This window comes from Massilia sp. SYSU DXS3249 (assembly GCF_053668055.1).
The window spans coordinates 1-110,973 of the sequence record NZ_JBSIPX010000008.1 but is presented as its reverse complement, the minus strand read 5'-3'; the positions used below and the strand labels follow the sequence as shown (position 1 = coordinate 110,973).

General features: G+C 65.7%; 103 protein-coding genes, 3 tRNA genes and 1 pseudogene (1 of these 107 only partly in view). 34 read left to right on the top strand and 73 right to left on the bottom strand.

What is annotated here, in order from left to right:
- The 5 genes from pssA to ACWCIA_RS11735 all read right to left on the bottom strand — a co-directional run.
- On the bottom strand, positions 1-136 hold the 5' portion of the coding sequence (gene pssA / locus ACWCIA_RS11755; protein WP_454163438.1) for a CDP-diacylglycerol--serine O-phosphatidyltransferase. The gene continues 737 nt to the left of window position 1, outside the view; only the first 136 of its 873 coding nucleotides appear in the window; its start codon is at positions 134-136; the stop codon falls past the left edge of the window.
- An 84-nt stretch (positions 137-220) separates the two neighbouring features.
- Positions 221-1,003 (bottom strand): SIMPL domain-containing protein, encoded by a 783-nt coding sequence (locus ACWCIA_RS11750; RefSeq protein ID WP_454163436.1) that lies wholly within the window; start codon positions 1,001-1,003, stop codon positions 221-223.
- 120 nt (positions 1,004-1,123) lie between these two features.
- The gene (gene ilvC, locus ACWCIA_RS11745; protein ID WP_454163434.1) at positions 1,124-2,140 is read right to left on the bottom strand and encodes a ketol-acid reductoisomerase; all 1,017 of its coding nucleotides are present in this window, start codon (positions 2,138-2,140) and stop codon (positions 1,124-1,126) included.
- Positions 2,141-2,247: 107 nt separating this feature from the next.
- Positions 2,248-2,739 (bottom strand): acetolactate synthase small subunit, encoded by a 492-nt coding sequence (gene ilvN / locus ACWCIA_RS11740; protein WP_454163432.1) that lies wholly within the window; start codon positions 2,737-2,739, stop codon positions 2,248-2,250.
- Positions 2,740-4,491 (bottom strand): acetolactate synthase 3 catalytic subunit, encoded by a 1,752-nt coding sequence (locus ACWCIA_RS11735; protein ID WP_454163430.1) that lies wholly within the window; start codon positions 4,489-4,491, stop codon positions 2,740-2,742.
- 600 nt (positions 4,492-5,091) lie between these two features.
- Here ACWCIA_RS11735 and ACWCIA_RS11730 point away from each other — a divergent pair.
- The 4 genes from ACWCIA_RS11730 to ACWCIA_RS11715 are packed head-to-tail and all read left to right on the top strand — an operon-like array spanning position 5,092 to position 7,340.
- Positions 5,092-5,661 (top strand): RNA polymerase sigma factor, encoded by a 570-nt coding sequence (locus tag ACWCIA_RS11730; protein ID WP_454163586.1) that lies wholly within the window; start codon positions 5,092-5,094, stop codon positions 5,659-5,661.
- Positions 5,658-6,062 carry a DUF3619 family protein gene (locus ACWCIA_RS11725; RefSeq protein WP_454163428.1) on the top strand — a complete coding sequence of 135 codons (405 nt, stop codon included), beginning with the start codon at positions 5,658-5,660 and terminating at the stop codon, positions 6,060-6,062. Before ACWCIA_RS11730 ends, ACWCIA_RS11725 begins: the two co-directional genes overlap by 4 nt.
- A complete protein-coding gene (locus ACWCIA_RS11720) occupies positions 6,059-6,835 on the top strand; it encodes a DUF3106 domain-containing protein (RefSeq protein ID WP_454163426.1) in 777 nt (258 codons plus the stop codon). The genes ACWCIA_RS11725 and ACWCIA_RS11720 overlap by 4 nt, the downstream gene beginning before the upstream one ends.
- The gene (locus tag ACWCIA_RS11715) at positions 6,822-7,340 is read left to right on the top strand and encodes an RDD family protein (RefSeq protein WP_454163424.1); all 519 of its coding nucleotides are present in this window, start codon (positions 6,822-6,824) and stop codon (positions 7,338-7,340) included. Before ACWCIA_RS11720 ends, ACWCIA_RS11715 begins: the two co-directional genes overlap by 14 nt.
- A gap of 28 nt (positions 7,341-7,368) precedes the next feature.
- Here the strand turns inward: ACWCIA_RS11715 and ACWCIA_RS11710 are convergent, their stop codons facing one another.
- From ACWCIA_RS11710 to ACWCIA_RS11660, 11 genes are all read right to left on the bottom strand, one after another.
- The gene (locus ACWCIA_RS11710; protein WP_454163422.1) at positions 7,369-8,115 is read right to left on the bottom strand and encodes a S4 domain-containing protein; all 747 of its coding nucleotides are present in this window, start codon (positions 8,113-8,115) and stop codon (positions 7,369-7,371) included.
- Positions 8,115-9,146 carry a low-specificity L-threonine aldolase gene (ltaE, locus tag ACWCIA_RS11705; protein WP_454163420.1) on the bottom strand — a complete coding sequence of 344 codons (1,032 nt, stop codon included), beginning with the start codon at positions 9,144-9,146 and terminating at the stop codon, positions 8,115-8,117. Before ltaE ends, ACWCIA_RS11710 begins: the two co-directional genes overlap by 1 nt.
- Positions 9,147-9,150: 4 nt before the next feature.
- The gene (locus ACWCIA_RS11700; protein WP_454163418.1) at positions 9,151-10,065 is read right to left on the bottom strand and encodes a class I SAM-dependent methyltransferase; all 915 of its coding nucleotides are present in this window, start codon (positions 10,063-10,065) and stop codon (positions 9,151-9,153) included.
- A gap of 20 nt (positions 10,066-10,085) precedes the next feature.
- Positions 10,086-10,427: an ISC system 2Fe-2S type ferredoxin gene (fdx, locus tag ACWCIA_RS11695; RefSeq protein WP_454163416.1), complete on the bottom strand. Its 342-nt coding sequence runs from the start codon at positions 10,425-10,427 to the stop codon at positions 10,086-10,088.
- 159 nt (positions 10,428-10,586) lie between these two features.
- Positions 10,587-12,491, bottom strand: a complete 1,905-nt coding sequence (gene hscA, locus ACWCIA_RS11690) for a Fe-S protein assembly chaperone HscA (protein ID WP_454163414.1) — start codon at positions 12,489-12,491, stop codon at positions 10,587-10,589.
- Between the two features lie 227 nt (positions 12,492-12,718).
- Positions 12,719-13,234 carry a Fe-S protein assembly co-chaperone HscB gene (gene hscB / locus ACWCIA_RS11685; protein ID WP_454163412.1) on the bottom strand — a complete coding sequence of 172 codons (516 nt, stop codon included), beginning with the start codon at positions 13,232-13,234 and terminating at the stop codon, positions 12,719-12,721.
- Between the two features lie 7 nt (positions 13,235-13,241).
- A complete protein-coding gene (gene iscA, locus ACWCIA_RS11680) occupies positions 13,242-13,565 on the bottom strand; it encodes an iron-sulfur cluster assembly protein IscA (protein WP_379725405.1) in 324 nt (107 codons plus the stop codon).
- Positions 13,566-13,590: 25 nt separating this feature from the next.
- Positions 13,591-13,977 (bottom strand): Fe-S cluster assembly scaffold IscU, encoded by a 387-nt coding sequence (iscU, locus tag ACWCIA_RS11675; protein ID WP_182989172.1) that lies wholly within the window; start codon positions 13,975-13,977, stop codon positions 13,591-13,593.
- A gap of 25 nt (positions 13,978-14,002) precedes the next feature.
- Complete coding sequence (locus tag ACWCIA_RS11670; RefSeq protein ID WP_454163410.1) at positions 14,003-15,259, bottom strand: IscS subfamily cysteine desulfurase; 1,257 nt, start codon at positions 15,257-15,259, stop codon at positions 14,003-14,005.
- A 4-nt stretch (positions 15,260-15,263) separates the two neighbouring features.
- Positions 15,264-15,758: a Fe-S cluster assembly transcriptional regulator IscR gene (iscR, locus tag ACWCIA_RS11665; protein WP_454163409.1), complete on the bottom strand. Its 495-nt coding sequence runs from the start codon at positions 15,756-15,758 to the stop codon at positions 15,264-15,266.
- A gap of 364 nt (positions 15,759-16,122) precedes the next feature.
- Positions 16,123-16,893, bottom strand: coding sequence for a uracil-DNA glycosylase (locus ACWCIA_RS11660; RefSeq protein WP_454163407.1), 771 nt, complete (start codon positions 16,891-16,893; stop codon positions 16,123-16,125).
- Between the two features lie 156 nt (positions 16,894-17,049).
- Here ACWCIA_RS11660 and ACWCIA_RS11655 point away from each other — a divergent pair, with 156 nt between their 5' ends.
- Complete coding sequence (locus ACWCIA_RS11655; protein ID WP_454163405.1) at positions 17,050-17,484, top strand: CBS domain-containing protein; 435 nt, start codon at positions 17,050-17,052, stop codon at positions 17,482-17,484.
- 142 nt (positions 17,485-17,626) lie between these two features.
- On the opposite strand, the gene maiA is transcribed toward ACWCIA_RS11655, so the two are convergent.
- Complete coding sequence (maiA, locus tag ACWCIA_RS11650; RefSeq protein ID WP_454163403.1) at positions 17,627-18,271, bottom strand: maleylacetoacetate isomerase; 645 nt, start codon at positions 18,269-18,271, stop codon at positions 17,627-17,629.
- A complete protein-coding gene (locus ACWCIA_RS11645) occupies positions 18,268-19,293 on the bottom strand; it encodes a fumarylacetoacetate hydrolase family protein (protein WP_454163401.1) in 1,026 nt (341 codons plus the stop codon). The genes maiA and ACWCIA_RS11645 overlap by 4 nt, the downstream gene beginning before the upstream one ends.
- A 97-nt stretch (positions 19,294-19,390) precedes the next feature.
- Between ACWCIA_RS11645 and ACWCIA_RS11640 the strand changes: the two genes are divergently transcribed.
- The 5 genes from ACWCIA_RS11640 to ACWCIA_RS11620 all read left to right on the top strand — a co-directional run bounded on the left by ACWCIA_RS11640 (position 19,391) and on the right by ACWCIA_RS11620 (position 24,461).
- Positions 19,391-20,311 carry a LysR family transcriptional regulator gene (locus ACWCIA_RS11640; RefSeq protein ID WP_454163400.1) on the top strand — a complete coding sequence of 307 codons (921 nt, stop codon included), beginning with the start codon at positions 19,391-19,393 and terminating at the stop codon, positions 20,309-20,311.
- A gap of 91 nt (positions 20,312-20,402) precedes the next feature.
- Positions 20,403-20,969: a gamma-glutamylcyclotransferase gene (locus ACWCIA_RS11635; protein WP_454163399.1), complete on the top strand. Its 567-nt coding sequence runs from the start codon at positions 20,403-20,405 to the stop codon at positions 20,967-20,969.
- Between the two features lie 459 nt (positions 20,970-21,428).
- Positions 21,429-22,934, top strand: a complete 1,506-nt coding sequence (locus tag ACWCIA_RS11630) for a PKD domain-containing protein (RefSeq protein WP_454163397.1) — start codon at positions 21,429-21,431, stop codon at positions 22,932-22,934.
- A 147-nt stretch (positions 22,935-23,081) separates the two neighbouring features.
- Positions 23,082-23,330, top strand: coding sequence for a hypothetical protein (locus ACWCIA_RS11625; protein WP_454163396.1), 249 nt, complete (start codon positions 23,082-23,084; stop codon positions 23,328-23,330).
- A 12-nt stretch (positions 23,331-23,342) separates the two neighbouring features.
- On the top strand, positions 23,343-24,461 hold the full coding sequence (locus tag ACWCIA_RS11620) for an FUSC family protein (RefSeq protein WP_454163394.1): 1,119 nt from the start codon (positions 23,343-23,345) through the stop codon (positions 24,459-24,461).
- 130 nt (positions 24,462-24,591) lie between these two features.
- Here ACWCIA_RS11620 and ACWCIA_RS11615 read toward each other — a convergent pair whose 3' ends face one another.
- Positions 24,592-25,719, bottom strand: coding sequence for a PA0069 family radical SAM protein (locus ACWCIA_RS11615; RefSeq protein ID WP_454163393.1), 1,128 nt, complete (start codon positions 25,717-25,719; stop codon positions 24,592-24,594).
- 92 nt (positions 25,720-25,811) lie between these two features.
- A complete protein-coding gene (locus tag ACWCIA_RS11610) occupies positions 25,812-26,420 on the bottom strand; it encodes a tRNA-uridine aminocarboxypropyltransferase (protein WP_454163391.1) in 609 nt (202 codons plus the stop codon).
- Positions 26,421-26,823: 403 nt separating this feature from the next.
- On the opposite strand from ACWCIA_RS11610, the gene ACWCIA_RS11605 reads away from it, so the two are divergent.
- Together ACWCIA_RS11605 and ACWCIA_RS11600 are read left to right on the top strand one after the other, a co-directional pair.
- Positions 26,824-28,110 (top strand): dienelactone hydrolase family protein, encoded by a 1,287-nt coding sequence (locus tag ACWCIA_RS11605; RefSeq protein WP_454163390.1) that lies wholly within the window; start codon positions 26,824-26,826, stop codon positions 28,108-28,110.
- Positions 28,111-28,260: 150 nt separating this feature from the next.
- On the top strand, positions 28,261-29,460 hold the full coding sequence (locus ACWCIA_RS11600; RefSeq protein ID WP_454163389.1) for an esterase/lipase family protein: 1,200 nt from the start codon (positions 28,261-28,263) through the stop codon (positions 29,458-29,460).
- 4 nt (positions 29,461-29,464) lie between these two features.
- On the opposite strand, the gene ACWCIA_RS11595 is transcribed toward ACWCIA_RS11600, so the two are convergent.
- The 3 genes from ACWCIA_RS11595 to ACWCIA_RS11585 are packed head-to-tail and all read right to left on the bottom strand — an operon-like array spanning position 29,465 to position 34,431.
- On the bottom strand, positions 29,465-31,573 hold the full coding sequence (locus ACWCIA_RS11595; RefSeq protein WP_454163388.1) for a histone H1-like repetitive region-containing protein: 2,109 nt from the start codon (positions 31,571-31,573) through the stop codon (positions 29,465-29,467).
- Complete coding sequence (locus tag ACWCIA_RS11590) at positions 31,570-32,508, bottom strand: pyridoxal-phosphate dependent enzyme (RefSeq protein WP_454163387.1); 939 nt, start codon at positions 32,506-32,508, stop codon at positions 31,570-31,572. Before ACWCIA_RS11590 ends, ACWCIA_RS11595 begins: the two co-directional genes overlap by 4 nt.
- Before the next feature lie 15 nt (positions 32,509-32,523).
- Complete coding sequence (locus ACWCIA_RS11585; RefSeq protein ID WP_454163385.1) at positions 32,524-34,431, bottom strand: PAS domain S-box protein; 1,908 nt, start codon at positions 34,429-34,431, stop codon at positions 32,524-32,526.
- 248 nt (positions 34,432-34,679) lie between these two features.
- Between ACWCIA_RS11585 and ACWCIA_RS11580 the strand changes: the two genes are divergently transcribed.
- On the top strand, positions 34,680-36,923 hold the full coding sequence (locus ACWCIA_RS11580; RefSeq protein ID WP_454163384.1) for an ATP-binding protein: 2,244 nt from the start codon (positions 34,680-34,682) through the stop codon (positions 36,921-36,923).
- 30 nt (positions 36,924-36,953) lie between these two features.
- Positions 36,954-37,409, top strand: coding sequence for a response regulator (locus ACWCIA_RS11575; protein WP_454163382.1), 456 nt, complete (start codon positions 36,954-36,956; stop codon positions 37,407-37,409).
- A gap of 13 nt (positions 37,410-37,422) precedes the next feature.
- Here ACWCIA_RS11575 and ACWCIA_RS11570 read toward each other — a convergent pair whose 3' ends face one another.
- Positions 37,423-39,078: a response regulator gene (locus tag ACWCIA_RS11570; RefSeq protein ID WP_454163381.1), complete on the bottom strand. Its 1,656-nt coding sequence runs from the start codon at positions 39,076-39,078 to the stop codon at positions 37,423-37,425.
- 166 nt (positions 39,079-39,244) lie between these two features.
- On the opposite strand from ACWCIA_RS11570, the gene ACWCIA_RS11565 reads away from it, so the two are divergent.
- Both ACWCIA_RS11565 and ACWCIA_RS11560 read left to right on the top strand, forming a co-directional pair.
- Entirely contained in the window at positions 39,245-39,538 is a 294-nt protein-coding gene (locus tag ACWCIA_RS11565; protein ID WP_454163380.1) for a hypothetical protein, read from the top strand.
- A gap of 88 nt (positions 39,539-39,626) precedes the next feature.
- A complete protein-coding gene (locus ACWCIA_RS11560) occupies positions 39,627-41,156 on the top strand; it encodes an amidase (RefSeq protein ID WP_454163378.1) in 1,530 nt (509 codons plus the stop codon).
- A gap of 201 nt (positions 41,157-41,357) precedes the next feature.
- Here the strand turns inward: ACWCIA_RS11560 and ACWCIA_RS11555 are convergent.
- Positions 41,358-41,433, bottom strand: a tRNA-Asn gene (locus tag ACWCIA_RS11555).
- Positions 41,434-41,504: 71 nt separating this feature from the next.
- Positions 41,505-42,077 (bottom strand): toll/interleukin-1 receptor domain-containing protein, encoded by a 573-nt coding sequence (locus ACWCIA_RS11550; protein WP_454163376.1) that lies wholly within the window; start codon positions 42,075-42,077, stop codon positions 41,505-41,507.
- A gap of 304 nt (positions 42,078-42,381) precedes the next feature.
- Here ACWCIA_RS11550 and purT point away from each other — a divergent pair, with 304 nt between their 5' ends.
- On the top strand, positions 42,382-43,596 hold the full coding sequence (gene purT / locus ACWCIA_RS11545; protein WP_454163374.1) for a formate-dependent phosphoribosylglycinamide formyltransferase: 1,215 nt from the start codon (positions 42,382-42,384) through the stop codon (positions 43,594-43,596).
- A gap of 80 nt (positions 43,597-43,676) precedes the next feature.
- Here purT and ACWCIA_RS11540 read toward each other — a convergent pair.
- The 4 genes and pseudogenes from ACWCIA_RS11540 to ACWCIA_RS11525 all read right to left on the bottom strand — a co-directional run bounded on the left by ACWCIA_RS11540 (position 43,677) and on the right by ACWCIA_RS11525 (position 45,532).
- Positions 43,677-43,752 (bottom strand) — tRNA-Asn (locus tag ACWCIA_RS11540).
- 129 nt (positions 43,753-43,881) lie between these two features.
- Positions 43,882-43,977 (bottom strand): annotated as a pseudogene (locus ACWCIA_RS11535) (PEP-CTERM sorting domain-containing protein); the annotation flags it as partial.
- Between the two features lie 207 nt (positions 43,978-44,184).
- Positions 44,185-44,260 (bottom strand) — tRNA-Asn (locus ACWCIA_RS11530).
- Positions 44,261-44,320: 60 nt separating this feature from the next.
- Positions 44,321-45,532 (bottom strand): amino acid aminotransferase, encoded by a 1,212-nt coding sequence (locus ACWCIA_RS11525; RefSeq protein WP_454163372.1) that lies wholly within the window; start codon positions 45,530-45,532, stop codon positions 44,321-44,323.
- Positions 45,533-45,647: 115 nt separating this feature from the next.
- On the opposite strand from ACWCIA_RS11525, the gene uvrB reads away from it, so the two are divergent.
- Positions 45,648-47,753, top strand: coding sequence for an excinuclease ABC subunit UvrB (uvrB, locus tag ACWCIA_RS11520; protein ID WP_454163370.1), 2,106 nt, complete (start codon positions 45,648-45,650; stop codon positions 47,751-47,753).
- Between the two features lie 110 nt (positions 47,754-47,863).
- Here the strand turns inward: uvrB and ACWCIA_RS11515 are convergent, their stop codons facing one another.
- Positions 47,864-48,082 (bottom strand): RES family NAD+ phosphorylase, encoded by a 219-nt coding sequence (locus ACWCIA_RS11515; protein ID WP_454163584.1) that lies wholly within the window; start codon positions 48,080-48,082, stop codon positions 47,864-47,866.
- Positions 48,083-48,541: 459 nt separating this feature from the next.
- Here ACWCIA_RS11515 and ACWCIA_RS11510 point away from each other — a divergent pair, with 459 nt between their 5' ends.
- Positions 48,542-48,832 (top strand): hypothetical protein, encoded by a 291-nt coding sequence (locus ACWCIA_RS11510; RefSeq protein ID WP_454163369.1) that lies wholly within the window; start codon positions 48,542-48,544, stop codon positions 48,830-48,832.
- A 210-nt stretch (positions 48,833-49,042) separates the two neighbouring features.
- Here ACWCIA_RS11510 and ACWCIA_RS11505 read toward each other — a convergent pair whose 3' ends face one another.
- The 9 genes from ACWCIA_RS11505 to ACWCIA_RS11465 form a co-directional block, all read right to left on the bottom strand.
- Positions 49,043-49,504 (bottom strand): RES family NAD+ phosphorylase, encoded by a 462-nt coding sequence (locus tag ACWCIA_RS11505; protein ID WP_454163367.1) that lies wholly within the window; start codon positions 49,502-49,504, stop codon positions 49,043-49,045.
- Between the two features lie 132 nt (positions 49,505-49,636).
- Complete coding sequence (locus tag ACWCIA_RS11500) at positions 49,637-50,719, bottom strand: trypsin-like serine protease (protein WP_454163365.1); 1,083 nt, start codon at positions 50,717-50,719, stop codon at positions 49,637-49,639.
- A 244-nt stretch (positions 50,720-50,963) separates the two neighbouring features.
- Entirely contained in the window at positions 50,964-52,049 is a 1,086-nt protein-coding gene (locus tag ACWCIA_RS11495) for a trypsin-like serine protease (RefSeq protein ID WP_454163363.1), read from the bottom strand.
- Positions 52,050-52,227: 178 nt separating this feature from the next.
- Positions 52,228-52,665 carry an FKBP-type peptidyl-prolyl cis-trans isomerase gene (locus tag ACWCIA_RS11490; protein WP_454163361.1) on the bottom strand — a complete coding sequence of 146 codons (438 nt, stop codon included), beginning with the start codon at positions 52,663-52,665 and terminating at the stop codon, positions 52,228-52,230.
- Positions 52,666-52,787: 122 nt separating this feature from the next.
- Positions 52,788-54,830 carry a hybrid sensor histidine kinase/response regulator gene (locus tag ACWCIA_RS11485; protein WP_454163359.1) on the bottom strand — a complete coding sequence of 681 codons (2,043 nt, stop codon included), beginning with the start codon at positions 54,828-54,830 and terminating at the stop codon, positions 52,788-52,790.
- 1 nt (position 54,831) lies between these two features.
- Positions 54,832-55,428: a MarC family protein gene (locus tag ACWCIA_RS11480; RefSeq protein ID WP_454163357.1), complete on the bottom strand. Its 597-nt coding sequence runs from the start codon at positions 55,426-55,428 to the stop codon at positions 54,832-54,834.
- A gap of 245 nt (positions 55,429-55,673) precedes the next feature.
- Entirely contained in the window at positions 55,674-56,213 is a 540-nt protein-coding gene (locus ACWCIA_RS11475; RefSeq protein WP_454163355.1) for a phosphoribosyltransferase, read from the bottom strand.
- Between the two features lie 37 nt (positions 56,214-56,250).
- On the bottom strand, positions 56,251-57,567 hold the full coding sequence (locus ACWCIA_RS11470; protein ID WP_454163353.1) for an adenylosuccinate synthase: 1,317 nt from the start codon (positions 57,565-57,567) through the stop codon (positions 56,251-56,253).
- A gap of 3 nt (positions 57,568-57,570) precedes the next feature.
- Positions 57,571-58,725, bottom strand: coding sequence for an ATP phosphoribosyltransferase regulatory subunit (locus ACWCIA_RS11465; protein WP_454163352.1), 1,155 nt, complete (start codon positions 58,723-58,725; stop codon positions 57,571-57,573).
- Between the two features lie 292 nt (positions 58,726-59,017).
- Between ACWCIA_RS11465 and ACWCIA_RS11460 the strand changes: the two genes are divergently transcribed.
- Positions 59,018-60,310, top strand: coding sequence for an aspartyl/asparaginyl beta-hydroxylase domain-containing protein (locus tag ACWCIA_RS11460; protein WP_454163351.1), 1,293 nt, complete (start codon positions 59,018-59,020; stop codon positions 60,308-60,310).
- A 114-nt stretch (positions 60,311-60,424) separates the two neighbouring features.
- Here the strand turns inward: ACWCIA_RS11460 and hflC are convergent, their stop codons facing one another.
- The 13 genes from hflC to ndk all read right to left on the bottom strand — a co-directional run bounded on the left by hflC (position 60,425) and on the right by ndk (position 73,983).
- Entirely contained in the window at positions 60,425-61,297 is an 873-nt protein-coding gene (gene hflC, locus ACWCIA_RS11455; RefSeq protein ID WP_454163349.1) for a protease modulator HflC, read from the bottom strand.
- Entirely contained in the window at positions 61,297-62,592 is a 1,296-nt protein-coding gene (gene hflK, locus ACWCIA_RS11450) for an FtsH protease activity modulator HflK (protein ID WP_454163348.1), read from the bottom strand. The genes hflC and hflK overlap by 1 nt, the downstream gene beginning before the upstream one ends.
- Positions 62,593-62,598: 6 nt before the next feature.
- Complete coding sequence (hflX, locus tag ACWCIA_RS11445) at positions 62,599-63,798, bottom strand: GTPase HflX (protein ID WP_454163582.1); 1,200 nt, start codon at positions 63,796-63,798, stop codon at positions 62,599-62,601.
- Positions 63,799-63,830: 32 nt separating this feature from the next.
- The gene (hfq, locus tag ACWCIA_RS11440) at positions 63,831-64,067 is read right to left on the bottom strand and encodes an RNA chaperone Hfq (RefSeq protein WP_019141241.1); all 237 of its coding nucleotides are present in this window, start codon (positions 64,065-64,067) and stop codon (positions 63,831-63,833) included.
- Between the two features lie 224 nt (positions 64,068-64,291).
- Positions 64,292-65,635, bottom strand: coding sequence for a ribosome biogenesis GTPase Der (gene der, locus ACWCIA_RS11435; RefSeq protein WP_454163346.1), 1,344 nt, complete (start codon positions 65,633-65,635; stop codon positions 64,292-64,294).
- A 9-nt stretch (positions 65,636-65,644) separates the two neighbouring features.
- Entirely contained in the window at positions 65,645-66,799 is a 1,155-nt protein-coding gene (gene bamB, locus ACWCIA_RS11430; protein WP_454163345.1) for an outer membrane protein assembly factor BamB, read from the bottom strand.
- Between the two features lie 94 nt (positions 66,800-66,893).
- Positions 66,894-67,556, bottom strand: coding sequence for a YfgM family protein (locus tag ACWCIA_RS11425; protein WP_454163343.1), 663 nt, complete (start codon positions 67,554-67,556; stop codon positions 66,894-66,896).
- A 66-nt stretch (positions 67,557-67,622) separates the two neighbouring features.
- The gene (gene hisS, locus ACWCIA_RS11420; protein ID WP_454163341.1) at positions 67,623-68,960 is read right to left on the bottom strand and encodes a histidine--tRNA ligase; all 1,338 of its coding nucleotides are present in this window, start codon (positions 68,958-68,960) and stop codon (positions 67,623-67,625) included.
- Positions 68,961-69,062: 102 nt separating this feature from the next.
- Positions 69,063-70,367 (bottom strand): flavodoxin-dependent (E)-4-hydroxy-3-methylbut-2-enyl-diphosphate synthase, encoded by a 1,305-nt coding sequence (gene ispG, locus ACWCIA_RS11415; RefSeq protein ID WP_454163340.1) that lies wholly within the window; start codon positions 70,365-70,367, stop codon positions 69,063-69,065.
- Positions 70,368-70,423: 56 nt separating this feature from the next.
- Positions 70,424-71,455 carry a helix-turn-helix domain-containing protein gene (locus ACWCIA_RS11410; protein ID WP_454163339.1) on the bottom strand — a complete coding sequence of 344 codons (1,032 nt, stop codon included), beginning with the start codon at positions 71,453-71,455 and terminating at the stop codon, positions 70,424-70,426.
- 7 nt (positions 71,456-71,462) lie between these two features.
- The gene (pilW, locus tag ACWCIA_RS11405; protein WP_454163580.1) at positions 71,463-72,245 is read right to left on the bottom strand and encodes a type IV pilus biogenesis/stability protein PilW; all 783 of its coding nucleotides are present in this window, start codon (positions 72,243-72,245) and stop codon (positions 71,463-71,465) included.
- Positions 72,246-72,316: 71 nt separating this feature from the next.
- Positions 72,317-73,486 (bottom strand): 23S rRNA (adenine(2503)-C(2))-methyltransferase RlmN, encoded by a 1,170-nt coding sequence (gene rlmN / locus ACWCIA_RS11400; protein WP_454163337.1) that lies wholly within the window; start codon positions 73,484-73,486, stop codon positions 72,317-72,319.
- A gap of 83 nt (positions 73,487-73,569) precedes the next feature.
- Positions 73,570-73,983 (bottom strand): nucleoside-diphosphate kinase, encoded by a 414-nt coding sequence (gene ndk / locus ACWCIA_RS11395; RefSeq protein WP_454163336.1) that lies wholly within the window; start codon positions 73,981-73,983, stop codon positions 73,570-73,572.
- 260 nt (positions 73,984-74,243) lie between these two features.
- On the opposite strand from ndk, the gene ACWCIA_RS11390 reads away from it, so the two are divergent.
- Positions 74,244-74,930: a Bax inhibitor-1/YccA family protein gene (locus ACWCIA_RS11390; protein WP_454163335.1), complete on the top strand. Its 687-nt coding sequence runs from the start codon at positions 74,244-74,246 to the stop codon at positions 74,928-74,930.
- 65 nt (positions 74,931-74,995) lie between these two features.
- Here the strand turns inward: ACWCIA_RS11390 and rlmD are convergent, their stop codons facing one another.
- The 7 genes from rlmD to ACWCIA_RS11355 all read right to left on the bottom strand — a co-directional run bounded on the left by rlmD (position 74,996) and on the right by ACWCIA_RS11355 (position 83,862).
- The gene (gene rlmD, locus ACWCIA_RS11385; protein ID WP_454163333.1) at positions 74,996-76,339 is read right to left on the bottom strand and encodes a 23S rRNA (uracil(1939)-C(5))-methyltransferase RlmD; all 1,344 of its coding nucleotides are present in this window, start codon (positions 76,337-76,339) and stop codon (positions 74,996-74,998) included.
- A 179-nt stretch (positions 76,340-76,518) separates the two neighbouring features.
- On the bottom strand, positions 76,519-77,553 hold the full coding sequence (gene rpoS / locus ACWCIA_RS11380; RefSeq protein ID WP_454163332.1) for an RNA polymerase sigma factor RpoS: 1,035 nt from the start codon (positions 77,551-77,553) through the stop codon (positions 76,519-76,521).
- A gap of 42 nt (positions 77,554-77,595) precedes the next feature.
- Positions 77,596-78,519, bottom strand: a complete 924-nt coding sequence (locus ACWCIA_RS11375) for a peptidoglycan DD-metalloendopeptidase family protein (RefSeq protein ID WP_454163330.1) — start codon at positions 78,517-78,519, stop codon at positions 77,596-77,598.
- A 33-nt stretch (positions 78,520-78,552) separates the two neighbouring features.
- Positions 78,553-79,422 carry a protein-L-isoaspartate(D-aspartate) O-methyltransferase gene (locus tag ACWCIA_RS11370; protein WP_454163328.1) on the bottom strand — a complete coding sequence of 290 codons (870 nt, stop codon included), beginning with the start codon at positions 79,420-79,422 and terminating at the stop codon, positions 78,553-78,555.
- Complete coding sequence (surE, locus tag ACWCIA_RS11365; protein ID WP_454163579.1) at positions 79,419-80,156, bottom strand: 5'/3'-nucleotidase SurE; 738 nt, start codon at positions 80,154-80,156, stop codon at positions 79,419-79,421. Before surE ends, ACWCIA_RS11370 begins: the two co-directional genes overlap by 4 nt.
- Before the next feature lie 294 nt (positions 80,157-80,450).
- Positions 80,451-83,246 carry a tetratricopeptide repeat protein gene (locus ACWCIA_RS11360; RefSeq protein ID WP_454163327.1) on the bottom strand — a complete coding sequence of 932 codons (2,796 nt, stop codon included), beginning with the start codon at positions 83,244-83,246 and terminating at the stop codon, positions 80,451-80,453.
- Between the two features lie 7 nt (positions 83,247-83,253).
- Positions 83,254-83,862, bottom strand: coding sequence for a toll/interleukin-1 receptor domain-containing protein (locus tag ACWCIA_RS11355; RefSeq protein WP_454163326.1), 609 nt, complete (start codon positions 83,860-83,862; stop codon positions 83,254-83,256).
- Between the two features lie 186 nt (positions 83,863-84,048).
- Between ACWCIA_RS11355 and ACWCIA_RS11350 the strand changes: the two genes are divergently transcribed.
- A complete protein-coding gene (locus ACWCIA_RS11350) occupies positions 84,049-85,023 on the top strand; it encodes an NADPH:quinone oxidoreductase family protein (protein ID WP_454163325.1) in 975 nt (324 codons plus the stop codon).
- Between the two features lie 227 nt (positions 85,024-85,250).
- Here ACWCIA_RS11350 and ACWCIA_RS11345 read toward each other — a convergent pair whose 3' ends face one another.
- The gene (locus ACWCIA_RS11345; RefSeq protein WP_454163323.1) at positions 85,251-87,290 is read right to left on the bottom strand and encodes an ATP-dependent DNA helicase; all 2,040 of its coding nucleotides are present in this window, start codon (positions 87,288-87,290) and stop codon (positions 85,251-85,253) included.
- Positions 87,291-87,330: 40 nt separating this feature from the next.
- The gene (locus ACWCIA_RS11340; protein WP_056333185.1) at positions 87,331-87,531 is read right to left on the bottom strand and encodes a YdcH family protein; all 201 of its coding nucleotides are present in this window, start codon (positions 87,529-87,531) and stop codon (positions 87,331-87,333) included.
- 177 nt (positions 87,532-87,708) lie between these two features.
- On the opposite strand from ACWCIA_RS11340, the gene ACWCIA_RS11335 reads away from it, so the two are divergent.
- Positions 87,709-88,506, top strand: a complete 798-nt coding sequence (locus tag ACWCIA_RS11335; protein ID WP_454163321.1) for a PP2C family protein-serine/threonine phosphatase — start codon at positions 87,709-87,711, stop codon at positions 88,504-88,506.
- A 40-nt stretch (positions 88,507-88,546) separates the two neighbouring features.
- Here the strand turns inward: ACWCIA_RS11335 and ACWCIA_RS11330 are convergent, their stop codons facing one another.
- The 6 genes from ACWCIA_RS11330 to ACWCIA_RS11305 all read right to left on the bottom strand — a co-directional run bounded on the left by ACWCIA_RS11330 (position 88,547) and on the right by ACWCIA_RS11305 (position 96,685).
- Positions 88,547-89,254 carry a hypothetical protein gene (locus ACWCIA_RS11330; RefSeq protein ID WP_454163320.1) on the bottom strand — a complete coding sequence of 236 codons (708 nt, stop codon included), beginning with the start codon at positions 89,252-89,254 and terminating at the stop codon, positions 88,547-88,549.
- A gap of 23 nt (positions 89,255-89,277) precedes the next feature.
- Positions 89,278-90,375 carry a cell division protein ZapE gene (gene zapE / locus ACWCIA_RS11325; protein WP_454163319.1) on the bottom strand — a complete coding sequence of 366 codons (1,098 nt, stop codon included), beginning with the start codon at positions 90,373-90,375 and terminating at the stop codon, positions 89,278-89,280.
- Between the two features lie 148 nt (positions 90,376-90,523).
- On the bottom strand, positions 90,524-91,957 hold the full coding sequence (lpdA, locus tag ACWCIA_RS11320) for a dihydrolipoyl dehydrogenase (RefSeq protein ID WP_454163318.1): 1,434 nt from the start codon (positions 91,955-91,957) through the stop codon (positions 90,524-90,526).
- Between the two features lie 18 nt (positions 91,958-91,975).
- Positions 91,976-92,362, bottom strand: a complete 387-nt coding sequence (locus tag ACWCIA_RS11315) for a PspC domain-containing protein (protein WP_454163317.1) — start codon at positions 92,360-92,362, stop codon at positions 91,976-91,978.
- Between the two features lie 108 nt (positions 92,363-92,470).
- Positions 92,471-93,730 (bottom strand): 2-oxoglutarate dehydrogenase complex dihydrolipoyllysine-residue succinyltransferase, encoded by a 1,260-nt coding sequence (gene odhB / locus ACWCIA_RS11310; protein WP_454163315.1) that lies wholly within the window; start codon positions 93,728-93,730, stop codon positions 92,471-92,473.
- A gap of 93 nt (positions 93,731-93,823) precedes the next feature.
- The gene (locus ACWCIA_RS11305; RefSeq protein ID WP_454163314.1) at positions 93,824-96,685 is read right to left on the bottom strand and encodes a 2-oxoglutarate dehydrogenase E1 component; all 2,862 of its coding nucleotides are present in this window, start codon (positions 96,683-96,685) and stop codon (positions 93,824-93,826) included.
- Between the two features lie 372 nt (positions 96,686-97,057).
- On the opposite strand from ACWCIA_RS11305, the gene ACWCIA_RS11300 reads away from it, so the two are divergent.
- From ACWCIA_RS11300 to ACWCIA_RS11270, 7 genes are all read left to right on the top strand, one after another.
- Positions 97,058-97,657 carry a PepSY-associated TM helix domain-containing protein gene (locus ACWCIA_RS11300; protein WP_454163577.1) on the top strand — a complete coding sequence of 200 codons (600 nt, stop codon included), beginning with the start codon at positions 97,058-97,060 and terminating at the stop codon, positions 97,655-97,657.
- Between the two features lie 14 nt (positions 97,658-97,671).
- Positions 97,672-98,196 (top strand): DUF2271 domain-containing protein, encoded by a 525-nt coding sequence (locus tag ACWCIA_RS11295; protein WP_454163313.1) that lies wholly within the window; start codon positions 97,672-97,674, stop codon positions 98,194-98,196.
- A 12-nt stretch (positions 98,197-98,208) separates the two neighbouring features.
- On the top strand, positions 98,209-99,039 hold the full coding sequence (locus ACWCIA_RS11290; protein ID WP_454163312.1) for a DUF4198 domain-containing protein: 831 nt from the start codon (positions 98,209-98,211) through the stop codon (positions 99,037-99,039).
- Between the two features lie 41 nt (positions 99,040-99,080).
- Positions 99,081-100,082: an FAD:protein FMN transferase gene (locus tag ACWCIA_RS11285; RefSeq protein WP_454163310.1), complete on the top strand. Its 1,002-nt coding sequence runs from the start codon at positions 99,081-99,083 to the stop codon at positions 100,080-100,082.
- The gene (locus tag ACWCIA_RS11280; RefSeq protein WP_454163309.1) at positions 100,082-101,413 is read left to right on the top strand and encodes a sulfite reductase subunit alpha; all 1,332 of its coding nucleotides are present in this window, start codon (positions 100,082-100,084) and stop codon (positions 101,411-101,413) included. The genes ACWCIA_RS11285 and ACWCIA_RS11280 overlap by 1 nt, the downstream gene beginning before the upstream one ends.
- Positions 101,414-101,498: 85 nt before the next feature.
- Entirely contained in the window at positions 101,499-103,052 is a 1,554-nt protein-coding gene (locus ACWCIA_RS11275; protein WP_454163308.1) for an ATP-binding protein, read from the top strand.
- Positions 103,049-103,705, top strand: coding sequence for a response regulator (locus ACWCIA_RS11270; RefSeq protein WP_454163306.1), 657 nt, complete (start codon positions 103,049-103,051; stop codon positions 103,703-103,705). Before ACWCIA_RS11275 ends, ACWCIA_RS11270 begins: the two co-directional genes overlap by 4 nt.
- On the opposite strand, the gene ACWCIA_RS11265 is transcribed toward ACWCIA_RS11270, so the two are convergent.
- A complete protein-coding gene (locus ACWCIA_RS11265; RefSeq protein ID WP_454163575.1) occupies positions 103,687-105,633 on the bottom strand; it encodes an alkaline phosphatase family protein in 1,947 nt (648 codons plus the stop codon). The two genes, ACWCIA_RS11270 and ACWCIA_RS11265, sit on opposite strands and share 19 nt — an antisense overlap.
- Positions 105,634-105,871: 238 nt before the next feature.
- On the opposite strand from ACWCIA_RS11265, the gene ACWCIA_RS11260 reads away from it, so the two are divergent.
- The 3 genes from ACWCIA_RS11260 (at position 105,872) to ACWCIA_RS11250 (ending at position 107,748) form a co-directional block, all read left to right on the top strand.
- Entirely contained in the window at positions 105,872-106,318 is a 447-nt protein-coding gene (locus tag ACWCIA_RS11260) for a hypothetical protein (RefSeq protein WP_454163304.1), read from the top strand.
- A gap of 86 nt (positions 106,319-106,404) precedes the next feature.
- On the top strand, positions 106,405-106,866 hold the full coding sequence (locus tag ACWCIA_RS11255; protein ID WP_454163303.1) for a DUF421 domain-containing protein: 462 nt from the start codon (positions 106,405-106,407) through the stop codon (positions 106,864-106,866).
- Positions 106,867-107,115: 249 nt separating this feature from the next.
- Positions 107,116-107,748: a CHRD domain-containing protein gene (locus ACWCIA_RS11250; RefSeq protein ID WP_454163301.1), complete on the top strand. Its 633-nt coding sequence runs from the start codon at positions 107,116-107,118 to the stop codon at positions 107,746-107,748.
- A gap of 122 nt (positions 107,749-107,870) precedes the next feature.
- Here the strand turns inward: ACWCIA_RS11250 and gluQRS are convergent, their stop codons facing one another.
- Entirely contained in the window at positions 107,871-108,773 is a 903-nt protein-coding gene (gene gluQRS / locus ACWCIA_RS11245; RefSeq protein ID WP_454163299.1) for a tRNA glutamyl-Q(34) synthetase GluQRS, read from the bottom strand.
- 109 nt (positions 108,774-108,882) lie between these two features.
- Positions 108,883-109,389, bottom strand: coding sequence for a nuclear transport factor 2 family protein (locus ACWCIA_RS11240; protein ID WP_454163297.1), 507 nt, complete (start codon positions 109,387-109,389; stop codon positions 108,883-108,885).
- Between the two features lie 147 nt (positions 109,390-109,536).
- On the opposite strand from ACWCIA_RS11240, the gene ACWCIA_RS11235 reads away from it, so the two are divergent.
- Complete coding sequence (locus ACWCIA_RS11235) at positions 109,537-109,923, top strand: hypothetical protein (RefSeq protein WP_454163296.1); 387 nt, start codon at positions 109,537-109,539, stop codon at positions 109,921-109,923.
- Between the two features lie 15 nt (positions 109,924-109,938).
- Here the strand turns inward: ACWCIA_RS11235 and rnk are convergent, their stop codons facing one another.
- On the bottom strand, positions 109,939-110,346 hold the full coding sequence (gene rnk / locus ACWCIA_RS11230) for a nucleoside diphosphate kinase regulator (protein ID WP_454163294.1): 408 nt from the start codon (positions 110,344-110,346) through the stop codon (positions 109,939-109,941).
- A 351-nt stretch (positions 110,347-110,697) separates the two neighbouring features.
- A partial coding sequence (locus ACWCIA_RS11225) for a transposase (protein WP_454163292.1) occupies positions 110,698-110,973 on the bottom strand: 276 nt, incomplete at its 5' end.

The window sequence follows — 110,973 nt, the reverse complement described above, 5'->3', positions numbered from 1 at the left end:
CGTTCGGCAGCAGATAAATGCCGCGACCGCGCGGCCCGCCCTTGTCCTCGGCCCGGCGGCCGAAGCGCTTCAGGCGGGAGAATCGCGGCGCCCGGGGCGCTCCACCGTTTTTCTTGCGTCGTGGGAAGGTTGGCATAAAGTTCCGTATTCAAATAAAAGCGCCGTTCGGCTGTTCTCCGCATTATAGAGGCGGGAACAGCATGTTAGCGAACGGATACTGTTACTTGAACTTTACTTTCCCAACCAATCGCATCTGCAGCGTCGTCTCTCCTGGTTCAAAACTCGGTTCCGGCATCTCGTTGTCCGCCTTCATGCGCGCAGGGGCGGCCATCATCCGCATCTCCGCCTGCGGCGCGTAATTGCCCGAGCCTTCGAAGTCGACCGTGTCGAGCACGGCGTCGGACGGCTGGCGCCCCATCGCGCGCGCGATCGAGGCGATGCGCTCGTTCAGGTTGCGGTAAGTCTCGGCAATCCGGCGGTCGTCCAGCATCTTTTCCGTGGCCGGGGCCAGGCCAAAGTTGACTGCATTAATCTGCAGCACCTTCTGCGCCGCCGCCGCCGTCTTCGGCAGATCGGCCAGGTTCGTCGTCTTCACCTCCAGGTACTGACCCACGCGCCAGCCGATCGGCACCGGCTTCACGGGCTGGGCCGGGATCCGGCTCGCCGGCAGCGGCTGCACCGGCGGTTCCGGGTAGACCGGATAGGTGTAATAGCCCTGCGTCTTCAGTTCGGCCTTCGGATCGGCACGGCGCACGATCTCGGTGCCCTCCTTCATCTTGCGGTTTACCCGCGCGGCAGCTGCGTTCTTGTCCTTGTCAAACTCTTCGACGGCAAAGCTGACCGTCGCCTGATCGTTGGCGTGGCGCACTTCGCCGTTCGCCGGGACGATGACCAGGGTGCCCGTTGTGGACGCCATCGTAGGCGCAGACGGTGTCTGCGCCTGCGAATCCACATGTACCGCCAGCACCAGGCTGGCGATCAGGAACATTTTTGGAAGGGACATGTTTTTCTCCAGGTTAAGTAATGCAACCCTTATACGATACCGTCCGCGCCCATTCCATCGTGTTTTTGTAATGGAAAGTTGCAAAACGGTAGCGCTGGAGCTCCCCGTCCCCTCCCCTGCTTAGTTCTTCGACTGGTCGACCAGCTTGTTCTTCGCGATCCACGGCATCATTGCGCGCAGCTTGGCGCCGACTTCCTCGATCGGATGTTCGGCGGTCAGGCGGCGCCGCGAGATCAGGGTCGGTGCGCCGGCCTTGTTCTCGAGGATGAAGCTCTTCGCGTATTCGCCGGTCTGGATGTCCTTCAGGCACTGGCGCATCGCTTCCTTGGTGGCCGAGGTGACGACTTTCGGGCCGGTGACGTATTCGCCGTATTCCGCGTTGTTCGAGATCGAGTAGTTCATGTTGGCGATGCCGCCTTCATAGATCAGGTCGACGATCAGCTTGAGTTCGTGCAGGCACTCGAAATACGCCATCTCGGGAGCGTAGCCGGCCTCGGTCAGCGTCTCGAAACCGGCCTTGATCAGCTCGACCGCGCCGCCGCACAGGACGGCCTGCTCGCCGAACAGGTCGGTCTCGGTCTCTTCGCGGAAGTTGGTCTCGATGATGCCGGCGCGGCCGCCGCCGTTGGCCATCGCATACGACAGGGCGATGTCGCGCGCCGCGCCCGACTTGTCCTGGTAGACGGCGATCAGGTGCGGCACGCCGCCGCCCTGGCGGTAGGTGCCGCGCACGGTGTGGCCCGGGGCTTTCGGGGCGACCATGATGACGTCGAGGTCGGCGCGCGGCACGACCTGGCCGTAGTGGACGTTGAAGCCGTGGGCAAAGGCGAGCACTGCGCCCTGCTTCGCGTTCGGCTCGATGTTTTCCTTGTAGACCTGGGCGATGTTCTCGTCCGGCAGCAGGATCATGATGATGTCGGCGTTTTTGACCGCTTCGTCGACTTCGGCGACCTGCAGGCCTGCCTGCTCGACCTTGTTCCAGGAAGCGCCGCCGCGGCGCAGGCCGACGATGACCTTGACGCCCGATTCGTGCAGGTTCTGGGCGTGCGCGTGGCCTTGCGAGCCGTAGCCGATGATGGCGACGTTCTTGCCTTTGACGAGGGAGAGGTCGCAGTCTTTGTCGTAGAAAACTTTCATGGTCATTCCTTTGTTTTATGTTCGTTTATGTGCAAGCGTCACGCGTGGGCGGCGCAAGCGATTCATGTCATTCAAGCGATGGGGTGGAGCCGACCACCCTACGGCGATCAAACTTTCAGGATGCGCTCGCCGCGGCCGATGCCCGAGCCGCCGGTACGGACGGTCTCGAGGATGGAGGCGCGGTCGATGGCGTCGATGAAGGCGTCGAGCTTGCTCTTGGCGCCGGTCAGTTCGATCGTGTAGGTCTTCTCGGTCACGTCGATGATGCGGCCGCGGAAGATGTCGGCGGTGCGCTTGATCTCTTCGCGCTCCTTGCCGACCGCCCTCACCTTGATCAGCATGAGCTCGCGCTCGATGTGCTGGCCTTCGGTCAGGTCGACCACTTTCACGACTTCGATCAGGCGGTTCAGGTGCTTGGTGATCTGCTCGATGATGTCGTCCGAGCCGGAGGTCACGATCGTCATGCGCGAGAGGGTCGCGTCTTCGGTCGGGGCCACGGTCAGGGTTTCGATGTTGTAGCCGCGTGCCGAGAACAGGCCCACCACGCGCGACAGGGCGCCGGCTTCGTTTTCCAGCAGGACTGAGATGATGTGTCTCATTTACAGGTCCTCCGAGCCGAGCAGCATTTCGGACAATCCCTTGCCCGCCTTGACCATCGGCCAGACGTTCTCGCCCTGGTCGGTGATGAAGTTCATGAACACCAGGCGGTCCTTCATGCCGAAAGCTTCGACCAGCGCCCCTTCCACGTCGCCCGGCTTCTCGATGCGCATGCCGACGTGGCCATAGGCCTCGGCCAGCTTTTCGAAGTCGGGTAAAGAGTCCATATAGGACTCGGAATAGCGCGAGCCGTAGTCGATCTGCTGCCACTGGCGCACCATGCCGAGGAAGCGGTTGTTGAGGAGGATGATCTTCGGCGTCAGGTGGTATTGCTTGCAGGTCGCGAGCTCCTGGATGCACATCTGGATCGAGCCTTCGCCGGTGACGCAGGCGACCGTCGCATCCGGATTGGCCATCTGCACGCCCATTGCGTACGGCAGGCCGACGCCCATCGTGCCCAGGCCGCCGGAATTGATCCAGCGGCGCGGCTTGTCGAAGGGGTAGTACTGGGCCGCCCACATCTGGTGCTGGCCGACGTCGGAGGTGACGAAGGCGTCGCCTTTGGTGACCTTCCACAGCTTTTCGATGACCGATTGCGGCTTGATGAGGATGTCCGAATCCTCGTATTTCAGGCAATCGCGGCCGCGCCATTGATCGATCTGCTTCCACCAGCTGCGCAGCGCTTCCGGATTCGGGCGCGCTGTGCCGGCGGCATCGAGCTGGGTCAGGAACTCGGTCAGCACGTCCTTGACGTTGCCGACGATCGGGATGTCGACCTTCACCCGCTTCGAGATCGAGGACGGGTCGATGTCGATGTGGATGATCTTGCGCGGATGGCTGGCGAAGTGCTTGGGGTTGCCGATCACGCGGTCGTCGAAGCGGGCGCCGATGGCGATCAGGACGTCGCAATGCTGCATCGCCATGTTCGCTTCATAGGTGCCGTGCATGCCCGGCATGCCGACGAAGTGCTCGTCGCTGGCGCGCGAGCCGCCCAGGCCCATCAGGGTGTTGGTGATGGGCGCGCCGAGCTTCTCGACCAGGCGGTTCAGTTCGGGCGAGGCATTCGCGAGGATGACGCCGCCGCCGGCATAGACCATCGGCCGTTCGGCGCCGGCCAGCAGCTGCACGGCCTTGCGGATCTGGCCGGTGTGGCCCTTGTCGACCGGCTTATACGAGCGCATCTCGATTTCGCGCGGGTACTCGAACAGGCACTTGTTGACGGTGATGTCCTTCGGGATGTCGACCAGGACCGGGCCGGGGCGGCCGGTGCGGGCGATGAAGAAGGCTTTCTTGATCGTCGAGGCCAGTTCCTTGACGTCCTTGACCAGGAAATTGTGCTTGACCACGGGGCGGGTGATACCGACCGTGTCGCATTCCTGGAAGGCATCCTGGCCGATCGCATGGCTCGGCACCTGGCCGCTGATCACCACCATCGGAATCGAATCCATGTAGGCGGTGGACAGCCCGGTGACGGCATTGGTCACGCCCGGACCGGAGGTGACGATGGCGACGCCGACGGTATTCGAGCTGCGCGAGTAGGCGTCGGCGGCATGCACGGCGGCCTGCTCGTGGCGCACTAATACGTGCTGGAATTTGTCTTGCTGGAAGATGGCGTCGTAGATGTACAGCACTGCGCCGCCGGGATAGCCAAAGACGTGTTTGACGCCCTCTTCGGCCAGGCAACGTACGACAATTTCAGCGCCGGTGATCGGTCCCGTCGAGGGAGATCCCGAGCCTGAGGCTTCGTTATTCATGAATCATTTCCTTTCAAAACCCATTGGGCGATTGATCGGATGCTCGTTCCTAACGAAATACGGTTTGCCCCACAACGCTCCAGCTTCCCTTCTTTCTGCGGTCACGGCGAACTCCCGGGTATCAACAGATACCGTTTGGAACGACGTTGAACGCAACTCGTTTGGCTGAGTGTCTGTGGCGGCTCGACGCATCTCTCGCGCTTGTGGCGCGGGTTGGAGCAAACTGCCTACAAATGAAAGCGTGTCATGCCGAACAGGCCTTGTGTGCCTGTCTGACCGACAAAGAAGCTTTGGGGGTGCAAAGCGTAAGAGCCACCTTACTGCGTTGCACCATTTTGGTCAAGATAAAAAATGGAAAAGCTGACATGCATGGTTTTGGTGCGCAACTGGGCGGTGGGGGCCGGGCTTATCGTGCAGTGCAGCGAACGGAACGGACGGATCATGCAAACCTCGAATTTGCCGTTCCTGACAGCCCGGTCCGGCATGCCCCCGCACATCACTGAGCAATTACGGTGCATGCGCGGTGGTTTTTTGCTAGGATTCGTGGGTTTCCATAAAGCACGGGCAACGTACCCGGGGCGCACCACCTCCTTCCATCGCATGGCGACAGACAAAGAACTCAACGACTTCCTCGAGAATGTCGAACGCCGGGCGTTCAAGCAGGCCGTGTATGCGGTGCGCAAGGACGAGGCGGCGCTCGACATCGTGCAGGATGCGATGATCAAGCTCGCCGAGAAATACGGCGACAAGCCGGCCGCCGAACTGCCGATGCTGTTCCAGCGCATCCTGCAGACCACCATCCTCGATTATTTCCGCCGCGAGAAGGTGCGCAACACCTGGGTCAGCCTCTTCTCCGGCCTCGGCCGGCGGGAGGGCGAGGACGAGGACTTTGATATACTCGGATCGTACGAATCGGAGGAAGGCTCGGCCGCTGCCGAGTCGAGCGCGGACCAGGTCGAACGGGCCCAGACCCTGCGCCTGATCGAAGCGGAGATACAAAAACTCCCGGCGCGTCAACGCGAAGCCTTCCTTATGCGTTACTGGCAGGATATGGATGTGGCCGAAACGGCCGCCGCGATGGGGTGCTCGGAGGGCAGTGTCAAAACACATTGTTCTCGCGCTACGCATACCCTTGCCGATGCCCTGCGGGCCAAGGGAATAAAATTATGAACAACGACGACATCAACCTGGCGTACAAGCTGCGCCACGCCTTGAACGAGAACCTGGAGTCGCTGCCGGCGTCGACCACCGAGCGCCTTGCCGCTGCGAGGAAACTCGCGCTGTCGCGCAAGAAAGCCGATGCCCCGCAGGTCGCCGCGCGCGCCGGCCTGCGCCGCTTCTTCGATGTCGATTTCCATTTCTCCGGTACCGGACTCGGGCGCCTGGGCGTCGCCCTGCCCCTGCTGGCGCTGGTCGTCGGGCTGGGCGGGCTCTACCAGTACGAACAGGAACAGCGCATCGACGAGCTGGCCGAGCTCGACGCGGCCATGCTGGCCGACGAACTGCCGCTGACGGCCTACCTCGACCATGGCTTCAACGCCTACCTGGAGTCGCAACAGCGCCGCCAATGACGACACCGCAATCGAAACCCCGCCGCGGCGCCCTCTTCGCCGTCGTGGTAGGGGTGCTGGCTGCCATCGCAGCCTGGCTCTTCTGGGGTGGCGACCGCAGCGGCGCGCCCGGCGCCGGATCGGCGGTCACGGCCACGTCCGCCGCCACGGCCCAGCCGGACAAGAGCGGCCCCCAGCTCTTCCACAAGCCCCTGTGGCAGGATCTCTCGAACGCGCAGCAGCTGGCATTGCAGCCCCTGAAGAACGAGTGGGACGTCATGGAAGGCACGCGCAAGCGCAAATGGCTCGAAATGTCGCGCCGCTTCGCCTCCATGAGCCGCGAAGAACAGGAACGCGTGCACGAACGCATGCGCCAGTGGGTGCGCCTCACCCCCGAGCAGCGCAACCTCGCGCGCGAGAACTACACCCGCACGCGCAAGCTCGCCCCCGGCGAAAAGACCGCCACCTGGGAAAGCTACAAGCAGCTCACGCCCGACCAGAAACGCCGCCTGGCGCAGACGGCCCGCAAGAACCCGGCCACGACAGAAACACCGTCCTCGACGATGATCGTCGCCCCGACCAGCTGCCCTCCCGGCACCACGCGCCGCGGCGCCACCTGCATGTCGCTGCAGGCCCCCGCCAGCATCCCGGCCGCGCCGGCGATCACGCAACCGGCGCCTGTCCCGGCCGCACCTGCCGGCGCCGCCCCCGCGCCTGCCGTAGGCGCGCCGGCTGTGCCGTCCGCCCCTACTCCAACCACCGTCGCCCCTACCGCATCGAATGCAAACGGTTAAGCCAACTCAGTCCCCTGCCATCGGCACGCCGACCGTCAAGCGTCGCGTCGTCGCAATGGTGTACGAAGCCTTCCTCCTGATCGCGGTCGAGGCGCTGGCTGTCTTCCTCTTCATCTTCGCCACCGGCAACCGCCAGGATCCCCTGTTCCGCGGCCTGCTGATGGCCTTCCTGTTCCTGGTGACGGCAGCCTACTTCGTGCACGCGTGGAGCGGCAGCGGCTTCACCCTCGCGATGAAGACCTGGCGCATCAAGGTGGTCAAGGTGGGACACGCCAGGGTGCCCTTCAGGAACGCGGCGCTGCGCTACCTGCTGGCCTGGGGCTGGTTCGCCCCGGCGCTATTGGCCGGCGCCCTGCTCGACCTGCACGGCGTGAAGGAATGGGCGCTGCTGCTGGGCGCGGGGCTGGTGGTGTGGGGATTGACGGCCTTCCTCGACAAGGACCGGCAGTTCCTGCATGACCGGATCGCGGGGACGCGCCTGATTGCTTTGCCGAAGGCGAAATAAGCCTTCTTGTCGTGCTGCGTCGCCTAAATCAGAACCGCTCGTACTCCGCCAGGTAACGCCACTGCCCTTCCGGCAGCCCGCCCATCGAGATCCGTCCCACACGCAGGCGCTTGATGTCGGTGACTTCCAGCCCGACGGCCTCGCACATGTGCGCGATCTGCCCCGGGCGCACGCCCTTGGCGGCGAAGCGCAGGCGGCCTTCGCTTTGCCAGCTGACCTTCATCGGGTTGATCGGCTTGCCGCTGAAGGTCAAGCCGTGGTTCAGCAGCGCAAGGCCGCCTTCCCGGATGCCGCCCGACACCTCGACCACGTATTCGTGCTCGACGCGCTCGCCGTCGTCGAGCAGTTTGCGCACCACGCGGAAATCTTGGGTGTAGATCACCAGGCCGCTGGCATCGGTCTCGATCGGCGTCGCCAGCGTCAGGCGCGCCAGGTGGCGTTTCAAGAATCTCGGCGCACCATGCTGGCCGGCCACGAGGGTCTCCTGCTTCAGGCACTCGAGCGCATCCGCACCGCGCATGCCGACGCCGGAATTCATGCCCGAGGGTTTGTGCAGCAGGATCGTGACTGGCGGTGCTTCTTCCATGCTGGCGCCCGGCAGCAGGGTCACGGCCTGTGAAGGCGTGACGCGCGTGGCCGGGTCCTCGACCACCACGCCGTCGACGCTCACGCCGCCGTTGGCGATGTAGCGTTCCGCTTCCGCCCGCGAGCACGGCACCAGTTCGGCCACGCGCTTGGCCAGGCGGATTCCTTCCGCATTTCCCGCGCTGCTCATCAGGCGCGCCAGTTCTGGAAGAAGGTTTTGAATGCGGCGACGACCTTGTCGACGTCGGCACGCGAGATGTCCAGGTGGGTCACCAGGCGCATGCGCGGGCCGACCGTGGCTCGGATGCCTTGCTCCGCCAATGCCTTGCGCAGCGGCTCGCAGGCGGCCGCCGGCACATCCAGCCAGAAGATGTTGGTCTGCGGCGTGCTGACGTTCAGCGCTTCGATCTCGCCCAGGCCACGCGCCAGCTCGAAGGCGTTGTCGTGGTCCTCGGCCAGGCGCGCCACATTGTGCTGCAGCGCGTGCTGCGCGGCCGCGGCGATGACGCCGGCCTGGCGCATGCCGCCGCCCAGCATCTTGCGCCAGCGCTTGCCCTGCTCGATGAAGGCCTTCGGTCCCAGCAGCACCGAGCCGACCGGGGCGCCCAGGCCCTTCGACAGGCAGACCGACACCGTATCGAAGCCTTTTACCACTTCGCGCAGGGTCACGCCCTGCTTGACGGCCGCGTTGCAGACGCGCGCGCCGTCGAGGTGGGTGGCCAGGCCCTTGGCATGCGCGAGCGTGGTCGCGGCCTGGATGTAGTCCTGGCCGAGCACGCGCCCGCCGATCGTGTTCTCCAGCGCCAGCAAACGGGTGCGCGCGAAGTGCATGTCGTCGGGCTTGATGTAGCCTTCGATGTCCGCCAGCGCGATGCTGCCGTCCGGCTGGTTGGCGATCGGCTGCGGCTGGATCGAGCCCAGCACCGCGGCGCCGCCGCCTTCGTATTTGTAGGTGTGCGCTTCCTGGCCGACCAGGTACTCGTCGCCGCGTCCGCAGTGGGTCATCAGCGCGATCAGGTTGGTTTGCGTGCCGCTGGCGGCGAACATGCCCGCCTCATAGCCGAACAGGTCGGCCGCGAAGTCCTGCAGGCGGTTGACGGTGGGGTCGTCGCCGTAGACGTCGTCGCCGACGTCGGCGGCGGCCATGGCCGCGCGCATCGCCTTGGAGGGTTGGGTGACGGTGTCGCTGCGCAGGTCGATCCAGGTGGTGTTATCGCTCATGGTCTCAATGTTCTGTTGATTCGGCGTCCGCTTCGGCTGGTGCACCGGCTGCCGCTTGCGAGGTATAGAAACGCTGGCCCATCTCTTCCAGTCCCAGCGTGGACAGCACTTCCTGCAGGCGCTCGCTCGGGCGGCGGCGCGGCAGGTTTTTATAGGTGGCCACGATCAGCTCGTTCTTCATCGAGTGCTCCCAGCCCACCAGTTCCGTCACCGTCACCTGGTAGCCGTGCGCCTCGAGCTGCAGGCAGCGCAGCACGTTGGTCACCTGGCTGCCGAACTCGCGCGTGTGGATGGGGTGGCGCCAGATTTCGGTGAGCGGGCTTTTCAGGTCCCGGCCCTTGTTCTTGCGCAGCACCGTCGCGACCTCCGCCTGGCAGCACGGCACCAGCACCATGTGCTTGGCTTTTTTCTTCAGCGCGAAGTCGATGGCGTCGTCGGTGGCCGTGTTACAGGCGTGCAGCGCGGTGACGATGTCGATCGTCTCGGGCAGTTCCTTTGAGGTCGTGGACTCGGCCACCGACAGCGGCAGGAAGGACATGTTGGCAAAGCCCAGGCGCGCCGCCAGCTCCGTCGACTTCTGCACGAGTTCCTCGCGCGTCTCGATGCCGTAGATGTGCGAGGCGTCGTCGAGACCCTTGAAGAACAGGTCGTAGAGGATGAAGCCGAGGTAGGACTTCCCTGCCCCGTGGTCGACCAGCGACACGCCGTTCTTCTCGGCGCGTACGTCGTTCAGCAGGGGCTCGATGAAGTTGTACAGGTGGTAGACCTGTTTCAGCTTGCGGCGGCTGTCCTGGTTGAGCTTGCCGTCGCGCGTGAGGATGTGCAGCTCCTTGAGCAGCTCGATCGACTGGCCGGGGCGGACTTCGGGCGGCAACTCGGGCACGGCGGCCGGCTTCTTCGTGTTCTCTACGCGCTTCATGTTCGGCTTCAATGCGGGTATCAGTGGTTCTTTTCGGCGGCGTGGTTGATCGTGTACTTCGGGATCTCGACCACGAGGTCTTCCTCGGCCACGATCGCCTGGCAGGACAGGCGCGAGTTCGGCTCCAGGCCCCAGGCCTTGTCGAGCATGTCTTCTTCCTTTTCTTCCGGCTCGTTCAGCGACTCGAAGCCTTCGCGCACGATCACGTGGCAGGTGGTGCAGGCGCAGACGCGGTCGCAGGCGTGTTCGATGTCGATGTCGTTTTCCAGCATGACGTCGCAGACGGACTTGCCGGCGGGGGCTTCCAGGACGGCGCCGTCCGGGCAGAAGGTCGGGTGGGGCAGGATGACGATTTGTGGCACTTGGGTTACCTCTTCAATTTATTCTCTGAACCGTAGGGTGGACGGCTCTGCCGTCCACGCGTTCAACGATCGGTTGATTTTGTCGCGGTGCTGATGATGTTGCGGTCATTCGGGTGGCGGTTGAACGCGTGGACGGGAAACCCGTCCACCCTACGAAAATCACACTTCGTCCAGCGACTTCCCGGCCAGCGCGCTGCGCACGCTCTTGTCCATGCGGCGCGCGGCGAATTCCTCGGTGCCGTGCGCGAGCGCCTGGACCGCGTCGTGCAGCGCGTTCTGGCGCGTGCCCGGCTCGATGGCGGTATCGTTCGAGAACGCGATCGCATCGCGCACGCCCTGCACCAGCGCGGCCAGCGCAGCCTGTTCGTCGCCGCTGAGGAGGTCGCCGTCGCTGTCGAGCGCCGACTGGGTCGCCAGCAGGATGCGCTCGGCCTCGACCTGCTCTTCGCGCAACGCGCGCATCTGCATGTCGACCTGGGCCGAGCTGTACGAGTCCTGCAGCATGCGCGCCACCTCGTCGTCGCCCAGGCCGTAGGACGGCTTGACGGTGATCGAGGCTTCCACGCCCGAGCGCGTCTCGCGCGCCGATACCGACAACAGCCCGTCCGCATCGACCTGGTAGGTGACGCGGATGCGCGCGGCGCCGGCCGCCATCGGCGGGATGCCGCGCAGCTCGAAACGCGCCAGCGAGCGGCAGTCCGAGACCAGCTCGCGCTCGCCCTGCACCACGTGCACCGCCAGCGCGGTCTGGCCGTCCTTGAACGTCGTGAACTCCTGCGCACGCGCGCACGGAATCGTCGAGTTGCGCGGGATGATCTTCTCGACCAGGCCGCCCATCGTCTCGATGCCCAGCGACAGCGGGGTCACGTCCAGCAGCAGCCAGTCGTCGCCCGCAGCGCGGTTACCCGCCAGCAGGTTGGCCTGGATGGCGGCGCCCAGGGCGACCACCTTGTCCGGATCGATGTTCGCGTGCGGGATGGTGTGGAAGAACTCGGAGACGGCGCGGCGCACGGTGGGCATGCGCGTGGCGCCGCCGACCATCACGACGCCGTCGACGTCTTCGACCGTCACGTTAGCGTCGCGCATGGCCTTGCGGATCGCGTTCATCGTTTTAGCTACCAGGTGCTTGGTGATCTCGGCGAAGGTGGCGGCGGTGATTTTCACGTGCACGATTTCGCCGGAGTTCAGGATGGCGTCGACCATCGTCTCGTCGTCGGTCGACAGCAGTTCCTTGGCCTGGCGCGCCTTGACCATCAGCGTCGCGGTGTCTTCCTCGGACAACGGAGCGAGTTTGGCCTGCTCGCGGATCCAGCAGAACAGGCGGTGGTCGAAGTCGTCGCCGCCCAGGGCCGAGTCGCCGCCGGTCGAGAGCACCTCAAACACGCCCTTCGAGAGCTTCAGGATCGAGATATCGAAGGTGCCGCCGCCGAGGTCGTAGACGGCGTAGACGCCCTCCGAGCCATGGTCGAGGCCATAGGCGATCGCCGCGGCGGTCGGTTCCGACAACAGGCGCAGCACGTTCAGGCCGGCCAGCTGGGCGGCGTCCTTGGTGGCCTGGCGCTGGGCGTCGTCGAAGTAGGCGGGGACGGTGATCACCGCGCCGACCAGGTCGTCGCCGAGCGAATCCTCGGCCAGCTGGCGCAGGGTCGCCAGAATCTGGGCCGAGGTCTCGACCGGGCTTTTCACGCCGGCGACGGTGTTGATCTGCACCATGCCGTGACCGCTCTCGCGGTCACCGTCGACGAAGTCGTACGGCAGGTTTTCGGCGTGGGCGATGTCCTTCAGGCCGCGGCCCATGAAGCGCTTGACCGAGACGATGGTATTTTTCGGATCGACCGTGCGGTGCGCTTGCGCTTTGTAGCCGATGTGGGCATTGCCGTTCGGGAGGTAACGCACGACCGATGGCAGCAGCGCACGCCCGTCCTCGTCGCTGAGCACTTCGGGAATCCCGCTGCGCACCGTGGCGACGAGCGAATTGGTGGTGCCCAGGTCGATGCCCACCGCCAGCCGGTGCTGGTGCGGCGCGGTCGACATGCCGGGTTCGGAGATCTGCAAAAGTGCCATGTTCGTGTTACCTGGTTGTTGTTCTGTGGTGCTGCGATGAGGCGGCCGATCCTGAAACGTAGGGTGGACGGCTCCGCCGTCCACGCGTTCAACGCAGGCCTGAACAGCGAAGCCGTCGTGCTCGCCGCCTCCATGGGTGGGTAGCTTTCCTGCCGCGATGATTCACACGCCTGTTGAACGCGTGGACGGCAGAGCCGTCCACCCTACTTCCCTGCGCTCAGCGCAAACTAGTTTTCAATCGCCTCGAACGCGTACTGTACCTCGTCCCCGAATTTATCGAGGAACATCAGCGCGCGCACGCCTTGCGCGGCTGCGTGGAAGTCCCCGGCGTCGAGCTGCTTGCCGACCTGCACCAGCATCTGCTTGCGCTCGCCGCGCACTTGCGCGTCCAGGGCGTCCAATGAAGAAGCATCCTTGGCCGCGCGCGCGTCGCCGAGTTCCTCGCGCCATTCCATCTGCTGCATCAGGAAGGCCATCGGCATGGCCGTGTTGGACTCGGTCTGCAGGTCGACGCCGTTCAGCTCGCACAGGTACTGCGCGCGCTTTTGCGGGTTCTTCAGCGTTTGATACGCTTCGTTGGCGCGCGTGGCCCACTGCATGGCGACGCGCTTCTCGGCGTCGGTGGCGTTCACGAAACGGTCCGGGTGGACGCGGCCCTGGACGTCGCGGTAGGCCGCATCCAGCGCGGCGGTATCGACATCAAAACGGGCCGGCAGCCCGAACAGCTCGAAGTGATTCTGCATCAGCAGCTCAGATACGGAAGCTCTCGCCGCAACCGCAATTGTCCTTGACGTTCGGGTTGTTGAAGCGGAAGCCTTCGTTCAGTCCCTCACGGGCGAAATCGAGTTCGGTGCCGTCGATGTAGGCCAGGCTCTTCGGGTCGACGAAGACCTTCACGCCATGCGATTCGAAGACGTTGTCCTCGGGTGCCGCCTCGTCGACGTACTCCAGCTTGTAGGCCAGGCCGGAGCAGCCGGTGGTGCGCACGCCGAAACGCAGCCCGAGGCCCTTGCCGCGACGCTCGATGTAGCGGTTGATGTGCTTCGCCGCTTTTTCGGTCAGTGTGATTGCCATGCGTTCTTCTCCAGCGTGAGTCTACTTATGCAGTTGCGTGCTTCGTCTTGTAGTCGGCGACGGCGGCCTTGATCGCGTCTTCGGCCAGGATCGAGCAGTGGATCTTCACCGGCGGCAGCGCCAGTTCTTCGGCGATCTGCGTGTTCTTGATGGCCAGTGCCTGGTCCAGGGTTTTACCTTTCACCCACTCGGTCACCAGCGAGCTCGATGCGATGGCCGAACCGCAGCCATAGGTCTTGAACTTCGCGTCTTCGATCAGGCCCTGCTCGTTCACCTTGATCTGCAGCTTCATCACGTCGCCGCAGGCCGGGGCGCCGACCATGCCGGTGCCGACCGACTCATCGCCCTTTTCGAAGGCGCCGACGTTGCGTGGATTCTCGTAGTGGTCGAGTACTTTGTCCGAATATGCCATGGTAGTGCTCCTTGAATTCTTTAGTTTAGTGTGCGGCCCATTGGATCGAGTTCAGATCGATCCCTTCCTTGAACATGTCCCACAGCGGCGACAGTTCGCGCAGTTTGCCTACCTTTGCCTTCAGCAGTTCGATCGTGAAGTCGATGTCTTCCTCGGTCGTGAAGCGGCCGATGGTGAAGCGGATCGAGCTGTGCGCCAGTTCGTCGCTGCGGCCCAGGGCGCGCAGCACGTAGGACGGTTCCAGCGAAGCCGAGGTGCAGGCCGAACCGGACGACACGGCGATGTCCTTGATCGCCATGATCAGCGACTCGCCCTCGACGTAGTTGAACGAGACGTTCAGGTTGTGCGGCACGCGGTGGTCCATGTCGCCGTTGATGTAGACCTCTTCGATCTCCATCAGGCCCTTGGCCAGGCGGTCGCGCAGCGCCTTGATGCGCACGACTTCGGTGTCCATCTCTTCCCTGGCGATGCGGAAGGCTTCGCCCATACCGGCGATCTGGTGGGTCGGCAGCGTGCCCGAACGCAGGCCGCGCTCGTGGCCACCGCCGTGCATCTGCGCTTCCAGGCGCACGCGCGGCTTGCGGCGCACGTACAGGGCGCCGATGCCCTTCGGACCGTAGGTTTTGTGGGCGGTGAAAGTCATCAGGTCGCACTTGGTCTTGCTCAGGTCGATATGGACCTTGCCGGTCGCCTGGGCGGCGTCGCAGTGGAAGATGATGCCCTTCGAGCGGCACAGTTCGCCGATTTCGTCGATCGGCTGGATCACGCCGATTTCGTTATTCACCAGCATGACCGAGACCAGGATGGTGTCCGGACGGATCGCCGCGGCCAGCTGCTCGATCGTGATCAGGCCGTTGTCCTGCGGCTCGAGGTAGGTCGCCTCGAAACCGACGCGCTCGAGTTCGCGCACGGTGTCCAGCACGGCCTTGTGCTCGGTCTTCACCGTGATGATGTGCTTGCCCTTCGTTTTATAGAAGTTGGCGGCGCCCTTCAGGGCCAGGTTGTTCGATTCGGTCGCGCCGGAGGTCCAGATGATCTCGCGCGGATCGGCACCGACCAGGGCGGCGACGTGGCCGCGCGCTTCTTCGACTGCGGCCTCGGCCGACCAGCCGTACATGTGGCTGCGCGAGGCCGGATTACCGAACTGCTCGCGCAGGAAGGGAATCATTTTGTCGGCCACGCGTGGGTCGATCGGCGTCGTCGCCGAATAGTCCATGTAGACCGGGAAATGCGGTGCAGTCACGAAGCTCTGCTCGATTTTTTTGTCCAAAGGCGCGTTCATCAGTTCACTCCAGTTCTGCTTCAATTTTTGCGGTGGCGGCGGCGTGGGGGCGGTGCACGACCACGACGCTTTGTTCTTTCTGCTTTTGCTGGTCGACCAGGTCTTGCAGGGAAACCGAGTCCAGGTAGTCGACCATCTTGGCGTTGAGCGTGGTCCAGAGCTCATGGGTCATGCAGCGGGTGCCGCTGGCAGCGTCCGACCCGTGGCAGTTTTCCTTGCCGCCGCACTGGGTCGCATCGAGCGGCTCGTCGACGGCGATGATGATGTCGGCCACCGTCACCCGCTCCGCCGGCCGCGCCAGGCTGTAGCCGCCGCCCGGCCCGCGGATCGATTCGACGATCGCATGGCGCCGCAGCTTGCCGAACAGCTGCTCCAGGTAGGACAGCGAAATGGCCTGGCGCTGGCTGATGCCCGACAGCGTGACGGGACCATTACCCTGGCGCAGGGCAAGATCGATCATCGCAGTGACAGCAAAACGGCCTTTGGTGGTCAGACGCATCACAACCCCGGTAATGTTAAAATATTGCTCTTGTTCACTTTTGCCATGTCTTCAGCGTTGTTACAGAAAGACCGGATTAGTTGAACGATTTAGTCAAGTATAGCAAATTCCGGGGTGCTTGTCTTGGAGGGGCCAAAAACGGCCGGGGGCTCGGCGGGGCGTTTTCGAGTGCTCGTCGGGCGGGTATCGACGCGTGGACGGCAGAGCCGTCCACCCTACGTGCGCGTCAGTTCAACCGATGCCTCAAAGGCCTGCGATCCGTAGGGTGGACTGCTCCACCACTCCCGCGTGATCTGCTGGAACGTTTGCGCAGTCCACGCGGCGATACGCGACCTCACCCCGCCGTAACCGCGCCGCTATCCGCTCACCGCGCCCGCAATAACCCCATCGGCCCGAACAACTCCAGCATCCCCCGGTTCGCAATGAACGTCAGGTTATACGGATGCTCCGCCACTGCCTGCGGAAACGCCGCCGTCTCGGGCAACTTCGCCAACTGCTCCGCAATCTTCCCCCACAACACCAGCGTCGGCGGCTCTGCCCGTTCGGCGAGCACCGCCAGCACCGTCTGCAGGAAAGGCAGCCAGGCCCGCGCATCGACCACGGGCGCCACATGCTTGCGAAACACCAGCGCCGCATTCAGCAGCAGGAAGCCCTCGGCCGTCAGGTTGTCCTGCAACTGCGCCAGGGTCCGGATTGCCCCGTTGGCGCGCGCCGCGGCCGCCACCGGCGCCAGCGCCGCCCCGCCGGTCGCGTCAGGCTGCAATTGCCCATCGGCCACCAGCAGCATCTTCATGAAGTTGCGCAGCGAAGTCGCCCGGTTGACCGGCTTCGACAACCCCGCCTCGCTCCACAGCTCGCCCACGGCCCCATCCATGAAGCAGACCCCGGTCGCGCTCGCGGCGCGCGGGTACGGCCCCTCCCCCACCAGCACGTAGCGCACCCGCTCCAGGGGCTGGGCGAAGGCGGCGAACAGGCGGCCTTCGGTCGGCAGGTAGCTATCCGCGGCCAGGTCCGGCAGGTAAGCGGGATTGGCGCGGGCCACCGCCTCCAGTCCGCGCACCAGATGCGGCCGCCAGGACGGATCGGCAAGGGCCAGCATGTCGAGAAAAGCGCTTGGTACGGTCGGATTGGTCATGGCGGGCGTGGCAAAAAAGAAGCGGATTGTACCTGTGCGGGGTCTATCCTGGAGCAAGATTGTCGCTCTTCAAGCTGGCGAGCCCCATCGGTAAAACGCGGCATGATGGCCCATCCCTGCGGACAATCCGCCAACCACCCGACAAGGAGGCCTGCAATGCAAACGATCCAGGATGTGATGACCCGTGACGTGCAAACCATTTCGCCACAGGACACGGTGCAACGCGCCGCGCAGTTGATGGACGAACTGAACGTCGGCGCTATTCCCGTGACCGATGGAAGCAAGCTGGTCGGCATGATCACCGACCGCGACATCACCGTGCGCTCGACCGCCGTCGGCCAGGACCCCGGCTCGACCAAAGTCACCGACGTGATGAGCACCGACGTGCGCACCTGCACCACGCGCCAGAGCGTCGAGGACGTCCTGAACCAGATGGCCGACGTCCAGATCCGCCGCATCCCGGTGCTCGACGAGGATTCCGGGCAGATCGTCGGCATCGTCTCGCTGGGCGACGTGGCGACCAAGCATTCGGCCGACGTCGACAGGACGCTCGACGAGATCTCGTCGCCATCGGAGCCGGATCGGTCGTAGGGTGGGCTGCTCCACCCTGTCCTGTGAGCGTGGACTGCGCATGCTGTGCGGTTATTCATCCGTTATGGGTGGAGCAGTCCACCCTACGGAATGCAAAACGGGCAGGCTTGAAGCCTGCCCGTGATCCTTGCTGCCGCGTTCCTTATTCCGCGTCCGGCTGTTTCGACGGATGCGCCGCCGCGAACGCCTGCATGTCGACGCACAGGGCGTTGATGCGGGCGATGTTCGGGTAGGCGGCGATGTCGATGTCGAAGCGCTGGGCGTTGAAGACCTGCGGCACCAGGAAGCAGTCGGCCACCGTCGGGGCGCCGCCGTGGCAGAAGGGGCCGGCCGCCGGGTCGCGCGCGAGGTGGGCTTCCAGCGCGGCGAGGCCTTCGCGGATCCAGTGGCGGATCCATTCGTTCTTCTGCTCTTCGGTGAGCTTGAGCTCATGCACGAGGTGCTTCAGCACGCGCAGGTTGTTCAGCGGGTGGATGTCGCAGGCGATGATCTGGGCCAGTTCGCGCACGCGGGCGCGGCCGGCGACGTCCTGCGGCATCAGCGGCACGGCCGGGAAGCGTTCGTCGAGGTATTCGATGATCGCCGTCGACTGCGTCAGCGTGATGCGGTCGTCCTGGAAAGCCGGCACCAGGCCGCTCGGGTTGATCTTGCGGTAGTCTTCCTGGCGCTGCTGGCCGCCGTCCTTGAGCAGGTGCACGGGCACCGCGTCGTAAGCCAGGCCCTTCAGGTTCAGTGCGATCCGCACGCGGTAGGCGGCGGAGCTGCGGAAATAGGTATAGAGCTTCATTCTTTCCTCCCGTGGTAATGCATCACCTCGTGATCGATGGCGCCGAAGATGCTGGCGCCGTCGGCATCGAGCATCTCGATGCGCACGTTGTCGCCGAAGCGCAGGAACGGCGTCTTCGGGGCGCCGTGTTCGATCGTTTCATACATCCGCACCTCGGCCAGGCAGCAATAGCCGACGCCGCCGTTGGCGATGCTCGAGCCGTGCAGGCTGCCCTGCTTGTTCGACACCGTGCCCGAACCGACGATGCTGCCGGCGCCCAGTTCGCGGGTCTTGGCGGCGTGTGCGATCAGCTGCGCGAAACTGAAGGTCATGTCGTCGCCGGCGTTCGGCTTGCCGAAGGGCTCGTCGTTGAGCGTGACCAGCAGCGGCAGGCACAGTTTGCTGTCGTTCCATGCTCCTTTCAATTCGTCCGGCGTGACGGCCACCGGCGAAAAGGCGCTGGCCGGCTTGGACTGGTAAAAGCCGAAGCCCTTGGCCAGTTCGTTCGGAATCAGGTTGCGCAGCGACACGTCGTTGACCAGCATGACGAGGCGGATCGCCTGCGCCGCCTGCTCCACGCTGGCGCCCATCGGCACGTCGCCGGTGACGACCGCGACTTCCGCTTCGAGGTCCACGCCCCAGTCCTCGCTCAGCACGGCGATCGGGTCGCAGGGGCCAATGAAGCGGTCGGAGCCGCCCTGGTACATCAGCGGATCGGTATAGAAGGAGGCCGGCACCTCGGCATTGCGCGCCTTGCGCACCAGCTCGACGTGGTTGATGTAGGCCGACCCGTCGCACCACTGGTAGGCGCGCGGCAGCGGCGAGTGGCACTCCATGTCGATGAAGGACTCGGCCTTGTCGGCGGTGCCTGCATTGAGCCTGTCGTAGACGGCCTGCAGTTTGGGCGCGACGGCGTCCCAGTCGTCGAGTGCGCACTGCAGCGTGCGCGCGATTTTCGGGACGGCCTGGCAGGTGACGAGGTCACGGCTGACGACGACCAGCGTGCCGTCGCGGCCGCCGGTCTTGAGTGATGCAAGTTTCATGGCGATTTCCTTCGTCTTTTACTATGTTGCCGCCATTAAAAGACAATTAGGACTATCATACAAACAATATTTTCTGGCCGATTTATCAGCTTATCTTATGAATCCCACCCTGCGACAGATGCGCGCATTCGTGGCGCTTGCCAAGACCGGCAACTTCACCCTGGCCGCCCAGTACATGCACGTCACGCAGTCCGCGTTGTCTGGCCTGATCAAGGAGCTGGAGCAGACCCTGGACGCCCGCGTCGTCGACCGTTCCACGCGCCGCATCACCCTGACCGAGATCGGACGCGAGCTGTATCCGCTATTTAGCCAGATGATCGATGATCTCGACGGTGCGCTGGCGAACGTGGCGGACCATACGCAGCTCCGCAAGGGCATTGTTCGCATTGCCGCGCCGCAACTGATGTGCTGCACCCTGGTGCCCGAAGCCATGGCCGCCTACCGCGCCGTGCATCCGGACATCGACGTGCGCGTGGCCGACAGCCCGGTCGAAAACGTGATCGCGCGCGTGCTGTCGGGCGAATCGGATATCGGCATCGGCCCCGAGCGCGATCCGATGCCGCAACTGCAGGCGCGCGAACTGTTCGAAATGCCCTTCGCACTGGTGTTCCCCGAGGGCCACCCGCTGGAGGACGCCGAGCGCGTCACCTGGCAGGACGTGGCGCGTTATCCCTTCATCGCCCTGCAGGGCCAGTTCACCGAGCGGCTGCTGGCCGACATGCACGCCCTGCTGCGCGACGTTCCCCTGAAACCTGCGAACGAGGTGACCTTCATGACCACGGCGCTGGCCATGGTCAGCGCCGGACTCGGCGTTACCGTCTGCCTGCCCTACGCCCAGCCGCTGGCCCAGCTCTACCGCCTGCGCATGCGCACGCTCGAGGAGCCAAGGCTGACGCGCCGCTTCTTCGTCTATACGCGCGCCGGGCGCTCGCTGTCGCCGGCGGCCGAGAGCTTCATCGAGTTCCTGTTCCCGTACGTGCAGGCCAAGCGCGAGATGGCGCGCACGCAGGAGGCCTGACGCTTCTGCCTGCCCCTGCGGCGGGCCCGGCCTGCGCCTGTTCCCGGGCTGCGCTAGAATTCGGCGACCAGTTTTTGCCGGAGCGTTCCAGATGTCCCACAACACCATTGCGATCAACCAGCGCATGGACCAATTCGACGGCCACCAGAGCGTCTGGCTGTTCGGCTACGGCTCCCTGATCTTCAAGGCCGACTTCCCCTTCATCGAACGCCGCCCCGCCGCCATCCGCGGCTGGACCCGCCGCTTCTGGCAGGGTTCGCACGACCACCGCGGCACCGAGACGGCGCCGGGCCGCGTGGTGACCCTGGTGCCGGACCCCGGCGCGCTCTGCCACGGGATGGCCTACCTGGTCACGCCCGAGGAATTCGCCCACCTCGACCACCGCGAAAAGAACGGCTACCTGCGCCTGGCGACCGACATCGTGTTCGACGACGGCGCCAGCGCCCTCGGCCTGGTCTACATCGCCACCCACGAAAACGCCGCCTTCCTCGGCCCCGCGAGCGAACTGGACATTGCGCGCCAGATCGCCACCGCGCGCGGCCCGAGCGGGCCGAACAGCGAATACCTGCTGGAGCTGGCGAAAGCGCTGCGCGAGCTGGGCAAGCCGGATGCGCACGTGTTCGAGATCGAGCGGCATCTGGCCGATCTGGCCGGGTAGTCGTATCGCGCATGGTGGACGGCGCCACCGTCTCGGTTCGCTCACGCAATCGGGTGGAGCCGTCCACCCTGGGTCCTGCTGCCGACCTTGGTTCCCTGCTACGACACAGCCCTTGACCTTCCTCAGCAAGCAGCCTCAGCCACATCCTAAGCTGAAGCCATGCGCCCTCCGCCCTAGCATCGTTTCCCGCACGCCATGTTGACGGAGCGCACAAACTGAACGGGAGGAAAGCATGGAACCGAGAATCGAACGGCGCCGCCTGCACTGCGACCCTTGGCTGCTCTACCTGATCATTTTCCTGTCGGCATGCGGCCTTGCGCGCCTGACCAGCGCGGCAGTTTGATCCCGCCCAGTAGCCGTCCCCGACTGCCCACTTAAGCTGGAGCGAGTGCCCGCGTCTAGCACTGTTTCCCTTGCTGCATCTTGATTAGACGCATCGAACTGACTTAGGAGGAACAAATGCTGACTCGACATGCATCATCCGCGCCCCGTGGCTGGAAACTGTGGTGCCTTGCCCCGGCCATGCTCCTGGCTGCCAGCAGCTGGGATGGCGGCAACCAGGCGCTGGCGTATCCGAAAACGCCGCCGTCCACGCCGGTGACCACCACCTACCGCATCATCCCGCTCTGGGAATCGAACCCGATCACGCAGCCCGATATCAACAACCGGGACCAGGTGGCCTTCACCGTCGCCGGGCCATCGGGGGGAGCCGGCAAGTTCTACGATGGCCGGCGGGTACTGGACATCGGTACGCTCGGCGGCACGGAGACGCTCGCATTCGGCGTCAACGACCTCGGGCAGGTCATCGGTTCCAGCACGATCAACGCGCAGAACAACTTCCACGCCTTTGTCTGGAGCCAGCGCACCGGCATCATCGACCTCGGCGCACTCCCCCCTGGTCCGGGCGACTCGGTCGCCGCCGACATCAACAACGCGGGCCAGATCGTGGGCGCGTCACAGGTCAACGGACGCAACCACGCGGTGCTGTGGAGCCGCAAGACCGGCCTGCTCGACCTCGGCATGCTGCCGGGCACGAACGTTTCGAATGCATCGGCGATCAACGAGGCCGGCCAGGTTGCCGGCAACAGCCTGCAGCTCGGCGACGTTCGCGGCGAAGCCTTCCTCTGGAGCCGCGCTACCGGCATGGTCGGGCTTGGCGCAGGGACACAGGCGATCGTCATCAATGCTGCCGGACAAGTCGGCGGCACGGCGCTGAATGCCGCCGGCCTGCCGGTGTCATGGGTGTGGACGCCAAGGCTGGGCGGGGTCACCATCGGGGAAGGCGGTACCGGGTCGCAGGTCACGGATATCAACGACCGCGGCCTGGCCGTCGGCATCGACACCGCGACGGGCGTGAATGCGGGCTACACCTGGACCCGGGAAACCGGGATCCGCTTCCTTGGCAACTTTGCGGGCGGGCTCAATTCGATCGCCCATGCGGTGAACAACCGCGGCCAGGTGGTGGGCGAGGCGCCCGCGCCCGGGCTCGGCCTGCGCGCCTTCGTCTGGACGCGCGCGGAAGGGCTGGTCGACCTGAACACCCGTATTCCCGACGCCCCGCCCGGCCTGGTACTGAGGTCCGCGCGCGACATTTCGGAGAACGGCGCGATCGTGGCGGAATCGACCTCCGGCCTGGTACTGCTGGTTCCGCGCGCCGTCAGCCACGTCGCCCCGGTCGTCGGCCCGATCGAAGCCAGCGGCCCGGCCGTCGCCAACCGCCTGCTGAGCCTGAGTGCGGGCTTCAAGGACGCCGACCTGCGCGACACCCACAAGGCCAACTGGTCGTGGGGCGACGGCAAGCAGGAGACGGGCGTCGTCAGCGCGAAAAACGGCACCGGCAGCGTGAGCGGCCAGCATGTCTGGCGCGCGCCCGGCACCTATACGGTACGCCTTACTGTGACCGATAGCGGCGGCAAGAGCACGACGGTGACACGCAAGGTGGTCGTCTCCAAGACTGGCGGCTGACCGCCGGCGCGGCACGGCCGGCCGGATGTTCGGCCGGATGTTCGGTCGGCTGTGCCGCGCTTTCCTCCCCTGCTCCCGCACCGTCCGCCTTCGCGTTCGCCGCCGAAGCCGTAAAATGGCGCCTGCATTCTACTTACAGGCGTCAATATGGAAACCAAAGACCAGCGTTACCTCGTGCAGCAAAACAAGATCGCGGACGGCGAGAAAAAACCGCCCGTGTTCGCCAGGGTCATGCGCAGCAAGGAGGGCAAGTTCGAAGGCGTTTCCTTTATCAAGAACAAGGAAAAAGCCACAGTCATGACGGTGGCCGAGGCGCAGGAGGTCATCGACTGGTCTACGAAAAAGAAGAGCAACGCGCACGAGTACGCGACGAAGATCATTTGCCTCGGCCAGTAAGTCCTCCACGCCATGATGGACGATAGCCGGCCCCGCACGCCGCGCTCCGGCTGGCTGCCACGGCTGGCGGCACTCGCTGCGGAGCAATGGCGCCAGCTGCTGCGCTTCCAGCCGAGCGACCGGCGCTGGCCCCTGCCGCTCGCGGCCGCGCTCGCCTCGGGCTTGCCGCTGCTGGCCGGCGCCTTCTACGGCCACATCGAGTACGGCCTGGCCGGCTCGGTCGGCGGCCTGGCCTTCCTCTACCTGCCGGCCACCTCCCTGTCCCATCGCATGGTGGTGCTGATGGCCTGCGCCTTCGGCATGCTGGCCTGTTACGCCCTCGGGCTGGCCAGTCAGCTGGTCCCGTCCCTGATCCTGCCGACCATCGCGTGCATCACCATGCTCGTGACGATGATGTGCCGCCTGCACAACGTCGGCCCACCCGGCAGCCTCTTCTTCGTCATGGTGGCGGCTATCGGCGCCTATTCGCCGGTCGCGCTGCCGGAGGTGCCGCGCATGATCGGCCTGTTCGCCCTCGGTTGCCTGGTGGCCTGCGTGGTCGGCTTCGTCTACAGCCTGTGCACCTTGCGGCGCCCCGCTCCCCAGCCGGCGCGAGAAGCACCCGCGCCCGGCTTCGACTTCGTCGTGCTCGACGCACTGGTCATTGGCCTGGCGGTCGGCGTCTCGCTCGCCGTGGCCCAGGCTTTACAGATGGAGAAAGCCTACTGGGTGCCGATCAGTTGCCTCGCCGTGATCCAGGGCAGCTCCCTCCGCGCCGCCTGGACCAAACAGCTGCACCGCGTGATCGGCACCGCCCTCGGCCTGCTGGTGTCGTGGGCCCTGCTGTCGTTTCCGCTCGACCAGTGGTCGATCGCCCTCGCCGTCATGCTGCTGACCTTCCTGGTCGAGTCGCTGGTGGTGCGGCATTACGCGCTGGCGGTCAGCCTCATCACGCCGCTGACCATCCTGCTCGCCGAAGCCGCCACGCTGGGCCACGCGCCGGCGGCGCTGCTGATCCAGGCACGCTTCCTGGACACCCTGCTCGGCTGTGCAATCGGCCTGGCCGGCGCTGCCTGCCTCCATAGCCCACGCCTGCGGCGCGCACTGGGCGGCCTGCTGCGGCGTGCGCTGCGCCTGCCCGTAGCGTCGTGATACGTTGAGATGCACACGAAGCGCGATGCGAGATGCGTAGCGCGCCGTGACATGCGTGACGCGCCGCGCCGTGCCTTGCCCCTCCGCGACAGCCTCCCTGCATCGCCCTGACTGATCATCAACCCTGCGTTTAGAACAGGTCGAGCTGCCCCGCTGTCCGGGCGCCAGGCTTGCGCGCCGCCGCCGGCACCACCAGCGGCCGGCGGAAGGCCGTCGTATCGAGCCGCTCGAAACGCCCGCCCAGCCCGCCCAGTCCCAGCTTGGCCACCGTCTTGTTGAAACGCTGGCGGATCAGGTCGGCCCAGACGCCCTCGCCGTGCATGCGCTTGGAAAAATCGCTGTCGTAATCCTTCCCGCCGCGCATCTCGCGCACGCGATTCATCACCCGCGCCGCGCGTTCCGGAAAATGCGCCTCCAGCCACTCTTGGAACAGCGGATTGACCTCGAAGGGCAGGCGCAGCACCACATAGTGCGCGCCGACGGCGCCGGCGTCGCGCGCCGCTTCCAGGATGCGTTCGATTTCCGGTTCGGTGACAAAGGGGATAATCGGCGCCACGCTGACGCTGACCGGAATGCCGGCATCGGTGAGCGTGCGGATGGTGCGCAGGCGCCGGGCCGGGGCGGCGGCGCGCGGCTCCAGGGTGCGCGAGATTTCCGAGTCGAGCGTGGTGATCGTGATCGCCGCGCAAGCCTGGTTCTTGGCCGCCATCGGCGCGAGCAGGTCGATATCGCGCTCGATCAGCGAGGACTTGGTGATCATCCCGACCGGGTGGCCGCATTCGCTCAGGACTTCCAGCACCTGGCGCGTGATGTGCTTGTCGCGCTCGCAGGGCTGGTAGGCGTCGGTGTTGACGCCGATGGCGATGTGCTCGGGCTTGTACGACGGATGCGCCAGCTCGCGCCGCAGCACTTCGGCCGCATTGATCTTGGCGAAAATGCGGCTTTCGAAGTCGAGCCCGGGCGACAGCCCGAGGTAGCTGTGCGTGGGCCGCGCGAAGCAGTAGATGCAGCCGTGCTCGCACCCACGGTAGGGGTTGAGCGAGACCCGGAAGGGAATGTCGGGCGAGGCGTTGCGCGACAGGATGCTTTTCGCGATCTCGTCGGTGACCTGGGTCTTGAATGCGGGATGTTCGATGCCCTCGCCGTCCGCCACCCAGCCGTCGTCGAAACCTTCGCGCCCGTTGACTTCATGGCGGCCCTGGATGTTCGACACGGCCCCGCGCCCTTTCAGGGCGCCGAGCGGCTGCGGCGGCAGCATGGGCTGCTCGGCACTGTATTCCCGGTCAATTGTTCGTTGGCGATTTTGCATGGCGCACCCGATACTGTATATTTATACAGTATGGTACGCGGCTATTCCGGCGATTTCAAGCGTGGCACGCATGCCGCCTGCTGTTCGACGAAACCGTCGAAGGCTTCGAACAGCGGAGCAAGGCGCGCCGCATCCCCTTCTACCTGGCCCAGCGCATGCGCGCCGGCCTCGAGCGTCGAGAGCTGGTCGGGCGCGTGGGCCTTGCGGATGCGGTAGCTCGACGCCGGCATGTCGCGCAGCGCGAGACGCGGCAAACGCTGCAAGACCGGATTCAGGTGCAGCATCTTGCGGCTTTTACGCCACGTCGCGTCGAGCACCACCAGGCGCAGCCGGCCGGCGGATGGCAAATCCGTCGCCACCGGTTCGCCCGGCGCCGCGGGATACAGCAGCACCGGCGTGCGTCCGTCCGCATGCAGCAGCGCGTCGAGTTGCGCCGCATCGAAGGTTTCGCCCACGGCCAGCACGCTGTCCTGCACGCTCAGGTGCAGCAGGCGGGCGCTGTTCTTCGCGTTGGCGACCTCGAGCGGATGCTGGAGGACCAGCAGCGCGCACTCGACCCGCACCGGCCTGACCCAGCGGCAAATGCAGGCCGACTGCGCGCGCAGGCAGGCGGCGCAGGTGGCACGGCGGTGAGCAGGAGGCAGAGGCATGGGCGGTCGGGAGAGAAAGGCGCGATTGTAGCAGCCGGCTTTCCGGCCGCCGGATCGCAGAGGACGGCAGGCGGCAGCCGATCAGCGCGGAGGCCTTCGCCGGCGCCCTCCGACACTCCGGCATGCCGGCTCCAGGCGCAACGGCCACCCGGCCTGTCTCGGCAATACCACACCGACAACCCATTGATTACTAAGCAATATTGCCTGTTCAAGCAAGAAACAGGCGGGCTCGACGAGGCATCGGCGCCTGTTCCTTATTGATGTGCGTAAGCAGTTTGACCACACACGAAAATTTAGCCCTGGAGTTGCCGATTCGAGTATTGCCCTGCCGTTTCTAGGTGCCTAGAATCAATTTATTCCCTAAAGCAATGCTGTCGCACCGGCAGGCACTCCAGAGTCTTCCATGTTTAGAGTTCGCCCAAGCTTTCGTACTTCCCTCACCGCCCTGCTGGCCAGTTTGGCCATGCTGCCTGGCATCGCAATCGAGCAGGAGCTCCAGCTCGACTACCGCATGAACGAGCGCATCGTCCAGGTGCCTGCCGCCGGTGGCCGCGCAATGCTCGAGACGACCGTGTTCCAGCCGAACGGGCCGGGCCCCTTCCCGCTGCTGATCATCAACCACGGCAAGGACCCGGGCCGCCCGAGCTCCCAGCCGCGCGACCGGTTCTATCACATGGCCACCGCCTTCGTGAAGCGCGGCTATGCGGTGATGGTGCCGATGCGCCAGGGTTTCGCCAACTCGACCGGTTATTACCGCGACCGCGGCTGCGACATGACCGCCAACGGCTACCTGCAGGCCGACGACATCCGCTCGACGCTGGACTACGCGCGTACCCAGAAATGGGTCGACGCCGGCCAGGTGGTCGTGGCCGGCCAGTCCTACGGTGGCCTGGCGACGATGGCGCTCGGCACCGAGGCATTGCCGGGCGTGCGCGGCCTGATCAATTTCGCCGGCGGCCTGCGCGACGACAGCGACCGCTGCGCCTGGCGCTCGGCGCTGGTGTCGGCCTTCGCCGAGTACGGTGCGAAGAGCAAGGTGCCGAGCCTGTGGATGTATGGCGAGAACGATTCGCTGTTCGGCCCGGACCTGGCGAACCGCCTGCACGAGGCCTACAGCCAGGCAGGCGGCCGCGCGCGCCTGGTCGAGTTCCCTTCGTTCAAGCGCGACGCCCACGGCATGCTGGCCAGCCGCGACGGCGAAAAGGTCTGGCTTGCCGATACCATGCAGTTCCTGAAAAGCGTCGGCATGCCGACCGAGGTGCTGCACAGCGTGCCGCCGCCCCCGCTGCCGCCGCGCACCGACTTTGCCGGCGTCGAGGACGTCGAGGCCGTGCCCTTCCTCTCGGAAAACGGCCGCCTCGCCTACGCCGACTATCTGACCAAGATGACGCCTCGCGCCTTTGCAGTCTCGCCGAGCGGCGCCTGGACCTGGGCCGAGGAAGGCGAATCGCCGGAAGCGCGTGCGCTGGCTACCTGCACGGCCAAGAGCAGCGAGCCCTGCAAGCTGTATTCGATCGACGACTACGTGGTCTGGAATGGCGAGCGCATCGACGCCGCCGAGAAGGCCAGCATGACCGCCTCGATTGCCCCGCCGCCTGATGCGAACGCACCGGGCGCGGTCGGCAGCACGGTGCCGGCGCCGTCGGCCCAGCCGAAGCAGCCTACGCAGCCGGCAATCAAGGCGCAGTAATTCCCTGCCTGCAAAGTTGAGGCGTTCGTCAAGCCGCCGGCGCACCACTTTGGTGTGCCGGCGGCTTGTTTTTAGCCAAGATCCGACATAACGCAAACCGGCCCGGTGCGCACGCTTCGACAATGATGGCTTCGCCCCTCGGAGCCCTTCATGCAGTCGCCCATCCGGATCCTGCCCGCCTTGCTGGCGCTGGCGCTGTTGCCAGCCCTTGCCCTGCTGATGGCGCTGTTGCCGGCATCGGCGCGCGCCGCCAACAACGATCCGGTCGTGCTGGTGCACGGCTTCCTCGGCTTCGGCCCCGACCAGTTTCCCCGCAGCGGTTTCCTGTACTGGGGCGGACATGCCGACATCGCCGCCCACCTGCGCCTCTACAAGGGACCGCGCACGGTGTTCACCGCCAGCGTCGGCGCCATCGCCAGCAACCGCGAGCGCGCCGCCGAACTGTATGCGCAGATCAAGGGCGGCTGCGTCGACTACGGACTGAGCCATGTTGCGGCCGAGCCTGCGGCCAGGCCGGCGCGCTGCTGGGCGGCCGACCCGGCCCGCAATCCGCTCGGCCATCCGCCGGCGCTCTACCCCGCCTGGGATGCGGCCCACCCGCTGCACATGATCGGCCACAGCCAGGGCGGCACGACGATCCGGGCCCTGGTCGAACTCCTCGAGCACGGCGCGCCCGGCGAAGGCGATGGCGAGCTGTACCGGGGCGGCAAGGCCGGCTGGGTGCGCAGCGTCACCACGATCTCGAGCCCGCACAACGGCACGACCCTGCGCGACGCCGTGCTCGACATCCTGCCCGCACTGCGCTCGCCGCTGCGCGACTGGTTCGAGGCCGACCTGCGCAACTGGGAGATGGCGCCGGACGGCGCGCGCCACTTCAACCGCTGGGCGCGCACCTCGCCGCACGTCTATTACTTTTCGGTCGGGACGCTGGCGACCGAAGCGGGCGCCTGGTGCTGCAACGGCACCGACCGCGCGATCGCCCCGGTCCAGAGTGCGCGCTACCAGTATCCCCGTGCCGACATGTTCAGTTACTACAAGCTCTATGCCGGCGAATGGATCGTCCCTTCGATGCTCCAAAACGGCATGGGCGGCTACACCCAGAGCGCGCCCGGGCGGGTGCGCATCGACAGCGAGTGGTTCGCCAACGACGGCGTCGTCAACACCAGCAGCATGCGCGCGCCCGCCGGGCATCCGGTGCGCGACTTCGACGGCACGCCCGTCAAAGGGACATGGAATTTCCTCGGGAACTACCGCGGCTACGACCACTTCGACATCCTGAACTGGCCGAACAAGGGCCCCTCGGCCGACCCCGTCTACGAGCGCATCAGCGACATCCTGTTTGCGCTCTGAGACCTTATTGCAGACGGATGGCGGTGTCGAACAGCCAGGTGCGGCGGATCTCGATCACGTCATACTGGCGCGCCAGCGCCGGCGGGAACGGCCCATACGGCGCCTGGCTGGCGATGACTTGCCGTATCGCCTCGTCGAGCGCGGGCAGGCCGCTGGAGACGACGAAGGTCACCTTCTCCACCGAACCGTCGGCGCGCACGGCGACCGTCACGACCGGCGCCGTGTGCGGCTGCTTCACCAGCTCGCGCACGGTGTCGAACGTCATGTTCAGCTCGATCTTTCGGCTCATGCCCTGCGCGTACTGGACGAGGTCGGCATTGGGGTCGGCGCGGCCGAACAGCCAGCCGCGGCGCAGGCTGCTGGTCGTGGGCGGCGGCGTCGGACCTGCCGCGGCCGGGTCGCGCTGGGCCGCTTCCTTGTCGAGCTGCCTGCCGATCGCACGCAGCCGCTCCTCGCGCTGCGCCTCTTCCTCGGCACGCTGGCGCTGCGCGTGGTCCTGCTTTGCCTGTTGCTGGCGGGCTGCTTCCTGGCGTGCTGCCTCTTGTCGTGCGGCTTCCTGGCGTGCTGCTTCCTGACGAGCCGCCTCCTGACGTGCTGCTTCCTGACGTGCTGCTTCCTGACGGGCTGCCTCCTGACGCGCTGCTTCCTGACGTGCAGCTTCCTGACGAGCCACCTCCTGACGAGCCGCTTCCTGACGTGCTGCTTCCTGACGGGCCGCCTCCTGACGCGCTGCTTCCTGACGAGCTGCTTCCTGACGGGCTACTTCCTGACGGGCTGCTTCCTGACGGGCTGCTTCCTGACGGGCTGCTTCCTGGCGGGCTGCTTCCTGACGCGCCGACTCCTGACGTGTTGCTTCCTGACGCGCAGCTTCCTGACGTGCCGCCTCCTGACGTGCCCCTTCCTGGCGGGCTGCTTCCTGGCGGGCTGCTTCCTGACGGGCTGCTTCCTGACGCGCAGACTCCTGACGTGTTGCTTCCTGACGCGCAGCTTCCTGACGTGCCGCTTCCTGACGCGCTGCTTCCTGACGCGCCGACTCTTGGCGTGCCGCTTCCTGACGGGCCGCTTCCTGACGCGCCGCTTCAGCCCGTTCCTGCTCCTGGCGCGCGGCCGTCTGTCGGGCCGTTTCCGCCTCCCGCCGTGCCGCCTCCTGCTTCATGGCTTCCTCCCGTGCCGTCTCCTGCTGGGCCAGGCGCGCCGCCTCGATCTGCGCCAGCCTCGCCTGCTCCAGGCGTGACGCTTCCGCCCGCGCGGCTTCCGCCCTGGCCTGTTCCTGTTGCAGCGCCTCCCGGCGTAGGCTTTCCTGCCGCGCCAGTTCCGCGCGTTCCGTCGCCAGCCGCGCAGCCTCGCGCTGTGCCGCCTGCTCGACGCGTTCGGCCTCCTGCCGTGCCGCCTCCTGCCTTGCCGCCTCCTGCTGCGCTGCCTCGCGCTGCGCCTGCGCGAGGAATTCAGCCTGCCGCGCCCGCTCCGCGTTCTGCTCGCGCTCGAGCATGATCTGTTCGATCTGCGCCGCTTCGGCGGCCTGGCGGGCCTGTTCAGCTTCCTCGTCCGCCGCGTTGCGCGCCACGACCGTGGCGGTTGCCACCCGCGGCGCTTCGGGCGCGGGCGCTTCGGCCGGCGTGGGCGGCGTCACCGGCGCAGGGGCCGGCTCAGGTGGGGGTACGGGCGGCGCCTTGGCGACCGCCGGCTCAGTCGGCGGTGCGGGCGGCGCCTTTGCAATGGCCGGCTCCACGGGCGCGGGCGGCGCGGCCGGGACAGGCTCAGGCACAGGCGCCGGTGGCGGAACCGCAACCACGGCCGCCGCCGGCTCCGGCGAAATGGGCGCCGGCATGGCGATGGGCGCCGGGCTGCTTGCAGGCGCCGCCTTCCCTGCCGGGGCAGACGCCGGCGCGGCCGGCTCGGGCGCAGCGGCGGGCGTAGGCGCCGCCGGCGCCAGCACGATGCTCAAATCGTCCGCCCCCATCCGCCTTTCTTTCCACGGCAGGTTCAGGCTGGGCAACCCGAACGCATGTCCGCCCAGGCTGATGCTGAGCAGCAGCGCGTGGAAGACCAGGGAAAACAGCAGCGCAGTCTGCAGGCGCGACGGCCCGCGCTGGAAGAGAACGGCGGCGCTCAAGCTCCCGGCTCCTGGTGCAATTGCGCGTCCCAGGCCTGCAGCTGCGCCACCGTCGCGGTCGCTCCGCCGCAGACGATCGCCAGCACCTTGTCGAACGCGCCCAGGCGCTCGCCGGCGGCATAGGCCAGCGCCAGCGCCGCCCCGCAGGCCGGTTCGACGACGACCCGGTGGTCGTCCATGAAGCGCAGGCAGGCGGCGACCGCCTCATGGTCGCCGACGACGACCGGCGTAATCGGATGCATGCGCGCCAGCTCGAAGGCGTGTTCGGATACCTTGCGCGCGCCGAGCGAGGTGGCGATGCTGGCGATGCCCGGCAGTTCGATGCGTTCGCCCGCCGCCAGCGACTGCGCGTAGGAGTCGGCGCCGCGCGTCTCGACGGCGATCACGGGCACCTCGTTCCAGCCCTGGCGCCGCAGGCCGGCCACCACCCCGCTGAGCAGGCCGCCGCCGCCGACCGCCAGCACCACCGCGTCCGGGCGCAGGCCGCTTGCCGCCACTTCGTCGATCATGCCTGCATGGCCTTCCCACAGCAGCGGGTCGTCGAACGGATGAATGAAGGCGTCGTCGGCCTGCAACAGCGATTGTGCGTGGGCGTTCGCTTCCTGGAAGGACAGCCCGTGCACCAGCACCTCGGCGCCTTCGCGCGCCAGCAGTTCCCTGGCGCGGGCGCTGGTCGTTTCCGGCACCACCACCAGCACCGGCACGCCGAGCCGGCGTCCGGCATAGCTGGCGGCCAGCCCGGCATTCCCGCCGGACGAGGAGACGATGCGGCGCGCGCCGGCCGCCACCCGCGTCGCGCAGGCGTGGCCAATGCCGCGCAGCTTGAACGAGCCGCTCGGCTGCAGGGCGTCCATCTTCAGCCAGACGCGCTGGCCCGCACGGCAGGCCATGGCGTTCGACTCGACCAGGGGCGTCTCGATATGAAGCTGCTGCATCGGCCGCGCCTCCGCTCAGGCCGCCATGCGCAGCGCGCGCGCCAGGTCCGACAGCCGGTAGGGCTTGTGCACGAAGGCGAAGTCGTTCAGGTGGGCCGGGTCGACCTTCAGGGCCGGCAACGGGTAGCCCGAGGCCAGGATGATCTTCACCCCGGGATAATGCTCGCGCGCGAAGAGGGCCAGTTCGATGCCGTTCATCCCATCCGGCATGATGATGTCGGTGAACAGGATGTCGACGTCGCGGCTGGCGAGCAGGTTCATCGCTTCCTGCGCGTTGGAAGCGGACACGACCTCGTAGCCCATGCTGATGTACAGCGCCGAGGCCACGTCCATCAGGTCGGGCTCGTCCTCGACGATCAGCACCAGTTCGTTCGCCTCGCGCTGGCCGGCGTGGTCGTCGCCCGGCGCGGCCGGCAGGAAGATGCTGATCGCCGTGCCCTCGCCGGGCGCGGTGCCGATCACGACGTCGCCGCCCGACTGCTTGATGAAGCCGTACACCTGCGACAGGCCGAGGCCCGTGCCCTTCCCCACTTCCTTGGTCGTGTAGAAGGGCTCGAAGGCGCGCGCAGCCGTTTCGGGCGACATGCCGGTGCCGGTGTCGGTGACGGTGACCCGGACGTAAGGCCCCGGCGCCAGCCCGCGCACCTCGTGCTCGACCAGGTCGACGTTGGCCGTTTCGATCTGCACGCTGCCGCCCTCGGGCATGGCGTCGCGCGCATTGACCACCAGGTTCAGCAGGGCCGATTCGAAACGCGCGCTGTCGATGACGGTGTTGCGCACGTGCGGGTCGAGCCGCAGCGCGAAGTAGATCGAGGCCGTCACGCCGCGCCGCAGCACCGATTCGAAGCCGGAAATGAGGCGGTTGACGTTGCGCGTTTCCGGCTGCAGCGGCTGCTGGCGCGCGAAGGCCAGCAGCTGCCCCGTGAGCGTGGCGCCGCGGTCGATCGCGCGCCGCATGCTGTCGAGGGTCTTGCCGTCGGCGCTGCCGCCGCGCCCCAGCGCCAGCACCTCGAGGCCGCTGGCAAGCACCGACAGCAGGTTGTTGAAGTCGTGCGCGATGCCGCCCGTGAGCTGGCCGATCGATTCCATCTTCTGCGCCTGGAACAGGGCGGCGTTCGCCTCGGCGAGGGCGTCGGCGGCGGCCTTTTTCTCGGTCAGGTCGCGCGTGATCTTGGCAAAGCCGATCAGTTCGCCGGCATCGTCATGGATGGCGTCGATCACGACATGGGCCCAGAAGCGGGTGCCGTCCTTGCGCAGGCGCCAGCCTTCGGCTTCGTAGCGGCCTTCGCGCTCGGCCGTGGCCAGGGCGCGCCACGGCAGGCCGCCGACCCGGTCTTCCTCGGTGTAGAAACGCGAGAAGTGCTGGCCGACGATTTCGTCGGCCATGTAACCCTTGATGCGCTCGGCGCCGACGTTCCAGTTGCTGACCTCGCCCTGGGGCGAGAGCATGTAGATGGCGTAGTCGGTCACGCCCTGCACCAGCAGGCGGAAGCGCTCCTCGCTCGAGCGCAGCGCCTTTTCCGCCTCGCGCTTGGCGGTGATGTCGCGCGTGATCTTGGCGTAGCCGAGCAGCGTGCCGCGTTCGTCGTAGATCGGGTCGATCACGACGCTGGCCCAGAAACGGGTGCCGTCCTTGCGCATGCGCCAGCCTTCGGCTTCGTACTTGCCTTCCACCAGGGCGGTGGACAGGGCGCGCGCCGGCAGGTTGGTCGCCCGGTCTTCCGGCGTATAGAACTGCGAAAAGTGCTTGCCCAGGATTTCCGGGGCGATGTAACCCTTGAAACGCTGCGCGCCCGTGTTCCAGCTGCTCACATGGCCGTCGGGATCGAGCATGTAGATCGCATAATCGCTGATGCCGGAAATGAGGTACTGGAAGCGCTGTTCTTCGGTCAGCTCTTGCTTGGCTTCGGCGCGGTTGCTCATGGTGATCAAGGGGTCGGCGATGTCGATAACACACCATCATAACGCCAAACGCCAGTCGCAGCCCACGCGACTGTTTCACCCGTGCACGATCTCTTTACAAAATCATCAAGCACCGATCAACCCAAAAACATCACGATTCATTCCCTGCCGCAGGCTCGCCGGCCGTGCCTAAAATTGTAGCGATCCCGGCCTTGTCTTTCAGGCTAAAATAGCGCTTTTGTAACCCAGCCGTTCCCACGCCTGCCTCCATGACTCCAGCTCCATCCGCACCGCTCGACCTGTCCAGTTGTGACAGGGAGCCGATCCGCACGCCTGGCAGCATCCAGCCGCATGGTTTCCTGCTGACCTTGTCGCCAGGGATGCAGGTGTTGCAGGCCAGCGCCAACCTCGCATCCTGGACCGGCATCGAGGCGCAGGCTGCCATCGGCCTCTCGCTCGCCGACCTCATCGGCGGCGGAGCGGCGCAGCGCCTGGGCGCGGATTTTTCGGCCGAAAAGCTGGGCAGCCGCCCGTTTTACCTGGGAACGGTCACGATCGGCAACGGCAGGCATTTCGACGTGCTCGGGCATCGCTGGGACGGCCTGCTCATCCTCGAGTTCGAATCGGTGCAGCGCGCCGGGCGCGCCGACTTCCGCGACCTGTACGCGGTGCTGGGCGAGTTCCTGCTGAAGGTCGACCAGTCGAAGTCGGTCGAAGCGGTGGCGGAACTGGCCGCCCAGCACGTTCGCACGATCACCGGTTTCGGCCGCGTGATGGTCTACCAGTTCGACCGCGACGGCCACGGCCACGTGATGGCCGAGTCGAAGGAAGCCGGCTACCACTCGTACATGGGCCAGCGTTTCCCCGCCACGGACATTCCGGTGCAGGCGCGCGAGCTGTACGCGCTGTCGCGCATCCGCCTGATCCAGGACGCCAACTACCTGCCGGCGCCGCTGGTGCCGGCCGAGAACCCGGTCACCGGGCAGCGCAACGACCTCTCGTTCGCGGCCCTGCGCAGCGTCTCGCCGGTCCACCTGCAATACATGCGCAACATGGGGACGCTGGCCTCGATGTCGGTGTCGCTGATGGTCAAGGGGCGGCTCTGGGGCCTGATCTCCTGCCACAACGAGGCGCCCTGCCCGCTGCCATTCGAGCAGCGCAGCGCCTGCGAACAGCTCGGCCAGGTGCTGGCGCTGTGCATCGAGTCGCGCGAGGACGCCGGCGACCTGCAGTTCCGCCTCGAGGTGCGGCGCATGATGGTCGCCATGCTCGGCAACCTGACCAAGGGCGCCGACATCATCGAGAACATGGGTTCGGTCTTCCCCGAGCTGCTGCGCTTTGCGCGCGCGGGCGGGGTGGCGATCGTGGCCGACGAGCGCGTGCTGACCTACGGCGACACGCCGGACGTGCCCGCCATCGAAGGGCTCGTGTCCTGGCTCGAGCTGCAGGGCCATGGCGACGAGGTCTTCCACACCGACCACCTGTCGAGCCTGTATCCGGACGCCGACGGCCTGCGCCGCAACGCCAGCGGCCTGCTGGCGATGTCGATCTCGCGCGTGCACAAGCATTACCTGCTGTGGTTCCGCCCGGAGACCGTGCATACCATCGAGTGGGCCGGCAATCCGCACGAAAAGGAAACGGCGCCCGGGACGATGACGCAGCTGACCCCGCGCACCAGCTTCGCCACCTGGCGCGAAACCATCCACGGCGTGAGCCTGCCCTGGCATCCGGCCGAGATCGAGCTGACCGGCGAATTCCGCAGCGCCATGCTCGGCATCGCGCTCGAACGCGCCGAACAGATGGCGGAACTGGCCGAGGAGCTGGGCCGTGCCAACAAGGAACTGGAGGCGTTTTCGTATTCGGTCTCGCACGACCTGCGCGCGCCGCTGCGCCACATCGTCGGCTTCTCCGACCTGCTGCTCGAATCGAGCGGCAGCGAGGACACGGCCATGCGCCAGCGCTTCCTCACCAACATCAAGGAATCGGCGCGCCTGGCGGGCAAGCTCGTCGACGACCTGCTGAGCTTTTCGCAGATGGGCCGCGCCGCCCTGCGCCCGGTCGAGGTGGACATGTCCCGGCTGGTCGCCTCGTGCATCGACAAGCTGTCGATCGACACGCGCGGGCGCCACATCGAATGGGACCTGGCCCCGCTGCCGCGCATCACGGTCGATCCGAACTTCCTGCACCTGGCGGTACAGAACCTGCTCTCGAACGCCGTCAAGTTCACCGGCGGGCGCGATCCCGCGGTCATCCGCGTCTGGTCCGAGCAAAACGAACACGAGACGGTGTTCCACATCGCCGACAACGGCGCCGGCTTCAATATGGATTACGTCCACAAGCTGTTCGGCGTCTTCCAGCGCCTGCACCGGATGGAAGACTTCCAGGGCACGGGCATCGGCCTGGCCAACGTGCGCCGCATCGTCGAGCGCCATGGCGGGCGTGCCTGGGCCGAGTCCGTGCTGGGCCAGGGCGCCACTTTCTCTTTCAGCATTCCCCGCAGACTTGCAATCTAACTTTCGCAATTTAACCGGCGAACACACATCATGTTAAAACCCATTCTGCTGGTCGAGGACAATCCCCACGACCTCGAGCTGACCCTGGTAGCGCTGGCCAAGAGCCAGCTCGCCAACGAAGTCGTCGTCGTGCGCGACGGCGCCGAGGCGCTCGACTACCTGCTGCGGCGCGGCGAATTCGCCGAGCGTCCGGAAGGCAATCCGGCCGTCACCCTGCTCGACCTGAAGCTGCCGAAAGTCGACGGCCTCGAGGTGCTGGCGAAGATCCGCAGCACGCCGCACCTGAAGGCGATGCCGGTGGTGATGCTGACCTCCTCGAAAGAGGAACAGGACCTGGTGCGCAGCTACGAGCTGGGCGTGAACGCCTATGTCGTCAAGCCGGTCGATTTCAAGGAATTCGTGCGCGCGATCGCCGACCTCGGGATCTTCTGGGCGGTGCTCAACGAGCCGCCGCCGGGTTCGCACCGCTACGTGCCGCCGGCCTGAGCGCCGGGTTGCCTTAGTTGAGGCTTGCCGACGCGTGCGCGACGGCGGCGCCGGCGCCCTGGCGGCGGCGCAACAAATGACGGATGCGCGCGCTGAGCGCGTCCGGATGATAGGGTTTCTGCAGCAGGTGCACCGAGGCACTGACCTTGCCCTCGTGCGCCAGCACTCCCTCGGCGTAGCCCGAGGTGTACAGGATCTGCGCCTGCGGCAGGTGGCGGCGCACCGCTTCTCCCAGTTGCAGGCTGCTGACCGGCCCCGGCATGATCACGTCGGAAAACACCAGGTCGATGTGGCGGCCGCTTTCAATGACTGCAATGGCGTTGGCCGCATCGACCGCTTCCAGCACCTCGTAGCCGAGCGCGGACAGGATCGCGCAGGTGGCGCTGCGCACGTCTTCTTCGTCTTCCACCACCAGGATCGTCTCCAGCCCGCCGAACAAGGGGGCGTCGACGGTCTTTTCCGGCTCCTGGGCTTCGGTGCTGCTGCGCGGCAGGAAAATGCGCACGCTGGTGCCGCGCCCCGGCTCGCTCTCGAGCACGATCTCGCCGCCCGACTGCTTCACGAAACCGTAGGCCATCGACAGGCCGAGCCCCGTGCCCTGCCCGACCGGCTTGGTCGTGAAGAAGGGTTCGAAGGCGCGCTGCAGCACCTCGGGCGGCATCCCCTTGCCGGTGTCGGCCACTTCGATCATCACGTATTCGCCGGCCGGCACGGCGGGCGGCAGCGTCATGCCCGGGGCCTGTGCGCGTCCGCCCGCGTTACTGGCGCGGATCAGCAGGGTGCCGTTGCCGCCCATCGCGTCGCGCGCGTTGATGGCCAGGTTCAGCAGCACGTTGTTGAGCTGATTGGGGTCGGCGACCGTGCTCCAGAGCGAAGGGTCGATATCGAGGACGATGCGCGCGTTCGGGCCCAGCACGCGGCGCATCATGTCGTCCATGTCGCGCAGCAGGTGGCCCGGATTGAGCACCACCGACTGCAGCGGCTGGCGCCGCGCGAACGCGAGCAGGTGGGCCGACAGCTTGGCGCCGCGCTCGACGCCGGCCAGCGCCATCTCGACGCGGTTGCGCGAGGCCTCGTTCAGCCCGCCGACGAGTTTCAGCAATTGCAGGTTGCCGCCGATGATCTGCAGCACGTTGTTGAAATCGTGGGCGACGCCGCCCGTGAGCTGGCCGATCGCTTCCATCTTCTGCGCCTGGTGCAGGGCCGATTCGCTGGCCGCCAGCTGCTGCTGGCTGACGCGCAGCGAGGCAAAGGCGGCGTCGCGCTCGCGCCGGGCGATGCAGGCGGCGCTGTGGTACTGCACCCGTGCCACCAGCTCGCGCGGGTCGGGCCACTTGACCATGTAGTCGTTGGCGCCGGCGGCAAAGGCCATCGCCTTGATCTCGGGGTCGTCTTCCGACGACAGCATGATGACGGGGATGTGTTCGGTGTCCGGCCGAGCGCGCATGCGGCGCGTGAATTCGAAGCCGTCGAGGTCGGGCATGCGCAGGTCGACCAGCACCACGGTCGCATTCAGCTCGGCCGCGAGGCCCACGGCGCGCGCCGCGTCCGACTCATAGCGCAGTACATGCTTGACGCAGGACTTGAGGCCGTGTTCGATGATCTGCTGTGCAAATGGCTCGTCGTCGATCAGCAGGATCGAGCAGGTACTGGTATCGTCTTCGATCATCTTGTCGAGACCCCATTTTTACACTGACAACGAGGCCATGTTGCATTTTGTGAAGCGTTGATTCTACACCATGTGAATAAGAAATTCACAATTGCACCAGTGTGGCCTTGTATCGGCTTGTGTCCGCCACCATCTTCGTCGCGACGCCACTTCTCCAGGCCACCTCATGCAGGACGCATGCTGCCCGCTGTGCGGACGCGAACTGGGCACGGTCAACATCGACCGCCACCACCTTGTACCGAAGACCTTCAGGGGCAAGGAGCAGTTCCCGATCCACAAGATCTGCCACCGCAAGATCCACTCGGCGTTCACCGAGCGCGAACTGCTGCGCACCTATCACACCTGGGAGGCGCTGCGCGGGCACGAGGAGATCCGCGCCTTCATCGACTGGGTCGCCAAAAAGCCGCCCGATTTTTACACGCGCACCTATACCTCGAACGACAAGAAGCGGCGCAAGTAAGAATGAGCAGGTAACAATTTGCTTTCCAGCTTGACAATACTGCCCGAACATCATTTCATGCCTGGGATGACCACTTTCCCGCATGCCCATGGATTTTCCTGAATACCTGCAACACGACGCTACCTCCCTGGCCGCACTGGTGGCGCGCGGCGAGGTGTCGCCCGCAGAACTGCTCGACACCGCCCTGGCGCACAACGCGCGCGTGCACGGGCGCATCAACGCCGTCTGCCGCCTGATGGAGCCGCAGGCGCGCGCCCAGATGTCCGGTCCGCTGCGCGGCCCGCTGGCCGGCGTTCCCTTCCTGATCAAGGACGCCGTCCAGGATTACGCCGGCGTGCCGACGACCTTCGGCAGCCGTTCGATGCAGGGCTATGTGCCACAAGAACATGCGTCGGTGGTGCGGCGCTACCTCGGGGCCGGCCTGGTCGTGTTCGGGAAGACCAACCTGCCCGAGTTCGCGCTCAAGGCGGTCAGCGATTCGGCCCTGTACGGCCGCGCCAGCAATCCGTGGAACCTCGACCACACGCCGGGCGGCTCGAGCGGCGGCGCGGCGGCCGCGGTGGCGGCCGGCATCGTCCCCATGGCTGCGGGCAACGACGGCGGCGGCTCGATCCGTATTCCGGCGGCCTGCTGCGGCCTGTTCGGCCTGCGTCCCTCGCGCGGGCGGGTCTCCTCGGGGCCGGGCATCGGCGAAGTCTGGTTCGGGGCCTCGAGCGAAGGCGTGCTCTCGCGCAGCGTGCGCGACTCGGCGCTGGCGCTCGACATCCTGGCCGGCCGCGAACCGGGCGACCCGTTCGACATCGCCCCGCCCGCCGGCGCCTACCTTGACCTGATGCGGCGCGATCCCGGCCGCCTGCGCATCGGCTTCTCCACCATCTCGCCGATCGGCACCGAAGTGCATCCGGAGGCGGTGGCGGCGGTGCAGCGCACGGCTAGCCTGCTGCGCGGGCTCGGCCACGAAGTCGAGGAAGCCGCGCCCGAGCTCGACGGCGCCGCGCTGGCCGAGAGTTTTCTGCATGTGTACTTCGGCCAGGTGCCGGCGATGGTGACGCAAGGGCGCGCGCTCGGCGCCGCCAGGGGCGACGTCGAACTGATGAGCCGGCTGCTGGTGACGCTCGGCGCCAGCGTGCCGGCCGGCCGCCTGACGGCGCAGCTGGCGAAGTGGAACGAATTCGCGCGGGCGCTGGCCCGCTTCCACGCGCGCTACGACCTGCTGCTCACGCCGACCCTGGCGCACCCGCCGATCCGCCACGGCCAGGGCGACCCGCCGCGCGCCGAACAGTTCGTGCTCGACCTCCTGCAGCGCAGCGGCCTCCTCGGCATCCTGGCCCGCCTCGGGCTGCTCGACAGCACCGTCAACAAGATCGCCCGCGAAAACCTGCGCTACGTGCCCTTCACCCAGCTGGCCAACCTGACCGGCACCCCGGCGATGTCGGTGCCGCTGCATTGGACCGCCGACGGGCTGCCGCTGGGCGTGCAGTTCGTGGGGAGGTTCGGCAGCGAGGATGTGCTGCTGCAGCTGGCGCACCAGCTGGAAGGGGCGGCGCCGTGGTTCGACAAGCTGTCGCCGCTGGCGCGCGAAGGGGTAGAGGCCAGAAGCAAGTTAGTGCCGGCGTAGCTGCGACGTAGGGTGGAGTCATTGAGGCCGGGGGCCTCAATGACGAGTCCACGCGTTTCATAGGCTGCTCAACGGCGACGCTTTGCTACCACCTGCGGCGTGCAGGCACTGTAACGCGTGGACTCGGGAGTCCACCCTACATTAGACAATGCACCCGCCCAATACAAAAAGGGCCACGTTCTCACGTGGCCCTTCGTATTCTGGCTCCCCGACCTGGACTCGAACCAGGGACCTGCGGATTAACAGTCCGTCGCTCTACCGACTGAGCTATCAGGGAATTGAGGCAACATTATAGCGGGCGGATTCGTGTTTGGCGAGTCCTGCGCGAAAATATCAATGTTGCGCCCGTCAACGCTGCGTGAGCCTGGCCGGACGACGCGCAAGTTGTGCGTCCATGCCGCCGGCCGGGGCCGGGGCGTCGAGCGTGCGGCGGATGTCGCGCGCCAGGTCCGCGATCATTTTCCGCGCCCTTGGCGAACCCAGGGGCCGGAACCGCAGCGAACGCCAGTCGACGTAGTTGCGCTCGCTGATCAGCTGGGCAATGGGATCGGCCGCGCGCAGGTACTCGTTCTCCAGCAGCAGCGAATGGATATGGTAGACCGGCAGGATCAGGTCGGTACGCCCCAGCTTCCTCTCTCGCCTGGCAAAGCGTTCGAATTCATGGCGGCACGCTTCGCTCTTGAGAAAACTCGGGGTAACCACGCAAATGAAAAAGGCGGCCCTGTCGATGCAGTCGTCGATCCGTTTCTTCCAGTCCTGCCCGTAGCCGATGTCCTTCGTGTCCTGGAAGATCTCGATGCGCTCACCCGTTTGTATGACGAGTTCGCCGTTCAATCGCCTGCGCAAATCCGTCAGGCGACCGCCCTCGTGCTCATCGTCGTCACGTGCATAGCTGAGGAAACCAGTCGGATTCTGAATCATGGGACGCCTTTCTCGGTATTCAATACCGGCTACTCCTGTCGCACCCATCGAACGCCGAACCACCGCGGTTGCGGTATGGCTGATGTGTTAGAAAGTTAGAGTTTCGTGGCCAGAGGAAAGATCCACGAAAAAATGAGGAACGCGTTCGTCGCTTACCTTGCTCAACAGCCGAGCTCGGAACTCGCCTGGCCTTGCGTCAGACGCTTGCAAAAAAACGGTCGCCGTACCCGCTTCGCCCGCCTTTGCTATAGTCGCAGCACCCGGCCGCCAGGCCCCAGCCTTTCTTCCATTCCTGCAGACGACCATGACCACTCCCCGCATACTCGGCACTCCCCTCTCTCCCTCCGCCACCCGCGTGATGCTCCTCGGCTCCGGCGAACTCGGCAAGGAAGTCATCATTTCCCTGCAACGGCTCGGCGTGGAAGTGATCGCCGTCGACCGCTACCCGAACGCGCCTGGCCACCAGGTCGCGCACCGTGCCCACGTGATCGACATGACCGACGGCGCCGCCCTGGCAGCCCTGATCCAACGCGAACGCCCCGACCTCGTCGTTCCCGAGATCGAGGCGATCGCCACCGACACGCTCGCTGCACTGGAAGCGGCGGGGACGATCACCTGCATCCCGACCGCACGCGCGGCCCAGCTGACCATGAACCGCGAAGGCATCCGCCGCCTGGCCGCCGAAGAACTTGGCTTGGCCACCTCGCCCTACCGCTTCGCGAGCAGCCTGGCCGAACTGGAGGAGGCCTGCGCCGCCGTCGGCTTCCCTTGCGTGGTGAAGCCCGTGATGTCTTCCTCGGGCAAGGGCCAGTCGAAACTCGACGGCCCGGCCGATGTGAAGGCCGCCTGGGACTACGCCGCAGCCGGCGGGCGGGTCGACGCCGGGCGCGTGATCGCCGAAGGCTTCATCGACTTCGATTACGAGATCACCCTGCTGACCGTGCGCTCGCGCGGCGCCGATGGCGAGGTGGCAACAAGCTTCTGCGAACCGATCGGCCACAAGCAGGTGCAGGGCGATTATGTCGAGTCCTGGCAGCCGCACCCGATGACGCCGCTGGCCCTGCAGCGTTCGCGCGAGATCGCCGCGAAAGTCACGGACAACCTCGGCGGCCTGGGCGTGTTCGGCGTCGAACTGTTCGTGAAGGGCGACATGGTCTGGTTCTCGGAAGTGAGCCCGCGCCCGCACGACACTGGCATGGTGACCATGGCGACCCAGGTACAAAGCGAGTTCGAACTGCATGCGAAAGCCGTGCTGGGTCTCCCGGTGAACACGGCGCTGCGCGCGCCGGGCGCCTCCGCCGTCATCTATGGCGCGCTGGACGCCGCCGGGATCGCGTTCGAAGGCGTGGCCGAAGCGCTGGCGGTGCCGGACACGGACATCCGCCTGTTCGGCAAGCCGGAATCGTTTGCACGCCGGCGCATGGGGGTGGCGCTGGCGACCGCCGGCGACGTCGAGACGGCACGCGAGCGGGCGGGCGCAGCGGCGGCGAAGGTCAAGCCGGTGATGGGCAGCAAATAAGGGAAGTGGCGCCGCCGGGCGCTTCCCGGCCGCCGAAACAAAAAGGGCCGCAGCTTGCGCATGCGGCCCTTCCTTTATTCTGGCTCCCCGACCTGGACTCGAACCAGGGACCTGCGGATTAACAGTCCGTCGCTCTACCGACTGAGCTATCAGGGAATTGAGGTTGGCATTATAACTGCTCGACAGTATTGCGCAAGGCCTCGCACGCAAGTTTGTACCCGGCGCGGCCGCGGGATGAAAAAAGGCCGCACCAGCGATGCGGCCTTCCCTTCCTGCCGAGGGAACTTATTGCGCGGCGCGGCGGCGGGCGGCGCCGACACCGGCCAGGCCCAGGCCCAGCAGCGCCAGCGATGCCGGCTCGGGAACCTCGTTCTGCGCCGGAAGCTGCGCCAGCGACAGGGAGCCCATCATGCGCGCGTCGGAATCGCCGTTGCTGCCGCCGAAGCTGAAGCGCAGCACGTCGCCCACATTCACGTTGCTGACGATATACGTGCCTGTATAGTGAAACCGCACGACGGCGCGCTGCGGACACGAAAGCGCCGCAAAAACAAAAAGGGCCACGTTTGCACGTGGCCCTTCTCTTTATTCTGGCTCCCCGACCTGGACTCGAACCAGGGACCTGCGGATTAACAGTCCGTCGCTCTACCGACTGAGCTATCAGGGAATTGTCTTGCTCTTCGCTTTGATGCACCTTACATGCGTTCAAGTGCGAAGAGCCAAGATTTTAGAGGACTTTGGCGATCGCGTCAACGACGAGATCGATGTTTTTCGAGTTCAGCGCCGCGACGCAGATGCGCCCGGTGTCGACCGCATAGATCGACTCCTCGCGCAGCTTGCCGACCTGCTCTTTGGTGAGGCCCGAATACGAGAACATCCCGACCTGGTCGCGCACGAAACCGAAGTCGCGTCCCGGCGCCTTGTCAGCCAGCTTTGCCACCAGCGTCTCGCGCATTTCCTTGATGCGTACGCGCATGCCAGCCAGTTCCTCTTCCCACAGCTGGCGCAGTTCCGGCGTGGCCAGCACGGTGGCGACGACCTTGCCGCCGTGCAGCGGCGGGTTCGAGTAGTTGGTGCGGACGACGCGCTTGAGTTGCGACAGCAGGCGCGCCGCTTCTTCCGCCGTGGCGGCGACGACCGACAACGCACCGACGCGCTCGCCGTACAGCGAGAAGGACTTCGAGAACGAATTCGACACCAGCAGCGGGCCGCCGGCCTCCACGAAGCGGCGCACCACAGCGCCGTCTTCCGCGATGCCGGCGCCGAAGCCCTGGTAGGCCATGTCGAGGAAGGGAACCAGGCCGCCGGCCTTGACCGCCTCGATCACCTGGCCCCACTGCTCCTGGGTCAGGTCGGCGCCGGTCGGGTTGTGGCAGCAGGCGTGCAGGACGACGATCGAGCCGGCGTCCATCTTGCGCAGCGAGGCCAGGAAGCCGTCGAAGTTCACGCCGTGGGTGCTTGGGTCGTAATAGGTGTAGTTGTTGACGATGAAGCCGGCGCTCTCGAACAGGGCGCGGTGGTTTTCCCAGCTCGGGTCGCTGATGAAGACCTGCGAATCCGGCGAAAAGCGCTTCAGGAAATCGGCGCCGATCTTGAGGGCGCCGGTGCCGCCGATGGCCTGCACGGTGACTGCACGCTTGTCTTGAATTACGGCGCTATCGGCCCCAAATACGAGTTCCTGCACGGCTTTGTCGTACGCAGCCAGGCCTTCGATCGGAAGGTAGGTGCGTGGCGCGAGCTGCTCCATCAACTTCGCTTCCGCCTTTTGCACGCACTGCAGCAAAGGGACCTTGCCATTGTCGTCATAGTAGACGCCGACCCCCAGGTTGATCTTGGCCGGGTTCGTATCGGCGTTGAATGCTTCGGTAATGCCCAGGATCGGGTCGCGGGGGGCCATGTCGATGGCGCCGAAGAGGCTGGCGGAGGCTGTAGAAGTCATCGTGATAAACTGAATTGTCGGTGGGTTCGCAGCAGTTGTATAGACAGCGGCACTGTTGCATTAACTCTGCTGCAGTGCCGCAAACGAACTCCCATTCTAGCAAAGGTCTTGAAACATGGCTGATGTATCAATCGCAACCGGTCCGGAACCGACAGTAATCACTTTCCCGAACTCGCCTTTCAAGCTGCACCAGCCCTTCCCGCCGGCCGGCGACCAGCCGACCGCGATCGAGGGCCTGGTCGAAGGCATCGAGGACGGCCTGATGTACCAGACCCTGCTCGGCGTGACCGGCTCCGGTAAAACCTACACGATGGCGAACGTGATCGCCCGCGCCGGCCGTCCGGCGATCGTGTTCGCGCCGAACAAGACCCTGGCCGCCCAGCTGTATGCGGAGTTCCGCGAATTCTTCCCGCAGAACGCGGTCGAGTACTTCGTCTCCTACTACGACTACTACCAGCCGGAAGCCTATGTGCCGCAGCGCGACCTGTTCATCGAAAAGGACTCGTCGATCAACGAGCACATCGAACAGATGCGCCTGTCGTGCACCAAGTCGCTGATGGAGCGGCGCGACGTCGTCATCGTCGCCACCGTCTCTGCGATCTACGGTATCGGCAACCCGAACGAATACCACAAGATGATCCTGACGCTGCGCCACAAGGACAAGGTGGCGCAGCGCGACATCATCGCGCGCCTGATCCAGATGCAGTACTCGCGCAACGAGATGGACTTCAGCCGCGGCAGCTTCCGCGTGCGCGGCGATACGATCGACATCTTCCCGGCCGAGCACGCCGAACTGGCGATCCGCGTCGAGATGTTCGACGACGAGATCGAGTCGCTCCAGCTGTTCGACCCGCTGACGGGCCGCGTGCGCCAGAAGATCCCGCGTTTTACCGTCTACCCGGGTTCGCACTACGTCACCCCGCGCTCGACAGTCCTGCGCGCGGTCGAGTCGATCAAGGCCGAGCTGAAAGACCGCCTCGAGGAATTCCGCCAGCAGAACAAGCTGATCGAAGAGCAGCGCCTGGAACAGCGCACCCGCTTCGACCTCGAGATGATGGCCGAAATCGGCTTCACCAAGGGCATCGAGAACTACTCGCGCCACCTGTCGGGCGCCATGCCGGGCGAACCGCCGCCGACCCTGATCGACTACCTGCCGAAGGACGCGCTGATGTTCATGGACGAGTCGCACGTGCTCGTCGGCCAGCTGTCCGCCATGTACAACGGCGACCGTTCGCGCAAGACCAACCTGGTCGACTACGGCTTCCGCCTGCCTTCGGCGCTGGACAACCGGCCGCTGAAATTCGAGGAATTCGAAGGCAAGATGCGGCAGACGATTTTCGTCTCCGCCACGCCCGCCGAATACGAGAAGGCGCACGCCGACAACGTGGTCGAGCAGGTGGTGCGCCCGACCGGCCTGGTCGACCCGGTCATCATCGTGCGCCCTGCCCTGTCGCAGGTGGACGACGTGATGAGCGAGATTAACGACCGCATCAAGAAGAACGAGCGCGTCCTGATCACCACGCTGACCAAGCGCATGGCCGAGCAACTGACGGAATACCTGTCCGACCACGGCATCAAGGTGCGCTACCTGCACAGCGACATCGAGACCGTCGAGCGCGTGGAAATCCTGCGCGACCTGCGCCTGGGCACCTTCGACGTCCTGATCGGCATTAACCTGCTGCGCGAGGGCCTGGACTTGCCGGAAGTGTCGCTGGTCGCCGTGCTGGACGCCGACAAGGAAGGCTTCCTGCGCTCCGAACGCTCGCTGATCCAGACCATCGGCCGCGCGGCGCGTAACCTGAACGGCGTGGCCATCCTGTACGCCGACCACGTCACCGACTCGATGCGCCGCGCGATCGACGAAACCGAACGCCGCCGCGCCAAGCAGATCGCCTTCAACGAGGCGAACGGCATCACCCCGGTGGGCGTGCAGAAGAAGATCAAGGAACTGATCGACGGCGTCTACAGCAATGCGGCGCAGAAGGCGATGCTCGAGGGCGCGCAGAACCTGGACGATGCTGCGGCTGCGGCGAAGGTCGAGTCGATGAGCGAGAAGCAGATCGGCAAGGAGATCAAGCGCCTCGAGAAGCTCATGGTCGACCACGCCAAGAACCTCGAATTCGAAAAGGCGGCGCAGGTGCGCGACCAGCTGCACATCCTCAAGCAGCAGGCCTTCGGGGCGCCGGGGGCGGACAACGTGGTGTCGATGTTGGGGAAGTGAACGCGGTTAGAAATACGACGGCGCCGGTGGCGCCGTTTTTTTTCAGCCGGAGTATCGGACCTCAGGCCTGCATACGGTGAAACGCGTGGAGTCGGGACTCCACGCGTTGGCTAGCGCTTGAACATCCTCGGATCGAAACTGAAGCTCCGCGCAATGCTCAACTTCACCTGGTCATACGCATGGTGCGCAGGATTGATGACGAGGTTCACGCCCTCTCCCACGATCACCGACGGCACCCGCATGTAGAGATGCTCGCGCTTCTTGAGGAAGGCGGTGCCGAAGCCGGTGGCGCTGCCGCCGTCCTCGAGGTCGTCCCAGCCGGCGGGCAGGTCGGCGTGGCCTAAGTCGAGGCCGAGGGCGGGTCGTCAGGCAGGTCGATGGCGACCAGCACCAGGCGCTCCTCGTCGGCCTCTTCGGTATGCACGAATTTTTTAATAAATGATCATTTCTGCAAAATACCTACTTTGCTATATTACTTGTCGCTTGCTAAGTAGATTCGCTATTAATCCATGTTGCTTTCAATTTTTCTGGCCTTGACTCATCCTTAGTCCGGATACGTTCATATCGCCTTCATCGACGCCCCACCACTATTGTTTATTGTATGAGAACGCCTGCGTGACAAGACAATAATGTTGTAAGCCGTAGTTGCTCAATGACAACTACATCACAGATCATCTGATGCAAAATCTAGTTGCAACACTGAAAAAGGCGTCGATCAATTTTTTATGAGAATACGACGCAAGTTCGGGTAGGCGTCAACTCTAATGAAGTGTTCACGAGGACTCACGATGAGCGACCACGAAAACAAGCATCAGGCTATCGATTGGATAACCATAGGCGCGACGATTGCGGTAAGTTCAGTTCTCATTCCGCTCGCGCTTCCCAACGAAATAACGCTGTCACCGTTTTTGCTTTTTAGCATTATATTCGTGACGAACGTGTCAACCTATTTAGTGCCAGAAGATATTTCAAAACGCAAAGTTGGAATCTTCGCGAAAGCGTTTTTCACCCGTCTGCTCATATCGTTGACCGTCGCATCGCTTCTTATTTTCATATCATATTTGGCAAGCAGGTTGTGAACCATGCCCGGCATTCTTGTGCCACGCACTTAGATGAGGACGCGTGAAATAATTTTGTTATTCACGCTACTTCCATGAGGACAGACGGCAGAAGCGTTGTCGACGTTATCGCTTACATGTTCATGCAACAAAGGGGTCTGGCATCTAGCTTAGGTGGGCGTGCAAGTTCGCACGCCTTCTTTTAGGAGTAAATTTCCAAGCTGTACCGCTTTACCGCTTGAACATCCTCGGATCGAAACTGAAGCTCCGCGCAATGCTCAACTTCACCTGCTCATACGCATGATGCGCCGGGTTGATGACGAGGTTCACGCCCTCCCCCACGATCACCGACGGCACCCGCATGTAGAGATGCTCGCGCTTCTTGAGGAAGGCGGTGCCGAAGGCGGTGGCGCTGCCGCCGTCCTCGAGGTCGTCCCAGCCCGCGGGCAGGTTCTCGCGCTGCACGTCGAGGCCAAGTTCCGGGTCGTCGGGCAGGTCGATCGCCACCAGCACCAGGCGCTCTTCGTCGACCTCTTCGGTATGCACGAACTTTTCCAGCACGGCCAGTTCGACCGTCATGGCGGCGTAGAGGGCTGGCTGGCCCTCGCTGTGCCAGTGGCCGCCGCTAGCGCGCGCGCCTTCGCAGTTGCGGTCGAGCGCCGCTTTTTCGATTGCAATTCTCCAGGCTCGCATGCATGTCCATCGCGTGAAGGTGATGGCGCCAGCATACATCGGCAACCACCCACGGCCGCGCACGCATGGGCAAGGACCTTCCAAAACAAAAACGGCCCGAAGGCCGTTTTTGTTTTTGCTTCTACGACTTGATTACTTCTGCTTGCGACGGCGTGCGCCACCGATCATCAGGGCGCCCAGGCCCAGCAGTGCGATGCTCGCTGGTTCTGGAACCAGGGTCACGCGGCCGTTGGTAGCGGTGTGCAGGAAGTCCGCGTAGCCGCCCATTACCATGCCACCGAAGTAGGTGCCGAAGGTGCCTGGGGTCTGGCCGGTGAAACGGCCGCTGAACGTATTGTTCGCTACCAACATCAGTTCGCCGTACATTTCGACGAACGATGGGCCGCCCGAATCGCCGCCGCCGATACCGGCTTCGCGATCATTGCCCAGGCCCGTATTGCAGATATCGGCGATATCGCAGAAGGTGTCTTTGCCCGGGCCGTCGAAGTCTGCATAGAAGACTTCGCTCTTGCCGGTCCAGCCTGCTTCGTCGTTACCGTCGAACAGTTCAGCGTTGTTTTCGCCACTGCGCTTGACGCGGAAAGCCGGGTTGACGTAATAGCCGTTGACACCATCGCCCGAGGTTCCATAGCCGGCCATGATGATGCGGGTGCCCGAGACCAGCGGGTTGACGGCAACCTTATAGATTTGGGCGGTAGCAGGAGCGTCTTTTTCCAAGGTCACAACGGCGACGTCGTCGTTAACGCAGCCGAATTTCATGTCTGGGCAAACGTTGAAGCCTTGGTAGTCTTTGTGAACGGCGAAACTGGAAGCCGCGACGACTGCACGGCCGGCTGCGTCGGCAGAGCTGTTGAACACCACCACCAGGCTCGTGCCTGGCTTCTTCAGGTCAACGTAGGTGCCGTTGCCGGCGGTGTCGACGCAGTGGCCTGCCGAGATGACTTGGCGCTTGCCTACCAGAGCGCCGGAGCAGATGAAGGATTGGCCGTCGTAGACAATGTTCAGACTGACGACGCCGGAGAACTTCGACGATGCGACGTTTGGGTCAACGCGCTTGGCTGGGCTGTCAGGCGCTGCGCCCGAGGTGATGGTTGGGGTGACGATGCTGCCCGAGGTCGCAGCGACCGATGCCTGGGCCGAGCCCATGGCGAAGGTCATGCCGATGGCGACGATGCTACCTGCGATTTGCTTCAACGACAGTTTCCGATTCAACATTTCTTTTCCTTTTACTTGTAGTTGGTGTCTCTCTCACGGACGACCCCGTCACCGTGTACATGCAATTTAGCAATTAGTATGCCATTAGGAAAATAATGCTTGTTTTCAACATGTTATGGATTTGATATTCGGAAATAATTGAACAACTGTAAGAATTTCCGACAAGATAGCCTGCCCTTTCTCTAGTCAACCTGAAAAACAAAAACGGCCCGAAGGCCGTTTTTGTGTCGTGCTGCTGAGCAGATTACTTCTGCTTGCGGCGGCGTGCGCCACCGATCATGAGGGCACCCAGGCCCAGCAGTGCGATGCTGGTTGGTTCCGGCACCAGGGCCACGCGGCCACCGGTTGCGCTATTGAGGAAATCGCCGTAGCCGTTCATGACCATGCCGCCGAAGTAGGTGCCGAACTGGCCGCCCTGGTATGGCAGGTTGGTGAAGCGGCCGCTGAAGGTGTTGTTAGCAACAATCATCAGCTCGCCGTACATGTTGACGAAGGATGGGCCGCCCGAATCGCCGCCGCCGATGGTGGCTTCGCGGTCGTTCGGCAGGACTTCGGTGCAGACGCCGAACAGGTCGCAGAACAGATCGCGGCCGGCGCCGTCGAAGTCGGCGTAATAGACTTCCTGCTTGCCGGCTTCGAAGTCCTGCTCGTCGTCCAGGTCGAACAGGTCGACCACGTTTTCGCCGCTGCGCTTGACGGTGAAGCTCGGCGACACGTAGTAGCCCAGGGTGCCGTCGCCCGAGGTGCCGTAGCCGGCCATCGTGATGCGCGTGCCGGTGGTCAGCGGATTGACCGCGACCTTGTAGATCTTGGCGCTGTCCGGTGCGTCTGCTGCCAGCGTCAGCACGGCGACGTCGTCATTGACGCAACCGCGGGTGCCGTCCGGGCAGTTGTTGAAGCCCTGGTAGCCGGAGTGCACGTCCACCTTGTTCGCGTTGATCAGGGCATTGACGTTGCCATTGCTATTGAAGACCACGCGCACATCGGTGCCGGCCTTCTTCAGGTCCACGTAGGTGCCGTTGCCGTTGGTGTCGACGCAATGGCCGGCGGTCAGCACCGAACGCTTGGCGATCATTGCGCCGGAGCAGATGAAGGACTGGCCGTCGTAACGGATGTTGATGCTGACCACGCCCGAGTAAGGCGAGCTTGGGACGTTCGGGTCCACGCGCGCAGCCGGGGTATCCGGCAGTGCGCCCGACACGATGGCCGGGTTCACGACCGAATAAGGCGACGCAGCGACGGAGGCGTGGGCCGAGCCCATACCGAATGCCAGTCCAGCTGCAACAACGCTACCTGCGATCTGTTTCAACGACAGTTTCCGATTCAGCATGTGTTTTCCTTGTGTGAGTGTCTCTTCACGGTGGCCCCTCCCCCGTGGTACGAGACACTCAGCAATAACCATGCCAAACGAAAATAATTCGTCGAATCAATATGTTAAGTAGCTAACAAAACTCAAGAATTTCAAAGTGTAAATGTTACCGACACTCAAAAATTTCTTTAACAAATGATTACTTTACATCCAGCAATTCAACGTCGAAGATCAGGTTGGCGTTCGGCGGAATCGGGCCCGCGCCGCGTGCGCCATAGCCCAGCGTGGAAGGAATGATCAGGGTGCGCTTGCCGCCGACCTTCATGCCGGCCACGCCCTGGTCCCAGCCGGGAATGACGGCGCCCGCGCCCAGCGGGAAGGTGAACGGCTCGGAGCCGGCCGAGGTATCGAACTGCGCGCCGCGGCCCTTCGGTGCCTTGGGCGCGTACAGCCAGCCGCTGTAGTGGACGGTGACGGTCTTGCCGGCGACTGCTTCCTTGCCCTTGCCGACGACGGTGTCGATCTTCTGGACTTGCGGAGCGGCAGCGGGCTTGGCCGGAGCGGCCGGCGCGGCTGCGACGGCGGCGCCGGCGCTCAGGAACAGGGCCAGGCCGAGGGCGGAGAATGTGGATTTCATGGTTTTACCTTCAGAGGAATGACTGCACGGTTCGTTCAGCCCGCCAACTTGCTAAGTAGCATGAATGCGGCTGTGCGCGCAGTATTCCCTAGTCGGGCATTTCGCACAAGCTCGGCTATCTCTCAGCTACGGCTCTTCTGGGCCGTGGCCAGGATCTGCGACACCTGCTCGAGGTCCGCCGGCTTCACGAGGTGGTGGTCGAAGCCCGCTTCCTCGGCACGGCGGCGGTCTTCGTTCTGGCCGTAGCCGGTCAGGGCGACCAAGGTGATGCCGTGCAGTTCGGGCAGCGCGCGCAGCTGGCGCGCCAGGGCGTAGCCGTCGGTGTCGGGCAGGCCGATGTCGAGCAGCATGACCTGCGGCTGCTCCCGCCGCGCCCGCGCCAGCGCGCCGCGGCCGTCGTATTCGACCGAGACCGCATGGCCCTGCACTTCCAGCAGGGTCGCCAGCATCTGGGCCGCGTCCTGGTTGTCGTCGACTACCATCACGCGCAGCGGCGCCACCTCGGTCGCGGAACCGCTTCCCGCGGCGCCGTCGCTGCCTGGCGCGACCGTGTCGATGCGCGGCAGGCGGATCTCGAACTCGCTGCCGCGCCCCGGCGCCTCGCTGCGCGCGTCGACCGTGCCGCCATGCAGGGCGACCAGGCTTTTGACCAGCGCCAGGCCGATGCCGAGCCCGCCCTGCGAACGGTCGGGAGTGCGCTCGGCCTGGGTGAACAGCTCGAAGATATACGGCAGCACGTCCGGCTCGATGCCGATCCCGTTATCGACGACGGTAACCAGCACCTGGTCGCCGGACGCACTCACGCTGAGCGTGATCTGGCCGCCCGGCGGCGTGTACTTGGCGGCGTTGTTGAGGATGTTGGACAGCACCTGCACCAGGCGCGTGCGGTCGCCCAGCACGTGCACCGGCTCGCCCGAGAGCTGCATCGTCAGCGAATGGCGCTTCGATTCGATCAGCGGGCGCACCTGCTCGAAGGCGCCGGCGACCACCGCGTTCACGTCCAGCTCTTCCTTTTCCAGCGTGACCAGGCCGCGCGTCACGCGCGAGACGTCCAATAAATCGTTGACCAGGTCGGTCATGTGCTCGGCCTGGCGCGCGATGATCTCGCTGGCGTTGCGCACCGCCTTGTCGTCGAGGTGGCCGAGCTTGAGCAGGTGGGCCGCGGTCGTGATCGGCGCCAGCGGGTTGCGCAGCTCGTGGGCCAGCATGGCCAGGAACTGGTCTTTCTGGCGGTTCGCGGCGCGCAGGTCGTCCTCGACCTGCTTGCGGACGGTAACGTCGCTGCCTTCGACGAAGATGCCGACCACGTTGCCGGCCGGGTCGCGGATCGGCTGGTAGATGAAGTCGAGGTAGCGCCGCTCGAGCGGCGCGCCGGGCTCGCGCGCCACGTCCAGCGGCAGCGAGTGGCCGACGAAAGGCGTGCCGCTCTGGTAGACCTGGTCGAGCAGCTCGAAGAAGCCCTGCCCTTCGACATACGGCAGCGCCTCGCGCGCCGTCTTGCCGACCAGGTCGGAGCGCCCGATCATCTGCATGTAACTTTTATTCGTGATCTCGAACACGTGCTCGGGACCGCGCAGCACGGCGATGATGCCGGGCGCCTGCTCGAACAGGGTCACCAGGCGCTTGTTCTCTTCGTCGCGGTAGCGCTCGGCATGTACCTGCCCGGTCACCTCGACGCAGGCGCAGTGCACGCCGGCCACCTCGCCGTTGTCGTCGCGCGCCGGGGAATACGAGAAGGTGAACCAGGTCTCCTCGTCGTAGCCGTGGCGGCGCATCAGCAGCGGCAGCTTTTCCATGTAGGTCGCTTCGCCGGCGAGCGCGCGTTCGATCAGCGGGTAAATATCGGGCCAGATCTCGGACCAGACATCGTAGAACGGCGCGCCGAGCGAGGCCGGGTGCTTGTCGCCCAGGATCTGGCGGTAAGGCTCGTTGTAAAGGAAGGCCAGCTCCTTGCCCCAGGCGCAGAACATGGGGAACTTCGAGCCCAGCATCAGCGAGACGATGGTGCGCAAGGCGCGCGGCCAGCCCGATGGCTCGCCTAGCGGGGAACGCGACCAGTCCTGCGAGCGCATCAGGGCACCGATTTCGCCGCCGTCGCTCAGGAAGCGCAGCGAGGCGCCGTCGCCCTCGCCTGGTGTGCTTGCCGCTGCGCCCTGGTCGCTCATATCAGAGTGTCTTCACGAATTCTCGGATACCGCCAAGCAGCATCTCGACCGACATCGCCGTCAGGATCAGGCCCATCAGGCGCTCGAAGGCCGTCATCACCTGCGGTCCCAGCTTTTGCTGGAGGCGCTCGGCGCTCAGGAACACGGCCAGCCAGACCACGCCGACCGCCGCCAGCGCCGCCACGTGCACCATGGTTTCCGACAGCGATTCCGAACTGAACAGCAGCACGGTCGCCAGCGCCGAGGGCCCGGCCAGGGCCGGAATCGCCAGCGGCACGATGAAGGGCTCGCCGTGCTCGCTGCGGCCGAGCACGCCGTCCGGGTGCGGGAAGATCATGCGGATCGCAATGATGAGGAGGATCACGGCGCCGCCGATGCGCAGCGCGACCGGGCTCAGGTGCAACGCGGCCAGGAAGTGCTGGCCGAAGAACATGAATACCAACAATAGCAGGAACGCGATCGCGCACTCGCGCACGACGATGCGCGGCCGGCGCTGGACCGGGGTGTCCTTCAGGGCGGCAGCAAACAGGGGAACGTTGCCGAAGGGGTCAGTGACGAGGATGAGCAGGATGAAGGTCTGGAAGAAACTTTGGGTCATGGATGTTCTTGTTGTTAGTTTCTTGGCTGGAACGCCTGACAAGGCCGTCAGGGCAAGGCGCAGCGCCGAAGACAGTACATGGGTACGGCGAGGCGTTGCAACGCAGCCATGGCGGTCTTGTCAGGCGTTCCTGGGCCGCTGTAACAATCTTAACTGATTCACAAAGAAGGCGCTGTATTGCACCCTGAAGAAAAAAGGCCAGGAGCAACGCATCCTGGCCTCTTCCTGAACTCGCTACCTCAGGATTACTTCTCGAACTTCTTCATCCACGCCGACAACTGGTGCGGACGCAGGCCGTCGTAGTCTTCGAACGGCTGGTGGATCCACGGGTTGTGCGGCAGGTCTTCCAAATGGTAGTCCGGCTTGAAGGCCGAGGTGCCCTTGACCCAGATGACGGCCGACTTGACTTCGCTGACGTCCGGGTAGTTGGTCTGCAGGTGCTCGCGCACGCGCTGCAGGGTCACGCCCGAGTCGGCCAGGTCGTCGACCAGCAGGATGCGGCCGGCCAGCGGGCCCTTGGTCATCGTCATGTACTTGGCGATGTCCAGGTTGCCCTGCTTGGTGCCGGCTTCTTCGCGGTAGGAGCTGGTCGACAGGATCGCCAGCGGCACGTCGAAGATGCGCGAGATCACGTCGCCGGGACGCACGCCGCCGCGCGCCAGGCACAGCACCATGTCGAACTTCCAGTTCGATTCATACACTTGCAGCGCAAGGCGCTCGACCAGGCGGTTGTACTCGTCCCACGAAACCCAGAGGTCCTTGTCGGTCGATGCAGGGGTGTTCATTTCAGGTGTTTCCTATCTTCTATTTTTATATATTGAATCAGACTGCAAACGGGTGACGCAGCACGATGGTTTCTTCGCGGTCCGGGCCGGTCGAGACCATGTCGACCGGGATGCCGACCAGCTCTTCGATGCGCTTGATGTAGGCGCGGGCGTTGGCTGGCAGCTCGTCCATCGACTTGGCGCCGACGGTGGACTCGGTCCAGCCCGGCATTTCTTCGTAGACCGGCTGGCACAGGGCGGCTTCTTCGGCGCCGACCGGGAAGATGTCGACATCGCGGCCGTCGATCTTGTAGCCGGTGCACAGCTTCAGGGTTTCGATGCCGTCCAGCACGTCGAGCTTGGTCAGGCACATGCCCGACACGCCGTTGATCTGCACCGAGCGGCGCAGCAGCGCGGCGTCGAACCAGCCGCAACGGCGGGCGCGGCCGGTCACGGTGCCGAACTCGTGGCCCACGCGCGACAGGTGCTCGCCCACGCCGGCGTCGGTCGGCAGTTCGGCAGGGAACGGGCCCGAGCCGACACGGGTGGTGTAGGCCTTGGTGATGCCCATGATGTAGTGCAGCATGCCCGGGCCGACGCCGGCGCCGGCCGCGGCGTTGCCGGCCACGCAGTTCGACGAGGTGACGAACGGGTAAGTGCCGTGGTCGACGTCGAGCAGCGAACCCTGCGCGCCTTCGAACAGCAGGCTGCCGCCGGCTTTATAGGCTGCATAGAGTGCCGACGAGACGTCGCCGACCATCGGGCGCAGGCGCGGCACCAGGGCCATCGCGTCGTCGAAGGTCTTCTGGAAGTCGATCGCTTCGCCGCCCAGGTAGTTCACCAGGACGAAGTTGTGGTACTCGAGGTTTTCCTTGAGCTTCTCGGCGAAACGCTCTTCGTTGAGCAGGTCGGCGATGCGGATCGCGCGGCGCGCGACCTTGTCTTCATAGGCCGGGCCGATGCCCTTGCCGGTGGTGCCGATCTTGTTGACGCCGCGCTTGGCTTCGCGTGCCTGGTCGATGGCGACGTGGTAAGGAAGAATGATCGGGCAGGCTTCCGAGATCTTCAGGCGCGACACGACTTCGACGCCGGCCGCGGCCAGCTTGTCGATCTCGCGCATCACGTCCGGAACCGAGACGACGACGCCGTTGCCGATGTAGCAGGCCACGCCTTCGCGCATGATGCCCGACGGGATCAGCTGCAGGGCCGTCTTCTGGCCCTTGATGACCAGGGTATGGCCGGCGTTATGGCCGCCCTGGAAACGGACGACGCCCGCTGCGTGATCGGTCAGCCAGTCGACGATCTTACCCTTGCCCTCATCGCCCCACTGGGTGCCGATGACAACGACGTTCTTTGCCACGTTTGTATTTGACATCACTTAACCTAAGTTTTTGAGAATCCAATTTCCATCTTCGAGGACGAGCACGCGGTCGCACTCGAACTCGTCCTGAACATTATCGTGACCCGGCATGGACTGGATCACGACTTCGCCTGCCTTGCGCAGGTCAGCGATTTTTTCGCGCAGCTCGACCGCATTGCCCCAGGGGGCGCGTACCGAGTGCTTGCGTTCGGCGGTCGGCAGCAGCCTGGCCAGCTCGCGCAAATCGAGCGAGAAGCCGGTCGCGGGGCGGGCGCGCCCGAAGGCCTCGCCCACGTGGTCGTAGCGCCCTCCCCGTGCCACCGCATTCGGCAGGCCCGGCACGTAGAGCGCGAACATGGCGCCGCTTTCGTACTGGTAGCCGCGCAGGTCGGCCAGGTCGATCGCCACCTCGGCGCGGCCGATGGCGCAGGCCGCCAGCGCGGCCAGTTCGGCCAGTGCGCGGGTGATGCCCGGCAGCGGCGGCAGCACTTCCTTCGCGCGCGCCAGCACCTCGACGTCGCCGTACAGGTTCGGCAGCGCCAGCAGCGCGTCGCGCGTGCCGGATGCGTAGGCGCGGGTCAGTTCGTCGAGGCCGGGCACGTCTTTCGCGCGCAGCAGCGCGGTGATCTGGGCTTCGTCGCGTTGCGCGGCCGGGTCCTGCGCCAGCAGCGCGCGCAGCACGCCGACGTGGGCCATGTCGAGGCGCACGTCGAGGAAGCCGGCCAGCGCGACCGAGGCCAGCGCTAGTTCCTGGATCTCGGCATCGGCCTCGAGCCCGGCATGGCCGTAGATCTCGGCGCCGATCTGGATCGGCTCGCGGGTCGCGTGCAGGCCCGACGGACGGGTATGCAGCACGCTGCCGGCGTAGCACAGGCGGGTGACGGTGTCGCGGTTGAGCAGGTGCGCATCGATGCGCGCCACCTGCGTGGTCATGTCGGCGCGCAGGCCGAGGAGGCGTCCGGATAGCTGGTCGACCAGCTTGAAGGTGCGCAGGTCGGTGTCTTGCCCGGCGCCGGCCAGCAGCGACTCGACGTACTCGAGCATCGGCGGCATGACCAGTTCGTAGCCATACAGGCGGAAGGTGTCGAGCATCTGGCGGCGCAGTTCTTCGATCTTGCGCGCTTCCGACGGCAATACGTCGGCGATATTCTCAGGCAAAAGCCAGTTCGGCATGGGCAACAGCTATCGGATTGTTAAGGATGAGGCAACAGGGCGCGCGCGGAGATGCGAAGTGCGCGCCGAATCGGCAATTTTACCTGAAAATGCAGCGGGACAGGAGGCGGATGCTGCCCGTTGGGCGGGCAGGTTGCCGGAATGCTACGCCAAGCGGCTGGAGAACCCGGCAACGGCGCCCCCCCCCGGCGAAAGGCAAGGTGTAAATACATCTTGCGTAAATACATGAGTGTGATTCAGAATGGCCCGAAATATATGCATGTGGGAAACTATGCAACAGGCCGACAAACTCATGGATGCACCACCGGTCGCCACGCTCGAACGGGAGGCGACCGACGCTTCGAACCGCGGCGACGGGCGCCGCGCGCTCCAGCTCTGGAAACGCATTATTGCGCAGCAACCCGACCACCCCCGCGCCCTGCACGCGCTCTCGCGCCTGGCCTTCCAGGCCGGCGATGTGGCAAGGGCTCGCGGCCTGCTCGATCGGCTGGTTGCAGCCGATGGGCGCGACGTCCAGCAATGGCTGAACCTGGCAGTGGTCTGCCTCGCAATGAAGGACGAGGCGGCCGAGGAGCAAGCGATCCGCAATGCGCTGACGGTCGATCCCTACGACCTCGTGGCACTCGTCCTGCGCAGCCAGCTGTGTATCCGCCAGGGCCGGCGCAGCGAAGCGGCCAGTGCCTGCGCCGCCGTGGCGGCCGTCGCTCCCCCCATGCACCAGCTGGCGCACGAGCTGCGGCCGGCCGTGCGGGAGGCGCTGGCCTGGCACGATGCCTACCAGCGTGAATTCGGCGGCTTCCTCGACGACTACCTGGCGCCGCACCTGCGCGAGATGGAAGGCGCCCACGGAAACAGAGATCTGCGCCGCTTCCGCGAGTCGCTCGATGTCATGCTTGGACGCAAGCGCCGCTACGACCCGCAGCCCCATATGTTCCATTACCAGGGCCTCGCGCCGACCAGCTTCTTCGACCGCGCCGACTTCCCCTGGCTCGACGCCTTCGAAGCTGCCACGGACGAGATCCGCGAGGAGTTCCTGGCGATACCGGCGAGCGACACCGGTTTCACTCCGTATATCGATTATGCGCCCGACATGCCGCTGGCCCAGTGGGCGGGGCTGAACAAGTCCCCGGACTGGAGTGCCTTGCGCCTGCTCGACAACGGCGTGCGGATGGAGGAGAACGCGGCACGCTGCCCGCGTACGATGGAACTCCTGGCAAGCGCACCGCAGCCGGACCAGCCTGGCCGGACCCCGAGCGCCATGTTTTCGGTACTGAAGCCGCGCACCAAAATCCCGCCGCATACGGGGGTGAGCAATGTGCGTCTGGTGACCCACCTGCCGCTCATCGTGCCGCCGGCTTGCGGATTCCGGGTCGGAAACGATACGCGCGCGTGGGAGGAAGGCAAGGCCTGGGTGTTCGACGACACGATCGAGCACGAGGCCTGGAACGACAGCGACGCGCTGCGCGTCGTGCTGATCTTCGACATCTGGCACCCCCAGCTCAGCATTGCAGAGCGCGCCCTGATTACGGCAATGAATGCCGGCATCAATGCATTCACGGGACAGGCCGCAGGATTCGGGCTCTAGCGACCCGCCCCTGCGTTCCCGGACAGGCCGTCGAATCGCACGGCGCCACAAAGAAAAACGCCGCGGAGTACGCGGCGTTCTTGTTCAGCGGCTTGCTGGCGGATGACTGCCCTCTTATTTGCTGCCCGGATTCTTGAAATACTTGAAGAACTCCGAATTCGCATCGATCACCATCACGTCGCCATGCGCCTTGAAGCTGGCGCGGTAGGCTTCGAGCGAGCGGTAGAACTTGTAGAACTCCGGGTTCTTGCCGAATGCGCCGGCGTAGATCGCCGAGGCCCGGGCGTCGCCCTCGCCCTTGATCTTCTCGGCTTCGCGGAAGGCTTCGGCCAGGATCACGGTGCGCTGGCGGTCGGCGTCGGCGCGGATCTTTTCGCTTTCGGCCGAACCCGTCGAACGCAACTCGTTCGCCACGCGCACGCGCTCGGCGCGCATGCGGTCGTAGACCGAGGCGTTGATCTGCTCGATGTAGTCCACGCGCTTGAGGCGTACGTCGACGATGCCGACGCCGATCTGCTTGGCTTCGGCCACGACCTTGTTCTGCACCGCCTGCATCACCGCGCCGCGCTCGCCCGAAATCACTTCGCGCACGGTGCGCTTGGTGATCTCGTCGTTCAGGGCCGCCTTGATGATCTGCGACATGCGGTTGGCCGCGGCGCGTTCGTCGCCGCTGAAGCTGACGTAGTACAGGCGCGGGTCGACGATGCGCCACTTCACGAAGGCGTCGACCAGGATGTTTTTCTTCTCGGCCGTGATGAAGCGGTCGGCGTCGGGCGTATCCAGGGTCAGGATGCGCTTGTCGAGGTAGATGACGTTCTGGAACGGCGGCGGCAGCTTGAAGTGCAGGCCCGGTTCGGAGATGACTTCGCGCACTTCACCGAGTGCGAACACGATGGCGAAGCGGCGCTGGTCGACCACGAACACGGTCGAGGACAGCAGCATCAGGGCAATGAAGCCCGCCACGAAAATGGTTACGAGGCGGTTCATTAACGGCTCTCCCTGTCACGTGAGGTATCGCGAGCGCGGCTGTCGCGCTGGCGCGCCTGCTCGATGGTCTGCATTACTTCCTGCGTGGGCGTCGTTGCGCCCTGCTCCTGCACCTGGACCGCGCCCGAACGGGCGGCGCCGACGGCGGCGTCGTTGGCCGCCACCTGGGCGATCAGCTTGTCGAGCGGCAGGTACAGCAGGTTGGAACCCGACTTGGCATCCACCATCACCTTGCTGGTGCTGGTGAAGATGTCCTGCATCGTGTCGATGTACATGCGGTCGCGGGTCACGCCCGGGGCCTTCGAGTACTCGGCCACCACCTGGCTGAAGCGCGAAGCATTACCGGTGGCGTTTTCGACGACCATCGAGCGGTAGGCTTCGGCGTCCTGCAGCAGGCGGAAGGCCGCGCCACGGGCACGCGGGATCACGTCGTTGGCATAGGCCTCGCCCTCGTTGCGGGCACGGGCGCGGTCCTGGCCGGCTTTCACCGCGTCGTCAAAAGCGCTCTGCACCTGCTCCGGCGGCTGCACGTTCTGCATGGTGACGTTGGTGACCAGCGCGCCGAGCTTGTAGCGGTCGATGATCGCCTGGATCTGGTTGTGCACGTCGAGCGCCACCTTTTCGCGGCCTTCGTAGAGCACGAAGTCCATCTTGCTGCGGCCGACGACTTCGCGGATGGCGGTCTCGGCCACCTGGCGGATGGTCGCGTCCTGGTCGCGGTTGTTGAAGACCCAGGCGACCGGGTCCTTCAGCGTGTACTGCACCGCGAACTGGATGTCGATGATGTTTTCGTCGTCGGTCAGCATCAGCGATTCGGCGGCCTGCTTGTTGCGCACGTTGTCGCGGTAGCCGACTTCGGCGGTGCGCACCTGCGAGACGTTAACCGTTTCGTGGGCCTGGATCGGGGCCGGCCAGCGCCAGTTGAAGCCGGCGCCGGTGGTGTGCGAGAGGCGGCCGAAGGTGGTGACTACGCCGACCTGCCCTTCCTGCACGATGAAGGCGCCGCTGGCGAGCCAGATCAGGAGCACGATGAAGCCGATGACGGAGGCGGTGATGCCCGCGCCGCGGCCTTCGCCGCGGTAGGGGCCGCCGGCGTCGCCGCCGTTGTTGCCGCGGTTGCCGAACAGGCGGTTCAGGCGCGCATTGAAGTCGCGCCACATCTGGTCGAGGTCGGGTGGACCTTCGCCCGGACGGCGGCCCTCCTGGGCTTTGTGGTCACCTTCGGGATTTTTGCCCCAGCGTGGATCGTTCAGCGAAAGTTTAATGCCGAAACGTTTGAATAAAGAAACAAGCATAGGCTTCTAATGTGGCCCGACATGGGTGGAGGTTGGAATACTTTCGCCGTCGTCCTCGTCAAGGAACTCCGGCGCTGCATCGTCCTGCTCTTCGTTCTTGGAGGTCAGACCTTGCGCCGGATAGGAAGACTGCGTGGCTGCCGACGTGGCTGCCTCGACAATGGCGTCGCGCAGCAGATCAAGGCCGGCACCACTCCTGGCGCTGATAAAAACGCGGCTGATTTTATCATATTCATCACGTTCGACCCCCGGCTGGAGGTCGGCTGCATCAATCTTGTTCCACACAAGGATCTGCGGAATATGGTCGGCACCGATTTCGCGCAAGACTTCGTTGACCTGCTCGATCTGCTCCATGCGCACCGGCGAGGAACCGTCGACCACGTGCAGCAGCAGGTCGGCGTGGATGGTTTCCTCGAGCGTGGCGCGGAAGGCGGCCACCAGCTGGTGGGGCAGCTCGCGCACGAAACCGACGGTGTCGGAGATGACGACGCTGCCCGTCTCGTCGCCCAGGTAGAGGCGGCGGCTGGTGGTGTCGAGCGTCGCGAACAGCTGGTTCGCGACGTAGACGCCGGCCTTGGTCAGGGTATTGAAGAGCGTCGACTTGCCGGCGTTGGTGTAGCCGACCAGGGACACGGAGAAGGTATTGTTGCGCCCGCGCTGGCGGCGCTGGGTCTCGTGCTGCTTGCGCAGCTTGGCCAGGCGCGCGCGCAGGGCCTTGACCCGCTCGCCGATCAGCCGGCGGTCGGTCTCGAGCTGGGTTTCGCCGGGGCCGCGCAGGCCGATACCGCCCTTCTGGCGCTCCAGGTGGGTCCAGCCGCGGATCAGGCGCGTGGCCAGGTGCTGCAGCTGGGCCAGCTCGACCTGCAGCTTGCCCTCGTGGCTCTGGGCGCGCTGCGCAAAGATGTCGAGGATCAGGCTGGTGCGGTCGATGACGCGGATCTCGAGGCGGCGCTCGAGGTTACGCTGCTGCGCCGGGGACAGGGCATGGTTGAAGATGACGAGCTCGGCGCCGTCGGCCTTCGCCGCCAGGCCGATCTCGTCGGCCTTGCCGCTGCCGACGAAGTAGGCAGGATCGGGAGCGTTGCGCTTGGCCGTGATGGTATTGATCGGTTCCGCGCCTGCGGAACGCGCCAGCAGGGCCAGCTCTTCGAGGCTGGCCGTGAAGTCGACCGCGCCGAAATCGACGCCGACGAGCGCGGCGCGCATGGAAGGAGTGCCGGGGGCGTCAGCCATCGGCCTTACTCAGCTTCGGATTCGAGGTTGAGATTGACGGCGCGGGCCGGTACGACGGTGGAAATGGCATGCTTGTACACCATTTGGGTCACGGTGTTGCGGAGCAGGACGACGTACTGGTCGAACGACTCGATATGGCCCTGCAGTTTGATCCCGTTGACCAGGTAGATCGAGACAGGGACGTGCTCTTTGCGCAAGGCATTGAGGAATGGGTCTTGTAACAGTTGCCCTTTGTTGCTCATAACAGCTCCGTAATGTTGTTGTAGTTTAAAAAATGGAGGCAAGCGCCTCCTTTTCAAGTGCACGGGGCAAGATTCAGCTTTGCGAACGATAGCCTGGAAGTACTGTAACCTGTTTTGCCAGATTTTGTCGTACTGCTAGCCTGAAATACCGGCAAAACCGCTGCGCTTAAGTCACTGCTAAGAAACTGATAAGTTTGCTGGGCGGTTTGCCGGCCGCGGCACGCTTAACCCTGGTCTTTCGCAAACGGGTTTTTCCCGCTGCGCAGTTCAATCCGCAGCGGCGTGCCGATCAGGTTGAAGGTCTCGCGGAAATGCTTTTCCAGGTAGCGCTTGTAAGGCTCGGTAACGCCGTCGAGCGCATTGCCGTGGATGACGATGACCGGCGGGTTCTGGCCGCCCTGGTGGGCATAGCGCATCTTCGGACGGGTGCTGCCCTTGCGCTTCGGTTCCTGTTTCTCGATCGCTTCCTGCAGGGCGCGCGTCAGGCGCGGCGTCGACAGGTTGGCGGTCGCCGCGGCGTAGGCCGTGTTCACCGAGGTCATCAGCTGCTTGATGCCGGTGCCCTTCAGCGCCGAAATGAAGCGCATCTCGGCAAAGCCCAGGAAGTCGAGCTTGCGGTCGATGTCGTTCTTGATCTGGTCGCGCTGGTCGGAGGTCAATCCATCCCACTTGTTGACGGCCACCACCAGGGCGCGTCCCGATTCCAGGATGAAGCCGGCGATGTGCGCGTCCTGCTCGGAAATATCCTGCTGGGCGTCGAGCATCAGCACGACCACGTTCGCTTCCGACACCGACTGCAGGGTCTTGACGACCGAGAACTTCTCGATGGCTTCGAAGACCTTGCCGCGGCGGCGGATGCCGGCCGTGTCGATCAGGGTGTACTGCTTGCCCTCGCGCTCGAACGGCACTTCGATCGAGTCGCGGGTGGTACCCGGCATGTCGAAGGCGATCACGCGCTGCTCGCCGACCAGGGTGTTGATCAGGGTCGACTTGCCCACGTTCGGGCGGCCGACCAGCGCGATCTTGACGCCGTAGTCCTGGCTTTCGAGTTCTTCCTCGTCGGCCGGGCGCTGGGCGAAGGCTTCGTCCAGCGCTTCGTTGACGAGGTCGTGCACGCCGTCGCCGTGGGCGGCGGAAATGACGTAGGGGTCGCCCATGCCGAGCTCGTAGAACTCGGCGGTGACCGAGGTGTACTTCATCCCTTCCGACTTGTTAATGACCAGCATGACCTTGCGGCCCGACTTGCGCAGGAAGTCGGTAATGGTCTTGTCGTGCGGGGTCAGGCCCTGGCGGCCGTCGACGAGGAAGACGACGACGTCGGCTTCCGCCACCGCCTGTTTCGTCTGCAGCGCCATTTCGTGCATGATGCCTTCCTTGGCGACCGGCTCGAAACCGCCCGTGTCGATCACCAGGAACGGCCGCTCGCCGATGCGCCCTTCGCCGTAGTGGCGGTCGCGCGTCAGGCCAGGGAGGTCGGCCACCAACGCGTCGCGCGAACGGGTCAGGCGGTTGAATAGGGTCGACTTCCCGACGTTCGGGCGACCAACGAGTGCAATTACCGGCTTCATGTAGTTATTCTATTCGACCGCGATGGCGGTCACAGTTCCATTTTGTGTTTGAAAAATCAGGTTCGATCCGGCAACCAGTGGCGTGCCGATGATACTGCTGCCGTCGGTGGCGGCGCGCGAGAGGAAGCTGCCGTCCTCGCGCGACAGGAAGTGGATGTAACCCTGGTAGTCGCCGACCGCGACCGCGCGGCCGAAGGAGGCTGGGGTCGACAGGCCGCGGAAGGCCAGCTTGTCGTTCTTCCAGGCGCTGGCGCCGCCGTCGCGGTCGAACGCGTGCAGCGCGCCCTTGTCGTCGGCGGCGAACACGAAGCGCTGGTCGACCGCCACGCCGACCGTGGACGACAGGTCGCGCGTCCAGCGCGGCGTGCCCGAGGCGATTTCGTAGCAGGCGACGCGGCCCTGGTAGGCCACGGCGCAGACGTCGGTCTCAAAGATCACGGGAGCGCCGCCGATGTCGGTAACGCGCTCGAGTTCGGTGGCGCCGCGCGCCAGGCCCACTTCGACCTCCCAGCGCGGGGCGCCGGTGGCCAGCAGGAAGGAGCCGAGCTTGCCGGCCGGCTGGGCGATGATCACATCGGCATTGTGCACGACCATGCCCGGCGCCGTGCGCAGGGTCAGGGCCGGCGAATTACGCTGGACGGTCCATTTCTTCTGGCCGGTGGCGGCGTCGATGCCGACGATGCGGTTGTCGATGCTGCGCGCCACGACGACGCCCTGCCCCACGGCCGGAGCCGAGAGGATCTCGCTCGACAGCTGGCTCTTCCAGAGCGCCTTGCCGTCCATGTCGAAAGCCATCAGGACGCCGTCGGCGGCGCCGACGACGATCACGTTGCCGTCGGTGCCGACGCCGGCGGTCAGGCCGGTGCCGGCCTTGATGCGCCACATCTGGCGGCCGTCGGCGGCTTCGACGCGGGCGATGTCGCCGTCGGCGCCGGCCATGATCACGGTATTGCCGGCCAGTGCAGGCGAGAATTGGTAACCCCGTGCCTTGCCGATGTCGAGTTTCCAGGCGGTGCGCACAGCCATCGTGCCCTTCAGTTCGACCAGCGGGGCCGGTTCGCTGCCCTTGGATTTCGACGCGAACGGATTGAGCGAGCTCAAGGTCGAGCAGCCCGTCATCAGGGCCAGGACACCGACACCAACCAGCTTACGGGTAATACGCATTTTCTTTTACCTTGTTCTAAGTCTGTTGAGAATCAGAAGGACGCAAAGCCCGCGACCACCGGGAACGGCGGCCGCGGGCTTTGCGCGAACCTTCTTACGCAGCTTTCTGATCAGCCGACGCAGCCGGGACGGTACCGCCGATGGCTTCGAGCTTGATGCGCACCAGCTGGGTGCCAGGATGCTTCGCACCCATCGCTGCCAGCGCTGCCACATAGGCGTTGCGGGCTTCGGCAATCTTGTTCTGCGCGACCAGCACGTCGCCCTTGCGGTCGGCCACTTCGCCGGTGAACTGCGGGAGGAACTCGCCGTTCAGCAGCTTCAGGGCGCCGTCGTAGTTCTTTTCGTCGAGCAGGACGCCGGCCAGGCGCAGCTGGGCCACCGACTTGTACTCGTCGTTGCCGTTGTCGACCACCCATTGCAGCTGGGCTTTCGCGGTCTTCAGGTCGTTCGCTTCGAAGGCGGTCTTGGCCGCGCCCAGGGCGCTCATCTGCGCGTAGGCGGTGCGCTTGAACTTGGCCTGGATGTCGCCGGCGATGCGCTGGGCCTTGGCGTTGTCCTTGGCGGTCACGGCATCGGTCAGCTCGTCGTACAGGGCCGAGGCGCCGACGGCCTGGTCGCGCTGGTGCTTGGTCCAGAAGTTGTAGGCGGCGAAAGCGCCCAGCGCCAGGATCAGCACCCAGGTGATCAGGTTGCCGTACTTTGCCCAGAAAGCCTTGAAAGAGGCAATCTGTTCTTGTTCTTCGAGGTCGTATGCCATGTCGTTCGTCTAGTCGCAGTTATATTAAATCGATGAATGGAATCTATGAATCAATGCTTCTATTTATTACGGGTGGTAATGAACGTGATCGTGGTCGTGATCGTGGTCGCCGATGATGGCATCGACCACGTGATCGACGACCTTGTCGAAGGCGACGCTGGCCTGCTGCTGCTCGCCTGCCTCGCCACGAAGCGACTTGACGGCCGCCACGCTGTTCGCCACTTCGTCTTCGCCCAGGATCACCGCAAAGGCCGCGCCGCTGGCATCGGCCTTCTTCATCTGGCTCTTGAAGCTGCCCGCACCCGTTGGCGTTGCGCAATGTAACACAACGTCCAGGCCGGCATCACGCAGGCGCTCGGCCAGGATGAAGGCCTGCACCTGGGCTTCTTCTCCCTGGTGCACCATGTAGACGTCGCACTGGCTCGGTTGCGCCGGTTCGCCCAGGCCCTTCATCAGCTCGATGATGCGCTCGATGCCCATCGCGAAACCGACGCCCGGGGTCGCCTTGCCGCCGAACTGCTCGATCAGCGGATCGTAGCGGCCGCCGGCGCAGATGGTGCCTTGCGAGCCCAGCTCGTCGGTGACCCATTCGAACACGGTGCGGTTGTAGTAATCGAGGCCGCGCACCAGGCGCGGGTTGACGGTGAACTGCACGTTGTTACGGTCGAGCAGCTTCTTGACGCCTTCGAAGTGGGCCAGCGATTCTTCGCCCAGGTAGGACAGCAGCTGAGGCGCGCCGTTCACCATCTCCTGCATGGCCGGGTTCTTGGTGTCGAGGATGCGCAGCGGGTTGCTGTGCAGGCGGCGCTTGGCTTCGGCGTCGAGGATGTCGGCGTGCTGCTCGAAGTAGGCGATCAGGTCGGCGCGGTGGCGCAGGCGCTCTTCCGCGTTACCGATGGAGTTCAGCTCCAGGCGCACGTTCTGCAGGCCGAGGTCGTCCCACAGGCGGCGGCACAGCATGATCAGTTCCGCGTCGATGTCCGGGCCGGCAAAGCCGACCGCTTCCGCGCCGAACTGGAAGAACTGGCGGTAGCGGCCGCGCTGCGGACGCTCGTGGCGGAACATCGGGCCCTTGTACCAGAGGCGTTTCGGGCCATCGTAGACCATGTTGTGTTCGAGCACCGCACGCACGACGCCGGCCGTGCCTTCCGGGCGCAGGGTCAGCTGGTCGCCGTTCATCGAATCGGTGAAGGAATACATTTCCTTCTCGACGATGTCGGTGACGGCGCCGATGGCGCGCGCGAACAGGCCGGTTTCCTCGACGATCGGGGTGACGATCTTCTGGTAGCCGTAGCTTTTCAGGATCGTTTCAGCGGTGTTTTCGAACAGCTCCCACATCGGCGCGTCGGCCGGGAGGATGTCGTTCATGCCTTTGATGGCGACGATTTTTTCTGGTTTGGACATGTTTATTTCTTCGGTTCGCACGGTGGGCGCCGGGGCGCCCACCTACGTTGATTCGATTTCTATTCTGCTCAAGGCTGGGCAAGCTCCTCCCCAGCCCCAGGCTCACGCCTGGGTCGCTGCGCCGGCGAGCGACATGTCGCTCGAAACCCCGGCTCGCCCATAATTCTTCTTCACGTATTCCAAAACAATGTTCTGGAACTCATCCACGATCCGCTCGCCGCGCAGCGTGGCCACCTTCTGCCCATCGACAAACACCGGCGCCGCCGGCGATTCGCCGGTGCCCGGCAAACTGATGCCGATGTTCGCATGCTTCGATTCGCCCGGCCCGTTGACGATGCAGCCCATCACGGCCACGTTCATCGCTTCCACGCCCGGATACGACTTCTTCCATTCCGGCATCTGCTCGCGCAGGAAGCTCTGGATGTTGTCGGCCAGTTCCTGGAACACGGTCGAGGTCGTGCGGCCGCAGCCCGGGCAGGCGATCACCATCGGGGTAAACTTGCGCAGGCCCATGGTCTGCAGGATTTCCTGCGACACCACGACCTCTTTGGTGCGGTCGCCGCCCGGTTCCGGGGTGAGCGAGACGCGGATGGTGTCACCGATGCCTTCCTGCAGCAGCACCGACAGCGCGGCGGTCGAGGCGACGATGCCCTTGCTGCCCATGCCGGCCTCGGTCAGGCCCAGGTGCAGCGGATAGTCGCAGCGGCGCGCCAGTTCGCGGTAGACGGCAATCAGGTCTTGCACGGCCGAGACCTTGCACGACAGGATGATCTTGTCTTTCGCCAGACCGATTTCCTCGGCGCGCACGGCGTTCTCGATGGCCGAGGTGATCAGGGCTTCGTACATTACCGCCTGCGCCGAGTACGGATTCGCGCGCGCGGCGTTCTCGTCCATGATGCGCGCCAGCAGGCTCTGGTCGAGGCTGCCCCAGTTGACGCCGATGCGCACCGGCTTGTTGTGCTGCATCGCCACTTCGATCATCTGCGCGAACTGGGCGTCGCGCTTGGCGCCCTGCCCCACGTTGCCCGGATTGATGCGGTATTTCGACAGGGCGGCGGCGCACTCCGGGAAGTCGCGCAGCAGGATGTGGCCGTTGTAGTGGAAATCGCCGACCAGCGGCACGTCCACTTCCATGCGGTCGAGCTGCTCGCGGATCGCCGGCACGGCCGCGGCCGCTTCCGGCTTGTCGACGGTCAGGCGCACCATCTCGGAGCCGGCGCGCGCCAGCTCCTTGATCTGGATGGCGGTGCCGATCACGTCGGCGGTGTCGGTGTTCGTCATCGATTGCACGACCACCGGGGCGTCGCCGCCGATCCAGACCTTGCGCTCGCCATGCTGGACCAGCACGCGGCGGCTGGCGCGGCGCGCCATCGGACCGGAAGGAATGGGCAGGTTCGTAGAAGTCATTGCTTTGCTCGTTGTATGGTCCCTGCCCCGCTGGCGGGCAGGTTCATGGTTGTTCTTTACTTGATGGTCACGCGCGAGATCGTCTTGCCCGGCACCGGCGGCAGCGCGACGGCGGCGCCGCGCAGCGTGGCCGAGACGCCGGCCGGATTGCCGACCACCAGCGTCGCCGTGCCCGGCACCTCGACGGTCTCGGTGCTGCCGGCCTTGACGAGGCGCGAAATCAGCGCCTTGCCGCCCTGCGGACGCACTTCGATCCAGGAATCCTCGCGCACGGTCAGCACCAGGGTATTGGCGCCGGCGGCCGGTGCGGCGGTAGCTGGCGCTGCAGCCGGCGTCGTTGCGGCCGGCGTTGCTGCTGGCGTCGCCGCCGGTGCCGCACCTGGTGCGGTGGTCGCCGGCGTCGTCGTCGCGACAGCCGGCGGAACGGCAGCAGGAGCGGCTGGCGTCCCTGCGGTGCCTGCCGTACCCGCGGCTGGGGCGGCAGCGCCACCGGCTGCCGGTCCCGGCACCGAAATCAGCGGCACCGAAGGATTGAGCACGCTGTCGGGCACCGGTGCGTTGGCGCCGGGCGCCGTGCCGGCCGGCGTGGTGATGAGTTCGGCGTTGCCGGTGCTGTTGGCAGGCGCGTCGCTGCCCGGCAGCGGCAGCAGGCCGAAATGCCAGACCGCGAAGCCGGCGGCGGCCACTACGGCGACGCCGGCGATCCAGGCCAGCGGCAGGCTGGAGCGCTTGCCGTGGGTCGGGTAGCGCGACTGCGAGAACGAAGTCTGGCGCTCGCGGCGGGCCGAGGCGCCAGGCGCCTCCGCCGGCACGGGATTATCCATCGGGATCATCGCCACCAGCGGCGCCGGGTCGAGGCGCAGGACCTTGGCGTAGGCGCGCACGAAGCCGCGCGTCACGGCAGGGCTCGGCAGGGCCGCGAAATCGCCCTTTTCGATGGCCACCACCTGGCGCACGGCGAGCTTGAGCTGCTCGGCCACCTGCTCGATCGTCCACCCCAGCGCCTCGCGTTGCGCGGCCAGCGTTGCCCCCGGTTCGCGTTGGTGGTTGTCCGGCGTGGCGCTCTGGTCTGCGCGCTCTGAAGTCATAGTCGTCTCACTCATCGAATGCCCCGCGCTCGTACGCCAGGTACTCGGGCGAGCCGGGGAAGCGCCGCCGCAGCTGCGCCACGAGGCTGGCCTCCATCGAGCGTTCGCCCAGTTTGCGCTGCACCCGCAAGGCGAGCCACAACGCGTCGGCGGACAGGGCGTCGAGCTTCGACACCTCTGTCAGGCGGTTAATGAAAAAACCGGCGCGCTGGTAGTCGCGCCGCTCGTAGTAGACCCGCCCCAACCCGGCCAGGGTGGCGGGCAGTTCGGGGTTGTAACGCAGCGCATCGAGCAGGTAGCGCTCGGCCGCGTCGTGATTCTTGCTCTTGAGGCTGCACACGCCTGCATTCACCATGGCGCTCACCGGCGTCTGGTAGCTCGGGTTCTTCAGCGCGGCGTCGAACTGGCGCATGGCCTCGACCGGGCGGTTGGCCGTCTGGCACAGGAAGGCGCCGTAGTTGTTGGCCAGCTCCGGGTTGCGCGGCGCCAGGCGCAGCGCGTGGCGGTAATTGTCGTCGGCCAGCGGCACCTGCCCCATCGCCGTATAGATCAGCGCGCGCATGCCGTAGGCATCGGCGTAATCGGGATCGGCGGCCAGGGCCTGCTTGATCTCGTCGAGGGCGATATCGTACTTGCCCTGCTGGTAATAGCCGACCGCGAGCTGCAGACGGATGCCGGCGCGCTTTTCGGCGGCGGTCACGTCGGATGCGGTTTTCAGTTCGCCGGTGCTGCTGCCCGGCGCGGCGCAGGCCGCCAGCAGGCAGAGCGCGGCAGCGCTGCCGAGCGCCATCAGGCGCGAACAGCCGGGCGTTGCCTGGTTGCGCACGCCCTGGTCGCTGGACAAGCCTGCCGCGGCCCTTTTCAAGAAGGGATCTCCACGATGCGGCCGAAATCGGCGCCGAACTTCTTCTGGTACTCGGCCATCTTTTCCATGCGCTGGGCGACCTTGGTGCGGTCCTGCACTTCGCCGGCCAGCTGGCCGCAGGCGGCGTCGATGTCGTCGCCGCGCGTCTTGCGCACGGTGGTGACGATGCCGGCGTCCATCAGCACCTGGGCGAAGGCCTTGATGCGCGGGTTCTTCGAGCGCGTCAGGCCCGATTCCGGGAACGGATTGAAGGGAATCAGGTTGAACTTGCAGTTGATGCCGGTAGCCGGGTCGTTGACGAGCGCGATCAGTTCGCGCGCGTGCTCGTCGCTGTCGTTGAAGCCGTCGAGCATGCAGTACTCGAAAGTGATGAAGTCGCGCGGCGCGAATTCGAGGTAGCGCTTGCACGCGGCCAGCAGTTCGCGCAGCGGGTATTTCTTGTTCAGCGGCACCAGGATGTCGCGCAGGGCGTCGTTCGACGCGTGCAGCGACACGGCCAGCGCCACCGGGCAGTCCTGGGACAGCTTGTCGATGTTCGGCACCACGCCCGAGGTCGACAGGGTCACGCGGCGGCGCGACAGGCCGTAGGCGTTATCGTCGAGCATCATCTTGAGGGCGGTGACGGTCGGCTCGTAGTTCAGCAGCGGTTCGCCCATGCCCATCATGACCACGTTGGTGATCTGGCGCTCGCCCTTCGGGCCCGGCTCGATGCCCTTGGTGCGGCGCAGCTCGAACTCGGCCATCCACAGCTGACCGATGATCTCGGCCACCGTCAGGTTGCGGTTGAAGCCCTGCTTGCCGGTCGAGCAGAAGCGGCAGTTCACGGCGCAGCCGGCCTGGGTCGAGATGCACAGCGTGCCGCGGTTTTCTTCCGGGATGAACACGGTTTCGACCGCGTTGCCGTTGCCGACGTCGACCAGCCACTTGCGGGTGCCGTCGGTGGAGGTATGGTCGCTGATGATGCCCGGCGCGCGGACTTCGGCCCGGGTCTTCAGTTTTTCGCGCAGCGACTTGGCGAGATCCGTCATGTCGTCGAAGCTGGCGGCGCCGAACTGGTGGATCCAGCGCTGCAATTGCTTGGCGCGGAACGGCTTCTCACCCAATTCGGCGCAATAGGCGACGAGTTGCGCGGGATCGAAGTCCAGCAGGTTGGTGAGAGTCGTCATGTTTGTCCTGTTGTGTTTCCAAATAACCCCGCTCGCGCCGACCTTGGGGCCGCGGGCGAGCGGTTCTTGATACGGTGAGTCGATTACTTCAGTTCTGGGAAGAAGTAAGCGATTTCGACTTTGGCAGCTTCGACAGCGTCCGAACCGTGCACGGCGTTGGCATCGATCGAATCGGCGAAATCGGCGCGGATGGTGCCCTTTTCAGCCTTCTTCGGATCGGTCGCGCCCATCAGGTCGCGGTGTGCCAGGACGGCGTTTTCGCCTTCCAGGGTCTGGATCATGACCGGGCCCGAGACCATGAAGTCGACCAGGTCCTTGAAGAAGCCGCGCTCCTTGTGGGCAGCGTAGAAACCTTCAGCCTGTTCGCGGGTCAGCTGGGTCATGCGGGCAGCAACGATCTTCAGGCCAGCGTTTTCGAAGCGGCTGTAGATTTGGCCGATCACGTTTTTTGCAACTGCGTCTGGTTTGATGATCGACAGGGTGCGTTCGATTGCCATGTAAAAACTCCAATAAAAAGAAAGGTTTAAATCGAGAAGTTGAGAGCTCAATCAACCTTTGATTTTACCATACCTCGCCCCATATAACCGATATTGCGGCTTTGACCACCAAAGTGGTAGAGTGGCGGCGAAAATCCGCCCTGTCAATGCTGAAGGGCTGCGTCGGCGCCAGGCTTATGGCTCACTTAAGGCCTCCCCTTGGCGCAGCGGTCCCATGCTATGCTTCAGTAGCAATACATTTTTATCTAACCGGAGGCAACATGAATCCCATCCTGCAAAAGCAACCCGCTTACGACGTGGCCGTAGGCCAGGTCGCGCGCAACAAAGTCCTGCGCAACACCTTCTGGCTGCTTGCGCTGTCGATGATCCCCACCGTGCTCGGCGCCTTCGTCGGCGTATCGATGAACCTGCCGATGTTCAGCGGCTTCATGGGCTTCATCGTCTTCATGGCGATCGCCTTCGGCTTCATGTACGCCATCGAGAAGACCAAGGAATCGGCGGTCGGCGTGTTCGTGCTGCTCGGCTTCACCTTCTTCATGGGCCTGATGCTGACCCCGCTGCTGCGCCACACGCTCGGCTACTCGAACGGCGGCAGCCTGATCATGACCGCCTTCGGCGGCACCGCGGTCGTCTTCGCCGTGATGGCCAGCATCGCCACCACCACCAAGCGCAACCTGGCAGGCATGGGCAGCTGGCTGACGGCCGGCGCGGTCGTGATCCTGCTGGCCATCGTCGCCAACATCTTCCTGCAGATGCCGGTCCTGACGATCGTGATCTCGGTGCTGATGATCGGCGTGTTCTCGGCCTTCATCCTGTACGACGTGAACCGCGTCGTGAACGGCGGCGAAACCAACTACATTACCGCGACCCTGGCGATCTACCTGGACGTGTTCAACGTATTCACCGCCCTGCTGCGCCTGCTGGGCATCATGGGTGGCGACGACTGATCGCTGCTGCATAAAATGAAAAGCCGACCCGAGGGTCGGCTTTTTTTTGGTCTTTCGTAACCGGATTACGCCAGCTCGAACACACCCACCGATTCCACGTGCGAGGTATGCGGGAACATGTTGACCACGCCCGCCTTTTTCATCACGTAACCGGCGCGGTGCACCAGGATGCCGGCGTCGCGCGCCAGCGTCGAGGGGCTGCACGAGACGTAGACAAGGCGCTGCGGCAGGAACTCGGTTTTGCCGAACTCGCGCAGCTCGGCCAGGGCCAGCGCCAGCGCGATCGCGCCGTCGCGCGGCGGGTCGATCAGCATGCGGTCGAAGCGGCCAAGTTCGATCAGGTCGTTGGCGGTGACTTCGAACAGGTTGCGCGTGTAAAAGGTCGTCTTCTCATGCAGGCCGTTGGCCTTGGCGTTATCGAGCGCGCGTGCCGACAGCACGGTGCTGCCCTCGATGCCGACGACTTCGCGCGCCTGGGTTGCCAGCGGCAGCGTGAAGTTGCCCAGGCCACAGAACAGGTCGGCCACGCGGTCGTTCGGCTGCACTTCGAGCAGGCCCAAGGCCTTGTGCACGAGGGCGCGGTTGATCTGGTGGTTCACCTGGGTGAAGTCGGTCGGCTTGAAAGGCATGCGCACGCCGAATTCCGGCAGCGTGTAGTACAGCTCCTTGTCCAGTGGGTAGAACGGGTAGACCGTGTCCGGGCCCTTCGGCTGCAGCCACCACTGGATGCCCCACTCGTCGGCGAAGGCCTTGACCAGCTCCTCGTCCTTCTTGCTCAGCGGCGCCATGATGCGCAGCACCAGTGCGGTCGACTCTTCGCCGACCGCCACTTCGATCTGCGGCATCTGGTTGTAGATCGACAGCGAACCGACCAGCTCGCGCAGCGGCATCAGCATGCCGCCCAGGTGCGGCGGCAGGATGTGGCAGTAACGGATATCGGCCACGTAGGACGAGGCGCGCTCGTGGAAACCGACCAGCACCGTGCCCTTCTTTTCCACATGGCGCACCGAGAGGCGCGCGCGGAAGCGGTAGCCCCAGGTCGGGCCGTACAGCGGGCGCATGATGTTCTCGGCCTTCACCTTCGACAGGTGCCAGAGGTTGTCTTCCAGCGTACGCTGCTTGATCGCCACCTGGGCCGACGGCTCGAGGTGCTGCATCGAGCAGCCGCCGCAGTAGCCGAAGTGCTCGCAGCGCGCTTCGACGCGCATGGACGAGGCGCGCTGCAGGGTGACCATGCGGCCCGATTCCCAGTTCTTCTTCTTGCGCTTGACTTCGTAGCTGACGCGCTCGCCCGGCAGTGCGTCCTCGACGAAGATCACCTTGCCCGGGGTGCCGTCCTCGTTCTCGAGGTGGCCGACGCCGCGCGCATCCGCGTCGAGCGACTTAATTTCGATAAAAGTTTCTTGCATTGGGTATCGGCGGGCACGAGGCCCACACAGAATCGTGAATGTAGGGTGGGCACCCCGTGCCCACGCGAAAGCGTGAGCAGTGGGAGCGGATCAGAGGGTGAACCGACAGCCTCGACTTCGGCCTGCTGCCGTCGCATGGAAACTACGACAGCGATATTCAGCTCACAAGACCGGCGGCATCATAGCAAGGAATCGCGCACGACGCCACGTGCCGCCATCGCCCGCTTCAGCTTGACCAGCGCTTCCTGCTGGATCTGGCGCACGCGCTCGCGCGTCACGCCCATCTGCTCGGCCAGCGTCTCGAGCGTGGCCGGATCGTCATTGTCGAGCCCGAAACGGCGCATTACGACCAGGCGCTGCTTCTCGGGCAGGCGGGTGAGCCAGTCGCGCACCAGCGCCGTCATCTCGTGCTGCTCGGCGCGTATGTCCGGGCTGTCCTCGGCTTCGCCCGGCAGCATGTCCATCAGGCTCGATCCGGGATCGTTGTCGAGCGGCGCGTCGAGCGAGGCGGCGTGCTCGGACAGGGCCAGGATGTCCTGCACCTCCTCCACCGGACGCCCGACCAGGCTGGCGATGTCCTCGGCGCTGGCGTCCTTGCCATCGTGATGGCGCGCTTCCAGGTGGTACTTGGCGCGCAGCACGCTGTTGAGTTCGCGCACCATGTGCACCGGCAGGCGCACGGTGCGCGCCTGGTTCATGATGGCGCGCTCGATGCTCTGGCGGATCCACCAGGTGGCGTAGGTGGAGAAACGGAATCCGCGCTCGGGCTCGAACTTGTCGATGGCGCGCATCAGGCCGATGTTGCCCTCTTCGATCAGGTCGAGCAGGACGACGCCGCGGTTGATGTAGTGCTTGGCGATGGAGACGACGAGCCGCAGGTTGTGTTCGATCATTTTTTGGCGCGCGTCGAAATCGCCCGCCTTGGCCAGGGTCGCGTAATGCACTTCCTGGGCGGCCGACAGCAGCGGCCGCGTGCCGATCTGGTTCAGGTAATGCTGGGTGGTATCGGTGGAGAGCTCGGCGGCAAGCACCTTCTTGAGCTCGTCGACGCTGTCGACCTCGGCGGTCGCCCCCGGTAGCATCGCGCCGACATCGGCGCCATCGCTTGCCACGCCGGCGCCATATTCGTTCTCGCCCGACGCGCCCTCGCCCTCCAGTTCGTCAGGCAGTTCGTCGGGAACGTCGTGATCCTGGGAGTGCGGCGGCAGCGTCATTGGCCCTCTCTACGAGCATGTGAGAACGGTTTCTCACACGCTTTAACGGCTGGGCAAGAACCTCGACGGATCGACTGGTTTGCCCTGCTGGCGAATCTCGAAATGCAGCTTCACCGAGTCGGCGTCGGAATCGCCCATCTCGGCGATTACCTGGCCCTTCGCCACGTTGTCGCCTTCCTTCACGACAATAGCGCGGTTATGGGCATAGGCCGACAGCAAGCTGTTGCTGTGTTTAACGATGACGAGGTTACCATAACCTCGGATGCCGCTGCCAGCGTACATTACTTTGCCCGCGCCTGCCGCCATGACTTGCTGTCCCGCGCGTCCGGCAATATCGATGCCCTTGTTCTTGCCTTCGTCGAAGGTGGCGACGATGCGGCCGTCCGACGGCCACATCCAGCTCAGCTTCTCGTCGTCCTGGGCGGTGACGGTGGCGCCCACGCGCGCACCGGCTGCCGGAGCAGGCGACGCCACCGCGGCGGAGGTGTTGCTTGCGGCGACCACGACCTCGGCCTTTTCGCCGGAACGCGGCGCCTCGGCGACATCGCTGTCGGCCGGACGCTTGTCGGCGCGCGGCGTGGTCTTGCGCGGCACGGCCGGACGGGTTTCCGGTGGCATCGGCACCGGCTGGGTCACGACTGCGGCGGAGCGCGTGGCACGCTCCTCGGGCGCGACGCGCAGCACCTGGCCGACCTTGATGTCGTCCGGGTCGCGCAGGTTGTTCCAGGTGACCAGTTCGCGGTAATTCTGGCCATGGTCGAGCGCGATGCGCAGCAGCGTGTCGCCTGGGCGTACGGTGTAGGTGCCGCGGGCGTCCGCGCGTGGCGCTTCGGCGCGCGCCGGGGTACGTGCCTGCGCGCCCGAAACGGGACGTTCGACAATCGGTACCTGGCGGGTGGAGGTGGTACAGCCGGCGATCAAGCCTAAGGTCAGGGTCAGCAGGACTAAACGGGGTGTTTGTTTCATTCTCATTTACTTTTTATCACGGCCTGGTCATCCTCAGATGGTGCCAGGGCGTAAGGGGACAAAATGGCAGGCTTCCAGCGTTTCGCTGGCCCACTCGGACTTGCCGAGGCGGGTAATGCGCTGCAAGTGCTGCACCTGCCCGCCGACGGGGGCGACCAGCCGGGCGCCGATGGCGAGCTGTTCGAGCAGGGCGCGCGGCACTTCCATTCCGGCCGCGGCTAGGATGATGCCATCAAAAGGGGCAACCTGTGCGAGCCCGAGCATACCATCTCCGTAGTGCAAGCGCAGGTTGGACAGGCGCAAGGACCGCAGGTTGGCCTTGGCGAGCTCGTGCAGGGGCTTGATGCGTTCGATCGAATACACTTCGCCGGCGACCCGCGCCAGCACCGCGGCCTGGTAGCCGCAGCCGGTGCCGATCTCCAGCACACTGCCCAGGTTGCCCCTGCCTTCGCGCATCGCTTCGATCATGCGGGCGACGATGTAGGGCTGGGAAATGGTCTGGTGGTGGCCGATCGGCAGCGAAGCGTCGATATAGGCCTGACCGGAGAGCGCCGGCTCGATGAAGAGGTGACGGGGCACGGCCTCGAGGGCGGACAGCACCAGCTGGTCGCGCACGCCCTGCCCCGCGACCCGGGCCACCATCGCGCGCCGGATCGCCTCGGTGGCCATCAGGTCGGAGCGCGTCGCCAGCGGGGCGGTCGGCGCCGCCGGCATCGCATACCCCGGCAGCTTGGGACCGGGCTGCGGCCCCTTCGGCGGCTGGGCGCCGCCGACCGCGCGCGCGGCGTTCTTGGTCGCCGTCTGCGGCGTGGCGACCGGCGCCGGTGCGCCCGGCTTGCGCGCGCCGCTCGTCACCGACGACAGCGGCAATGGAAAAGTCTTGCGCTCGGGCGTATCGTTCATGCCAGTCCCCGTGTCAGCAGCTCGAGCTGCGGCTTGTGCGTCAGGTCCACCTGGAGCGGCGTGATGGACACCAGCCCGTTCGCGGTAGCGTGGAAGTCGGTACCCTCGCTCGCATCGCGGCAGGCGCCCGGTGCGCCGATCCAGAAGATCTCGCGCCCACGCGGGTCTTGCGCGCGGATCACGGGCTCGGCCTGGTGGCGGCGCCCGAGGCGGGTCGGCGTCAGCGCGCCCATCGCCTCGTAGGGCAGGTTCGGAATATTAACGTTCAGTAAGTACGGCGAGGCCAGCACGTCGAAACCGCGCAGCACCACCTCGCGCGCGACCCGGGCCGCAGCGTCGAGATGGGCCCAGCCGTGGTGGACCTGCGAAAAGGCGATCGCCGGCACCCCGAACAGGAAGGCTTCGGTGGCGGCCGCGACGGTGCCGGAATACAGGGTGTCGTCGCCCATGTTCTGGCCGTTGTTGATGCCGGACACCACCAGGTCGGGCAGCGCATCGAGCATGCCGGTCAGCGCGATGTGGACGCAATCGGTGGGCGTGCCGTTCACATAATAAAAGCCGTTGGCAGCCTGCGTGACCGAGAGCGGACGGTCCAGGGTAAGCGAGTTCGACGCGCCCGAGCGGTTGCTGTCGGGTGCGACCACGATGATCTCGGCGACGTCCGCAAGGGCCTCGGCCAGGGCATTGATGCCTGGGGCGAGGTAGCCGTCGTCGTTACTGATAAGAATTCGCATCACGCGATTTTACCTGAAGCAACGCTTTGATCGCGCGTTCAGGATACATAATTTCTCGCCTGCGGGGCATGGCGCTGTTGTCCCGGCACGACGCCGCGGCAGGGACTTGCAGGGCTTGCAATGCGCTTGGGCTCGCGTTCGCGGCCGCTTGCTGCCCTGTGCGGACCGCTTGCCGGTCTGCTTGCCGACCGGATTGAATCCGCTTGCAGACCCGCCAGCAAATGGCGCAGGCCCGCCCGCGAATGCCCCTTCAGTTGCCCGCCTTCAGTTGCGCCCCTCAGCCGCGCCCCGTTATCAGCGCAGCGTCAGCGGCCACCCTCCCGCCGCCTCCAGCAGGGCTCCCTCGAGCGAGGCGACCTCGTCCTCGGTGAATGCCAGCAAGGCATCCTTGTCGCCGTCGTCGAGATAAACCTGCTTGATCAGCGCCACGCCGCGCCGCCGCAGCGGCTGCGCCACGGTCGGGCGCAGGATGGTTTCGCGCAGGCTGTCGGCCAGCACCCGCGCCTCGCGCCCGCGCCCGGCCTCGACCAGCTTGTGCAGCTGGCCCAGCCTGTGCTCGAGCGCTTCGTGCGGAACCGGCTGCCCGGACGCCGCGCGCAGCGTGCGCGGTTCCGCGCCCCCGACTGCTCCGGCGGCCGGCGCGCCCATGCCGATGCCGTGGCCGGTGCTGGCCCCGCTGCCGCTGCCGGCGCCTGTGCCGGATGCAGTGCCGCAGGCAGCATCGTGCAGGCCGGCCGACATCGCGCGCAGCTGGTGCAGGCGGTTGCCGCCCTCCTCCACGCTCTGTTCGAGCCGGCGCGCCGCGCCGCTATGCCCCTGGCTCGACAGGGTTTCGGCCAGCATGCGCTTGCTGCGCAGGGTTTCGTGGTCGTCCATGCCGCGCAGGCGCTCGTGCTGGCTGACGACGTGCTGCTGCAGCTGCCTTGCCTCCTCGAGTTCGCCCTGCTGGCTCAGCGTCGAGGCCAGCCGCAACAACACGCCGAGGGTATCGGGGTGGTCGTCCCCGAGCCGCCGTGCGCGTGCCGTGGCGAGCGACTGCTGCATGTCGCGCACCGCCCCCAGGTCGCCCTGGGCCGCGAAGGTTTCCGCCAGCGCCTCGCGCGCCTGCAGCGTGACCGGGGCGTCGGGCCCGAGGCGGCGCTCGCGCACCTTGAGCACCAGCTCCTGCAGCTTGCGTGCATTGCCGAGGTCGCCCATGTCGCGCAGCAGCGTCGCCAGCAGCCCGGTGCAGCGCAGCGTGTCTTCGTGCTCGGTGCCGAGGATGCGCTGGCGCCCCTCGAGCACGCGCTCGTAGAGCATGCGCGCACGCGAGTATTCGCCGTGGCCGGCGAGCGTGCGCGCCTGTCCGGCCAGCGCGTCGAGGGTGGCGATATGGCCGGGGCCATACAGCCGCTCGCAGGCCTCGGTCACCTCCTCGTGCAGCGCCAGCGCGCGCGCAAACTCTTCCAGCCGGGCGAGCGTGGCCGCCAGCGCCGATTTCGCGGCCAGCGTTTCCGGATGGTCGGCGCCGGCCGCGCGCATGCAGTGTTCGAGCAGGGCTTCGGACTGCTGCAGCGCTTCGCGCAGGCGCCCGCGCTCGCGCAGGACGGTGGCCAGCATGGCACGGCTGGCGCGGGTGTCGGGATGGTCGTCGCCGTGCAGGCGCGAGCGCAGCAGCATGGCTTCGAAGAAGCACTCGTGGGCCTGGGCCAGGCGTCCCTGCCGGCGGTGCAGCTCGCCCAGGCGCATCAGCTCGCGCGCCAGCACCGCGCCGTTCGCGTCGAAGTCCAGCGCCCGCGTGCCATGGCGTTCGCCGGCCGCCAGCGCGGCGCGCGCGGCGCCGATCGCATCGACCAAATCGAGCTCCGCGCGCGACTGCCACGGGAAACGTCCGGGAGCGAGCCAGCCGAGCAGCGCCTCGATGGCGCGGGTCTGCGACAGGCGGTCGGCGTCGCGTTCCGGCGCCGCGCCCAGGTGCTCGGCCGCGCCGGCCGCGACGGCCCCATGCAGCTGCACTTCGTCGAGATAGCTGTCGAGGGACAACTGGGACAGGCCGTAGCAGTTGCGCAGCAGTTGCTCGAGCGCCGCCTGGTAGCCGACGCTGCCCTTGTGCGGGTCGCCGCGGCGCCACAGCATGCGGCGCTCGGCGTCGAGGCTGTCGACGCCGCAAGGCAGCGGGTAGACCAGCAGCGGGTGCTGCGCCTCCTCGTGGCTGCAGCGGTATTCGATGGCGCGCGTGACGACCCCGGACAGGCCGTCGAGGCTGCGCGCATTCGGGGTGAACAGGCCGACCAGCCGGTCGGGGAGCAGCGTGGTGCAGATGCTCACCGCCGCCGAGCGCCCGCCGCGGCAGTCGATCAGCACGTGCCGGAACTGGCGCGTCAAATGCCTGGCGAAGGCCCGGAACAGCGCCGGGCAGGCGGCGAACAATCCGTCCCAGTCCATGCGGTCGGCGCGCTCGCCGTAGCTGTCGTCGAAGCAGCCGGCGCGCATCAGGTACAGGGTGCGGCTCTGGTCCACCCGTTCGACATAGGCTTCCCAGTCGATCGCCTCGAGCACCAACCGTGCGCGTTCTTCGTGGTCGAGGTCGGCGCAGGTACGGGTGAGCGTGTCGAGCTGCTCGCGGCAGGCTTCGAAGTATTCGAGCAGGCCGGGGCGGCCCGGCTCGGGGCGGGCTGCGTCGGGACGCGCCGCGCCCGTCCGGAGATGGGCGGTTTTTTCATGGTCCTGCCTGTCCTTGCCCAGCCTCTCATGGCCCGGCCTGTCGTGTCCCGGCCGCTCGTGCCCCGGCCTCCCCGCCTCATGCCTCCCCGCCTCATGCCTCCCCGGCTCGAACCGCCTTCCGGTGGCCGCGAACGCGCCATGCCGCGCCGGCTCCGGCCGCTCGCTCTCGTAGCGTTCGTCGCAACCGGGGAACAGGTGGTGCAGGCCGGGGGCTTCGGTGTCCCAGTCGATCATCAGCACCGGCACCGTGGCGTTTTGCCGGTTCGCGAGCAGTACCGCCGCATCGGCGAGCGCGAGGCTGCGCGCGGCGCCGTTTTCAAACGAATAAAAAGTGGTCACTTCGCCGGGGCCGCTGATCGGGGGAAGCGTGATGCGGTTGATTTCCATGAGCTCCTCATTTTTTCGGAAAGGTCAGATCCGGGACGGCACGCCACTCGGGTGGGACATCGGGGAGCACGAATTGGTTGCAATCATGACCAGGCGGCATGTACATTTTCTGGTACTGGTAATGGGTCGCAATCCGCTTCACCATCTTGTCGATATCGGGCAGGAAATCGGGGTTCGATTTCAGGTCTGCGGTCGCCATCGTGAAATGCGAGAAATCGACATAAAAGGTGGAACTCGCAATTTGCGGCGGCAGGCGATCCGGATGCTGGGTCATGATCACCGGGATAATCAGGTGGCTCGGCAAGGTGTACCACTGGCTGCGTTCGGCCTCGAGCAGGCGCATCGCGGCATATTCGCGTCGCGTGTAGGCGTGCGCTTCGTATTTGGGTGTGTAGATGAGGATCATGCAGACGCTCTCGCACATGGCGCGGGCGATCTTGCGGTCGAGGTCGTCGCCCCCGCCGAGCTGCTCGGTATCGATGAACAATTCGTCTTCGTTGTCGAAATAGGGCTCGAGGTAGCAGCGCAGCGCATCGGCCAGCGCGGTCTTGAACCGGTTCATCAAGTCGTGTCGCCCGTGGGCATAGCTGAAGAAACAGCCGTACCTGATCGCCATTGCCATTTCCCCCATTCAATGCCTCAATGCCCACTCGTTCCCGCATGTCCATCCATGACTCTAGCGTTCCGGACCTCGGCCATTTTGCGGGCGCACAAATGCGCTACCCGCCTCGAATACGGGGCAATGCGGGCATTCCGTAGGGCATAATTCGGCCCTTTTCCAAACTTCCAGACAGGAGATGCCATGAAAGCCATTCGTTGCGAACACTGGGGCCCGCCCGACAGCCTGGCCTTGCAGGAACTGCCGGATCTCGTGCCCGGTGCCGGCGAAGTCGTGGTCGACGTGCGCGCGGCCGGGGTCAACTTTCCGGACGTGCTGACGGTGCAGGGCAAGTACCAGGTGCGCCCGCCCCTGCCCTTCACCCCCGGCAACGAATTCGCGGGCATCGTGCGCGCCGTGGGCGATGGTGTCCGGGGCTACGCGCCCGGCGACCGCGTGATCGGCTTCACCCGCACCGGCGCCTTTGCCGAGCAGGCCCTGGCGCCAGCCGAGGCGCTGATGCCGATGCCGCCCGGGATGGACTTCGATACGGCCGCGGCGATCACCCTCACCTACGGCACTTCGCACCACGCCGTGGTCGACCGCGGCGCCCTGCAGGCCGGCGAAACGATGCTGGTGCTGGGCGCGGCCGGCGGGGTCGGCCTGGCGGCCATCGAGATCGGCAAGGCGCTCGGCGCACGCGTGATCGCCGCAGCGTCGAGCGACGAGAAGCTGGAAGTGTGCCGCGCGCATGGCGCCGATGTGCTGATCAATTACACGAGCGAGGACCTGCGCGAGGCGATCAAGGCGGCGACCGCAGGCCGTGGCCCGGACGTGATCTACGATCCCGTCGGCGGGCCCTACAGCGAACCGGCGCTGCGCTCGATCGCCTGGCGCGGGCGGCACCTGGTGGTGGGCTTTGCCGCCGGCGAGATCCCGAAGCTGCCCTGGAACCTGATGCTGCTGAAAGGCGCGTCCGTGGTTGGGGTGTTCTGGGGCGACCTGGTGCGGCGCGAACCGGAGAAGAACCTCGCGGCGATGCGCGAGATGCTGGGCTGGATGGCGGAAGGGAAACTCAAGCCGCTGGTGTCGAAGCGCTATGCGCTGGCCGATACGGCACAGGCCTTGAATGACATGGCGGAGCGCAAGGTGACGGGCAAGGTGGTGATCGTGCCGTGATCATGGCCGCGGCGGTTGCCGGAAGGACGTAGGGTGGGGTGATTGAGGCCAATGGCCTCAATCACGAACGTGCCCACGCGGAAGGGTGCACGGTGTTGGCAGAGTTCTGGCTTGACGTTAGCGCTCTTCGGAAACCTTAACGCTGCTCAGCGATTCCGGCTAACCATGATCATCATTCCGCGTGGGCACGGGGTGCCCACCCTACGGGGCAAGGGCGGCTCGCCAAGTTATTCCGCCGTCGGCTTGAAAAAATCGATCACTTCCTGCTGCACCCGCGTCCGCTTGAACGGCGGCAGGCTCTGCCAGATGCGGCGGCCGTAGGGCTTGCTGATCAGGCGCGGGTCGCAGATCATCAGCACACCGCGGTCGTCGATGTCGCGGATCAGGCGGCCGGCGCCCTGCTTGAGGGTGATGATCGCTTCGGGCAGCTGGTGGTGCATGAAACCGTTCATGCCCTGCTTTTCCATCACTTCGATGCGCGCGGCCAGTACCGGATCGTCCGGCGGGGCGAAGGGCAGCTTGTCGATGATGACGAGCGAGAGCGCGTCGCCGCGCACGTCGACGCCTTCCCAGAAACTCTGGCTGCCGACCAGCACCGCGTTGCCGGCATTCCTGAACGAGTCGAGCAGTTCGGTGCGGCCGCGCTCGCCCTGCACGAAGAGCGGGAAGTCCAGGCCGCGGTCGGCGAACTCGGCGCGAAGGCGTTCGGCTACGCGGTTGACGGCGCGGATCGTCGTGCAGAGGAAGAAGGTGCGCCCGCCGGCCGCCTCGATGACCGGCAGCGCGTGGTCGACCACGGCGTCGGTATAGCCCATCGAGTTCGGTTCCGGCAGCCCGGTCGGCACGTAGAGCACGCCCTGTTCGCCATAGTTGAACGGGCTCGGCCAGGTACGCGCCGGCTCGCCGGTCAGGCCCATCTGCTCCGAGAAATGCTTGAAGTCGTTCTTCACCGCCAGCGTCGCCGAGGTGAAAATCCAGCTGCGCGGCGTGCCTTCGCGCTGGTTCTGGAAGATCGGCGCGATCGACAGCGGCGTCTTGTGCAATTGCAGCGAGGACGCAAAGGCCTCCACCCACAGCACGGCCTGGTCGCCTTCGACGACCTTGCCTTTCGGGTCGGCCTTCCAGGCATCGTAGGCCGCTTTCAATTCGACCGCGCGCACACGGCATGCCTCGAGCGTCTCGGCGCGCTCGGCCTGTTCTTCGAGCACGTCGATCATACTGTCGAGCTCTTCCTTCAGCTTGTCGAGCGCCGGGAAGAAGTTCGAGGTCGGCGGCACCTGCGGCAGGGACATCCGCGTGCCGCCTTCCGGGAAGGTCAGGCGCAGGTCGCGCGCGGCCTTTTCCACCACGGTGACGACCTTGGCCCAGTCGACGCCCGCGCGCGCATGGGCCAGGCCCTCGGCCAGCACGTCGCGGCACAGTTCCAGCACCTGCGAGGTCGAGACCGACTGGCCGAAGAACAGCGTGGCGGTGTCGGGCAGCTGGTGCGCCTCGTCGAAGATGATGGTGTTGGCCGACGGCAGCAGCTCGGCCACGCCGGTATCTTTCAAGGCCACGTCGGCGAAGAACAGGTGGTGGTTGACCACGACCACGTCCGCCTGCTGGGCCTCCCTGCGCGCCTTCATCACGAAGCAGTCCTGGTAGTACTGGCACTCGGCGCCCATGCAGCTGTCGCGCGTGGAGGTGACGAGGTTCCAGACCGAGGCGTTCTCGGGCACCTTGGCCAGCTCGGCTTTGTCGCCCGAGCTGGTCATCTTGATGAAGCGCGAGATTTCGCGCAGGTGGCCGACGTCGTCGCGCGAGGTCAGACGCCCGTTCTGCAGCGTGCGTTCCAGGTGGTAGTGGCAGACGTAGTTCGAGCGGCCCTTGAGCAGCGCCACCGAGACCGGGGCCTTTAAAGCCTTGCGGATGGTCGGGATGTCGCGCAGGAAGAGCTGGTCCTGCAGGTTCTTGGTGCCGGTCGAGACGATGGTCTTGCCGCCCCACAGCAGTGCCGGGACCAGGTAGGCGAAGGTCTTGCCGGTGCCGGTACCGGCCTCGGCCATGAGCACCTGTTGGTCGGAAATGGCCGCCGCGATGGCCTTGGCCATTTCGGTCTGCGAAGTGCGCGGCTTGAAGGTGCCGACGGCGGGCGCAAGCGGGCCGCCGGCCCCGAACAGTCGGTCGAGCTCGGCATCATGCTTGCCGGCGGGCGCGTAGCTGGCTGCGTCGGCGGAAATGTCTGCAGACGCCTCGGCGGCGCCGGGCACTGGAAGGTGATCGGTCAAAATGGGCGCCTTTGGGGCTAAATGCGGGATGCGAAAGCAATCAGGCCGGCACGTCCGGCACGAGTTGCATCTTCAGCAAGGTGATGTGGTCTTTCAGCTGTAGTTTACGCTTTTTCAGGCGGCGCAGCTGAAGCTGGTCGGCATGGCCATCGGCGGTCAGCATCGCAATGACCGCGTCGAGGTCGCGGTGTTCCACGTCGAGTTCGATAATGCGGCGCTGGATGTCTTGGACATCGGTCATGATGGCGGTTCCAAACGAATTTTCAACAAGGCGGGGCGGTGGCTACATCAGGCGGGCGCTGTGCCGAAATGTTCTCTGCGGCTTGCAACACGGAGGCTTCTCGGTGCATAGTTTAATCTAGAGCGACGTTGCCGCCAACAAAGATTGGCTCCTGAGCCACGGAAAGCATCAAAGTTTATGAATCTCTTCAAGATCGAAGCGGGCACCGCGCAACACATCGGTCACCGTCCGCGGCAGAACGATCGGGTCGCCCTGCTGACCGGTGCACGCGCGCCGGGTTATGTCCTCGCCGTGCTGTCGGACGGCATCAACGGCGCCGCCGCCAGCGAGCAGGTACTGCACACCGCGCGCCATGTGTTCGACGAATTCAAGCCCGGCGAGACGGCCAATCCGGAGCGCCTGGGCCAGCTGCTGCGCGACATCGTCGCGGAAACGCATACCGTCATCAAGATGAACGCCGTCACCACCGGCGAGGAATCGCACGCGAGCTTCGTCGGCCTGGTGCTGTCGCCCCATGGCGAAGCGGCCTGGGCCCATGTGGGCGACTCGCGCCTGTACCGCTTCGACGATAGCCAGCCAGCCATGCGCACCAACGACGACGCCTACATCGCCCACCTGCAATCGCTCGACAGGCTGACGCCCGAGGCTGCGCGCAACCACCGCCGCTCCAAACTGCTGCTCAATGTGCTGGGAAACAGCCGCAAGGAACCGTTCGTCACGGTCGGCTGGCAGATGGGCCTGGCGCCGGGCGACAGTTTCCTCCTCTGCACGGACGGCCTCTGGCATTTCTTCACCGACGCCGAACTGGCCGCTGCGCTGAGCCGTTCGACGCCGCGCCAGGCCTCGGAAATGTTGATCGACAAGGCCACCGAGCGCTCGCAAGGCAAAGGCGGCAATTGCTCGATGGCGATCGTGAAGCTGGTGAAGCCGGTGGCGGAGAGCGGCAACATCTTCTCGCCCGCCATCAACCGCTGATCTTCCCTGGCGCTCAGTTCGGCACTCAGTCAGCGCGCAGTTAGCGTCCCTCTGCGGCCGCCTTCTCCGCCGCTGCCTTGGCCGCGGCTTTTTCCTGCTCGGCCTTGGCCGCGGCGGCCGCGCGCTTGGCTTCGCGCTGGGCCTTGCGTTCGGCCACTTCGCGCTGGCGTTCTTCCGACTTGCGGCGGCGCTCTTCGAATTCGGCGGCGTTCTCGGCACGCTTGGCGGCCTCCGCCGGGGCGGCCGCGGCCTCCTTCTGCAGCCGCGCGTTGCGCTCGGCCATGCGCTTGGCGACCGCGGTCGGGCGCGGCGGCGGCACCGGGGTGGTCGTCTTCGGTGCCGGCGCCGGCTCGGCGGCTGCGCGGGCTTCCTCGGCCTTGTATTCCGCCTCGGCCTGCGCCATCGCGCGGTCGCGTTCCTCGACCTTGTGCTTGCGCTTGAAGTACTCGGCCTCGACCTCGATCGCACGCTGGCTTGCCAGCGCCGTGCGCCGGCGTTCCTTAGCTTCTTCCAGGCAGTTATTCACGAAGAACTTGTCGTAGCAGACCGCCTCGCGCGCGGCGTAGCGCGACTCGATCGCGGCTCGCTCGGCGGCGACGTCGGCCAGGCGCTGGTCGGCCTGGGCCACCGACGTGGTCGGCTGCACGGCGTCGCTCGGCGGCGCGGCACGATTCGACGCGCAGGCGGCCAGCAAGCCGCAGGCCAGGAAAGCCAGGGTGGTACGCAAGGTGGACTGTGCTGTTCTCATTTTCTTCCTTGTTCTTTTGCGTCTCAGGCAATCGCGTCGGCCGCGCCGCGCCGTTCGGCCAGCATGTACTCGCGCGACTGCATCTCAATGATACGCGAGACGGTACGGTGGAATTCGTTCGACAGCACGCCCTTCGTGTACAGCTCTTCCGGCTCGACCGCCGCCGACATCAGGAGCTTGACCTTGTGGTCGTAGAACACGTCGATCAGCCAGGTGAAGCGGCGCGCCTCGGACGACTGGCCGGCCGACATCGCCGGGATGCTGGACAGGATCACCGTATGGAAGCGGGTGGCCAGTTCCAGGTAGTCGTTCTGCGAGCGCGGGCCGCCGCAGAGGGTGGCGAAATCGAACCAGATCACGCCGCCGGCACGGCGCAGCGCGCGGATTTCGCGGTTCTCGATGTGCACGATCGGGTTTTCGTCGGCGGTGTCGGCCACTTTCGCGTAGGCATCGCGCAGGGCGTGGTCGGAGGCGGCGTTCAGCGGCGTGTAGTAGGCCTGGACCTGCTCCAGCGCGCGCTTGCGGTAGTCGTTGCCGGCGTCGACATTGAGCACATCGAGCTTTTCCTTGAGCAGCGCGATGGTCGGCAGCATGCGGTCGCGGTGCAGGCCGTCCGGATACAGCGTGGACGGTTCGTAGTTCGAGGTCATCACGAAGCTCACGCCGTTGTTGAACAGGGCCGTGAGCAGGTTGTACAGGATCATCGCATCGGCGATGTCCGAGACGTGGAACTCGTCGAAGCAGATCAGGCGGTACTTCTTGGCGATGCGCTTGGCGACTTCGTCGAGCGGATCGGCCACGCCCTTCAGTTCATCGAGTTGGCCATGGACGGCGCGCATGAATTCGTGGAAGTGCAGGCGCGTCTTGCGCACCACGGGCACGACGGAATAAAAGCTGTCCATCAGGAAGGACTTGCCGCGCCCCACTCCCCCCCACATGTAGACGCCGCGCGGCACGTCGGGACGGTTGATGAGGCGCTTGAAAGCGGACGACCGCTGGGCCTTGTACTGGACCCAGTCGTCGTACGCCTGCTGGAGGCGGTCGACCGCAGCCTGCTGGGCGGGGTCGGATGTGAAGCCGCGCTCGGTGAGGGCGTGCTGGTAGAACTCTTGGACGTTCATGTAATGCAATCGTATAAAAACGTAGGGTGGACGGGTTCCCCGTCCACGCGTTCAACGCACAGTCGCAAGCCACGGAGCGGGCCGGAACGCGTGGTTTGAACGCGTGGACGGGAGACCCGTCCACCCTACGGATGCGTCAGGTATTGCCTTAGAAATTCAGCGAACGCTTGTCCACCGCCAGCGCCGCTTCCTTGACGGCTTCCGACAGCGACGGGTGCGCGTGGCAGATGCGGGCGATGTCTTCCGACGAGGCCTTGAATTCCATGGCGACGACGGCTTCCGAGATCAGTTCCGAAGCAACCGGGCCGACGATGTGCACGCCCAGGATTTCGTCGGTCGTGGCATCGGCCAGGAACTTGACCATGCCCGAGGTGTCGCCCAGCGCGCGCGCACGGCCGTTGGCCATGAACGGGAAGGTGCCGGCCTTGTAGGCGACGCCTTCGGCCTTGAGCTGCTGCTCGGTCTTGCCGACCCACGCGATTTCCGGCGAGGTGTAGATCACCCAAGGAATCGTGTTGAAGTTGACGTGGCCGTGCTGGCCGGCGATACGCTCGGCGACGGCAACGCCCTCTTCCTCAGCCTTGTGCGCCAGCATCGGGCCGCGCACGACGTCGCCGACCGCCCACACGCCCGGCAGGCTGGTGCGGCATTCGTCGTCGACGATCACGAAACCGCGCTCGTCCAGCGGCAGGCCGACGGACTCGCCGTTCAGGCCGGTCGTGTTCGGCACGCGGCCGATCGAGATGATCAGGCGGTCGAAGGTCGCGGTCTGCTCGGCGCCGGTGCTGTCGGCGTAGGCGACGGTGACGTTGTTCTCGCCTTTGGTGATCGCGCCGATCTTGCAGCCCAGGTTGATCTTCAGGCCCTGCTTGGTGAACAGCTTGTGCGCTTCCTTGGCGATCTGCTCGTCGACGGCGCCCAGGAAGGTCGGCAGGCCTTCGAGCACGGTGACGTCCGCGCCGACGCGGCGCCACACCGAACCCATTTCCAGGCCGATGACGCCGGCGCCGATCACGCCCAGTTTCGACGGCACGGCGTCGATCGCCAGTGCGCCGGTGTTCGACAGGATCAGCTTTTCGTCGAATTCCGCGCCCGGCAGCTGGCGTGCGTTCGAACCGGTGGCGACGACGACGTTCTTCGCCGTCAGCGTCTCGGTCGTCGGGCCGCTGACGTTGATGGTGTAGCCGCCTTCGGCCTTGCCTGCGAACGAACCGCGGCCGTGGAAGAAGGACACCTTGTTCTTCTTGAACAGGAACAGGATGCCGTCGTTGTTCTGCTTGACGATGGTGTCCTTACGCTTGAGCATTTGCGGCAGGTTCAGTTCCAGGCCCGACACATTGATGCCGTGCTCGGCGAACGCGTGGCCTGCGTGCTCGAAGTGTTCCGACGACTGTAGCAGGGCTTTCGACGGGATGCAGCCGACGTTGGTGCAGGTGCCGCCTGGCGCAGGCTTGCCCGCCGCGTTGCTCCACTCGTCGATGCAGGCGGTCTTGAAGCCCAGCTGGGCTGCGCGGATGGCGGCGATGTAGCCGCCAGGACCGCCGCCGATGACGACGACGTCAAATTGCTTTTCGTTACTCATGAATGATGATTTCCTAAATTATTCTTCTGGGACAAAAATCCACATCAGCAGATACACCAGCGCTCCGAAACCGGAGGTGATCAGGGTAAAAACGGTGAAGATGAGGCGCCAGATCCAGGATTCGATGCCGTAGGTGACTTCCAGCCCGCCGCACACGCCGCCGAGCCAACGGTCGGCGCGCGAGCGCCGCAGCCGCTTGAACTGGGTCTCGATCGTGCCCGCACCCGGAGTACCGTAGCCGTTGCCGGTGGCGCTGCCATCCTTGTTAAGGCTCACGCGTTCACCCGCACGCTCTCCCGCACTGGCTCCGGCCAGGACTTTCGCCTTGGCCTGCTCGAATTCGGCGTCGCTCAGGGCGCCCGCCTGGTGCAGTTCGTGCAAACGGCGGATTTCATCGGAGATCATGGTATTCCTCCAAACAGGTCAGCGTCGGCGGAAATGCCTGGGGTGGACACGCGCGCCGCCGGCGCGCGTGTCCCGGCTACAAGGCCTATCTTCTACCGTTTTCCCTGATTACAAGTCCAGCAGCAGGCGCGATGGATCTTCCAGGGTTTCCTTCATGGCCACCAGGCCCAGCACGGCTTCGCGGCCATCGATGATGCGGTGGTCGTAGGACATCGCCAGGTAGTTCATCGGGCGGATGACGATCTGGCCGTTCTCGACGACAGCGCGCTCCTTGGTGGCGTGGATGCCCAGGATGGCCGACTGTGGCGGGTTGATGATCGGGGTCGACAGCATCGAGCCGAACACGCCGCCGTTCGAGATCGAGAAGGTACCGCCGGACAGGTCTTCCAGGGTCAGCTTGCCGTCCTTGGCCTTGGCGCCGAATTCGCCGATCTTCTTCTCGATGTCGGCGATCGACAGCTGGTCGGCGTTGCGCAGGATAGGCACCACCAGGCCGCGCGGCGAACCGACAGCGATACCGATGTCGAAGTAACCGTGGTAGACGATGTCGTTGCCGTCGACCGAGGCGTTCAGGATCGGGTACTTCTTCAGTGCGGCAACGGCGGCCTTGACGAAGAAGGACATGAAGCCCAGCTTGACGCCGTGCTCTTTCTCGAACTTGTCCTTGAACTTGTTACGCAGGTCCATGACCGGGGCCATGTTCACTTCGTTGAAGGTGGTCAGGATCGCGTTGGTCTGTTGCGATTGCAGCAGGCGCTCGGCGATACGGGCACGCAGGCGGCTCATCGGCACGCGCTCTTCCGGACGGTCGCCCAGGTTCACGCTCGGTGCGGCGACTTGCTGGAGGGCTGGCTTGGCGGCTGCTGGAGCAGGAGCCGGTGCGGCGGCTGGCTTGTTGGCGACTGCGGCCAGGGCGTCGCCCTTGGTCACGCGGCCGTCGCGGCCCGAGCCGTCCATGCCGGCAGCGCTCATGTTGTTGTCGGCCAGGATCTTGGCGGCGGCCGGCATGGCCACGCCCGACATCGAGCCACCGGCGGCAGGAGCAGCGGCAGGTGCGGCGGCGATCGGTGCGTTCGGTGCGGCCGACGGGATGGCCTTCACTTCCAGCGGGCTGGTCTGGGCCGAGGCTTCGGTATCGATGATGGCGATGACTTCGCCGGCAACGACGGTCGCGCCGTCGGCCTTGAGCAGTTGCACGATCACGCCGGCGCTCGGTGCCGGCAGCTCAAGGACCACCTTGTCGGTTTCGATGTCGATCATGTTTTCGTCGCGCGAGACTGGCTCGCCGACTTTCTTGTGCCAGGACAGCAGGGTTGCTTCAGCAACCGATTCCGACAGTTGGGGGACCTTGACTTCGATTTGTGCCATGTGAAACTCCGTTAAATTATTCTTTGGTCTAGGAAAACTGACGAGGAAAACGTCAAGAACCGGACGCCCAAGGGCGGCCGGTTCAGGCTCAGCTTATTTGGTCAGGATGAAACCCTTGAGCTTCGAGAATGCCGTATCGAGCAGCTCTTTCTGCTGCGCCACGTGCTTGTCGGAGTAACCGACAGCCGGTGCGGCCGATGCCGGACGTCCGGCGTAAGCCAGGCGCTGACCTTCGTCCATGTTTTCGAAGATGTTGTGCTGGATCTGGAACCACGGACCCTGGTTCTGCGGCTCGTCCTGTGCCCACACGATCTCGGTGGCGTTGCTGAACTTCTTCAGTTCGGCAGCGAACGACTTGTGCGGGAACGGGTACATCTGTTCCAGGCGGATGATCGCCACGTCCGAGACGCCGCGGGTCTTGCGCGCGCCGACCAGGTCGTAGTACACCTTGCCCGAGCAGACGATCACGCGCTTGACCTTCGAGGCTTCGATCTTCTCGTCGGTTTCGCCGATCACGGTCTGGAAGGCGCCCTTGGCCAGGTCGGTCAGCGGCGAGCCGGCGTCCTTGTTACGCAGCAGCGACTTCGGCGTGAAGATCACCAGCGGCTTGCGGAACTGGCGCACCATCTGGCGGCGCAGCAGGTGGAAGATCTGCGCGGCCGTGGTCGGCTGCACGACTTGCATGTTGTTGTCCGCGCACAGCTGCAGGAAGCGCTCGATGCGGCCCGACGAGTGTTCCGGACCCTGGCCTTCGTAGCCGTGCGGCAGCATCATGACCAGGCCCGAAGCGCGGCCCCATTTCACTTCGCCCGAGGCGATGAACTGGTCGATGACGACCTGCGCGCCGTTGACGAAGTCGCCGAACTGGGCTTCCCAGATGGTCAGCGTGTTCGGTTCGGCGGTCGAGTAGCCGTACTCGAAGCCGAGCACCGCTTCTTCCGACAGCACCGAGTCGATCACGGTGAACTGTGCCTGGTTTTCCGACACGTTGGCCAGCGGCAGGTAGATGCCCTGGTCCCAGCGCTCGCGGTTCTGGTCGTGCAGCACGGCGTGGCGGTGCACGAAGGTGCCGCGGCCTGCGTCCTGGCCCGACAGGCGGATCGCATAGCCCGACGACAGCAGCGATGCGAAGCCCAGGTGTTCGCCCATGCCCCAGTCGAGGTTCATCTCGCCGCGGCCCATGGCGGCGCGGTCGGCCAGCACTTTTTCGACCAGCGAGTGCGGCTTGAAGCCTTCCGGCACCTTGGTGATGCGTTCTGCCAGGCGCTTGAGTTCGGTCAGCGGCACGGCGGTATCGGCCGCGTCGGTCCACTTCTTGTTCAGGAACGGCGCCCAGTCGACGGCGTACTTGTTCTTGAAGTCGGTCAGCACCGGGTCGACCGTGTGCTTGCCGGCGTCCATCGCGTCGCGGTAGGCGGCGACCAGCTTGTCGCCTTCGTCGGCCGGGATGGTGCCCTGCGTGGACAGCTTTTCCGCGTACAGCTTGCGGGTGCCCGGGTGCTTGGCGATCTTCTTGTACATCAGCGGCTGGGTCAGCGCCGGGGTGTCCTGCTCGTTGTGGCCGAGTTTACGGTAGCAGACGATGTCGACGACGACGTCCTTGCCGAATTCGACGCGGTAGTCGAGCGCGATTTGCGTAGCCAGCACGACGCCTTCAGGATCGTCGGCGTTGACGTGGAAGACCGGCGCTTCGATCATTTTCACGACGTCCGAGCAGTACAGCGTCGAACGGGCGTCGCGCGGGTCGGAGGTGGTGAAGCCGATCTGGTTGTTGATGACGATGTGGACCGTACCGCCCGTGCCGTAGCCGCGGGTCTGCGCCAGGTTCAGGGTTTCCATGACCACGCCCTGGCCGGCGAATGCAGCGTCGCCGTGCACCAGGATCGGCAGCACTTCCTTGCCCTTGCGGTCGCCGCGGCGTTCCATGCGCGCCTTGACCGAACCCTCGACGACCGGGTTGACGATCTCGAGGTGCGACGGGTTGAAGGCCAGCGACAGGTGGACCGGGCCGCCCGGGGTCGAGATGTCGCTCGAGAAGCCCTGGTGGTATTTGACGTCGCCCGACGGCAGGTCGTCGGCGTGCTTGCCTTCGAATTCTTCGAACAGCTCGGACGGTGCCTTGCCCAGGGTGTTGACCAGCACGTTCAGGCGGCCGCGGTGGGCCATGCCGATCACGATTTCCTGCACGCCCTTTTCACCGGCGCGCTGGATGGTCTCGTCCATCGAGGCGATGAAGGACTCGCCGCCTTCGAGCGAGAAGCGCTTGGCGCCGACGTATTTGGTGTGGAGGTAGCGCTCCAGGCCTTCGGCAGCGGTGAGGCGCTCGAGGATGTGGCGCTTCTTTTCGGCCGAGAAGGTCGGGGTCGAACGGATCGACTCGAGGCGCTCCTGGATCCAGCGCTTTTCGGTCGGGTCCGAGACGTACATGAACTCGGCGCCGATCGAGCGGCAGTAGGTGTCGCGCAGCATCTGCAGCAGGTCGCGCAGGGAGGCGGTCTCGCCACCGAAATAGGTGTTCGAGATGTTGAACTTGGTGTCGAGGTCGGCGTCGGTGAAGCCGTAGAACGATGGGTCCAGTTCCGGGATCGGCGGGCGCTCCTGGCGCTGCAGCGGATCGAGGTTGGCCCAGCGCGAGCCGAGGTAGCGGTAGGCGGCGACCAGCTGGGTCACGGCGACGCGCTTGCGTGCCATTTCAGGGTCGGCTTCGGCGTTGGCGCTGACGGTGCGGATCGGGCCCTGCTTGGCGCGCTCGGCGAACGAGGCGATGACCGAGGAGTGGATCACGTCGGGGCGGGCGCTGCCGTCGACCGCAGGCACGTGCTGCATGCTGTCGAAATAGGCGCGCCAGTTGTCCGGCACGGAGCCTGGATTGTTCAGGTAGGCTTCGTACAACTCTTCCACGTACGGCGCATTACCGCCGAACAGGTACGAGTTGGCAGTCTGTTGTTGCTTCATTCTTGCTCACCTTTTCTTCGCGCTTCGCGAGTTTGGCGGGTTAATCTAACCTTCCGCGACACGGCCTGACCGGTTAGCGGATCGCACTTACAAGACATCAAGTTGTGGGGGAAGGACTAATGGGGTATTTCTGAAGGCCCCATGTTACTGAGCAAGAATCTTCTGACTCTGCGCAATAGCGACGGGTATTGTAACGCAACATATGGAATGCATAAGCCTCCGGATGAATTTTGTTGACCCGCTAAATGATAATCGTTATCATTTGCATCGAACACTCAACAGGAAGCTTGCATGTCTGTCCAGAACCCGCCGGGTCCCGCCCCTACCGCCAGTGCAGCGCCGTCCTCGGCCCTGCCCGGCGCGCGCCGATCCATGTGGTTGAAGACCTTGCATCAATGGCATTGGATCAGCTCGGCAATCTGTTTGATGGCAATGTTGCTTTTTAGCATCACCGGCTTCACGCTGAACCACGCGGCGCAGATCGAATCCAAACCGGAAGTCACGCGCAGCACCGCCCAGGTGCCGGCCGCCCTGCTGCCCGCCCTGCGCAGCTACGCCGAAGAGCACGTCGACGGCGAGGCCCCGGTGCCGCCGCAGCTGGTGGAATGGGCGAACGAAGCCTTCCCGGTCGACCTGCGCGGCCGCTCCGCCGAGTGGAGCGAGGAAGATGCCTACATCGCCCTGCCCCGTCCCGGCGGCGACGCCTGGCTGCGCGTCGGGCTCGACGGCAAGGCCGAATACGAACTCACCTCGCGCGGCGCCATCTCCTGGCTCAACGACCTGCACAAGGGGCGCAACACGGGCCCGGTGTGGAGCTGGTTCATCGACATCTTCGCGCTGGCCTGCCTGGTGTTCTGCATCACCGGTTTCCTGATCCTGAAAATCCATGCGGCCAACCGGCCGTCGACCTGGCCCGTCATCGGCTTCGGCATCGTGTTGCCGGCCGTGCTGGCGCTCCTGTTCATCCATTAATAATAAGGCACTGCATGAAACTGTCTTCCTCGCTCGCGCTCACCCTGCCGCTTACCCTGCCGCTGATCTCCGCCGGCGCCGTGGCCGCCGACCTGTCGGTGAAGTTCGAACTGCCGCAGCTGAACGTGGCCGAGTACCACAAGCCCTACGTCGCCATGTGGATCGAAAAGGCCGACGGCGGCATCGCCTCGACCCTGGCTGTGCTGTACGACATCAAGAAGAAGGACAACGGCGGCGAGAAGTGGGTCAAGGACATGCGCACCTGGTGGCGCAAGGCCGGCCGCGACGCCAAGCTGCCGATCGACGGCGTCTCCGGCGCCACCCGCGCCGCCGGCACCCACACGCTGAGCTTCGGCCCGGCGCGCACCGGCATCGACAAGCTGCCGGCCGGCGACTACAAGCTGGTCGTCGAGGCGGCGCGCGAAGCGGGCGGGCGCGAGCTGGTGCGCGTGCCGTTCACGCTGCCGGCCAAGGGCACGGTCGCGGCGAACGCCAAGGGACAGGAAGAACTGGGTGCAGTCTCCATTCAAATTAAATAAACGGAGCGACAAGTGGAAAATACCTTCATCAAGCATGGTGTACTGGCTTTGATCCTGGCGGCCACCGCGGGCGGCGCGAGCGCCCACCGCGGCTGGATGCTGCCGACCTCGACCATCGTCGAGACCAAGGAAGCCTGGGTCACCATCGACGGCGCCGTCTCGGACGGCCTGTTCGAGATCAACCACGTGCCGCTGCGCATGGAAGGCGCGACCGTCACCGATCCGGACGGCAATACCGCCCCCGCCCCGGCCCCGGTGGTCGGCAAAATGCGCTCGAGCATCGACCTGCCGCTCCCAAAAGAAGGCACCTACCGCATCGCCCTCGTCAGCAACAACGTGATGGGCAGCTACAAGGTCGGCAACGAGGTCAAGCGTTTCCGCGGCAGCGAAGCCAATTTCGCCAAGGAAGTGCCGGCCGGCGCCACCGAGGTACGCAAGGCGATCACCCATGCGCGCATCGAAACCTTCGTCACGGCCCATGAGCCGAGCGACGGCGCCCTGAAGCCGACCGGCGTCGGTCTGGAAATGGTGCCGCTGACCCACCCGAACGAGCTGCACGCCGGCGAAACCATGCGCGTGCGCTTCCAGCTCGACGGCAAGCCGATGCCGAACCTGCCCTTCAGCCTGGTGCCGGGCGGCGTCAAGTACCGCGGCGTCAACGGCGAGATCCGCCTCACCACCGACGCCAAGGGCGAAGCCAGCTTCAAGCTCCCGGCCGCGAACATGTACTGGATGAACGCGACCTGGCCGGCCAATGCCGGCAAGGGCCCCGGCCCCGACGCCGGCCCGCCGGAATCGCGCCGCTACGCCTACACGGCCACGCTCGAAGTGCTGCCTGAATAAAAGCGGGTATCCGGGCGCGCTTCAGGCGCGTCCTTTCTTTTATGCGCAACGTCCTCGTCCCCCTCGACATCGATCCCACGCTGCCGCCTGCCGGCAGCGTGCTGACCGATGCCGCCGGTTCGACCATGGGCACCAGCTGGTCGGCGCGCATGATGGTGCCGCCCGGGGTGCGCAGCCGCCTGGACGAACAGCTGCAGCGCGAGCTCGACGGCATCGTGGCCGAGATGAGCCACTGGGAGCCGGAGTCGACCCTGGGCCGCTACAACCGCGCCCCGGCCGGCAGCTGGCACGCGCTGCCGCCGCGCTTCGTGGAAGTACTGGACTACGCGCTGGCGGTGGCCGGCGTGAGCGGCGGCGCCTACGATCCGTTCGCCGGCGCGCTGGTCAACCTGTGGGGCTTCGGCCCAAGCGGGCGCCATGACCAGCCGGGCTACACGCCGCCCTCCGATGAGGCCGTGGAAGAGGCGCTCGCCCTGCGCGCCGCCCGCCACCCGCAGTTCGACCGCAACAGTGCCCGCCTGCTGCAGCCGGGCGGCCTGCAGCTCGACCTGTCCTCGATCGCCAAGGGTTATGCCGTCGACCGGCTGGCCTGGTGCCTGGAGCAGCACGGCGTACGCCATTACGTGGCCGAGATCGGCGGAGAACTGCGCGGCGCCGGCCTCAAGGCCGACGGCCAGCCCTGGTGGGTGGAGCTGGAAAGCGTGCCGGATCACGACACCGAGGCCACCGTGGCCGCCCTGCACGGCCTGGCGATCGCCACCTCGGGCGACTACCGGCGCCAATTTGCCATCGGAGACACCATCGCCTCGCACACCATCGACCCGCGCAGCGGCCGCCCGATCGCCAACGAAGTCGCCTCCTGCACCGTCCTGCACGCGAGCTGCATGGCGGCCGACGCCCTGTCCACCGCCATCACCGTGCTCGGCCCCGATGCCGGCCTCGCCTTTGCCGAGGAACGCGGCCTGGCAAGCCGCCTGCTGCTGCGCGGTGCAGGCCGGCTGGAAGAAGTGACCACCAGCGCATACCGCGCCATGCTCCAATGATGACCATCGATCCCGTGCGCTGGGGCAGTGCCCTCGCCCTCCTGCTGGCCTACGGCGGCATGTGCGCGGCCATGCTGCGCCGTCCGAAGGCCGTCGCCGCCGCTGGCGAGGCCGACTGGCTCGTCGTCTACGCCAGCCAGACCGGCAATGCCGAATACCTGGCCCGGCAGACGGCCGCGACGCTCACCACCGGCGGCCTGTCGGCGCGCGCACTGTGCATCTCCGCGCTCGACGCCGCCACGCTCGCCGGCGCCACCCGCGCGCTGTTCATCGCCAGCACCTATGGCGAGGGCGATTCGCCCGACACGGCGGCCCGCTTTGCCGGGGTGACGATGGCCGCCGACGCCGACCTCTCCCGGCTGCACTACGGCGTGCTGGCCCTGGGCGACAGCAGCTACGCCAACTACTGCGGCTTCGGCCGCGCCCTCGACGGCTGGCTGCGCGCACGGGGCGCCACGCCCCTGTTCGAACGCATCGACGTCGACCGCGGCAACCCGGACGCGATCTCCGCCTGGCAGCACCAGCTCAGCCACCTGGCCGGCACCAGCGACGCCCCCGACTGGGAAGCGCCCGCCTACGGCGACTGGCGCATCCTCGAGCGCACCCTGATGAACCCGGGCAGCGCCGGCGGCCCGCTCTACCGCATCGTCCTGCAGCCGGCCGATGATGTTCTGCCCGACTGGGAAGCGGGCGACCTGGTGCAGGTCAGCGCGCCGGCCGATCCGGCGCTGCCGCGCGAGTACTCGATCGCGTCGGTATTAAGTGAAGGCGGCATCGTCCTCTTCGTCCGGCTGCAGCGCCATGCCGACGGCAGCCCTGGCGCCGCCTCGGGCTGGCTGTGCCTGGGCGCCGGGGTCGGCGACACCGTCGCCCTGCGCGTGCGTCCGCATGCCCGCTTCCGCCTGGGCGACAATGCACGGCGTCCCCTCATCCTGGTCGGCAACGGCAGCGGCCTGGCCGGCCTGCGCGCCCACCTGAAGGCACGCATCGACGCCGGCGTCCACGATCACTGGCTGGTGTTTGGCGAACGCCATGCCGCACACGACTTCCTCTGCCGCGACGAGCTCGAAACCTGGGCTGGCGCCGGCAAGCTGGCGCGCCTCGACCTCGCCTTCTCGCGCGATGGCACGCAGCCACGCTATGTGCAGCACGTGCTGGCCGAACAGGGCGAGCAGGTGCGCGCCTGGGTCGCGCGCGGTGCAGCCATCTATGTCTGCGGCAGCCTGCAGGGCATGGCCGCCGGCGTGCACGAGGCGCTGGCCGCGGCGCTGGGGGCGGAAGCCCTCGACGAACTGGCGGCACAGGGACGCTACCGGCGCGACGTGTATTGAAGATCGGCCGCATGCTGCAGCGCCCGGTGACTGCCGGCCCGGCTTCGCCTAGAATGGCCCCGTTCACTCCTCTTTTCGGCTCTCCTTGAAGATATCGATCGGCCTGCGCCTGTTTGCCTCCGTCCTGCTCGCCATCCTGGCGGTGACGGCCAGCGCCGTCTTCCTGCTGCGCCAGAATGTGCTGGAAAGCTTCAGCGTGTATGCCACCGGGATCGAACTCGACCGGCTGGAAGAACTGAACACGGGTCTCGCGCGGCGTTACGCTCGGCACGGCGGCTGGGGTTTCATTCCCGGCGAGGACAGGCGCGGATGGATCGCGGCGGAACTGGGGCGGCTGCAGGGCGAACGCGAGGCGCGGGCGCATGCGCCGCCTCCGCCGGCGCCCGCCGCTGCTCCTCGCGCAGTGCCGCCGGCCCCATCGGTCAAGGCGGTTCCCCCCGTCCCCGCCCTGCCCGCTCTTCCCGCCACGCCGGCCCCGCCCGCTCCGCCTGCGCCGCCCCTGCCGCCGCTGCCGCCTCCCGCGCCCGCCGCTGCCGATGCCGGCGCTGCGCCCAGCCTCCAGCAGCGCGTGACCCTGCTCGACGCGCAAGGCGCCTGGCTGGCCGGCCCCCAGCCCGGCACCCTGCCGCTGGCGCGCCGCGACATCCTCGTCGGCGGAAAGACCGTCGGCTACCTGGCGGTGGCGCCCACTGCCCGGCCGACCGATGCGCTGGCCTATGCCTTCCTGGAGCAATTGAAAGCCAGCCTGTGGCCGATCGCCATCGCCGGCGTCCTCCTGAGCGCGCTGGCGGCGACGATGCTGGCGGCCCACTTCCGGCGTCCGATCGGGCGCCTGGCCGATGGCGCCCGCGCGCTGGCCGAGGGCCGCTTCGAGACTCGCCTGCCTGAGGACCGCAGCGACGAGCTGGGCGAACTGGCGGGCCATTTCAACATGCTGGCCGGGCGCCTGGCGAGTACCGAGGCGGCGCGCCGCCAGTGGGTGGCCGACACCTCGCACGAGCTGCGCACGCCGCTGGCCGTGCTGCGCGCCCAGCTGGAGGCGGTGCAGGACGGCGTGCGCAGCGCCGATCCGGTCCACGTGGAAGCGATGCTGCGCCAGGTGCTGGCGCTGAACAAGCTGATCGACGAACTGTACGCGCTGGCGCGCGCCGACATCCATGCGCTCGAACTGCGCCGCGAGCCGCTCGACCTGTGGCTGCTCGCCACCCAGGAGGCGCAGGCCTTCGGCGAGCGCCTGGCCGCGGCCGGGCTGGCGCTGGAGCTCGGGGCGGCGCCCGAACACGCCATCGTCCAGGCCGACCCTCACCGCCTGCGCCAGGTGCTGCGCAACCTGTTCGAGAACAGCCTGCGCTACACGTCGGCCGGCGGGCGGATCCAGCTGTCGGCGGCGATCGACGGCGGCTGGCTGCACCTGGCCATCGACGACAGCGCGCCCGGCGTGCCCGATGCCGCCCTGCCGCGCCTGGGCGAGCGTTTCTACCGCGTCGATGCCTCGCGCAGCCGTGCGGGCGGCGGCGCCGGGCTCGGGCTGGCCCTGTGCCTGCGCCTGACCGAGGCGCAAGGAGGAAGGCTGGCCTTCGCGCATTCGCCGCTGGGCGGACTGCGGGCGACGCTCTCGTTCGAACTGGACCTTCCATGAGCGCAGCCATCTACATTGTCGAGGACGAGCCGGAACTGGCGTCACTCGTGGCCGACTATGTCCGCGCCGGCGGCTACGCACCCACCGTGTTCGCCGACGGCGCCGAGGCGCTGGCCGCGATCCGCGCCGCAGTGCCGGCCCTGGTCGTGCTCGACCTGATGCTGCCGGGGCTGGACGGCATCGCGCTGTGCCGCGCCGTGCGCGCCTTTTCCGAGGTGCCGATCGTGATGGTGACGGCGCGGGTCGAGGAAATCGACCGCCTGCTGGGCCTGGACACGGGCGCCGACGACTACCTGTGCAAACCGTTCAGCCCGCGCGAACTGATGGCGCGCATCCGGGCGATCCTGCGGCGCGCGCGGCCTGCGCTGTCCAGCATCGCCATCGACGACGCCAGCCGCCGCGCCACCATCCACGGCCGCCTGCTGGAACTGACGCCGAGCGAGTTCGGGCTGCTGGCGGCGCTGGCCAGGCGGCCCGGCCAGGTGTTCTCGCGCGCGCAGTTGCTGGAGCTGGTCCGCCAGGACAACCTGGAGGCGACCGACCGCGCCATCGACAGCCACATCAAGAACCTGCGCCGCAAGATCGATGCCGCGGCGCCGGGACTGGAGCCGATCCATTCGATCTACGGGGTCGGCTACCGCTTCGAAGGCTGAGAGCGCACGACGGCGGATGCTTCCTGCTCCGGCGCCAGGAAGCGGGTCGACGGCCGGCCATCGGCATTGTGCTGCACGATGCGCACCGGCCGCCCCTGGGCGTCGAGCCACACCTGGCCGATGCCGGCGCCGTTCCAGACGCGCTCGCCATGCTGGCGCCGGTCGGGCAGGTAGGGCGTGAGGGCGAGATCGCGGCGCTGGGTGAACCAGTTCAGCGGCGAGCGCGGAGAGTACAGCCAGCGATTGAGGCGATCGAGCCAGTGGAGCAGGCGGCGCGGGAATTCGTTCTTGATGCCGCTGCTGGTGATCTGCCAGACATGGGGCATGCGGTCGGACTCCCGTACCTCGACATCGTAGGCGAAGGAGTAGTGCACGTCGCCCGACAGGACCACGTAATTGGCTGGGGTGCGCGTATGGCGGAAGATGTTAAGCATGCTGCTGGCCGCGCCGCGATGCGCCATCCAGTTCTCGGCGTCGACGGTCAGGGCCAGGCCGGCGAAGGTGGCCACCCTTTGCACCACCTCGATCAGCTTGACCCCGAACATGGGCGTCGGCGAGACGATGACGGCCGCCGTTTCGTCCAGCAGCTCGTGCTGCAGTTCGCACAGCGACTCCCAATCCATCAGGCCCGACGGATGGCCGGGCCGGCGCCGGTTGCGCCAGCGCCGCGTGCGGGTATCGAGCACGATGATCGTGGGCGTCGTCCGGACGATGAAGTCCCACTGGCGGAAGGACAGCAGGCGCTTGATCAGCGCGTCCTGCCTCGGTGCGTCCAGCCGGTCATCTGGAGCAGCCGTGGCAGCCAGCGCCGCCAGCTCGTCCAGCGCCGTCTGGAACACATCGGGACGGTTGCCCCAGCCCTGGCACAGCATGTAGGCGATCAGCGCATTGCCCACGATGCGGCGGGCGAATGGGTGCTCGTACACCGTGCGTTCCCACTTGGCCGACAGGTTCCAGTCGTCGGTGATGTCGTGGTCGTCGAAGATCATCAGGGTCTGCACGTGCGCCAGCAGCCGCGCGGCCTGGGGAAGGTCGCGGCGAAAGCCTGCCAGCAGCGCCGACTCGCGCCGCCAGCGTTCCGCATGCCGGGGCTCCAACGGGGGCGCGGGCGCATCCGCGACCAGCTGCCATGGCACGGGCGACCAGGCCAGCAGGTACATGGCCATCACCTCGGCCAGGGTCACCAGGTGGTTGTGCGCATTGGCCGTGGTGAAGATCGGCTTTTCGCTGCCGCCGAAAAAGCGGTCGCGCAGCGCCTCATTGGATTTGAACGCAGGCAGCAGCTCTTCGCGCCGGTAGTAACCGGCCGGATGGCGGTACAGCGCCTCGCTGTCGGCGACCACCGCACCTTCGAGGCATTCGCCATACAGGCCCAGGCGGCGGATCAGCGCGTGGACCGCCGCCAGCATCGGACCCGCCACATCGTCGGCATACACCTGGTCGCCGCACAGCATGAGCATGGCGGGCCGCTCGTCGGCCCGGTCAATGTGATCGGCCAGCAAGGCGTCGGCGCGCGCCAGGCCGTCGCGCGCGGGATGATGCGGCTTGCGGCAGGAGCCGAACAGGATATTGTCGCTGCGGCTGCGCAGCACCAGGTTCGGCCGCGCAGCGCCGGCATGCAGCAGGTGCGGCGCCCACTGCGCGATGCCGGCCTCCCTGCCATCGCCCTGGTTGACGAGCAGGTCGTACTCGATGACCGTGTCCTGCGGCAGGGGTTCGGGCAGCGCGACGTCGATCAGGTGGACGCAGGCGTGGCGGCCGACGCGTACCACGCGGCAGCGGCGCGCATCCAAAGCCAGGCGCAGGGGTGCGCCTTCCGCAGCTACCTTAGGTGCCAGCACCAGGCTCAGGTCGAGCGGCGCGCTGCCGACCAGCCATAGCACCAGGCGGCCCGGCTCGAGGCGGCGCAGGATGGGGCCGGCGAGCACGGGCGGCAGGCCCTCGGGGACAGGTGTCTGGATCAATCGGGTGCACTATGCTGGTGTGATGAACGGATCAGTGTAGCAGACACGGCGAACGGCCCGGGCACGCACACGGCGCATCGGCGCGACGACCGGCAAGCGCCATGGCTTCGCCGTCCAGCCTCCATTTTTCCTCCACATTTCGCAGGCACGATGGCTCCCGTGGCGTGCCGCCCCGTGCGCGCCGAACCGGAAGGAGAACTCCATGACCCCACGCATCCTCGTCCTCGTTGCCATGTTCTGCGCCGCCGGCGCCGCCGGTGCTGCCGAAGCGGCAGTCCGTATCGATTGCAAGCCGGCAAAGAGCGGCCCCTGCGCCGCGCCGCCCGCCCCGCCCGCGCCACCTGCCCCGCCCGCCGCCCCGGCGCCGCCCGCACCGCCGAGCCTGCATGGTAGGACGCATGCCCTGGCGCCGCTGCCCCCGGTGCCGGCCGTGCCGGCGGCCCCCGCCCTGCCCGCGCTTCCACCGGCGCCGCCCGCACCGCCGGCCCTGCCCGAGATCCCCGAGCAGGCCCACGCCGCCTGCGCCGCCAAAGCCAACGGCAGCAGCGTCACCGTCCAGCTGGGGCCGCGCGAAACGATGAGCGGAGTGTGCGAACGCGTGGCCGGCCGCATGGTGTTCCAGCTGCGCAGCTACCGGCTCGACGACTGAAGAGCCTGGCGCAGCCGAAGCGAACGGCGTCCTGTTGGCAAAATGATTAGAATCGGCTCATCGGTTTTACATCGTGCGGGGTGCTTATGTTCGACATGGATCTGGCCTGGTGGGAATTCGTCGTTCGCGGCGGCGTCGTCTACCTGGCGCTGCTGCTGATGGTGCGCCTGTCGGGCCGGCGCACGGTCGGCCAGTTCACGCCCTTCGACCTGCTCGTCATGCTGCTGCTGTCGGAGGCGGTCTCGAATTCCCTGTCCGGCGGCGACGATTCGCTGGGCGGCGGCCTGATCATCGCGGCCACGCTGATCCTGCTGAACACCCTGGTCGCCTTGCTGTCGACGCACAGCCGGCGCATGTCGGTCATGCTCGACGGCACGGCGGTGCTGATCGGGCGCGACGGCAAGTTCTTCGACAAGGTGGTCAAGCGCTGCCGCATCACCGAATCCGACCTCGAACAGTCACTGCGCGCGGCCGATTGCAAGCGCGAGGACATGCAATGCGCCTTCCTGGAGGCGGACGGCGAGATCACCATCCAGCAAAAGAAATAAACGGTTTGCCGGTGCCGCCTCGGCCCTGGCGGCCATATGATTCAGCCGGGGAAGGCGGGCATGAAAAACCGTATCATGTCCACGCCCCGCCGCCGTATCTCTTCCGTCATTCAACTTCTTCCCGCACAGATTTCTCAGCGGCTGCTGCCCATCCGTATCGTGTGTTGATGCTCTTCCTGACGTGCTAAGTTTTTAAGCAGCGTCACGCCGTGGCGCGCATTGGATTCTTTCCTAATCAGGAGGTATGCCATGAAACACCGTTTATCCACCCTGGCGCTCGTGGCCGCGCTTGCCACTGCGGCGCTCGCGCCCGCGGCAGTCCAGGCCCAGGCCGAGGGCGCTTTCACCCGGGCCGTGGCCAGCGGCCAGCTCGAAGCCCCGCCCAACGCCTCGCCCGGCTCGAGCATCGCGACCTTCGAATTCGACGGCAACATCATGCGCGCCGAAGTGCCCTTCCGCGACCTGCTGGCCGGCAGCACGATGGCCCACATCCACTGCTGCACCATGGACGCCTTCACCGGCACTGCGCCGATCGCCATTCCCTTCCCCGACTTTCCGCTGGAGGCGCGGGGCGGCAGCTACAGCCACGCCTTCGACCTGAGCGACGCCTCCACCTACGACCCGAGCTTCCTCGCAGCCTTCGGCGGCACGCCGGCCTCGGCCAGCGCGGCGCTGCTGGACGCCATCGGCGACAACACGGCCTACCTGAACATCCATACCACGCAGTTCCCGGCCGGCGAAATCCGCGGCTTCCTGGTGGCGGCGCCGATTCCCGAACCGGCGACCTGGGGCATGCTCGGGTTGGGCCTGGCGGGGCTGGGGATGATGGCGCGGCGGCGGGCGAAATGGGGGACGGGTAGCGCGGGCCCGGCGATTTGTTGAGTTCAGGCAGTAGGGGCGTGCGACGCTCTCAAACGCGTGGAGTCAGGACTCCACCCTACGAATCGCGCCAGACGTAGGGTGTGAGGGGGGCGCCGAGCCTCCTGACTCCACGCGTTCGCTGACTATGTGCCGACGCAGGCTTCCCGCTCGGCCAGCATCGCCGCCCACGCAGGAACCGCCGCCGCCCAGAAGCCGGCCACCGAACCCGGCCGCTCGAGCGGCAGCCCGAGGAAGCGCACAGCCGCCAGCAAGGCCTCGACGGCCGCCGCTTCATCGCCGGGCAGCACCGCCAGCGCCCCGGTCTGCTTCGACAGTTTTTCGCCATTGGCATTGCGCACGACCGGCACGTGCAGGTAGCGCGGCGTCGGCACGCCGAGCAGGCGCTGCAGGTAGATCTGGCGCGCGGTCGAATCGATCAGGTCGGCGCCGCGCACGACGTCGGTGACGCCCTGTTCGGCATCGTCGACGACGACCGCCAGCTGGTAGGCCCAATAACCATCGGCACGCTTGAGGACGAAGTCGCCCGACTCGCTGGCCAGGCGCTGGGTCAGCGTGCCCATGAAGCGGTCGGTAAAGGTAATGGTGTCGCCGCCTTCGTCGGGCACGCGCAGGCGCAGGCTGCGCATCGAGCGCCCCGGCGCCAGGCCGGGCCGGCAGGTGCCGGGATAGATGGCCGCGCCGTCCGGGCCGACGCCCAGGCGCGAATCGTTGATCTCGCGGCGGTTGCAGCCGCAGGCATAGGCGTGTTGGCCGAGTCGCTCGGCCGCCGCGGCGTACAGCTCCTTGCGCCGGCTTTGCCAGACCACTTCGCGGTCCGAATCCATGCCGAGCGACTGCAGCAGCCCGAGGATGGCCTCGTCGGCGCCGGCCACGCTGCGCCCCTCGTCGATGTCCTCGATACGCACCAGCCACTCGCCGCGATGCGCGCGCGCGTCGAGGTAACTGGCGACCGCGGCCACCAGCGAACCCGCATGCAGGGGTCCGGTTGGCGATGGTGCAAAGCGTCCGATGTAAGGCTTGCTCACGTTCTGTGCGGATGAATTCGAGGGGCAACACGATACCACAGGCCAGGCCCACATGACCGTGCCGGCACCTGGGCATCCGGCGGCGAACGGACGGCGGCTGCCGTGAAGCTCAGCGCGCCCCTTTCATGGACGTTCCCTTCCAGCCATCCTTCGCTTCGTAATCCTTGATCAGGCGCGTCACCTGTTTGCCGACCTCGTTCGGTACCGCCATCGACAGCTGGTAATGGACGATCTCGAAGGTCTTGCCCTTGCGGCGCAGCACACCGCTGGCCTGGCAAATGCCCATCTTCGTGTCGAGCAGTTCGTCGAACCAGATGATGTTCTTGTCTTCGGAATACGCGATGTGGCGCTTGATCGGCTTGAAGGCCCAGGCCGACTTGCGCTTGAAATGCGGTTTCGCCCAGGCCTTGAATTCGTTGCGGCGCCAGCGCTCGGTCTTGTCGGTGCCGATGTAGACGCCATCCTTGGCGATCTTGTCGAAGTACACCGCCCGCGAGTTCGCCGCGTCGGAGTGCCAGCGGTCGACGAAGGCGTTCACCTGCCGCTTGAGCGCGGGATCGGCATGCGCCGCAAGCGAACAGAGCAGCATGCAACAGGCAAGGAGCAATCGTTTCATGGGCGCGCAGCGAGGTGGCTGAAAAATCCGATTGTACACAGCCATATGTAACTAAATGTACAGCATGACAAATTTAACCAATTGTCGTGTACATTTGGCAACAACGCTTGCCCCTTCCTTTTTCTGCAAACTTATTTGCTGCCGACTATGCGCCCACTCGTTGCCTGCATGCTCTGCCTTGCCCTGGGGGCAACCCGCGCCGAACCGGCACCCGAGCCTCCAGCCGCGCCACGGCCTGCCGCCCTCGACGAAGTGCCCACGGCCGCCCTGCCGCTGCGCGCACGGCTCGACCGCGACGCCATCCGCGCCGCCATCGCAGACCTGCCTGCCGAACAGGATCCGAACCCGCGCCGCCGCGCAGCCGACACCCTCGGCGCCGCGCCCTACCAGGAGTTCTCGCAGGACTTCGCCCGCGCCAGGCTGCCGGTCTGCCTGCATGCCGACGGCCTGCGCAACCAGCCGACTTTCTTCCTCAGCGGCTGGATTGCCCTGCCCTTCGTGGCGGTCGCGAAGCTGCGCGGGGTCTGCCGCTAGCGGGGGCGCCAGGCGTCAGCGATGCAGGTCGCCGGCACGCTCCGGCTGGTAGACGATGTCGCGCACCGTTACTTCGAAACGTCCGCCGTCGGGACGGGTCCAGGCGATGGTCTCGCCCACCTTCAGTCCCAGCAGCGCATTGCCCACGGGCGTGAGCACCGACAGCTTGTCGGGCGCGCCATCGACATCCTTCGGGTAGGCCAGCGACATGTCGAACTCCTCGCTCGCATGGTCCAGCACGAAGCGTACGCGCGAATTCATCGTCACGACATCGGCCGGCATGTCCTCCGGCTCGACCAGGTCGGCCCGCGCCAGTTCCTCCATCAGGTTGTCGCGTGTGCCGGCCTGGGCGGCGGGCAGCGAATCGAGCAGGGCTTCCAGACGCTCCATGTCGAGCGAGGATACGACGATAGGTGGTCTCATGTTTGACTCCAATAGTGTGGCTGCATGCTGCAGCCGAAAGAAAGAAAATGCGCCTGCCAGCGGCAGGGCAAGGTCGATACGGTGGAGGTGGCTCGGGAGGAGGGGTGGCGCGGGGCCGGCCGGGGTTTCCTCACCGAGCCCGGGAGAGCCAGGCGAGGTCTCGCGCGCGCAGGCGCACGGCGCGTGCAGCCACTGCGCAAATCGGGGACAGGAAGCGTTGCATGGCAACGCGATGCGCGGACGTGCGTCGACCTCCCTCGTTCAGGGACGAACCAAAGCGCTGGCAATAGCTCGATGGATCCATGGGCGTCTGCGAATCGTTAATGTAGATACCGTCTTCCTCGTCAAGCCTTACATGGCGAAAGTCGGGTCATAAGGTTTCCCCGTATGGATCACGCCGAAGCACAGGTGCGCCAGTTTGCGCATGCAGGCGCCGATCACGGCCATCATGGGTTTTCCCTTGGCGAGCAGGCGCTCGCCAAGGGCCTTGATGTGTGGGTTGCACTGTCGTGCCGTTACCGCTGGCATGTAGAGCAGTTTGCGCAAGTGCGCAGGCCCTGCCTTTGACATGCGCGGGCGTCCATGCACCGACGATCCCGATTCCCACTGGACCGGCACCAGCCCCAG

What these genes read in the sequence shown, in the direction of transcription:
- ACWCIA_RS11495 (WP_454163363.1), bottom strand. Translation starts at nt 52,049, where the DNA reads ATGCTGAATCGGAAACTGTCGTTGAAACAGATCGCAGGTAGCGTTGTT.
- hfq (WP_019141241.1), bottom strand. Translation starts at nt 64,067, where the DNA reads ATGAGCAACAAAGGGCAACTGTTACAAGACCCATTCCTCAATGCCTTG.
- ACWCIA_RS11660 (WP_454163407.1), bottom strand. Translation starts at nt 16,893, where the DNA reads ATGACCAATCCGACCGTACCAAGCGCTTTTCTCGACATGCTGGCCCTT.
- hflC (WP_454163349.1), bottom strand. Translation starts at nt 61,297, where the DNA reads ATGAACCGCCTCGTAACCATTTTCGTGGCGGGCTTCATTGCCCTGATG.
- ACWCIA_RS11335 (WP_454163321.1), top strand. Translation starts at nt 87,709, where the DNA reads ATGAATCTCTTCAAGATCGAAGCGGGCACCGCGCAACACATCGGTCAC.
- ACWCIA_RS11280 (WP_454163309.1), top strand. Translation starts at nt 100,082, where the DNA reads ATGACCATCGATCCCGTGCGCTGGGGCAGTGCCCTCGCCCTCCTGCTG.
- rnk (WP_454163294.1), bottom strand. Translation starts at nt 110,346, where the DNA reads ATGAGACCACCTATCGTCGTATCCTCGCTCGACATGGAGCGTCTGGAA.
- der (WP_454163346.1), bottom strand. Translation starts at nt 65,635, where the DNA reads ATGAAGCCGGTAATTGCACTCGTTGGTCGCCCGAACGTCGGGAAGTCG.
- ACWCIA_RS11340 (WP_056333185.1), bottom strand. Translation starts at nt 87,531, where the DNA reads ATGACCGATGTCCAAGACATCCAGCGCCGCATTATCGAACTCGACGTG.
- ACWCIA_RS11350 (WP_454163325.1), top strand. Translation starts at nt 84,049, where the DNA reads ATGAAAGCCATTCGTTGCGAACACTGGGGCCCGCCCGACAGCCTGGCC.
- ACWCIA_RS11750 (WP_454163436.1), bottom strand. Translation starts at nt 1,003, where the DNA reads ATGTCCCTTCCAAAAATGTTCCTGATCGCCAGCCTGGTGCTGGCGGTA.
- ACWCIA_RS11725 (WP_454163428.1), top strand. Translation starts at nt 5,658, where the DNA reads ATGAACAACGACGACATCAACCTGGCGTACAAGCTGCGCCACGCCTTG.
- ilvC (WP_454163434.1), bottom strand. Translation starts at nt 2,140, where the DNA reads ATGAAAGTTTTCTACGACAAAGACTGCGACCTCTCCCTCGTCAAAGGC.
- ACWCIA_RS11550 (WP_454163376.1), bottom strand. Translation starts at nt 42,077, where the DNA reads ATGATTCAGAATCCGACTGGTTTCCTCAGCTATGCACGTGACGACGAT.
- ACWCIA_RS11715 (WP_454163424.1), top strand. Translation starts at nt 6,822, where the DNA reads ATGCAAACGGTTAAGCCAACTCAGTCCCCTGCCATCGGCACGCCGACC.
- ACWCIA_RS11485 (WP_454163359.1), bottom strand. Translation starts at nt 54,830, where the DNA reads ATGAGCGACCAGGGCGCAGCGGCAAGCACACCAGGCGAGGGCGACGGC.
- ACWCIA_RS11295 (WP_454163313.1), top strand. Translation starts at nt 97,672, where the DNA reads ATGAAACTGTCTTCCTCGCTCGCGCTCACCCTGCCGCTTACCCTGCCG.
- ACWCIA_RS11470 (WP_454163353.1), bottom strand. Translation starts at nt 57,567, where the DNA reads ATGTCAAATACAAACGTGGCAAAGAACGTCGTTGTCATCGGCACCCAG.
- purT (WP_454163374.1), top strand. Translation starts at nt 42,382, where the DNA reads ATGACCACTCCCCGCATACTCGGCACTCCCCTCTCTCCCTCCGCCACC.
- ACWCIA_RS11610 (WP_454163391.1), bottom strand. Translation starts at nt 26,420, where the DNA reads ATGCCTCTGCCTCCTGCTCACCGCCGTGCCACCTGCGCCGCCTGCCTG.
- zapE (WP_454163319.1), bottom strand. Translation starts at nt 90,375, where the DNA reads ATGAACGTCCAAGAGTTCTACCAGCACGCCCTCACCGAGCGCGGCTTC.
- ACWCIA_RS11360 (WP_454163327.1), bottom strand. Translation starts at nt 83,246, where the DNA reads ATGGAAATCAACCGCATCACGCTTCCCCCGATCAGCGGCCCCGGCGAA.
- hflK (WP_454163348.1), bottom strand. Translation starts at nt 62,592, where the DNA reads ATGCTTGTTTCTTTATTCAAACGTTTCGGCATTAAACTTTCGCTGAAC.
- iscA (WP_379725405.1), bottom strand. Translation starts at nt 13,565, where the DNA reads ATGGCAATCACACTGACCGAAAAAGCGGCGAAGCACATCAACCGCTAC.
- ACWCIA_RS11475 (WP_454163355.1), bottom strand. Translation starts at nt 56,213, where the DNA reads ATGAACACCCCTGCATCGACCGACAAGGACCTCTGGGTTTCGTGGGAC.
- ACWCIA_RS11700 (WP_454163418.1), bottom strand. Translation starts at nt 10,065, where the DNA reads ATGAAGCGCGTAGAGAACACGAAGAAGCCGGCCGCCGTGCCCGAGTTG.
- iscU (WP_182989172.1), bottom strand. Translation starts at nt 13,977, where the DNA reads ATGGCATATTCGGACAAAGTACTCGACCACTACGAGAATCCACGCAAC.
- ACWCIA_RS11250 (WP_454163301.1), top strand. Translation starts at nt 107,116, where the DNA reads ATGAAACACCGTTTATCCACCCTGGCGCTCGTGGCCGCGCTTGCCACT.
- hscB (WP_454163412.1), bottom strand. Translation starts at nt 13,234, where the DNA reads ATGCAGAATCACTTCGAGCTGTTCGGGCTGCCGGCCCGTTTTGATGTC.
- ACWCIA_RS11490 (WP_454163361.1), bottom strand. Translation starts at nt 52,665, where the DNA reads ATGAAATCCACATTCTCCGCCCTCGGCCTGGCCCTGTTCCTGAGCGCC.
- surE (WP_454163579.1), bottom strand. Translation starts at nt 80,156, where the DNA reads ATGCGAATTCTTATCAGTAACGACGACGGCTACCTCGCCCCAGGCATC.
- rpoS (WP_454163332.1), bottom strand. Translation starts at nt 77,553, where the DNA reads ATGACGCTGCCGCCGCACTCCCAGGATCACGACGTTCCCGACGAACTG.
- ACWCIA_RS11570 (WP_454163381.1), bottom strand. Translation starts at nt 39,078, where the DNA reads ATGATCGAAGACGATACCAGTACCTGCTCGATCCTGCTGATCGACGAC.
- ACWCIA_RS11270 (WP_454163306.1), top strand. Translation starts at nt 103,049, where the DNA reads ATGAGCGCAGCCATCTACATTGTCGAGGACGAGCCGGAACTGGCGTCA.
- ACWCIA_RS11525 (WP_454163372.1), bottom strand. Translation starts at nt 45,532, where the DNA reads ATGACTTCTACAGCCTCCGCCAGCCTCTTCGGCGCCATCGACATGGCC.
- ACWCIA_RS11640 (WP_454163400.1), top strand. Translation starts at nt 19,391, where the DNA reads ATGAATCCCACCCTGCGACAGATGCGCGCATTCGTGGCGCTTGCCAAG.
- ACWCIA_RS11670 (WP_454163410.1), bottom strand. Translation starts at nt 15,259, where the DNA reads ATGAACGCGCCTTTGGACAAAAAAATCGAGCAGAGCTTCGTGACTGCA.
- ACWCIA_RS11605 (WP_454163390.1), top strand. Translation starts at nt 26,824, where the DNA reads ATGTTTAGAGTTCGCCCAAGCTTTCGTACTTCCCTCACCGCCCTGCTG.
- ACWCIA_RS11500 (WP_454163365.1), bottom strand. Translation starts at nt 50,719, where the DNA reads ATGTTGAATCGGAAACTGTCGTTGAAGCAAATCGCAGGTAGCATCGTC.
- ndk (WP_454163336.1), bottom strand. Translation starts at nt 73,983, where the DNA reads ATGGCAATCGAACGCACCCTGTCGATCATCAAACCAGACGCAGTTGCA.
- ACWCIA_RS11305 (WP_454163314.1), bottom strand. Translation starts at nt 96,685, where the DNA reads ATGAAGCAACAACAGACTGCCAACTCGTACCTGTTCGGCGGTAATGCG.
- pilW (WP_454163580.1), bottom strand. Translation starts at nt 72,245, where the DNA reads ATGGCGCTCGGCAGCGCTGCCGCGCTCTGCCTGCTGGCGGCCTGCGCC.
- rlmN (WP_454163337.1), bottom strand. Translation starts at nt 73,486, where the DNA reads ATGACGACTCTCACCAACCTGCTGGACTTCGATCCCGCGCAACTCGTC.
- ilvN (WP_454163432.1), bottom strand. Translation starts at nt 2,739, where the DNA reads ATGAGACACATCATCTCAGTCCTGCTGGAAAACGAAGCCGGCGCCCTG.
- ACWCIA_RS11560 (WP_454163378.1), top strand. Translation starts at nt 39,627, where the DNA reads ATGGATTTTCCTGAATACCTGCAACACGACGCTACCTCCCTGGCCGCA.
- ACWCIA_RS11505 (WP_454163367.1), bottom strand. Translation starts at nt 49,504, where the DNA reads ATGCGAGCCTGGAGAATTGCAATCGAAAAAGCGGCGCTCGACCGCAAC.
- ACWCIA_RS11645 (WP_454163401.1), bottom strand. Translation starts at nt 19,293, where the DNA reads ATGAAACTTGCATCACTCAAGACCGGCGGCCGCGACGGCACGCTGGTC.
- ACWCIA_RS11510 (WP_454163369.1), top strand. Translation starts at nt 48,542, where the DNA reads ATGAGCGACCACGAAAACAAGCATCAGGCTATCGATTGGATAACCATA.
- ACWCIA_RS11370 (WP_454163328.1), bottom strand. Translation starts at nt 79,422, where the DNA reads ATGAACGATACGCCCGAGCGCAAGACTTTTCCATTGCCGCTGTCGTCG.
- ACWCIA_RS11240 (WP_454163297.1), bottom strand. Translation starts at nt 109,389, where the DNA reads ATGAAACGATTGCTCCTTGCCTGTTGCATGCTGCTCTGTTCGCTTGCG.
- ACWCIA_RS11600 (WP_454163389.1), top strand. Translation starts at nt 28,261, where the DNA reads ATGCAGTCGCCCATCCGGATCCTGCCCGCCTTGCTGGCGCTGGCGCTG.
- ACWCIA_RS11735 (WP_454163430.1), bottom strand. Translation starts at nt 4,491, where the DNA reads ATGAATAACGAAGCCTCAGGCTCGGGATCTCCCTCGACGGGACCGATC.
- ACWCIA_RS11330 (WP_454163320.1), bottom strand. Translation starts at nt 89,254, where the DNA reads ATGAGAACAGCACAGTCCACCTTGCGTACCACCCTGGCTTTCCTGGCC.
- lpdA (WP_454163318.1), bottom strand. Translation starts at nt 91,957, where the DNA reads ATGAGTAACGAAAAGCAATTTGACGTCGTCGTCATCGGCGGCGGTCCT.
- ACWCIA_RS11655 (WP_454163405.1), top strand. Translation starts at nt 17,050, where the DNA reads ATGCAAACGATCCAGGATGTGATGACCCGTGACGTGCAAACCATTTCG.
- ACWCIA_RS11425 (WP_454163343.1), bottom strand. Translation starts at nt 67,556, where the DNA reads ATGGCATACGACCTCGAAGAACAAGAACAGATTGCCTCTTTCAAGGCT.
- ACWCIA_RS11300 (WP_454163577.1), top strand. Translation starts at nt 97,058, where the DNA reads ATGTGGTTGAAGACCTTGCATCAATGGCATTGGATCAGCTCGGCAATC.
- ACWCIA_RS11585 (WP_454163385.1), bottom strand. Translation starts at nt 34,431, where the DNA reads ATGAGCAACCGCGCCGAAGCCAAGCAAGAGCTGACCGAAGAACAGCGC.
- ACWCIA_RS11480 (WP_454163357.1), bottom strand. Translation starts at nt 55,428, where the DNA reads ATGACCCAAAGTTTCTTCCAGACCTTCATCCTGCTCATCCTCGTCACT.
- rlmD (WP_454163333.1), bottom strand. Translation starts at nt 76,339, where the DNA reads ATGCAAGAAACTTTTATCGAAATTAAGTCGCTCGACGCGGATGCGCGC.
- ispG (WP_454163340.1), bottom strand. Translation starts at nt 70,367, where the DNA reads ATGACTTCTACGAACCTGCCCATTCCTTCCGGTCCGATGGCGCGCCGC.
- iscR (WP_454163409.1), bottom strand. Translation starts at nt 15,758, where the DNA reads ATGCGTCTGACCACCAAAGGCCGTTTTGCTGTCACTGCGATGATCGAT.
- ACWCIA_RS11255 (WP_454163303.1), top strand. Translation starts at nt 106,405, where the DNA reads ATGTTCGACATGGATCTGGCCTGGTGGGAATTCGTCGTTCGCGGCGGC.
- ACWCIA_RS11575 (WP_454163382.1), top strand. Translation starts at nt 36,954, where the DNA reads ATGTTAAAACCCATTCTGCTGGTCGAGGACAATCCCCACGACCTCGAG.
- ACWCIA_RS11625 (WP_454163396.1), top strand. Translation starts at nt 23,082, where the DNA reads ATGGAAACCAAAGACCAGCGTTACCTCGTGCAGCAAAACAAGATCGCG.
- ACWCIA_RS11375 (WP_454163330.1), bottom strand. Translation starts at nt 78,519, where the DNA reads ATGAAACAAACACCCCGTTTAGTCCTGCTGACCCTGACCTTAGGCTTG.
- hscA (WP_454163414.1), bottom strand. Translation starts at nt 12,491, where the DNA reads ATGGCACTTTTGCAGATCTCCGAACCCGGCATGTCGACCGCGCCGCAC.
- ACWCIA_RS11590 (WP_454163387.1), bottom strand. Translation starts at nt 32,508, where the DNA reads ATGCAGCAGCTTCATATCGAGACGCCCCTGGTCGAGTCGAACGCCATG.
- ACWCIA_RS11285 (WP_454163310.1), top strand. Translation starts at nt 99,081, where the DNA reads ATGCGCAACGTCCTCGTCCCCCTCGACATCGATCCCACGCTGCCGCCT.
- ACWCIA_RS11460 (WP_454163351.1), top strand. Translation starts at nt 59,018, where the DNA reads ATGGATGCACCACCGGTCGCCACGCTCGAACGGGAGGCGACCGACGCT.
- ACWCIA_RS11615 (WP_454163393.1), bottom strand. Translation starts at nt 25,719, where the DNA reads ATGCTGCCGCCGCAGCCGCTCGGCGCCCTGAAAGGGCGCGGGGCCGTG.
- ACWCIA_RS11355 (WP_454163326.1), bottom strand. Translation starts at nt 83,862, where the DNA reads ATGGCGATCAGGTACGGCTGTTTCTTCAGCTATGCCCACGGGCGACAC.
- ACWCIA_RS11580 (WP_454163384.1), top strand. Translation starts at nt 34,680, where the DNA reads ATGACTCCAGCTCCATCCGCACCGCTCGACCTGTCCAGTTGTGACAGG.
- ACWCIA_RS11315 (WP_454163317.1), bottom strand. Translation starts at nt 92,362, where the DNA reads ATGATCTCCGATGAAATCCGCCGTTTGCACGAACTGCACCAGGCGGGC.
- ACWCIA_RS11620 (WP_454163394.1), top strand. Translation starts at nt 23,343, where the DNA reads ATGATGGACGATAGCCGGCCCCGCACGCCGCGCTCCGGCTGGCTGCCA.
- ACWCIA_RS11630 (WP_454163397.1), top strand. Translation starts at nt 21,429, where the DNA reads ATGCTGACTCGACATGCATCATCCGCGCCCCGTGGCTGGAAACTGTGG.
- ACWCIA_RS11235 (WP_454163296.1), top strand. Translation starts at nt 109,537, where the DNA reads ATGCGCCCACTCGTTGCCTGCATGCTCTGCCTTGCCCTGGGGGCAACC.
- ACWCIA_RS11260 (WP_454163304.1), top strand. Translation starts at nt 105,872, where the DNA reads ATGACCCCACGCATCCTCGTCCTCGTTGCCATGTTCTGCGCCGCCGGC.
- ACWCIA_RS11390 (WP_454163335.1), top strand. Translation starts at nt 74,244, where the DNA reads ATGAATCCCATCCTGCAAAAGCAACCCGCTTACGACGTGGCCGTAGGC.
- hisS (WP_454163341.1), bottom strand. Translation starts at nt 68,960, where the DNA reads ATGTCCAAACCAGAAAAAATCGTCGCCATCAAAGGCATGAACGACATC.
- ACWCIA_RS11710 (WP_454163422.1), bottom strand. Translation starts at nt 8,115, where the DNA reads ATGAGCAGCGCGGGAAATGCGGAAGGAATCCGCCTGGCCAAGCGCGTG.
- bamB (WP_454163345.1), bottom strand. Translation starts at nt 66,799, where the DNA reads ATGCGTATTACCCGTAAGCTGGTTGGTGTCGGTGTCCTGGCCCTGATG.
- ACWCIA_RS11720 (WP_454163426.1), top strand. Translation starts at nt 6,059, where the DNA reads ATGACGACACCGCAATCGAAACCCCGCCGCGGCGCCCTCTTCGCCGTC.
- ACWCIA_RS11565 (WP_454163380.1), top strand. Translation starts at nt 39,245, where the DNA reads ATGCAGGACGCATGCTGCCCGCTGTGCGGACGCGAACTGGGCACGGTC.
- ltaE (WP_454163420.1), bottom strand. Translation starts at nt 9,146, where the DNA reads ATGAGCGATAACACCACCTGGATCGACCTGCGCAGCGACACCGTCACC.
- ACWCIA_RS11730 (WP_454163586.1), top strand. Translation starts at nt 5,092, where the DNA reads ATGGCGACAGACAAAGAACTCAACGACTTCCTCGAGAATGTCGAACGC.
- maiA (WP_454163403.1), bottom strand. Translation starts at nt 18,271, where the DNA reads ATGAAGCTCTATACCTATTTCCGCAGCTCCGCCGCCTACCGCGTGCGG.
- ACWCIA_RS11410 (WP_454163339.1), bottom strand. Translation starts at nt 71,455, where the DNA reads ATGACTTCAGAGCGCGCAGACCAGAGCGCCACGCCGGACAACCACCAA.
- odhB (WP_454163315.1), bottom strand. Translation starts at nt 93,730, where the DNA reads ATGGCACAAATCGAAGTCAAGGTCCCCCAACTGTCGGAATCGGTTGCT.
- ACWCIA_RS11465 (WP_454163352.1), bottom strand. Translation starts at nt 58,725, where the DNA reads ATGCCGAACTGGCTTTTGCCTGAGAATATCGCCGACGTATTGCCGTCG.
- ACWCIA_RS11635 (WP_454163399.1), top strand. Translation starts at nt 20,403, where the DNA reads ATGTCCCACAACACCATTGCGATCAACCAGCGCATGGACCAATTCGAC.
- hflX (WP_454163582.1), bottom strand. Translation starts at nt 63,798, where the DNA reads ATGCGCGCCGCGCTCGTCGGCGTCGATTTCGGCGCGGTCGACTTCACG.
- uvrB (WP_454163370.1), top strand. Translation starts at nt 45,648, where the DNA reads ATGGCTGATGTATCAATCGCAACCGGTCCGGAACCGACAGTAATCACT.